Source organism: Seohaeicola sp. 4SK31, assembly GCF_028802875.1.
Classification (GTDB): domain Bacteria; phylum Pseudomonadota; class Alphaproteobacteria; order Rhodobacterales; family Rhodobacteraceae; genus Seohaeicola.
Genome location: NZ_JARAMP010000003.1, coordinates 1 through 110,720 on the forward strand (window position 1 = coordinate 1; position 110,720 = coordinate 110,720).

The window sequence follows — 110,720 nt, forward strand, 5'->3', positions numbered from 1 at the left end:
TCAGTGACACATCCAAACCAGCATAATGTTCCATAGGTCGTTCTCCTCACGCCTTATATACATGAGGCCAACATACCGGACCTCGTTCGCCACTGGAGAGCGACCGCCGCAATCACACCATGTGGTTTGAAGAGCCGATCACCGATCTGGGCAATCTGAACGGCAAGCAGGTCCGTTCCATCGGGCCGCTTGTCAGCATGATGATCGAAACCTGGGGCGGAGCCCCGGTCTTCGTCGCCCCGAAAGAGGTGTTTCAGTCGGCTGAACGTGGTGTGGTGGACGGCATCAACATGGGTGTGGCCACCTATTCCAGTTGGCAGCTTTGGGGCGTGATGCCCTATATGGTGAACGCCAATCTGTTCTACGGCAACATGCAGTACATGATGAGCAAGTCCAAGTTCGACAGCCTGACGCCCGAACAGCAGGAGGCCGTGACCGCCGCCGCGCGTGAAACCGAAGAATGGCTCAAGCCCCGTTACGAGGATTGGATCGACCTGCGTGTCGGCAATGCCGTGATGAAGGGCGGCGGGGCCGCAGTGTCCATCAGCCAGGATCAGAGGATGGCCTTGATCGACAGCGTGCAGGGCAAATGGAACGAAGAGGTAGAGGCCGCTTGTGGGCCGGACCTTGCTTCGTCGGTCTTGGCGCTGTTCGAGGAAAACGCGCCCTGACGGCACGATACATGTCCTCCGCCGGCCCTGACGCGGCGGAGGACATGACGGAAACAGGAGGACAGAGATGAACACGGGACTGGACCGCGCGATCGCGGTCGTCGAGAGGCTTGTTCTTTGGTTCGCGGGTCTGGGGGCGGTGATCATCCTGATCCAGATGGTCTGGATCAGCTACGGCGTCTTTACCCGCTATGCCCTGAATACACCCGACCGGATGGTGACCGAGGCGACGGCACTTCTACTGTTTCCCGTGGCCTTTGCCGGTCTGGCCTATGCCATGCGCGAGGATGCCTATCCCAAGGTCACGATGCTGACCGACATGCTGCCACCCTTGGGGCGCAAGCTGGTGGGTATCCTGAATCTGGCCCTGATGGCCGGGGTGGGGATCTTCTTTTCCATGGCGGGTCTGAACGCGACGCGCAGCGCCTTCAACTCGGGCTCCTCGTCGGAAATCCTGCTCTGGCCCCGCTGGATGTTCTGGGCACCCGGTGCCACGGCACTTGTCCTTTTCTCGATCTACACGGCGCTGCTTCTGGCGCGCCTGATCCGCACCCCGTCAAGCGAGGTTTGACAGATGGAATGGTATGAAGTCGGACTTGGCCTGTTGGGGCTGCTGATGCTGCTGATCGCCATCGGTCTGCCCATCCCCTTTGCGCTGGCGGCGGCGTCGCTGCCCTTTCTGTGGCAGATCCAAAGCTTCCAGACCTCGCTGGTCTCCTCGCAATTGAAGCTCTGGGGAGTTTGGATCGACTATATCCTGCTGGCGGTGCCCTTGTTTGTGTTCCTTGGCGAGTTGATCGGCAAATCCAACATCGGCCCCAATCTCTACCAGTTCCTGCATCAGGGGTTTCGCCTGCGCGGCTCTGCCGCCTATGGCTCGATCGGGGCCTGCGCGGGCTTTGGCGCGGTTTGCGGATCGTCCATGGTAGGCTCGCTGACGATCGGCGGCGTAGCCCTGCCCGAGATGCTGCGTCTGGGCTATGGCAAGGAACTGTCGTCGGGCGTGCTGGCCGCCGGCGGCACCTTGTCGGTGCTGCTGCCGCCCAGTCTGATCCTGCTGTTCTACGGGATCGTGACCGATCAGAGCATCGGGGACCTGTTCATCGCAGGCGTCATTCCCGGCCTGATCCTTGTCACGCTGTTCTGTGTCGTCGTAATGGTCTGGGGTGTGATGCGCCCCGGCGACATTCCCGCTCAGGAAGACGCAGTGCGCATGGGGCTGTTCCAGATCGCCGCCACCGTCGGGCCGATTGCCCTGATCGGTCTTGTCATCACGGTCGCGATCTATGCCGGTATCGCCACCCCGACCGAAGCCGCCGCCGTGGCTGCCCTGCTGACGGTCATTCTGGCCTTTGGCGTGGGCGGCTTGCGCTGGGCCGGGTTCCGCGACTCTCTTTTGGCCACGATGCGGACCATGGGCTATCTTGGCCTGCTTCTGTCGGCGGGCACCTTGTTCGGCTTCGTGCTGACCTATTACCGCGTGCCCTATGAATTCACGCAATTCTTCCTTGGCTTCGATCTGTCGCCCTATGTGGTGCTGACCATCGTGCTGATCTTCTACATCGTGATGGGCATGTTCCTCGAGCCGGTGTCGATGACCTTCATCACCCTGCCCACGATCTTTCCGTTGATGGCCGCAGCCGGGTTCGACCTGATCTGGTTCGGGGTGGTCTATACCATCACGATGGAAATCGCGGTGCTGACGCCACCTGTCGGGCTGAACCTCTATGTCATTCAGGGGATCAGTCGCGGGCAAGTTTCCATCGGACAGGTGATCATCGGCTGTCTGCCCTTCATCGCCGCCCTTGTGCTTCTGATCGTCATTCTGATCCTCATGCCGGAGACTGCCCTTTGGTTGCCCGAACAGATGAAATAACGCGTGCGGACGGTTCGACCTATCGCCGGGCCGGGGCAGGACCTGTTCTGCTTCTGGTGCATGGCTATCTTGGCGGTGCCGCCCAATGGCAGCGGGAATTCGACCAGCTTTCCGGTCATTTCGACGTGATCGCGCCGGACCTGCCCGGTTTCGGGGATGCGGCGGGCGCGCCCTGCATCGACCGCATCGAAGGCTTCGCCCTGCATCTGGCAGGGTTGGTTGACGAGTTGAAGATCGACAGGTTCTGCCTGCTGGGTCATTCCATGGGCGGCATGATCGCGCAGGAGTTTGCATCCCGGTTCTCGGACCGGGTGGACAAGCTGATCCTCTATGGCACAGGTCCGCTTGGCCTGATGCCGGACCGCTTCGAAACGCTCGAGATGTCGCGCCGCCGTCTGGCCGAGGATGGTGTAGCCCGCACTATTCTCCGGATCGGCTCGACATGGTTCCGCCATGGCGATGCAGCGCAGGGTTTTCAGGTGGTGGCCGAACTGGGGGCCAAGGCCAGCCAGAGTGCCGCGCAGGCGGGGCTTGATGCAATGAGTCACTGGGATGGCAGGGCGGCCCTGTCAAGCCTGGCCATGCCGTCGCTGGTGGTGTGGGGTGATGGAGATCAATCCTATCGTTGGTCGCAGGTGGAAGCCCTTTGGCGAGGACTGCCGAACAGCCAGCTTGCCGTCATTCCCGGAACCGCCCATGCCGCCCATCTTGAGAAACCCGGCCTGTTTCAGGCAATCCTGCTGGATTTTCTGGGCGCATAGCAGCCTTTTGGGCGCGTCTTCCATGCGATAGTCGCGCGGGGCGGTGTCAGGTGGCGACACGCCCCGCAGCCTTGATCCGGGGTGACGGCTTGGCTTGCCTCTTTCAGTATAAGCAAGAACCTCGCCTTTTGCCTTACCCGTGCTTGACCATGACGTGGCGCACGAAAGTGTAATCCTCCAGCGCATAGGCCGACATGTCCTTGCCATAGCCGGATTGCTTGATCCCGCCATGCGGCATCTCGTTCACCAGCATGAAATGCGTGTTGATCCATGTGCAGCCATAGCGCAGCCGCGCGGCGGTCGCCATGGCGCGGCCCACGTCGCGGGTCCAGACGGACGAGGCCAGCCCATAGTCGCTGTCATTGGCCCAGGTCACGGCCTCGTCTACATCCGAAAAGGGCGTGATCGACACCACCGGCCCAAAGACCTCACGCCGCACGATCTCATCAGCCTGTGTTGCCCCGGCGACGACCGTGGGGCGATAATAGAAGCCCTTGTCCATCGCCTCGCCGCCCGTCGTGATCTGGATGTGGTTCATCTCGCGGGCGCGGTTCACGAAACTGGCCACGCGGTCGCGCTGGCGCAGGCTGATCAGCGGGCCGATCTCGTTCGTCGTGTCATCGTCATTGCCCAACTGGATCGAAGCGACGGCATCCGTCAGGTCCGCCACCAACCGGTCATAGACCTTGCGCCCGGCATAGATGCGGCAGGCGGCGGTGCAATCCTGTCCGGCATTGTAGAAGCCGAAGGCGCGCAGCCCCTCGACCACCTCGGCGACATCGGCGTCGTCGAACACCACGACGGGCGCCTTGCCACCCAGTTCCAGATGAGTCCGCTTGACCGTCTTGGCGGCGGCATCCAGCATCTTCTTGCCGGTCGCCACATCCCCGGTCAGGCTGATCATGTCGACCTGCGGATGGTTGATCAGGTAATTGCCCACGGTATGACCGCGCCCCGGCAGGACGTTGACCACGCCCTCCGGCAGTTCCTCGGCCAGGATCTTCGCCATTTTCAGCGCGGTCAGCGGCGTCTGCTCGGATGGTTTGAACACCACCGTATTGCCGCCCGCAATCGCCGGGGCCAGCTTCCATGCCATCATCATCAGCGGATAATTCCACGGCGCGATGCTGGCCACGACCCCGATGGGATCGCGGCGGATCATGCTCGTATGCCCTTCCATATACTCGCCCGCAATCGCGCCGGTCTGGCAGCGGACGGCCCCAGCAAAGAAGCGGTAGCAATCCACGATGGCGGGAATCTCGTCGTTGCGCGCGGCATTGATGGGCTTGCCGCAGTTCAACGCCTCAAGCACGGCAAATCCCTCGACTTCGGCCTCGACCCGGTCAGCGATGCGGAGCAGCGCCGCAGACCGTGCGGCGGGCGTGGTGCGCGACCAGCCCTCGAACGCCTTGCGTGCGGCGGCAACGGCGCGGTCCACCTGTGCCGTGCTGGCCTCTGCCACATCAAGGATCAGCGCACCGGTGCGCGGATCAAGGATGGGTTCGGCCGCATCCTGTCCCGGTTCGAACCGGTCACCGATCAGCAGGTCCGTATCAATCTTGCCCATGTGGTAACCTCCCTTGGGTCATGTGCGGGTCATTTTCCGCCGCCGGCGGTCTCGGCGCCGCCGCGCGTCAGGTAATACGCGATGAGGATCGGGACAAAGGTGGTCACAAAGACCACGATCGCCACGACATTGGTGACGGGGCGCTGGCGCGGGCGCACCAACTCGTTCAGCATCCAGATCGGCAACGTGCTTTGCTGGCCGGCGGTGAAGGTGGTCACGATCACCTCGTCAAAGGACAGCGCAAAGGCCAGCATACCGCCCGCCAGCAGGGCCGAGCCCAGATTGGGCAGGATCACATGGCGGAAGGTCTGGAACCCGTTGGCCCCCAGATCCATCGACGCCTCGACGATCGAGCCCGACAGCCGCCGGAATCGCGCCACCGCGTTGTTGAACACGATCACGATGCAGAAGGTCGCGTGACCCATCAGGATCGTCCATGTCGAAAACGGAATGTCCATGATCGAAAAGGCCGAGCGCAGCGACATGCCGGTGATGATGCCGGGCAGGGCGATGGGCAGGATGATCAGCAGACTGATCTGGTCGCGCCCGAAGAATCGCGTCCTTGCCATCGCCGCCGCGCAAAGCGTGCCAAGGATCAGCGCCATCACCGTCGACAGCGCCGCCACCTTCAGCGACAGATAGAGCGGTGGCCAGATGTCCTCGCGGTTCCACGCCACGGCAAACCACTGCGTGGTCAGGCCGGGCGGCGGAAACTGATAGGTGCGCTCGTCCGTGGTGAAGGCATAGAGAAAGATCAGCAGGATCGGCAGGTGCAGGAACAGCAGCCCCCCGATGGCGGTCACGGTCAGAAACAGTGGCGGACGGCTGTCAGAGCGCATCGAATGCCCCCTTGCGCCGCGCGATCGTCAGATAGATCAGCATGATCACGATAGGCACCACGGCAAAGGCGGCGGCCAGCGGAATGTTCCCGGCCGTGCCCTGCAACTGATAGACCGCCTGCCCGATGAAGCGCCGCGACGAGCCCACGATCTGCGGGATGATATAATCGCCCATCGTCAGCGAGAAGGTGAAGATCGACCCCGCGATGATCCCGGGCAGCGCCAGCGGAAAGATCACGGTCCGCAAGGTCTGCCAGCGGCTTGCACCCAGATCGGCAGATGCCTCCAGCATGGATTGCGGCACCCGTTCCAGCGCCGCCTGCATCGGCAGGATCATGTAGGGCAGCCAGACATAAAGGAACACAAGCCATGTCCCGATATAGCTTGTGGACAGTGAATTGCCCCCGATCACTGGCAGCGCGAGGATTCCGTTAAGCACTGCCGATGCCCCGATCCCGTCCGTGGCCCATGTGATGATCCCTTCGCGGGCAAGGATCAGTTTCCACGCATAGACCTTGACCAGATAAGACGACCACAGCGGCAGCATCACGCCCAGATAGAACAGCGCCTTCCAATGGCCCTTCGCATAGCGGGCGGCGAAATAAGCGATGGGAAAGGCGATGACGACGGCCCCCAGCGTCACGGCGGCGGACATCGCAACGGTGCGGATGATGATGTCCAGATTGGCCGGTTGCAGCAATTCACCATAGGTCGACAGGGTGAATTCCCGCCGGATCTGGCCCGAAAATTCGTCGATGGAATAGAAGCTTTGCAGCAGAAGCGCGGCCAGAGAACCAAGATAGACCACGACCAGCCAGACCAGCGGCAGCGCCAGCAACGTGATCAGCAGCACATTCGGATGCCGCCAGAACAGGGCCGAGATGCGATCTCCCAGCCCTCGGGTTGGCAGGATGGCCCGCGCCGGTTGCGCGATGCGAGACGGTTCGGCGGTCAGGCTCATCAGCCCTCCTCCATCACATGCATGGCCTGCGCGTCCCAGACAAGCCCGACTTCGGCCCCCTGTTCCGGCAGCGGTTGGCCTTTGGTCACAAAGACCGACAGCTCGCCCCCCGGCACGGCCACGACAATACGGGTCCCCGACCCCAGATAGCGCAGGGCGGTGACATGGCCGCGCAGCCGTGACCCCTCATCGCCGATGCGGATGGATTCGGGCCGCAGGCTGGCCGGGCGGGCAGGCGCGCCGAAGCGGCTGGCCATCTCGGCGGTCAGGACGTTGGACGACCCGACGAAATCCGCGACAAAGCGTGTCCGCGGCTTTTCATAGATCTCGGACGGGGTGCCGATCTGGGCGATCTTGCCTTGCGAGAACACGGCCACCTGATCGGCCATCGACAGGGCCTCGCCCTGATCATGGGTGACAAAGACAAAGGTGATGCCAAGGCGTTGTTGCAGGGCCTTCAACTCGTCCTGCATCGCCTCGCGCAGCTTCAGATCAAGCGCGCCCAGCGGTTCATCCAGCAAAAGCACGCGCGGTTCGTTGATCAGCGCGCGCGCCAGTGCCACGCGTTGACGCTGCCCGCCTGACAGCTCTCCGGGTTTGCGCGCGCCGTAGCCCTCAAGCTTGACCAGCGCCAGCAACTCCTCGGCCCGGTCGTGACGGGTTCGCTTGTCCACGCCCTTGACCATCAGCCCATAGGCGACGTTGTCGCGCACGTTCATGTGCGGAAACAGGGCATAGTCCTGAAACACGGTGTTCACATTGCGTCGGTTCGGCGGTACCGCGCTGCAATCCTGCCCGAAGATGCGGATCATGCCGCCCGTCGGCTGCTCGAACCCCGAGATCAGACGCAGGCAGGTGGTCTTTCCCGACCCCGATGGCCCCAGCATGGCGAAGAAGGTTCCCTCGGCAATGCTCAGGTCCACACCATCGACCGCCCGGACCGATCCGAAATGGCGTGATACATTCAGGAATTCAACGGCTGCTGTCATGGGAACTTCCGGGTCAGGCAAAGGCACCCCCCGCTTGCGCGGGGGAGCCGTGTGAGGGCTTGGTCAAAGAGAAGGGTTCGTCAGCGGCCGCCGATCACGCCGATATAATCCGAGACCCAGCGATAATAGGGCACGCATTCGCCCTGGCTTTCGCATTTCGTCACCGGTGTCGTCCAGAAGCGGATGCGTTCGAAATCGTCGAACCCGTTCTTGGTGCAGCCCTCGGCGGTTTGCATGCCGCGGCCATCGGTGCAAGCGGCGGGCACGACGGGGTTCGCGCCGAACCAGACCGACAGGTCCGCCTGCAGGTTCGATGACAGCGTGTGCTCGATCCACAGATAGGCGCAGGTGGTGTTTTCGGCATTCACATGCATCATTGTGGTGTCCGCCCAGCCGGTCGCACCTTCTTGCGGGATGACGCTGGCCACCGGCACGCCGTCGGCCTGCAGCAGGTTCACCTGGAAGGGCCATGTCCCCGAGGCTGCCATGCCCTCGTTGCGGAAGTCGTCCATCTGGATGAAGGCATCATGCCAGTAGCGGGCCGTCAGGGTGCGCTGCACCCGCAGCAGGTCGAGTGCTTCCTTGTACTGGTCCGCGTTCAATTCGTAGGGCGAGGTGATGCCCAGTTCCGGTTTATGGAACATCAGATATTGCGCCGCATCTGCGATGTGGATCGGGCCGTCATAGGCTTGCACGCGGCCCTTGTTGGTCTTGCCGTCGGGCAGGTCCATCTCTTCGAACACCACGTTCCAGGATGTGGGCGGGCTATCCCCGAACACCTCGGTATTATACATCAGAACGTTGGGGCCCCACTGGTAGGGCACGCCGTAATGGACGCCGTCCACCACATACCAGGGCGCGTTCTTCAGCCGGTCGTCCACCGTGTCCCACGATGGGACAAGCGAAAGGTTAATGGGTTGGACACGTTCGCCCGCCACCAGGCGCAGCGAGGCGTCACCCGAGGCGGTGACCAGATCGAAGCCGCCCTCGTTCATCAGGGCGACCATCTCGTCCGAGGTATTGGCGGTCTTGACCTGCACCATGCAGCCGGTCGCTTCCTCGAATTTGGTGACCCAGTCGAAATCCGCGACCGTCTCGCCCCGCTCGATATAGCCGGGCCAGGCCACGATGTTCAGCTTGCCTTCCGGCGTGCCCAGTTCTGCGACCTGTGCCAATGCCGGGGTGATCCCGATCAGCGCCGCCAGTGCCGTCGTTCCCATCAGTTTCAGATGTCTCATTCCAGTGCTCCCTGTGTCATGGCCCTGTATCGGACCCTCTTTTCTGTTTTGGGAGTCAGCGTATGTGGGGCGGCTTTCTTCGCAATATCAAAATGCAGAACCAATCCATCGGTTTTTCCGATACCTTAGCCTGCGCTCAGCTTTGCCTAGGAATTTCAGGCGATTGCCAATTTACGCCTTATCGGCCCGGCAGCGTGGACTGCGCCACCCTGATGAAATTCCGGGCTTGCGGGCTGAGCGGGGCACCGCGCCGCCACGCCAGACCGACCTGCACATTGGGCAGATCGCCCGACACGTCGCGGATCTCGATTCGGTCCCCCTCGAGCGACCACGGCCGATAGACCAGACCCGGCAGGATCGCCAGACCCGCACCGGTTGCAACAAGGCTGCGAACCGCCTCGACCGAGCGGGTGCGGAAGGCGATGGTCGGCTTCACGGCCATGGCCTGCATCAATTGGCGCATGCTCTCTTCGATTTCGTCCACCATCAGCTGGATCAATGGCGTCTCGGCCAACTGGTCCAGCGCGATGGCATCGGCCTGACCCAGCGGATGGCCCAGCGGCAACCACAGCCGGTAGGGCGAGACGAGCAGCGTTTCGACATTCAGCGCCATGCGGTCATGCACCGAGGAAGTCAGCAGCACCGCGACATCCAACTCGCCGCCGATCAGCAGGTGTTGCAGGTATTCGCCACTATCTTCAATCACGTTCAATTCGACCCTTGGATGGGCGCGGCGGAAGCGGGACAGGATGTCCGACAGCACATAGCCCGCCACAAGCGAGGTCACGCCCAAGGCCAGCCGCCCGCCTTCCTGATCCGCCTGATCGCGAAAGGCCTGCCTTGCGTTCGACACATCCGCAAGGATCTGCTGCGCGTGGCGCAGGAACTGGCTGCCCAGATGCGTGATCTCAAGACCGCGCGCCTGTCTTTCGAACAGGATCACACCCAGATCATCCTCCAGCGCGCGGATCGCCTCGGTCACAGAGGATTGCGAGATCGACAGCACACGCGCGGCACCCGTCACAGAGCCTTGTTCCGCTGCGGCGATGAAGAATTGAAGCTGTCTCAGGGTAAATGCCAATGCGCGCGCCTTGCCGTGACGATCAGGGGACACCATGGCGCGGGACATGTGCGCAGGTCAAACGGATCATGGCGCAACGCGAAAGGCACCTGCGCCCGCAGCCAGTCGGCCCTGTCGGGGCAAGCCGCCTCAGTCGATCCTCCGAAAGACGCGGGTTGTCTGCATGTCAGGGTTGGTTGCGCGTTCCCAGACCATCTCGGCCCCGGCGCAGGAGGCCAGCCGATAGGGTTGGGGCAGAACGGGGACAAAGGCCCAAGGGTCCGTGAATGTGTCGCCACCGCTGAGCGCACCTGTGCTGAACGAGGTGGTGCCTGTCGACAGCGCGCTGTCCTTGCGGAACAGCAGCAGCCCCTCGCGTTCTTCAAAACGCCCGATTTCCTCGTTGGCGGACAATCGTGTTACGACCTCGGCCGCTCCATCCGGTCCGGAGCCGGTCGTCAGGTAAGTCTTCGGGTCCGCCCAACGGTAATGACCCTGCGGCATCAACGTCAGCCGGGGGCCATCCCAGTCGTGGATGATCTGTGTCGTCATTTCGGCGGGCGCGGCGAGCAAGGCGCGCATGGCGGCGGGGCGTTCACTCTCAGCGGTCGGATCACGCGGCGTGGTCATTTCCCATGTTCCCTGCATGCAGGACCCGCAGTCGCCACCGCCTTCGGCTTCTGCGATCCGCAGGCGCGCCATCGTCTCGCCGGTCGAGCCAAATCCCGCTGCGAAAAGCAAGGTACCGCCGTCGTTGCAGCCGAAGAAGCGCCGCACGGGCACGCCGGGGCGCAATTCATCGAAGCCTGCCCCTGATTCATGGGCCAGAAGTGCCACGGTGCCGGGGCTTGCCGCGTCCAGTGTCAGCGTCCAGAAGCCCGGCTCCAGCATGACCTGCCCGCGTTGCAGCGACAGGGCCGGACCTGACAGGGTGACGACGCCCGCGTCCTGTTCCAGCGCGGGGCCGGGGTCCGGGGCGATGCGCGCAGGGCGACCGTCGGGAAAGGCCAGTGCGTCGGAGAGATGCATGAACATCAGGTTTGACCATTCCTCTGGCGTCATATGGCTGGCGATGGCGCTTGGCCGGGACAGCGCTGCTTCGCCCAGCCGCGCCACCTCAAGCGGATAGGTGGGGCCGTTCAACTCGGCCGCCCAGAACCAGAAGGCGACGGCTGCGTATTCCACGTCGATCAGCCGCAGGTTGCGGATCGCGGTATCCCACGAGGCGAGAAAACCGCGGCTGTCGTCCTGCCCGTGAACGGCCAGATTGGCGAACCATTCGGCGGTGCCTTCGATCCACCATGTCGCCTCGCAACGATCGACTGACGGGTGCAGCTTTTCCTGCACCACGTGGAACATCTCATGCGCCAGCGTGAAGTTCAGCGCCTCGCGTGGTTTGTCGCGCCAGAGTGGCGGGTAAAGGTTCACCTCGCAGCGTCTTCCGGGACAGGAGCTGTCTCCCAGATTGCCGGTGTCCACTGTGCTGTCCAGAAGGTGAAGGTCCACGGGGCGTCGGTCGCGATCCGGGAAATTGGTGACCCCGGCGAGGGACAGGGCCATATCAAGGCGCATGAGCATCAGATAGACATCGCGGGCCAGATCATCCTGTTCCGCCTTGGCATGGATGCGGATCTCGCTGTCCAGTGGCAGCGAATGGTGGCTGTAGCGCATGGCGTAAAGCCCGTCCGCGCGGTCGCGGGCGATGTCTTCTTCCATGGCGTCATAAGCGCGTTCTTCGGCTTCGGCCGCGGCGGCGGCGGCTTCGGGGTCAACGGCCGCAAAGGTCGGGGCGCAGGTTTCGGCCCCTGCGAGGCTGTATGTGCAGAATAGCAGACCCAGAGCCGCAACTGCGTTCCGGACCCGTCCCATCATTGGCGTGCCACGATCTCGACCCGCCGGTTGGCCTGCCGCCCGGCCTCGGTTGTGTTCGTGGCGACCGGGGCCAAGGGGCCGACACCTGCCGGCACGGCTCGCCCTGCAGCCACACCGAAGCGGGCCTCGAGCGCCTCCACCACGGCCTGAGCCCGCGCCCGCGACAGGGCAAGGTTGGACTCAAGCGTGCCGACACTGTCGGTGTGGCCCACGACATAGACCTGCAATCCTGCGCGGTCGGCCAGCAGCCGCGCGATTTCCGTGATGGCGGGATCAGAGGCCGGTTGCAGCACGGCGCTGCCGAAATCGAAATAGATGTTGTCCAGCGCGATCTTGCCTTCGCTGTCGATCGCTGCGGCCATGGCGGCGGCATCGGTGACCTTGACCTGATCCGTGGCCATGGCATCGGCCTGAAGGACTTGCACATAATGGTTGTTCTTTTCGACACCGACCGAGACATGGACCCGCGCCCCTTCGAAGCTTAGGGTGCCTGTCAGGTATTGCACATCGCTGCCGATCCCGAGGTTCATGCCGTTGCGGCTTTTCCAGCCGCCGTCGCTCTGGTTGCCGCAGTCTGACCTGCTGGAGCATGACCAGTCGAGCGCCATCCCCTGCGCTGTCAGCGCGGCGCGGTAGTTTTCGACGATTTCGAAGGTGGATTTGCCCGGCGGATTCTTGAACCGTCGCAGCAGGATGCGCCCCTCAAATGGCGCGCTGATGACCGCCCCATCGGCGAAACCGGTGACCCGTTCCGTCTGTCCGAAGGCCTCCTCGATCCGGTCGCCGGGGCGTTCTTCCGAGCCAGTGTAAGGCACGACGTCCAGAACGCGGGTCTGTGCCAACGCGCCTGATGCCGTCAGGATCAGGGCAAGGGTCAAGCCTTTGACAAACATCAGCACTCTCCGTCATGTGTCAGGACCAGAAGGCGACGTCACTTTGCAGTTCCAGCGTAATACGGCGCAGGTCTTTTTCCAATCTTCTTTGATTTATGCGTGGCAGGCCGGGGCTGACTTACACGCCATTTCACCAAGGCGACGTCCGCCGATGGCGGCATCATCCGCAATGCAGGGACCGTGGATCAAAGGCTGAATCAGATGATGGACGTGCTGTTCCGTCACCCCGCCCGTCCACCGGAGCGAGGCGGGGACATATGGCTCTTTTCTTGGCGTGGTTCATGATTTTGTGCGTGTCCCGACGTCCTGACGTTCGCGGGCATGCGGAAAGGGGCGCGGAAATCCGCGCCCCTTTCTTCTGTGGTCGTCACGCGTGAGCTTGGATCACAGATCGCTGACGATGCTGCACAGCTCGGTCCAGGATTCCTGCGACACCTGATCGAAGCCGGTTCCCGTCGCTGCGGTGCCGAAGGTGCTGCTGTTGGTCTGGCCGGTGCCGCTTTCCGCGGTGCCGGTCGTGCTTGTGTCAGCCGAACCGGACGCGGCTGCCCCGGTTGAATCCGTGCCGGTTTCCGCAGAACCAAAGGTGCTGGGGTCCGACTGCACCGTCCCGGTGGCCGATGCACCCGAGTTGATGTCCGACGTCCCACCTGACCCGGCGGTCGTGTCAGCCCCTGTGGTCGCGGTGCCGAAAGTGCTGCTGTTGCTTTGACCGGTGCCGGTTTCCGCAGCGCCAGACGTGTTGTTCGCGGCACTGTCGTCCACGGCCACGCAATCCGCACGGACGGTGGACTGTTCTTCGGCGGTCAATGCGGCCCAGCTGGTCTGGATATCAGCGTCCGAACGCAGCGACATCGTGCCGTCATCGGTGAAGAAAGCTTCTGCAGTGGCTTCGCTCCATGTTTCGCCCATCATGGGCTGGGGGGCAGATGCCGTCTGGGCGCCTGCGGCGGTTGCAAGCATCAGCGGAATCACGGTCGTTGCGAAAAGTTTCGGTGTCATGAATGACCTCCTGAGTCGGCACCCCGGATGGGATGCGGAAAATTGCCGATCAAGCGTCTGGCCGGCACATGGCCGGTCCCAGGCTTGAACGAATGACGATTGTTTCACTGCCTCTCGGGGCACCGGCAGCGTGGCCACCGGATCTTGTCTCTGGGTTTCATGCTGACCGGACAGAAAGGCTTTGTCTTGCCCTGCCGGTCGCACGCTTTTTGCGTTCCCTTGGAGAGACAACGTGCCCCGGCGCGTGGAGTTCCGTAAAATGTCGCGCGGTCTTCAGTGGGGGTGATGCGGGCCTTCATTTCAGCCGCGTGAGCGTCCGAGCAGCGCCGACGTCCGCAAGTCTGTCAGAACCTTCAGGGTCGCTGCCACGGCAAGGATGCAGAGCAGCGTTTTCGAGACGGTTCCCATCGTCCCGTGGATCAGCACCGCATGGATGGCGCTGCCCAGCACGATGATCAGCGCCAGTGCGGAATGACCCAGACGCCACGGTCTGATCCCGATCCGCAGCGGGCGGCGCAGCAGCGCCAGAAGGGCGGCCGCGAAGATGGCCCACATCGCCACGACGCCCCATGCCGAAAACGGGGTGGGCGAGGCGAACAGCAGCGCGTCGATCACATCGGGCGGGCTGGTCAGCCAAAGCCCTGCCACATGGATGATCACCGCCAGCAGGATCAGTGCCCCGGTCCAGCGATGCAGATACCGCCCTTGCCGCATCGGCAGACCGGGCAGATATCCCCCCGCCAACAGCGGTTGCAGCAGGAGCAGTGCCATCGCAACAATACCCGCGAAACCGGCGATGATGTAGATCGGTTCACGCCAGGCCAGCAGCGGGCTGCCAAGGGCCACGGCGACAGGCACTGTGACTGCGGTGGCGACTGCGGCCCAGATCAGGATAGCGCGAAACGAGCCCATTATATCAGGCGGGCTGCAACACGAAATCCGCGTTGAGGGTCGTGTCGCCGGGGCTGCGCATCACGGGACGCAGGAATACGGTCTGAAAGGCGGTGTCATCATAGGCGAGATGTCCGTGAGGTTGTCCGAAGGCGGGCACGATCTGTGGCATTTCCAGCCGGAAGGAGCCGTCCGCACGGGTCAGCGTGGCCCCATGGCTGTGGGGATCACGCTCATGACCCTCGGTCGTGTGGGCCCAGATCTGGATGCGGATACCTTCCAGCGGAGCGCCGTCACCCGCGCGACGGACCGTTCCCGTCATCCAGAAGCCACCACCGCCGATCCGTTCGACGATGGGGGCGCCCGGAAGGTAATTGTTGGCCCCGCCCCGCATGGTCGGGGTAGGGGCAAGACCCTGTGCCCGCGCGGGCACCAGCAGGCCGGAGGCTCCGGTGGTCAGAACGGCACCGGCCGTTGCGGCCCCGGCGACAAGAAGATTGCGGCGATTGATCTGGTTCTGGGGCATTCCGAACGCTCCTGTCTGAAACGCCGCCGCCTTGGCGGTCCGGCCACAACTGCGGGTCGGAGATCCTGGCGCGGACCCGGTAGCGCGCCGCTTGCCAGTCATACTATGGGGCAAGCGGCGGGCGAGGGAACCGCACCAACGGCTTTGTGAACAGGTTTCATTGCCGCGAGACGCGCGGACAGGCGATATGCAGATCGCGTGACAGACCCGACAGGATGCGGCAGCCCGTGGCAGTGACGACGGCCACTTCCTCCAGCCGGATGCCGAAGCGTCCGGGCAGGTAGATGCCGGGTTCCACGGTAAAGACCATCCCTTCCTCCAGCAGCAGGGGATTGGTGCCGGTGATGTAGGGCGGCTCGTGGATCTGCGATCCCAGCCCGTGGCCGGTGCGGTGGGTGAAGTAATCGCCATATCCTGCCGCGACGATGGCGTCGCGGGCGGCGCGGTCCACATCCTGCGCCGGGATGCCGGGACGGATGACGGCCAAAGCAGCCTCGACTGCGGCATTCACCACGGCGTGGACTTCGGCGTAGTCGGCGGGCGGTGCACCCAGACAGGCCATGCGGGTGATGTCGGAATAATAGCCGTCCTTCGATCCGCCGATATCGCAGACGATGGGCTGGCCGGGGCGCAGGACCGTGTCGCCGGTATGGTGATGTGGGAAGGACCCGTTCACGCCGATTCCCACGATGGCGAATTCGGGGTTGGCCCCTGCTGCGGCAAAGGCGGCGCGGGCGACGGCGGCGATCTCGCGTTCGGTCATGCCGTCGCGCAGGGCGGCGCGCAGGGCGGTTTGCGCGGTATCGGCGATGCGGGCGTTCTCCTCCAGCGCGGCCAACTCCTCCGCATCCTTGATCATTCGCAGCGCGCCGACCGTGTCGGTGGCAAAGCCGCGCGCCCGGTTGGGCAAGGCATCAAGCAGCAACAGCGCATGATCCGCGCGCATGGATTCATCGACCGACACGCGGTCGGGCGAGGGGGCCAGTTCGGCGAGTGCTGCTGCCAATGCGGCATCGGGGCCGGTCGCGTCGGCCCATTCCCAGAAGGGCAGGTCGGTATGTTGCCGCGCATCGCCGGCGTTCAGGGCGGGCATGAGGAAGCCCGCCTTGTCGGATCCGATCAGCAGCAGGCAGGCGCGTTCATCGGGGTGCGGGGCAAAACCCAGCAGCCAGCGCATATGCGCGCCGGGGGCAAGGGCGACCAGCCCTGTGCCGGTGTCTTTCATGCGGGCGCGCAGGCGATCAAGGCGGCTCATGCCGGATTCTCCATCGGGACGGTGGCAAAGGCCGCCAGCAGGGCGCTGCGGTGGGTCTTGACCAGCGCCTCAAGCGTGCTGACGCGTTGGGGCGTGAAATGACCGGCGGCGTCAAGGATATTGACCGTGCCGACCACCAGCCCGCTGTCATCCGCGACGGGGATGTTCAGAGCGGATTCGCAGCCCAATGCGTTGATCAGCGCGTGATCGCTGAAATAGATCGCGAAGTCGGGCGTGCTGTTGGCGACGAAACTTTTGCCCTCTCCGATGACCAGATCGGACCAGGCATCATCGCGCAGGGGCTTGGTGCCTGTTGCCGGGTAGTCCAGCGGATGCGAGGTATAAGCCCGGCGCGCCAGCCCTGCGGTGCGGTCCAGAACGGTGACGGTGAAAAGCCGCGCGCCGCAAGCGGCGTCGGCGGCCCGGTGCAGGGCGGCAAAGGTGGCATCGGTCATGGCTGTTCCTAAGGGTGTGTGGAATGGGGGCATGGGCGACCGGGGCCGCCCATGCATAAGGGGGGATCAGTTCTTTTCCACCAGCCGGTAGTAGACATAATCCGAGCTGGCGCCGTTCACATAGCCATCCACCCGGTCGGCCATGGCCACCTGCTTGATCGCCTGGAACATGATGACGAAGGGCGCTTCGGCCTGCATCTGCTGTTGCAGATCCAGATACATCTGGTTGCGGGTGTCGGTGTCCTGTTCGGCCAGTGCCGCCATGGTCTTTGCGTTCACCTCGGCGGGCGGCATCCATGCGTTGCGCCATGTGGTGGTCGAGACATATTTGTCGTCCGCATTGTCGGCGTTATAGGCAAAGGCCTTGGCGTTGGAATGGGGGTCCATGAAGTCGGGGCCCCAATAGAGCAGCATCCCCTGATGCGTCCGCGCGCGATACTTGGTGATCACCTGCGCACCCGTGCCGGGCAGGATCTCGAAGTTGATGCCGGCTGGCGCGAAGGTCTGTTGCAGGCTGGCCGCGATATCGGTGAAGGGGGCCGAGTTGATCACGTCCAGTTCGATGGTCAGAGGCAGCTCTACCCCGCCTGCGGCCAGAATCTCCTTGGCCTTGTCGGGGTCATAGCTGAAGGGCGTGTCGGTCAGCGCGCCGGGGAAACCTTCGGGCCAGAACGCCTGATGCACCTCCATCTGGCCTTTCAGGAAGCTGTCGGCCATGCCCTGATAATCCACCAGATAGCGGGCGGCTTCCCACAGCGCGGGGTTGGTCAGGGCTTCGGTCTTCTGGTTGAAGCTGAACCAGTGAACGGCGGTCTGGGGATAGGTTTCCACCTTGACGGCGTCATTGCCCGCAAGGCCCGCGACCTGATCGGGGGACAGGTTCTTGGCCATGTCCACATCGCCGGATTCCAGCAAAAGACGCTGTGTCGCAGCCTCAGGAACGTGACGGATCAGCACGCGTTGCATCGCGGGCGCACCGCCCCAATAGGCAGGGTTCGCTTCCAGCATCAGCACCTCGCCGGGGGCGAAACGGGCCAGCTTGAACGGGCCAGTGCCTGCGCTGTTCTGGTTCATCCAGGCATGGCCCATGTCGCCGTCCACCTCGTTCGCCATGGCGGTTTGCACATCCACCACGGTCGCGGGACGCGAGGCCAGCACGTTCAGCACGAAGGAGGGGGCGAAATCGCCGGTCCAGCGCACGGTGACGGTGTTGCCATCGGCGGTGACCATTTCTTCGATATTCTCGGCCGTCCAGCCAAGGTTCGCGAGGATGAAAGCGGGGGCCTTGTTCAGCACCAGCACACGTTTCCAACTGCCCACGACATCGGCCCCGGTCAGCGGGTTGCCGGAATGGAAGGTCACGCCGTCGCGCAGCTTGAACACGGCGGTCTTGGCCGCGGCGTCGATCTCCCAGCTTTCCGCCAGACCGGGGGCCAGCGTGGTGGTGTCGGTCGCGTCATACTGGACCAGTTGGTCATAAGCGTTGGTGACATATTCACCCGAGCTGAATTCATAGGCGGTGGCCGGGTCGATGGTCACGATGTCGTCGATGTTCTGCGCGATCACCAGCGCGTCATCGGGCGTTACCGCCAGCACGGGGGCGGTGGACAGCGCGATCAGGCTGACGGCCAGCGTGGCCGCAAGGTTACGAGGGGCAAAGATCATGGGCCTTCTCCTGTTGATATGCCGCAGCTTGTCCCCGCTACGGGCGTTCGGGGGATCGTCCGATCAGGCGGGGCGAGGTGCCTGTCCACAAAAGACGGGCGGGGCCTTCCCCGATATTGGCAAATGAATGGGGCGTATCGCCCATGAAATGCAGGCTGTCGCCGGGGTTCAGCACGAAACTCGCCGCGCCGAGGGTCTGTTTCAGGGTGCCGTCCAGCACCATGATCAACTCTTCGCCGACATGGGCTGTCACCTCGGATGCATAGCCCACGGGGATATGCACGATCAGCGACGACAATGTGCCGCCGGGCAGGGTCGTGTTGATCCGCTCATAGGACAGCGAGGCATCGGTCAACGAAAAGCGTGGCCGCTCTCCCGCGCGGGTGATGCTGTCGGCGGGTTTGGGCGTGGCGACGAATACGTCGATATCCACATCCAGCGCGCCTGCCAGACTGGCCAAGGTGCCAAGGCTGGGGGTCGCCTTGTCGCGTTCCACCTGCGACAGAAACCCGACCGAGATACCCGCCTGATCCGCCAATGTCTGCAAGGTCAGCCCCGCCTTGCGACGCAATTCGCGAATGCGACCGCCAAAGGCGGGCGGACTTTGCGTGTCTGTCTGTCGGGCAGCTTCGGTCATGCGGGCCTCCGACTCGAAGGCTAGTAAAAAAATTTTGATAGGTCAAAAATAATTTGTTACGCTTGCCCAAAGCGGGAGAGATGATGACCCTGACGCAGACCATGACCCAAGCTCCAGCCCGCAAGCTGGCGCAGCGCGTTTGGCCGCCGCTGCGGTTTGTTCTGACCGTGGCGGTCACCTTTCTGGGGCTGCTGGCGATCACCTTTGTGATCGGTCGCGTGGTGCCCATTGATCCTGTGCTTGCGGTCGTGGGGGACCGCGCCAGCGTCGAAACCTATGAGGCGGCGCGTCAGGCCATGGGGCTGGATGATCCGTGGGTCGTGCAATTCGCCCGCTACGTGGGCGATGTGGTGCAGGGCGATCTGGGGCAATCGGTATCCACCGGGCGGGCGGTGGCCGATGATCTGGCGCGGGTTTTTCCAGCGACGCTGGAAATGGCCACGCTTGGCATCCTGATCGGTGTGGCGCTGGGCGTGCCTATGGGGGTCTGGGCCGCCGCGCGGCAGGGCACATGGGTGGATCAGGTGATCCGCGTGATCGGGCTTGCGGGCTATGCGATCCCGGCTTTCTGGCTGGGTCTGGTGGGGTTGGTGCTGTTCTACGCCAAGTTGCGATGGGTCGGAGGGCCGGGGAGGATCGACATTTTCCTTGACGGGATGGTGCCGGTGCGGTCGGGCCTGTTGTTGCTGGACAGCGCCATCGCGGGAAACTGGGAGGCCTTTCGCAGCGCCTTTTCCCATATCGTTCTGCCGGCCACGATCCTTGGGTTTTTCAGCCTCGCCTATATCGCGCGCATGACCCGCAGTTTCATGCTGGAGCAGTTGGGGCAGGAGTTCATCATCACCGCCCGCGTCAAGGGGGTGCCCGAGCGGGTGGTGATGTGGCGGCATGCCTTTCGCCCGATCCGGGTGCAGCTGATCACGGTGATCGGGCTGAGCTATGCTGGGCTGCTGGAAGGGTCCGTGATGATCGAGACGGTGTTTTCTTGGCCCGGTATCGGGAATTACCTGACCACGGCGCTTTTGAATGCGGACATGAACGCGGTGCTGGGCGCGACGCTGGTGATCGGGGCGGTGTTCGTGGCGATCAACAAGGGGTCGGACGCGCTTTACCGTCTGCTGGACCCGAGGGCGCGGACATGAGCGCGCATGAGATGAACCTGCGCGACTGGCTGACCAGCGACGATCCCGAAACGCGGATGCAGGCACGGCTGGGGCAGGGGTTCCGGCTGGCGCGGGCGCTGGCACGCAACCCGCTGGCGATGGTGGGACTGGTGGTGATCGTGGCGCTGCTGCTGATCGCGGCCTTCGCGCCGTGGCTGGCGCCTTTTTCGCCCACCGAGGGCGTGCTGGCCAACCGGTTGCAGCCGCCCTCGGCGACCCATTGGATGGGAACGGACGAGCTGGGCCGCGATATCCTGTCCCGCGTTATCCACGGCACGCGGATCACGCTGATGATCGTGGTGCTGGTGGCGGTGATCGCGGCCCCCTTGGGCCTGATCATGGGGGCGGTTGCGGGCTATTTCGGGGGCTGGGTGGACCGGCTGCTGATGGGGTTCACCGACATTTTCCTGTCGCTGCCCCGGCTGATCCTTGCGCTGGCCTTTGTCGCGGCCCTTGGGCCGGGGATCGAGAATGCAGTCATCGCCATCGCCATCACAGCATGGCCGGTCTATGCCCGCATCGCGCGGGCCGAGGTGCTGACCTTCCGCAATGCCGAATTCATCGCGGCGGTGCAGATGCAGGGCGCCTCGTCATGGCGCATCATCGGCCTGCATGTCATCCCGCTCTGCCTGTCCTCGACCATCGTGCGGGTCACGCTGGATATGGCGGGGATCATCCTGACGGCGGCGGGCCTTGGCTTTCTGGGCCTTGGCGCGCAACCTCCGCTTCCGGAATGGGGGGCCATGATCTCGCGCGGGCGGTCGTTCATCCTTGATCAGTGGTGGGTCGCCACCATGCCGGGCTTTGCCATCGTGATCGTTTCGCTGGGCTTCTGCCTGTTCGGGGACGGACTGCGCGACGTGCTGGACCCCAAGCAAAGGAGCAAGGGATGAGCCTGCTTGCGGTAGACAATCTGCGCGTCACCTTTCCGTCCGACCAAGGCCCGGTCGAAGTGGTGCGCGGTCTGTCCTTTGCCCTTGGGCGGGAAAGGCTGGGGATCGTGGGGGAATCCGGGTCGGGCAAATCCATGACGGGCCGCGCCATCATGGGGCTGATCGGTGCGCCGGCGCGGGTGACGGCGGATCGTCTGGAATTCGAAGGGCGCGACCTGCGCAACCTACCCGAACGGGAGTTTCGCAAGTTGCGCGGGGCGCGCATGTCCATGGTGCTGCAAGACCCCAAGTTCAGCCTGAACCCGGTCATCCGTATCGGCGACCAGATCGCCGAGGCGCTGGAGTTTCACACGCAGTTGTCGGCCAGCGCCCGCCGCGCCCGCGTGCTGGAGGCGCTGGAGGCGGTGCGGATCGACGATCCCGAACGGGTGGCCCGGCTTTATCCGCATGAGGTGTCGGGCGGCATGGGCCAGCGCGTGATGATCGCGATGATGGTGGTGATGGAGCCCGCGCTGATGATCGCGGATGAACCGACCAGCGCGCTGGATGTATCCGTGCGCGGGCAGGTGCTGGATATCATGGACGATCTGGTGCGCAGACGCGGGATGGGGCTTTTGCTGATCTCGCATGACTTGAACATGGTGGCGCGGTGGTGCGACCGGATTCTGGTCATGTATCGCGGGCAGATCGTCGAGGAATTAGGTGCGGGGGCGCTGAACGCAGCGCAGCATCCCTATACGCGCGGCCTGCTGGCCAGTTTGCCCAAGCTGAACGAGGAGCGCGCGACACTGCCGATACTGGACCGTTCCGCGCTGGACGGTTTCATGGCAGGGACCGCCCGATGATCGACGTGCAGAACCTGACGGTGCGCTATGGCGACACGACCGTGCTGCATGGCGTTTCGCTGGCCGTGGCGGAAGGCGAAAGCTTTGCGCTGGTGGGAGAAAGCGGATCGGGGAAATCAACCATCCTCAAGGCCCTTGTGGGACAGGTGGATGACTGGCAAGGGCAGATGACACTGGCGGGGCATGCCCTGCAACCGGGGCGGCGGGCCGATCTGGCGCGGCAGGTCCAGATGGTGTTTCAGGACCCCTATGGCAGCTTGCATCCGCGCCGCACTGTGGATGACACGCTGGCCGAGCCGCTGGCCATCCACGGGATCAAGGGGCGCGATGCGCGGGTCCTGGCGATGCTGGATGCCGTGGGTCTGCCGCGCCGTTTCCGCTTCCGCCTGCCACATCAGTTGTCGGGCGGGCAGCGCCAGCGTGTCGCCATCGCCCGCGCCCTGATGCTGGAGCCGCGGGTGCTGCTTCTGGACGAACCGACAAGCGCGCTAGACGTTTCAGTCCAGGCGGAAATTTTGAACCTTCTCAAGGGATTGCGTGCAGAGAAGGGCCTGACCTTCCTGCTGGTGACACATGATCTTCCGGTGGTCAGCTTTCTTTGTGACCGGCTGGCCGTGCTGCGCGCCGGACGGGTCGAGGAGGCGGCAGCGGTTGCCACCCTGCGCGCGGCGGGGCTGCGCAGCGGCTATGGGCGCGAATTGCTGGAACGATCGGGGCTGGTCTGATCCGGCTGGGCAAGACCTTTGCTTGACAGTCTGCGGCCAAGTTTGTTTCGTGAACACGGCAGGCGGTCCGGTATGTGCAAAGGGGTTTTTCGTGTTGCGTCACTTTCAGATGACCCGCAGTCCGGGCGTCGCCCGTGCTTGGCCTTTCTTCATATCCCATGACGGCATGTCGCAGGTGGCGCGATGACCGAACCGGCAGCAGAACGCACCCCGCTTGATCTGCTGCGCGAGCATGCCGTGCAGGACAGTTTCGAGGCGCTGCGCGACCACATGATCGGCGCGATGCTGTTCGAGGACAAGAAGCGCATCCGCCTGTGGTGTCTGCAACAGGCGGTCGCCGCACTTGGCACCGAAGGGCTTTTTGCCGAGTTCGGCGTCTGGCGCGGGCACGGGGTCAATCTTTTCGCCCGGCATCTGGCCAAGGCCGGGGTGACGGTCTGGGGCTTCGACAGTTTCGAAGGGCTGGAGGAAGACTGGATCGGCCATGCCCGTGGCGCGGAACGGGGCCGCTATTCGCTGGATGGGCAGTTGCCCGAGGTGCTGCCCAATGTGCAACTGATCAAGGGCATGGTGCAGGATACCGTCCCCGGCTGGCTGACCCAGTATCCGGAAGAACCGGTGATCTTTGCGCATCTGGATCTGGATACCTATACGCCGACACGGTTCGTGCTGGATGCGATCCGGCCCCGTCTGGTGCCCGGCACGGTGCTGCTGTTTGACGAGCTTTACGGCTATCCCGGCTGGCGTGGGCATGAGTGGAAAGCCTTGCAGGAAGCTTTGCCTGCAGACAGCTACAGGTTCGTCGCCTTTTCGGGGCAGGCCGTCGGTATCGTGATCACGCGGGTCGATTGACGACGGGAACCCCGCCGCTATGGTCAGGGCCAAGACCTGAACCAAGGAGCCAGCGATGACACGCCATGAGACACCCACAGCCGGACCCATTGATGCGGCCAGCCTTGACCGGTTGGCGGAACTGGCGGTCCGGGTCGGGTTGAACCTGCAATCGGGTCAGGATCTGCTGCTGACCGCGCCGATCGAGGCGTTGCCGCTGGTGCGCCGGATCGCGGAACACGCCTACAAGGCGGGGGCCGGTCTGGTGACGCCGCTGTTTTCGGACCCCGAGGTGGCGCTGGCGCGCTATCGTCATGGGGCGGATCACAGCTTTGATCGCGCCGCAGGCTGGCTTTATGACGGGATGGGCGCGGCATTCGATGCGAATACCGCGCGTCTGGCCATTGTGGGCGACGATCCCATGCTGCTGGCCGCCGAGGACCCCGACAAGGTCGGCCGCGCGAACAAGGCCAATTCCATCGCCTATACGCCCGCGCGGGAGCGGATCACGAATTTCGCGATCAACTGGAACATCGTGGCGTGGCCGGGGCGGGCCTGGGCGCGGCTGATGTTCCCCGATCTGCCCGAAGATCAGGCCGTGGCACGGCTGGCGCAGGCGATCTTTGCAGCCTCGCGTGTGGATCAGGGTGATCCGGTCGCCAACTGGGCCGCACATAACGCGCGCCTGCGCGAGCGGTCCGACTGGCTGAACGGTCAGGCGTTCCATGCGCTGCATTTCACCGGACCCGGCACCGATCTGACCGTGGGTCTGGCCGATGGGCATGAATGGATGGGCGGCGCGTCCCAGTCGCGCAACGGGATCATCTGCAATCCCAACATCCCGTCCGAAGAAGTGTTCACCACACCCCATGCCCTGCGGGTCGAGGGGCATGTGTCATCGACCAAGCCGCTCTCGCATCAGGGCAGCCTGATCGACGGTATCCGCGTCACGTTTGAAGGCGGGCGCATCACCGAAGCACACGCGACAAAGGGGCAGGAGGTGCTGCGGAAAGTGTTGGACACGGATGAGGGCGCGCGGCGTCTGGGCGAGGTGGCCTTGGTGCCGCATGGCTCGCCTATCTCGCAATCGGGGCTTTTGTTCTTCAACACCCTGTTCGACGAGAATGCCGCCTGCCATATCGCGCTGGGACAGTGTTACTCCAAATGCTTCAAGGGCGGTGACAAGATGAGCGCGGCGCAGGTCGCGGCACAGGGCGGCAACAGCAGCGCCATCCATATCGACTGGATGATCGGGTCGGACCAGATCGACATCGACGGTGTCCAAGCCGACGGCCGCCGCGTGCCTGTCTTCCGCAAGGGTGAATGGGCCTGATTGCTATACAGTAGTCAACCTGTGGGTGACGCGACGACAACTTGAGGAAACTGGTTGCGTCAGACAAAGCGTCGCAGGTATCCTGCTGCCACCACCCGCACTGCGGGCGTCAAAATATTGCAAACAAAACGGGGGGCTGCCTGTGCTGACCCACCCGACACATAACGGGAGTTGATCCATGTTTTCCAAGTTCCCTACCTCCGCCGTCGCGCGGACGGGTCGCGCCATGTTGATGGCCGGTGCCGCGATGGCGCTGACCATGACGGCTGCCAGCGCCGAGACCCTGCGCTGGGCGCGCGTCGCCGATGCCCTGACGCTGGACCCGCATTCGCAGAACGAGGGGCCGACCTCGACCCTGCTGCACCACATCTATGAAACGCTGGTCGGTCGCGCCACTGATGGCTCGCTGGAGCCGCGTCTGGCGACCGAATGGAGCATCAGCGAAGAAGACCCGTCCGTCTGGGTGTTCAAGCTGCGCGAAGGCGTCAAGTTCCATGACGGCGCGGATTTCACCGCCGAGGATGTGGTCTTTTCGCTGGATCGCGTCCGTGCCGAAAGCTCGGGCTTCAAGGCGCTGCATTCCGCGGTGGAAAGCGTGTCGATGGTCGATGACTATACCGTGCACGTGAAGATGACCGGTCCGTCGCCGCTCTATGTGCAGAACCTGACCAACACGTTCATCATGGACAAGGGCTGGGCCGAGGCGAATGACGTCGTGGTGCCGCAGAACTTTGCAGCCGGTGAGGAAAACTTTGCCGTCCGCAACACGAACGGCACCGGCCCCTACACGCTGGTGTCGCGCGATCCCGAAGTCCGCACCGTGATGGCCCGTTTTGACGGTCACTGGGACGAAGCCCCCGCCGTGACCGAGATCATCTATACCCCGATCGCCGAAGCCGCGACGCGCGTCGCTGCCCTGCTGTCGGGCGAGGTGGACATCGTGCAGGACGTGCCGGTGCAGGATATCGCGCGGCTTGAGCAGACCGATGGCATCAAGATCGCCACCGGGCCTGAAAACCGGAACATCTTCTTTTCCTACGACATGACCTCGGACAAGCTGCGTTCGGCCAATGTGGACGACAACCCGTTCAAGAAGCCGGAAGTCCGCGAAGCCATGGCTCTGGTGATCGACCGCGATGCGATCCAGCAGGTCGTGATGCGCGGCCAGTCCCAGCCGTCTGCTGCACCTCTGCCGCCCTTCGTGAACGGCTGGACGGAAGAGATGAACGCCTATGGCAAGCCTGATTACGAGCGTGCTGCCGCATTGGTGGCCGAAGCGGGTTATCCCGACGGGTTCTCGGTCGATCTGCACTGCCCGAACGACCGTTACCTGAACGACGAGGCGATCTGTCAGGCGATGGTCGGCATGCTGGGCCGCGCCAAGATCAACGCCAATCTGGTGTCGCAGTCGCGCAGCCTCCACTTCCCGCTGATCGAAAAGTGGGAAACCGACTTCTATCTGCTGGGCTGGGGCGTTCCGACCTTTGACTCGGCCTATGTGTTCAACTTCCTCGTGCACACCCGTGAAGGCAGCTTCGGCAGCTTCAATGGCTCGCGCTATTCCAACCCGGAACTGGATGCCAAGATCGAACAACTGGCCACGATGACCGATCTTGAGGCGCGTGATGCGCTGATCGCGGAAATCTGGGACAAGGTCATGGAAGACCGCGTGTTCCTGAACGTGCACAACCAGATGCTGGCCTATGCGATGAAGGACAACATCAATCTGGACGTTCACCCGGAAAACCAGCCCAAGATGACGACGGTCACCTTCGGAAACTGATCCGGCTTGATCCTTGCGCCCGTGCAGTCTATCGCTGCGCGGGCGTTTTGCTTTAAGACAGCAAAGCTGACCTAACAGACCCTTGAAAAGGCGGTTCCTGCCATGCTGGCCTATATCATCCGACGAATCCTGCAATCGGTGCTTGTGATGCTGGTCGTGGCGCTGGTGTCCTTTGCCTTGTTCCGTTTCGTGGGCGATCCGATCAATTCGATGGTCGGTCAGGAAGCCACCATCGCCGACCGCGAGGCGCTGCGCGAGCAATTGGGGCTGAACGATCCGTTCCTGACGCAGTTCGCCACTTTCATCGGTCGCGCCGCGCAGGGGGATTTCGGGATCTCCTACAGGCTGCAACAGCCGGTGATGGAGCTGATCCTGTCGCGTCTGCCCGCCACGCTGGAACTTGCCTTGGTGTCCGGCGTTCTGGCCTTCGTCTTTGGTGTTGGGTTCGGGGTCTATACCGCGTTGAAACGAAACGGCTGGTTGTCCAACACGATCATGACCGTCTCGCTGATCGGGGTGTCGCTGCCGACTTTCCTGATCGGCGTGCTGCTGATCTGGGTCTTTGCGGTGGAACTGCAATGGCTTCCCAGTTTCGGGCGCGGTGACACGGTACAGATCGGCGGCTGGACAACGGGGTTTCTGACCGCGACGGGCCGCGCTTCGATCATCCTGCCAGCCATCACGCTGGGGCTTTATCAGATGACCCTGATCATGCGCCTTGTCCGTGCCGAGATGCTTGAGGTGCTGCGCACCGATTACATCAAATTCGCCCGTGCCCGTGGCCTGAGCAATCGAGCGGTGCATTTCGGCCATGCCCTCAAGAACACGATGGTGCCGGTCATCACGATCACAGGCCTGCAACTGGGCTCGATCATCGCTTTCTCCATCATTACCGAAACGGTGTTCCAGTGGCCCGGTGTCGGCGCGCTGTTCATCAACTCGGTCCGATTTGTCGACGTGCCGGTGATGGCGGCTTACCTCATGCTGATCGCGCTGGTGTTCGTGGTCATCAACCTGATCGTCGATCTGCTCTATTACGTCGTGGACCCGCGCCTGCGCGTGGACCGCGCCGCGACCCGCCATTAAGGAGCCGCTGCCATGAACCGCTTTGCACGCATGTGGGACAGCGACATCGCCTGGTCCTTTCGCCACTCGCCAGTGGCGATTGTTGCCACGATCGTGGCGCTGATCATCATCCTTGGCGCGGTATTCGCCCCTTGGATCGCGCCTTATGATCCGTTCGATTCCGCCTCGTTGAACCTGATGGACGGCTTCACCCCTCCGGGCGAGCCGAACCAGTTCACCGGTAATGTCTATCTGATGGGCACCGACAATCAGGGCCGGGATATCTTTTCGACAATCCTTTACGGCGCTCGGATCTCGCTTTTCGTGGGCTTTGCCGCTGTGGCGCTGGGCATGTTTCTGGGGATCGGTCTGGGCCTTCTGGCCGGCTGGCGGGGCGGTTGGGTCGACAGCCTTCTGATGCGCATTGCCGATGTGCAACTGTCCTTTCCGTCGATCCTGATCGCGCTTCTGATCTTTGGCATCGCGCGCGGCTTCATCCCGCCCTCCATGCGCGAGGAAGTGGCGATCTGGGTGCTGATCGTGTCCATCGGCCTGTCCGACTGGGTCCAGTTCGCCCGCGTGGTGCGGGGTGCCACAATGGTTGAAAAGTCAAAGGAATATGTGCAGGCCGCGCGCGTGATCGGCGTGCATCCGGCGCGGATCGTGGTCAAGCATATCCTGCCCAACGTGATGGGGCCTGTGCTGGTGATCGCGACCATCGGTCTGGCGTTGGCCATCATCGCCGAGGCGACGCTGTCCTTTCTGGGCGTGGGTGTGCCGCCGACGCAGCCCAGCCTTGGCACGCTGATCCGGATCGGTCAGCAATACCTGTTCTCGGGGGAATGGTGGATCATTCTCTTCCCCTCCATCGCGCTTCTGCTGCTGGCGCTGTCGGTCAACCTTCTGGGCGACTGGCTGCGCGACGCGCTGAACCCAAGGCTGAGGTAAGATCATGACCGACGCTCTGCTGTCCGTCCGCAACCTGCGGGTCGAGTTTCCTACAAGGCGCGGCATCCTGACCGCCATTGACGACGTGTCCTTCGACATCATGCCCGGCGAGGTCCTGGGCGTGGTGGGCGAATCCGGTGCCGGCAAATCCCTGACCGGGGCGGCGATCATCGGTCTGCTGGAGCCACCGGGCCGGATCGCGGCGGGTGAAATCCTGTTGAAAGGCCAGCGGATCGACAATCTGGATGCAGAGGCGATGCGCCGCATTCGCGGCAAGCGCATCGGGATGGTGTTTCAGGACCCACTGACCAGCCTCAACCCGCTCTACACTGTGGCCCAGCAACTGATCGAGACGATCCGCACCCATGCGGATATTTCAGAGACCGAGGCGCGCAGCCGTGCCGTGGCCTTGCTGGACCGCGTGGGCATCCCAGCCGCGGCGCGGCGGATCGACGACTATCCGCACCATTTCTCGGGCGGGATGCGGCAGCGCGTGGTGATTGCGCTGGCCTTGTGTGCGGAACCCGAGCTGGTGATCGCGGACGAACCGACCACGGCGCTGGATGTGTCGGTGCAAAGCCAGATCATCGACCTGATCAAGGAAATCTGCGCCGAACGGGGCGCGGCGGTGATGCTGATCACCCATGACATGGGCGTGATTGCCGAAACGGCGGACCGGGTGGCCGTTCTGTATGCCGGGCGTCTGGCCGAAATCGGCCCGGTGCGCGAGGTGATCACGGCGGCGGAACATCCCTATACGGCGGGGTTGATGGGGTCGATCCCCACGCTGACACAGGACAACGCGCGGCTGGTGCAGATTCCGGGGGCCATGCCGCGCCTGAACGCCATCCCGCAGGGCTGCGCCTTCAACCCGCGGTGCGACCGTGCCTTTGATCGCTGCTTCAAGGATCGTCCCGATCCGCTGGACCGTGGCAACGGGCGCAAGGTGGCGTGCTGGCTTTTTGACGAGGTCGGCGCTGCGGCAAAGGAGAAGGCCAATGTCTGACGCATTGCTGAAGATCGAACACCTGACCCGCTATTTCGATGTGTCCAAGCCCTGGCTGAACCGGGTGCTGGAGCGCGAGGAGAAGCAGTTCCTGACCGCCGTCGCCGATGTCAGCTTCGAGATCAAGCGCGGAGAGACCTTCGCTCTGGTCGGTGAAAGCGGCTCGGGCAAGTCGACCATCGCCAAGATGGTCGTGGGTTTGCTGGGCGCCTCCGAAGGCACGATCGACTTTGACGGGCACCGCATGACCGGCACCGCCGGGGCCGAGATGCGCGAGTTGCGCCGCCGCTTCCAGATGATCTTTCAGGACCCGTTCGCGAGTCTGAACCCGCGTTGGCGCGTTGGTGACATCATCGCGGAACCGATCCACACCTTCGGCCTGATGAAAGGCGCGGACGTGACCAATCGCGTCGGCGAGTTGCTGGATACGGTGGGTCTGTCGGCCAAGGATGCCGAGAAATTCCCGCACGAGTTTTCCGGCGGTCAGCGCCAACGGATCGCGATTGCCCGCGCCCTGTCGTCCAAGCCCGAATTCATCGTCTGTGACGAGCCGACCTCGGCGCTGGACGTGTCGGTGCAGGCGCAGATCCTGAACCTGATGAAGGATTTGCAGGATGAGATGGGCCTGACCTATCTGTTCATCAGCCACGATCTGTCGGTCGTGCGGCACATGGCGAACCGGATCGGGGTGCTGTATCTGGGCCGTCTGGTCGAGGTGGCGGATGGCAAGCGGCTGTTTTCTGAACCGCAGCACCCCTATACGCGGATGCTGCTGGATGCGGTGCCGGATCTGGCGCTGTCGGGACGGCGGCGCAAGCCCGTGGAGGGCGAGATCCCCAATCCGATCAACCCGCCACCCGGCTGTGCCTTCCACCCCCGCTGCCCGCTGGCCATGCCGCGCTGCAAGGTCGAGGCACCGCACCGCGTGGATACGGCCACGGGCTATGCCGCCTGTTTCGCGCTGGAAACGCAACCCGCGTGATCCGGGGCGCGGTTGCGTTTTGAGTATTTGAAGAACGATGAAAGGGCCGGTTGCCGCGCGGCGGGACCGGCCTTTTCGCGTCAGGCCGTTTGTCTGGCGCGCCGGATATGGGGCAAGGCTGCGATCACGCTGGGGCGTAGGTCCGCGGTCGTGGTCGCCGCATGGGCCAAAAGCCCCTCGCGCATCCGCGGCTCCCAGAATTCGTTGATGTGCTTGGCGATGCCTTCCGCCGGATCACCCGGCTGGGTGTCGAAGAAGGTGGCGATCTGATTGGCCATGGCCACCAGTTTTTCGGCGGGGGACGCGGTCATTGCGGACCTCCTGTCAGGATGCGGGCGGGATGGGTGAAGACCTGCGCGCGGCCCGATTTGGCGCGGGCGGCCAGCGTGATGCCTGCGGTTTCGGCCAGTGCCACGCCTGCCGTAGTGGGGGCCGAGGCCGCGATGAGGCAGGGCGCGCCGAACATCGCGCATTTCTGCACCATATCGACCGAGACGCGGCTGGTCAGGACGACCGCCCCGGTTTCGGGGGCAATTCCGCTGCGCGCCAGCGCGCCGCACAGCTTGTCGAGCGCATTGTGCCGCCCCACATCCTCACGCGCGGCGACGATGCCTCGGCCGGGGATGTAGAAGCCAGCGGCGTGGACCGCGCGGGTTTCGTCATGCAGGGGCTGACAGGCGCGCAATCCCTCCATCGCGGCGGTCAGATCGGCTTGCGTCAGATGCAGCCTGTCATCGGGCAGCGGCGGCGGCTGGCGCAGCGCCTGATCCAGACTGTCGATCCCACAGAGGCCGCAGCCCACTGGCCCCGTCACGGCGCGCCGCCGTGCCGCCAGTTTGTGCGCCTGGTTGTTGGGCAACCACATCCGCAACTCGATGCCCGACGGGTGGCGCAGCACCTCGATCTCGCCCAGATCGGCGGGGCGGGTGACGATCCCCTCGGACAGGGAAAACCCTGTGGCGAAATCCTCCAGATCCTCGGGCGTGCCCATCATCACGGCCAGTGTGCTGCCGTTATAGACCAATGCCAGCGGCACTTCCTCGGGCAGTGGACGCTCGACCGGCAGGGGCGAGGGCTGCGGCGCGCGGTGCGGGAGAAGGGGGCTGCGGCTCATCGGTTCACTCCGCTGCCGGAAGGATACGGCGCGACTGTTCGGCCTGCGCCGCATAGTCGCGCTGCCATTCCGAGGGGCCGTTGGACAGGGCCACCTGCACCGCCGTGACCTTGTATTCCGGGCAGTTCGTGGCCCAGTCGCTGTGATCGGTGGTGATCACATTGGCCTGCGTCACCGGATGGTGGAAGGTTGTATAGACCACACCGGGCGAGACGCGATCCGTCAGATGCGCGCGCAGGCTTGTTTCGCCGGCCCGTGACGCCAGCCGCACCCAATCCCCCTGTTTCACGCCACGCACCTCGGCGTCATGGGGGTGGATTTCCAGCACATCTTCCGGGTGCCACGCGACATTCTCGGTCCGGCGGGTTTGCGCACCCACGTTGTATTGCGAGAGGATCCGTCCGGTGGTCAGCAGCAGCGGGAAGCGCGGTCCGGTCCGTTCCTCGGTCGCGACATATTCCGTGGTGATGAACCGCCCGCGCCCGCGCACGAATCCGTCCACATGCATGATCGGCGTGCCTTCGGGGGCCTTCTCGTTGCAAGGCCACTGGACCGAGCCTTTCTCCTCCAGCATCTCATAGGAGACACCGGCAAAGCTGGGCGTGGTGGCTGCGATCTCGTCCATGATCTGGGCGGGGTGGGTATAGGTCCATCCTGCGCCCATCGCATTGGCCAGCATCAGGGTCACTTCCCAATCGGCATAGCCATTGCGCGGGGCCATGACGCGGCGCACGCGGTTGATGCGGCGCTCGGCATTGGTGAAGGTGCCGTCTTTTTCCAGAAAGGTGGAACCCGGCAGGAAGACATGGGCGTAATTCGCTGTCTCGTTCAGGAACAGATCCTGCACGATCACGCATTCCATCGCGGCAAGCCCGGCCGAGACATGCTTGGTATCAGGGTCGGATTGCAGGATATCTTCGCCCTGGATGTAGAGGCCCTTGAACGTACCCTCGACCGCCGCATCCAGCATGTTGGGGATCCGCAGGCCCGGTTCCGCGTCGATTGTCACACCCCAGAGCTTTTCGAACACGGCGCGGGTGGCATCGTCGGACACATGGCGATAGCCCGGCAATTCATGCGGGAAGCTGCCCATGTCGCAGGCGCCCTGCACGTTGTTCTGGCCGCGCAGCGGGTTCACGCCCACACCGGGGCGGCCCAGATTGCCGGTCATCATGGCAAGGTTGGCAATGGCCATCACGGTGGTCGAGCCCTGGGAATGTTCGGTCACGCCCAGCCCGTAATAGATCGACCCGTTGCCCCCCGTCGCAAAAAGCCGTGCAGCGGCGCGCAGCTCAGTCGCAGGCACGCCGGTCAACAGTTCAGTCGCCTCGGGCGCGTGGCGCGGGTCGCTCACGAATTCCGCGTAATCGGCGAATTCGGTCCAGTCGCAGCGGGTGCGGATGAAATCCTCATCCGCCAGCCCTTCGGTCACGATCACATGGGCGATGGAGGTCAGGACAGCCACATTCGTTCCCGGTCGCAGGGGAAGGTGATGCGACGCGGCAATGTGCGCCGATTTCACCAGATCAATCCGGCGCGGGTCGATCACGATCAGTTTCGCGCCTTGGCGCAGGCGCTTTTTCAGGCGCGAGGCAAAGACCGGGTGCCCGTCGGTGGGGTTCGCGCCGATCACGATCACCACATCGGTATGTTCCACACTGTCGAAATCCTGCGTCCCCGCCGAGGTGCCGAATGTCGTGCGCAGCCCATACCCCGTGGGCGAATGACAGACCCGCGCGCAGGTGTCGGTGTTGTTGTTGCCAAAGACCGCGCGGATCATCTTTTGCACCAGATAGGTTTCTTCATTGGTGCAGCGGCTTGAGGTGATGCCGCCGATGGCCTGTTTGCCATGTTTGGCCTGAATATCGCGCAGGCGGGTGGCGGTGAAACCGATGGCTTCTTCCCACGTCACCTCACGCCACGGCTGGTCAATCCGGTCGCGGATCATGGGGTTCAGGATGCGATCTGTATGGCTGGCATAGCCATAGGCGAAACGCCCCTTGACGCAGGAATGGCCCCGGTTCGCCTTGCCATGCTTGTAGGGCACCATGCGGACCAGCTGATCGCCGTTGAGTTCCGCCTTGAAGGAACAGCCCACGCCGCAATAGGCGCAGGTCGTGATGACGGACCGTTCCGGCGTGCCCAGTTCGATCACCGACTTTTCCTGAAGCGTCGCGGTGGGGCAGGCCTGCACGCAGGCGCCACAACTGACACAATCGGACGACATGAAGTCATCCCCTGCCGCCCCCGCTGACACGCGGCTGTCAAAGCCGCTGCCGGTGATCGTCAGTGCGAAGGTGCCCTGCACTTCTTCGCACGCGCGGACGCAGCGGGAACAGACGATACATTTCGCCGGGTCATAGGTGAAATAGGGGTTGCTGTCGTCCTTGGGGATGTAGTTCGGGTTCGCCTCGCCGTTCTGGCGGGGCTGGAAATGGGTCTCCACCGCCTCATACCGCACATCGCGCAGGCCCACGGCCCCGGCCATATCCTGCAACTCGCAATCGCCATTGGCCGAACAGGTCAGGCAATCCAGCGGGTGGTCCGAGATATACAACTCCATCACGCCCTTGCGAATCTTGCGCACCTTGGACGACTGCGTGTGCACCACCATGCCCTCCGCTACCGGCGTGGTGCAGGAGGCGGGCGTGCCGCGCCGCCCCTCGATCTCGACCACGCACAGACGGCATGATCCGAAGGCCTCAAGACTGTCGGTCGCGCAGAGTTTCGGCACCTGAATGCCCGCCTCGGCGCTGGCGCGCATCACGGATGTGCCTTCGGGCACGGTCACGTCGAAACCGTCGATCTTGAGCGTCACCATCGTGGCGGACCGGGACGCGGGCGTGCCCATGTCGCGGTCGTCTTTCGGGGGGAGGATGAAGTCTTTCATTCGGCGGCCTTTCTGGTGGTCGCGAAGTCATCAGGAAAATGTGTGAGGGCGGACATGACGGGGTAGGGGGTGAAGCCCCCCAGCGCGCAGAGCGAGCCGTCCTTCATCGTCTCGCACAGGTCGGTCAGCAGGGGGATGGCATCCGCGTCCCCGCGCGCGATCCGGTCCACGGTTTCCACGCCGCGCACCGCCCCGATCCGGCAGGGGGTGCATTTGCCGCAGGATTCCACCGCGCAGAACTCGAAGGCGAACCGCGCCATCCCCAGCATGTCGGCACTCTCGTCAAAAACCACGACGCCCGCATGGCCGATCAGCCCGCCTTGACCGTCGAATTCCTCATAGCCAAATGGCGTGTCGAATTTGCTGCGTGGGAAATAGGCACCCAACGGCCCGCCCACCTGCACCGCCTTGACCGGGCGACCGGTGCGGGTGCCGCCTGCGATATCATCGACGATCTCGCCAAGGCTAAGGCCGAAAGCCGTCTCGAACAGCCCGCCCTGTTTGACATTTCCGGCGATCTGCAACGGGATCGTGCCACGCGACCGGCCTAAGCCGAAATCGCGGTAAAAACCTGCACTCTTCTCAAAGATTACCGGCACGGTGGCCAGCGATATCACGTTATTCACGACAGTGGGCTGGCCCATGAACCCTTGCAACGCGGGCAGAGGGGGCTTGGCCCGCACCACGCCGCGCTTGCCTTCCAGCGAGTTCAGAAGCGAGGTTTCCTCGCCGCAGACATAGGCCCCGGCACCGACACGGATTTCCATGTCGAAGGCGGGACCTGTCCCCAGAACCGACGCCCCCAGCAGACCCGCATCGCGCGCGATGGTAACGGCGGCATTCATCACCTCGATAGCATCGGGATACTCCGAGCGCAGATAGACGAAACCCTTTGTCGCGCCAACGCCCAGCCCGGCGATGATCATTCCCTCGATCAGGGTAAAGGGATCGCCCTCCATGATCATGCGGTCGGCGAATGTGCCGCTGTCGCCTTCGTCGGCATTGCAGACGATGTATTTGCGGTCGGCTTGCGCCTTGCGCACGGTGTCCCATTTGATGCCGGTCGGAAACCCCGCCCCGCCACGCCCGCGCAACCCGCTTTCGGTCACCTCGGCCACGATCCCGGCGGCATCCATCTCCAGCGCGCGACGCAACCCGGACAGGCCGCCATGCGCCTCATAATCCGCCAGTGACAGCGGGTCGATCACGCCACAACGGGCAAAGGTCAGTCGCGTTTGCCGCGCCATCCATGGCAGCGCCTCGACCAGACCCAGCGCTTTGGGATGCGCCTCAGGCGTGTCAAGGATTGCCGCCACATCGGCGGGTGTCACCGGACCGAACCCGATCCGCCCCTCGGGCGTCTCGATCTCAAGCAGCGGTTCCAGCCAGATCATGCCGCGGCTGCCGTTGCGGATCAACGTCAGGTCGATGCCATGGGCGCGCGCCTGTGTCAGCAGCGTCTCGGCCACGTCATCCGCGCCAAGCGCACGCGCGGCAGCATCGCGGGGCAGCCAGACCTTCATGCCCCCACCTCCGCCAGAATGGCATCCATCCGCGCGGCATCGACGCGGCCCATGACTTTGCCATCCACCATCGCGGCAGGACCGCAGGCGCAGAGACCAAGGCAATAGACCGGCTCGATCGTGACTGCGCCATTGGCGGTAGTGCCGTGCCATTCCAGACCCAGACGCGCCAACGTGTCATCCGCCAAGGCATTGCCGCCCTGCGCCTGACAGGCTTCGGCCCGGCAGATCTTGACCACATGCCGCCCGGCGGGGGCCTCGCGGAAGTCGTGGTAGAAGGTGATCACGCCATGTACCTCGGCCCGCCCGATGTTCAGGCCCTCCGCGATGGGCTGCACGCAATCCTGCGGGATGAAACCGAAACTCTCCTGCATGGCATGCAGGATCGGCAGCAGTGGCCCTTCCAGATGGGCATGCGCGGCCAGAATCTCTCTGGTCCGGGACCGAACCTCCTCGGGCGAAGGGCGGCGGCTGTGGATGTCTGGCATGGCGACGGGCTCCGGCGTGACGGCTTTCCCCCATCATCGCAGAGTTGCATGGTCAATCAATATCGCATTCTGGTTGTTTGATAGGTAACGCCTATCAAGCTGGTCGCTCAGGCGACATAATCGGGTCGGTTTTCCGCCATGGCCTGCGCCTGCTGCATCAGCGCCGCCAGAACCGGGGTATGCGGTTCGCGGTAGGGCGCGATCAGGCCAACCGCATGGCTGGCTTGCGGGTCGGTCAAGGGAACCGCCACCAGATCACCGCCCTTCAGGAATATGTCCGCCGCCTTCAGGGGCAACACCGTGGCCCAACCGCCGGCCAGAACGTGGCTGATGAGCACGATCACCGATGACGCCTCGACCATCGGGACCACGCTTACCCCCGCTTCGGCCATGTGCAGATTGATGATGCGGCGGTTCTGCATGTCGGGCGTCAACAGGCACAGCGGCAATGCGGCCAGATCGGCCCATCGCAGGCGATCCTGTCCGGCCAGCGGATCATCGGCGCGCAGCACTAGACAATAGCGTTCGTCATAGATCGGCACGGTCGAGACGCGGCCCAGCGGCTCGTTGTCCAGATAGCTGATACCCGCGTCGATCTGCAAATTCTCCAGCATCGCCAGAATCTCGATCGAGGTGCTGGAGCGCACGGTAAAGCGCACATTCGGATGGCGGCGGCTGAACTGCGTGGTCAGGTCCGACACGAGCGTCAGCGCCGTGGGGATCACGGCCAGCCGCAGATTGCCCGAAAGACCCTGTTTGGCAGCGCGCATCTCTTCGCGCATGGTGCGCGCATCGCCCACGATCTGGCGCGCCCATTCCAGCACGCGCTGCCCTTCCGGCGTCAAGCCCTGAAACCGCGAGCCGCGCCAGACCAACATCACGCCAAGCTGATCTTCCAGTTGCTTGATCGCCGCCGAGAGGCTGGGCTGCGTCACGCCGCAAGCCTCGGCCGCGCGGCCGAAATGCTGTTCGCGGGCCAACGCGATGAACATTTCCAGTTTCTCGATCATGGCCTGACTATCGCGGGAAAGCGGCGCCTGCGAAAGGGGGATCCGGCCTGCCGCTTCTTCTTGCCCGAAATATCCCCGCCGGAGGCATCTGCCCGCGCGACAGGTGCATCGCGTGCCGGACGTCCCTCCCTTGGCATCCGGGTGCTGCTTCACTATCACTCGGGGCAGGGGTGCTGTGCCCCATGCGAAGGGACGGGCCCATGACGCAGACCATCACCGCAACCGCCGGCGCAAGCCGTCGCGCGACCTGATGCGGCAGGCAGTGCTTTCATTGGCGCGCGGGGCGGACCGGCTGACGGCATGGGCCTGTGCCGCCATGCTGGCCGTTCTGGTCGCCTCGGTCCTTGCCATCGTGATCCTGCGGTTCGGCTTCGACATGGGTTTCATCAAGTTGCAGAACCTTGCAGGCTATGCCTTTGCGGTCCTTCTGATCCTGTCGGTGCCCTATTGTCTGGCGCGTGAAGGGCATGTGCGGGTCGATGTGCTGTCCGAACGTTTGCCCCCCACCTATCTGCGCCGCGCCGATCTGGTGGCGCTGGTGGTTTTCCTGATCCCCGTCTTCGGTCTGATGATCTGGGCCTTTCTGCCCGATCTGCGGTTCAGTTGGGCGATCCGCGAAGGCGCGGTCGAAACGGGCGGTCTGGGCGGTGTCTGGCTGGTCAAGACGATGGTCGTGGTCGCGGGCGCGCTGATGATCCTGCAAGGCATCGCCGCGGTGCTGCGCCCTGGCAGCGAGCCGCAGTCATGACCTTGGCGGAGGTTTTTCTGATCATGCTGGGTCTGGCGCTGGCCGCAGGCATCCTCAGCGGGATCCCCGCGATGCTGGCCATTGCAGGCGTGCCCTTCGTGATGGCGCTGCTGGGCAGTCTGGTCGGCGTGTTCGATCTGGGATTCCTGAATTTCTTCCCCGCCCGCGTCTACGGGATCATGTCCAACCCCCTGCTCATGGCGGTGCCCTTGTTCGTGCTGATGGGCGTGCTGCTGGAAAAATCCCGCGTGTCCGAGCGGATGTTGCAGGTGCTGGGGCAGATGCTGGGCGGGTCGGCGCGGGGTATGGCGGTGTCGGTGCTGATCTTCTCTGCAATCATCGCCGCCTCGACCGGCATCGTCGGCGCGACTGTGGTGATGCTGGTGCTGATGAGTCTGCCCGCGATGTTGCAGGCGGGCGTGCCCAAGCCGCTGGCCAGCGGTCTGATCTGCGCCGGCGGCACGCTGGGCCAGATCATCCCACCCTCGATCCTGCTGGTGCTTCTGGGTGACCAGATCGGCAATACCTATCTCGAGGCGCAGCAGCGCGCGGGCAATTTCGCGCCCGATGCCGTGTCGGTGGGCGATCTGTTCGCCGGGGCGCTTCTGCCGGGGCTGATGCTGGTCGGGCTTTACGCGCTCTATGCCTTTGCCGTGCTGACCATCGCGGGTCGCGCGGCTCCTGCGCCGGTCGGCACGCGGCCACCCCTCCAACGCCCCCCGCTGGGCGTGATCCTCGGCAGTTTCGCGCCGCCCCTGCTGATGATCCTTGCCGTGCTGGGGTCTATCCTTGCCGGGGTCGCCACGACGACCGAAGCAGCGGGGCTGGGGGCCGTAGGCGCACTGATGATGGCGGGCTATCACCGGCCGGGGCGGGGGCGGGTGCTTGTGGGGCTGGGGGCGCTGGCGGTGCTGGCGCTGCTGGTGCTGCGGCTGATGACCACCGGGCGGGCTGGCGCGGTCGCGACAGGGGTGGCCGTGCTGCTGGTGGCGTTGCTGCTGCTGGGATTGGCCGTCGCGGTCTGGAAACTCTGGCGCGCAGGCGTTCTGGCCCCCGCCACGGAAGAGACGTTGCGCATCACCGGTATGGTCTTCGGCATCGTCATCGCCGCCTCGATGCTGGCGCTGGTCTTTCGCGGATTCGGCGGCGAGGAGGCCGCGGTCCATCTTCTGGGCAACCTGCCGGGTGGCGAATGGGGCGCGCTCTTCATCATCATGGGGCTGGTCTTCCTGCTGGGTTTCCTCCTGGAAGCGATCGAGATCATCTACATCGTCGTGCCCCTTCTGGGACCGCCATTGCTGGGCGGAGACATATCGCCGGTCTGGTTCGGGGTGCTGCTGGCGATGAACCTGCAAACCTCGTTCCTGACACCGCCTTTCGGATTTGCGCTGTTCTATTTCCGCTCGGTCGCCCCGCGCGAGATCACGACGCGCGACACCTATCTGGGGGTGGCACCTTTTGTGGTGCTGCAACTGATCGGGCTTGCTATCCTGATTGCATTCCCCGCGCTGGCCACATGGCTGCCCGGCGTGTTGTTCTGAGACAACCCACCCATCATTTGGAGGAGACCATGATGAAAAGACGTGACTTTCTGGCCAGCGGGGCCGGTGTGGCCGCTGCTGCGACCGCACTGGCAGCCCCCGCCATCGCGCAGGGCAACATCACGTGGAACCTGCCCACGGCCTTTCCCAAGAACGCGCCGGGCGTGGGCACCAACGTCACCCGCTTCGCCGAGGTGGTCGCCGCCATGTCCGACGGGCGGTTGAACTTCACCGTCCATGGCGGCGGCGAACTGGTCCCGCCCTTCGCGGTCGAGGATGCCGTGCAGCAGGGCAATGCTCCGGTAGGCCACGGGCCGACCTACTATGCCGCCGGCAAGAACCCCGCGATCCACTGGTTCACCGCCGTGCCCTTCGGCATGACCTCGAACGAGCATTTCGCATGGCTCAAATGGGGCGGTGGGCAAGAGATCTGGGACGACATCTACGCCCAGCGTAACCTCAAGGGCTTCTATTGCGGCAATTCCAACACCCAATCGGGGGGCTGGTTCAAGAACGAGGTGAACACGCTGGAAGACCTGAAGGGTCTGAACATGCGCATCGCTGGTCTGGGTGGCGAGATTTATCGCAAACTGGGTGTGAACGCCGTTCTGATGCCCCCGCCCGAGATCTTCCAGTCGATGCAGTCGGGTGCCATTGATGCCGCCGAATGGGTCGGTCCGATGCTGGATCAGGCCTTTGGTCTGCAAAAGGTGACCAAGCTGTGCTACCTGCCCGCCTATAACGAGCCGGGCGCCGGGCTGGCCATCGTGTTCAACCGGGATGCCTGGGCCGAACTGTCACCCGATCTGCAGATGATCTGCGAAATGGCCGCGCAATCCGTGGCGCTGGAAACGCAGGCGCAGTTTGATTTCTTCAATGCGCAGGCGATGGAAAGCCTGCGGGCGGATGGCGTGCAGTTCCTGCAATTCAGCCCCGAGATCGTGGACGGCATGCGCGCCGCATGGGGCGAGGTGCAGGACGAATTGACCGCCGCCTCCGAAGACGTGGCCCGCGTGCGCGAAAGCTATGATGCCTATCTGGCGCAGGCCAATGCCTATGCCAAGGACATGACGATCCCGATGCTGTCCGGGCGCGGTTGATGATCAGGCAGGACTGAAGACCAAGAGGGCAGGGGACATCCTCTGCCCTCTTGCTGTCCGGTGCCACTCACCAGCCCTATTGTCGCCCTTGCACCGGTGTCGCGGCCAGACGGCGGCTTTGCATCCTTTCGCGGATGAACACGAACACGCCTGACCCAAGGATCAGTGCGCTGCCGGCCCAGACCACGGGCACAGGCACCTCGCCCCAGATCACCCAGCCCCAGAAGATCGCCAGCGGCAGCCCGATATATTCGAACGGCGCGACCACCGCCGCATCGGCCAGCCGATAGGCTTGCGCCAGCGAAAAACCGATGATGGCCGAGTTCAGCCCCAGACCCAGAAACAGCCAGCGGTCTGTCCCTTCAGGCCAGACCCATGCGCGCAGCAGGAATTGCAGCGAGCCGTTCTCGACCCCCACCGCATAGCGGCCATCCCCGGCAACGGCGTAGAACCCAAGCGAGACCACGATGAATATCCCCTGAATATAGACCGCCATGGCCGAAGCGCGGGTGCTGGCCCCCAGCCGCCGCGTCAGGATCTGGTTCAGCGCATAGGTCAGGGCCGACAGCACCGGCAGAAACAGGATCACGCGCGACACCTGCGTATCGCTGTCCCATGGCCGCATCATCAGCACCACACCGGCAAAACCGACGCTGACCGCAACCAGCCGCAACGGGCCGACCTTTTCTCCCAGAAGCGGGATCGACAGCAGGGTGATCATCAGCGGCGCCACAAAGAACAGCGCCGTGGCTTCTGCCAGCGGAATCACGGCCAGTGCCGCGAAATAGGTCAGGTTCGAGATGACGACCAATCCGCCGCGCATCAGATGCAGCCCCGGATTGCGTGTGCGCAGGATGCTGAAGCCGCCTTCCATCTGCACCAGCATCAGGCTGAACACGATTCCGATGGCCGAGCGGATGAACACCATCTGATGCAGGGGATAGCCGCCCGACAGCGCCTTGATCAGCACATCATTGATCGAGATCGCGACCATCCCCGCAAGAACGAATCCGATCCCGGCGGCGGTGTTCTGCGGAACGGTGACAAGGGGCGTGCGCATGGAAATACCTTTGCAATCAGCCTATCCCTAGCCCTGACAGAGGCCCGCGACCAGTGTCTTTCTGGAACCTGCGTCAGACCGCTTGGCGCAGCGTCAAGGCTGGGCTAGTCTGTCGTGCACGATATGCCAGAACACGGCCAAAGAAGGACCTCTCACCCATGCAGATGAACGATCAACGCGACATCAACGCTCCCCGCTCCGAGGTCTGGGCGGCCTTGCTCAGCGCCGATGTCCTCAAGGAATGTGTGCCCGGCGCGCAAGAGGTGACGGGCAACCCGCAAGACGGTTTCGAAGCGACCGTCGTGCAGAAGGTCGGCCCGGTGAAGGCCACCTTCAAGGGCCAGGTCAGCCTGACCGACATGGTCGAGGGCGAGAGCCTGACCCTGTCGGGCGAGGGCAAGGGGGGTGCTGCCGGTTTCGCCAAGGGCGAGGCCAAGGTGCGGCTGGAGGATATCCCCGAGGGTACGCGTCTGATCTATGACGTCGAGGCCAAGGTTGGCGGCAAGCTGGCACAATTGGGCAGCCGCCTGATCGACGGCTTTGCAAAGAAGATGGCCGATCAGTTCTTCGAGAATTTCCAGAACGTCGTCGAAGGCCCGGCAGAGGACGAGGCCGCAACCGCCGACAGCACCGAAGAGGCGCCCAAGAAGAAGGGCTGGCTCAGCCGTCTGAAGGGGTGAGCGCGACAACCGGCGTAACGGCCCGGGCAGGGGGCGAAATAATCCGCCCCCGTCCCATGTTGTTTGGCCCACGCGCCTTGTTTGTCGCAGGGGCACATTCTACATGCAGCCCATGAAACGCTATATCCCCTTCATGAAGGCCGACCCGGTCGTGGCCGTCGTGCGCCTTGCCGGCAGCATCGGCTCCGGCCCCCGCAGCCCCCTGAGTGACGAGGCCATCGGCCCGGTGCTGGAGCGTGCCTTTCGGCGCGGCAAGCCGCGTGCGGTAGCCTTGGTGCTGAACTCACCCGGCGGCTCGCCCGTGCAATCGGCCCTGATCGCGGCGCGCATCCGGCGGCTGGCGGCTGAAAAGAAAATCCCCGTTCATGCCTTTGTCGAGGATGTGGCCGCCTCGGGCGGTTATTGGCTGGCGGCGGCGGCGGATGATATCTGGGCCGATACCGGCTCGATCGTGGGGTCGATCGGCGTGATCTCGGCCGGTTTTGGCGCGCATGTGGCGCTGGCCAAGCAAGGGGTGGAGCGGCGGGTCTATACCTCGGCCGACTCCAAAAGCATGCTGGACCCGTTCCTGCCCGAAAAGCCCGAGGATGTCGCCCGGCTCAAGGAACTTCTGGGCGGGCTGCACGACAGTTTCGTGGCCTATGTCCGGTCGCGGCGCGGTGCGAAGCTGGCCGATGACCCCGACCTGTTCACGGGGCGTTTCTGGCTGGGGGGGCAGGCGCAGCAACTGGGCCTGATCGACGGGATCGCCCATCTGGAACCGAAGCTCAAGGAACTCTATGGCGACAAGGTGCGTCTGGCCCGTTATGGGCGGCGGCGCAGTCTGTTCCAGCGTTTCGGGGCGACACTGGCGCAGGATGCCTTGGCCGGCATAGAGGAGCGCGCGGCCTTCGCGCGTTTCGGGCTTTGACGTGATCCTGAAAATCGTTGTCCTCTTTCTGGTCGGCATGGGCGTCCTCGCCATGTTCGGCAAGATCAAGTTTCCCGGGCAGAAGCGGCTTGAAGCAGCGCGCTGCCCGTCTTGCAAACGTTACCGCATCGGGCGCGGTCCCTGTTCCTGCGGACATAACAAAGGATAAGTCATGGTCTGGTTGATGGCGGCCCTCGGGCTGGTAATCCTGCTGTTTGCAGGTGATGCGCTGGTCAAGGGTGCGGTGAACCTCGCACTGCGGATCGGAATCCCGGCGCTGATCGTCAGTTTGACAATCGTGGCTTTCGGCACGTCGGCGCCGGAGTTGCTGATCTCGGTAAAGGCCGCGCTTAACGGTGTTCCGGGCATCGCGATGGGCAATGTCGTGGGGTCGAACACCGCCAATATCCTGCTGGTTCTGGGTATTCCGGCCCTCATCGCCGTAATGCATACAGCCGAACATGACACGCGCAAAAGTTTTGTCGTGATGATTGCGGCCTCTCTTCTGTTCATCGCGCTGGCCTTCCGGGGCGTGTTCGACTGGATATCGGGGGTGATCCTGCTGGGGGCTCTTGCCTTGGCGCTGGCCGACATGTTCCGCGATGCGCGCAAGCACAAGGCTGCGGCGACGCTGGTCGCGGAAGGGATCGACGACAGCGACGATCTGGACGAGCTGGAAGGGGCGGACCCCGACATGCCGTGGTGGAAGATCATCCTGTTTCTGGTGCTGGGTCTGGCGGGCCTGCCGCTGGGTGCCGATATCCTTGTGGACAGCGCCACGGTCATCGCCCGCACTTTCGGCATCAGCGAGACGGTGATCGGCCTCACGCTGGTGGCCGTGGGCACCTCGATGCCGGAACTGGCGACAACGGTGATGGCGGCCATCCGCCGTCAGGCCGATGTGGCGTTGGGCAATGTGATCGGGTCGAACTTCTTCAACCTGCTCGGCATCATCGGTGTCGCCTCGCTTGTCGCACCGATACCGGTCGATCAGCAATTCCTGACGCTTGACCTTTGGGTGATGCTGGCGGCCTCGCTGCTGTTGATCCCTTTCGTGTTCCTGCGCCAGAATATCGGTCGCGTCTGGGGGGGCATCTTGATCGTGCTGTATGTGGCCTATGTCTGGAGCATGTTCCTCTGACGCAGGCAGATGTGCGCGGGTGAACGGGACAATGCGGCAAAGGGGATGTGAGCATGGACAAGATCGCGCTTGTGACCGGGGCGGGCAAGCGGTTGGGCCGGGCCATGGCGCTGTATCTGGCGGATCGCGGCTTTGACGTGGCGGTGCATTACGCATCCTCGCGGCCCGAGGCAGAAGATGTGGCCACGCTGATCCGCGCCAAGGGCCGTCGCGCCGTGACCCTTCAGGCGGATCTGCTGGAGGAGGCGGAAACCCATGCGCTGATCCCCGCCGCGATGCAGGCGCTGGGTGGTCCCGTGACCTGTCTGGTCAACAACGCGTCGATCTTCGAGTATGACACTATTCAAACGGCTACCCGGACCGGATGGGACCGGCACTTCGACAGCAACCTGCGCGCGCCCTTCATCCTGACGCAGGCCATGGCCGCCGCCATACCCGATGCCGGACGCGACGCGGCGGGAGAGCCTTTTGCTCAAGGCTTGATCGTCAACATGATCGACCAGCGCGTGCGCAAGCTCACGCCCGAGTTCATGACCTATACCCTGGCCAAGATGGGCCTCTGGGCGCTGACACAGACCTCGGCGCAGGCGCTGGCCCCGCGTATCCGGGTCAATGCCATCGGTCCGGGGCCGACTCTGCAAGGCGCGCGGCAGTCGGACAGGCACTTCGCCGATCAGCGTGCGGCCACCGTTCTGGGGCGCGGCGCGAACCCCGCGGACATCACGGCGGCTTTGGGGTATTTCCTCGACGCGCCTGCCGTCACCGGGCAACTTTTGTGCGTCGATGGCGGGCAGCATCTGGGTTGGCAAACACCGGACGTTCTGGGCGTCGAGTGACGCCGGGGCAGGTCAAATCACCGTTCCCGGCATCAACCCCGTCAAAGTTTTGCACCGTTCACGCCGCTGTTACGCCACCGTTACAAAAACCCTAACGTTTTCAGTATTTTGCAATGAGTGAAAATATTTGTGAATGTTTTCAAGGGCTTGAAATAATGCCTAAAAATTAGGCAATTCAGCGAAGCGGGCCGGAACTAAGGAAAATTTCCAGATGGCGAAAACTTGTCTCCAGACTTATCCACAGAAAACGGGGACATGTTTGCCCTTGCCCCTGCGCGGCAAAGATTGCAGCGAGGCGCAAAGAATCATACCTCTGAACGCATGACCGACACACCCGACCAGACCGAGGCGCAGGCCCTCACCGGATATGCCCTGATACAGGATTACCTGAAGACGCTCGACGGCTCGCCGGGCGTCTACCGGATGCTGGATGCGCAAAGCCGCGTGCTCTATGTGGGCAAGGCGCGCAATCTCAAGGCGCGGGTGTCGAACTATGCGCGCCCCTCGGGCCATTCGGGGCGGATCGCGCGGATGATCTCGGAAACGGCCGGGATGATGTTTCTGACCACAAGGACCGAGACCGAGGCCCTGCTGTTGGAGCAGAACCTCATCAAGCAGCTCAAGCCGCGTTACAACGTGCTCTTGCGCGACGACAAAAGCTTTCCGAACATCCTGATCACCGGGGATCACGATTTTCCGATGATCACCAAGCATCGCGGCGCGCGCAAGGACAAGGGGCAGTATTTCGGCCCTTTCGCCAGCGCTGGCGCGGTGAACCGCACGCTGAACCAGTTGCAAAAGGTATTCCTGCTGCGCAACTGCTCGGATGCGATGTTCTCCAGCCGGACACGACCCTGCCTTTTGCATCAGATCAAGCGCTGCTCGGCCCCTTGCACGGGCGAGATCTCGAAAGCCGATTATGCCGCGACTGTCGCCGACGCCGTGCGCTTCCTGTCGGGCCGCTCCACTGCGGTGCAGGAAACGCTGGCCGCGCAGATGCAGCAAGCCTCGGACGACATGGAATTCGAGCGCGCCGCCGCTCTGCGCGACCGTATCCGCGCGCTGACGCAGGTGCAGACGGTGCAGGGCATCAACCCGCGCGGCGTGGCCGAGGCGGATGTGATTGCCCTGCACATGGAAGGCGGGCAGGCCTGCGTGCAGGTCTTTTTCATCCGCGCCCATCAGAACTGGGGCAATGCCGATTTCTACCCCCGCATCGGCGCGGATATTGAGGCGCCCGAAGTGCTCGAGGCCTTCATCGGTCAGTTCTACGACACCAAGGAACCGCCCCGGCAATTGATCCTGTCGCATCCTCTGGACAATCCCGATCTGATGCAGGCGGCCCTGTCCGAAAAGCTGGGCCGCAAGGTCGAAATCCTTGTGCCCCAGCGCGGCGAAAAGGCTGAATTGGTGGAGGGTGCCGCCCGCAACGCCCGCGAATCTCTGGCCCGCCGCATGGCCGAAGGCGCGACGCAGACCAAGCTGCTCAAAGGTCTGGCCGAGGCGTTCGACCTACCCAATCCGCCGCAGCGGATCGAGGTCTATGACAACTCGCACATTCAGGGCACGGATGCCGTGGGCGCGATGATCGTCGCGGGGCCCGATGGTTTTATCAAGGGGCAGTATCGCAAATTCAACATTCGCGGCGACGAACTGACCCCCGGCGACGATTTCGGCATGATGAAAGAGGTGCTGACCCGCCGTTTCAAACGCCTGCAAAAGGAAGACCCCGACCGCACGCTTGGCCTCTGGCCCGATCTTCTGCTGATCGACGGCGGCGCGGGGCAGGTCAGCGCCGTGGCGCAGATCATGGCCGAACATGGCGTGCAGGACATTCCGATGGTCGGCGTCGCCAAGGGGATTGACCGCGACGCGGGCAAGGAGGAATTCCACCGCATTGGACAGCGCCCTTTTGCTCTGCGCCACAACGATCCGGTGCTCTACTTCGTGCAGCGTCTGCGGGACGAGGCGCATCGATTCGCTATCGGCACGCATCGCGCCAAACGCGCAAAATCCGTGGGCGCGACCCCGCTGGACGAGGTGCCGGGGGTGGGCGCAGGGCGCAAACGGATGCTTCTGGCGCATTTCGGCAGCGCCAAGGCGGTCAGCCGCGCCGGGCTTGAGGATTTGAAGGCCGCGCCCGGAATCTCGGATGCGATGGCCGAAACGATTTATGCCTTCTTCCACGACAAGGGCTGATCGCGGATCGTATCCATCGCCCGCTGAAATTGTAGACAGAAACGGCGTGACCGCATAGGAATCAGGCATAAGATGCGCTGACCAATCCGGCGCAGTGGGCTGTGGTCCCTCGGACCCGTGCAACTGCTGCGATGGAAATGCAGAACTGGCGCAAGTATCCAACCGGGAGTGACCAATGATCCGTACAACTTTTACCGCCCTCGCGGCAGCCATGACCCTTGCCACATCGCTGGCCGCGCAGACCGAGATGCCCTTTGCGCTCGACTGGAAATTCGAAGGCCCCGCTGCGCCCTATTTCGTCGCCGTGGACAAGGGCTATTTCGAGGCCGAGGGCCTGTCCGTCGAAGTGTCCGAAGGGGCAGGTTCGCTTGACGCCATCCCGAAAGTCGCCACTGGCGCCTTTCCCGTCGGCTTTGCCGATATCAACAGCCTGATGAAATTCCTGGACCAGAACCCCGGTGCCCCCGTGATCGCCGCGATGATGGTCTATGACAAGCCGCCCTTCGCGGTTGTGGGGCGCAAATCGCTGGGCATCAACGCGCCTGCCGATCTGGCGGGCAAGGTTCTGGGCGCACCGCCGCCCGACGGTGCCTGGGCGCAGTTCCCGATCTTCGCCGCCGAAAACGGCCTCGACATGGCGTCGATCACCGTGGAACCCGTCGGCTTCCCCGTGCGCGAGCCGATGCTGGCCGAGGGCAAGGTGGCATCCGTGACCGGGTTCTCCTTCTCGTCCACGCTGAACCTGATCCGTCTGGGCGTGCCCGAGGATGACATCACCATTCTTCTGATGGCCGATCATGGCGTGGCGCTCTATGGCAACGCAGTGATCGTGAACACCGATTTCGCCGCCGCCAACCCCGAGGCCGTGACAGGTTTCCTGCGGGCTATCGCCAAGGGCTGGAAAGACGCTATCGCCGATCCCGACATGGCGATCGAGGCGCTGATCAAGCGTAACCCCGCCGCTGATGCCGCGCTTGAAACGCGCCGCCTGCAGATGTCGGTGGATGCCAATGTCCTGACCGACTGGGTCAAGGCCAATGGCATGGGCAATATCGACCCCGCGCGGATGGAAACGGCGATCGAGCAGACGAAATCGGTCTATGATTTCGTGAACGCACCCGATGCCTCGCTCTATTTCACCGCCGATTACCTGCCCACCGACGGCAGCCTGATGCTGGAGTGATCGGCACCAACCAGATCATGGCGCTTCCCTGACGGGAGGCGCCTTTTCCATGTGACGCGTTTCGGGGTTTCTCCAGCACATGACCAATCTCATCGAGATCAAGGGCGTGACCCACGCCTATCGCACCAAGGCCGGGCCTCTGCCGGTGCTGGACAACCTCAATGTTTCTGTGCCGGAGGGCGAGTTCTGCGCCGTGGTTGGCCCGTCCGGATGTGGTAAATCCACCCTCACGCGGCTGGTAGCCGGGCTGATGAAACCCGATCAGGGCGAGGTCTGGCTGCATGGCGAACGCGTGACCTCCCCGCGCAAGACCGTGGGCATGGCCTTTCAGAACCCCGTGCTGCTGGAATGGCGCACCATTCTGGACAACGTGATCCTGCCGCTGGAAATCGTCGCCCCCCGCATGCCGCAGCGCGATCGCGAAGCCCGCGCCATGCATCTGCTTGAGATGGTCGGGCTGAAGGGTTTCGAGGGCAAGCGACCGTCCGAACTGTCGGGCGGGATGCGGCAGCGCGCCTCGCTCTGCCGGTCCATCGTGCACAAGCCTGATGTGCTGATCATGGATGAACCTTTCGGCGCGCTGGATGCCTTCACGCGTGAGGATCTGTGGCAGACGATGCGCGACCTGCGCGCGGCGGAACCCTTCACCTGCGTGCTGATCACCCATGACCTGCGCGAATCCGTGTTTCTGGGCGATCAGGTGATCGTGCTTTCGGGCCGTCCCGCACGCACCCAGCATGTGTTGCGCGTGGACCTGCCCGCCGACCGCACCATCGACAGCCTCTATACGCCCGAGGCTGCCGAGATGCTGCATCTGCTGCGCGACCAGATCCGTATCGCGCAGGGCCGTGACGGAGACGTGCACTGATGGAAACCTTGCAGAAAATCGCTGTTCCGACCCTCGCCATTCTGGCCTTTCTGGGGGTCTGGGAGTTCATCGTCTGGGTGAATGGGTGGCCCAATTACAAGATGGCCTCGCCCTCCGACCTGCCACCGGCCTTTGCCCGCTACAGCCATCTGTTCCTTGAAATGGGCTGGCAGACCCTCTGGCGCACCGTCGCCGGCTTGGGTCTGGCGGTGCTCTTCGGCACGTTGCTGGGAATGGCGATGGGCTTTTCGCGGATCGCCCGCGATGCGCTCTATCCGCTGCTGGTCGGGTTTAACGCCATCCCCAAGGCGACGCTGGTGCCCGTGATTGCGCTGATCTTCATCGGCCAGCACGATTTCAACACCGTGCTCATGGCCTTCCTGATCTCGTTCTTTCCCATCGCCGTGTCGGTGGGAATCGGCCTGTCCACGCTCGAGCCCGAATACCGCGACATCCTGCGCAGCTTGGGGGCCTCGCGCGTCACCATCTTTCGCAAGATCGCCCTGCCCAAGACCCTGCCCGAATTCTTCGGCGCACTGAAAGTCTCGGTCACGCTGGCCTTCATCGGCACCAATCTGGTCGAGATCGTCTCACCCCACGGCCGCGGTCTGGGCGCGTTGTTCAAATCCGGCGAGACGAACGGCGACTACCCGCTCATGTTTGCGGTGCTCATCGCGCTCGCCGTTCTGGGTATCGTCCTTTATTACGCTGTTGTCGCACTGGAGCGGATCTTTGCAGGCTGGGCGGAACGGCCGCAAAGCTAGGGCAGGGGGGCGCGCGAGCCGCCCCCTTCATCGTTCTGCAAATACTCAACTTCACGGTCGCAACTCGCCGCCGTCCCTTGTGTTATCGCCTTTCCAGAGTCTGAAAGACCCGTTAGGAATGGGCCATGAGATGGACCTTGCCGAATATCCTGACCGCAGGACGGTTGTTGGCCGCCCCCGGCGTGGCCGTGATGTTCCTCTATTTCACACGACCCTATGCCGATTGGTTCGCGTTGATCCTGTTCGTCTCGGCGGCGATCACCGACTGGTTCGACGGCTATCTGGCGCGTGAATGGAAGCAAGAGACGAAGATGGGCGCGATGCTGGACCCGATTGCCGACAAGGCGATGGTGGTGATCGCGCTGATGGTGATCGTGGGGTATTCCTCGATGTCGCCATGGCTGGTGCTGCCCGCCACCGTGATCCTCTTCCGCGAGGTCTTTGTGTCCGGTCTGCGCGAATTTCTGGGCGATGTCGCGGGCACGCTGAAGGTCACGAAACTGGCCAAATGGAAAACAACCGCGCAGATGGTGGCGATTGCCGTGCTCTTCGCTCAGGGCGTGTTCGAGCATTACTTCGGCATGATCATCTACGGGATGGACGAAGCCATGGTCATGGCCATCATCGAAGGGCGTCAGCCCGATCTGCAAGGTCTGGGCTGGAAGTTGCAGGGGATGGTCTGGTCCGGCAATATCGGGCTGGCTTTGTTGTGGATCGCGGCTGCGCTGACCCTGATCACGGGGATCGACTATTTCCGCAAGGCTCAGCCGCTGCTGAGGGATGACAGATGATTGATGTCCTTTACTTCGCATGGGTGCGCGAACGCATCGGAGTCCCGCGTGAACAGGTATCGACCGATGCCGCCACTGTGGCGGAACTGGTGGAAGAGTTGCGCGCGCGCGAGGAACGCTATGCGCTGGCCTTTTCCGATCTCAAGGCGCTGCGCGTCGCGGTCGATCAGGATCTCACCGATTTCGATGCGCCTTTGAAAGGCGCACGCGAAGTGGCCTTCTTTCCGCCCATGACCGGCGGCTGACAGGGGGCGCGATGCGGATCATCGTGCAAGAACAGCCTTTCGATCTGGGGGCCGAGGCCAATGCCTTCGCCGCCAGCCGCACCGATATGGGGGCTGTCGTAACCTTTACCGGCGTGGTGCGCGACGATCCGTTCCGTCCCTTGCGGCAGATGACGATCGAACATTACCCCGGCATGACGGAACGCGCGGTCGAGAAGATCGCGACCGAGGCGCAGGCGCGCTGGTCGCTGGGCGATGTGCTGGTGATCCATCGTTTCGGGCCGATGCGCCCCGGCGAGCAGATCATGATGGTCGCCACCGCAGCGCGGCACCGCAAGGACGCCTTCGAGGCGGCGGAATATCTGATGGATTACCTCAAGTCCCGCGCGCCCTTCTGGAAGAAGGAGTTGGCCGCCGATGGCGAAAGCTGGGTCGCCGCAAAGGACGAGGACGAGGACGCGTTGACCCGCTGGTAGGCATCCGCCCGCAGATTTTGCCCGTCGCCGCATCATCCCTCTGGCCTGACGCAAGGTCGTGCTTGGCAAGGGCGGCGGGTTCCGGTTGATCCTCAGGTGACCCCTCCCGCCACGCTTTTCCGAAGAGGAACCTCGTCATGTCCGCGATTCTGGATGAATTCATCGCCTTCCTTGGTCCCCGTGTCACCGGGCATCTTCAGGGCAGCGCCAAACTGGTGATCACCGGCGAAGGTGTGGTCTTGCTGGACGCGAACGGAGCCCATCCCGGCACCGAGGCGGACGAGGCCGATGTGACCCTTGCGGCGTCCGAGCAGGTGTTCCGCAATATCCTTTCGGGCGATCAGAACCCTGCGACCGCCTATATGACCGGCAAGCTCAAGGTGGATGGCAGCCTGCAACGGGCACTCAAGGTCAGCGCGATCCTGACAGAGTAACCCCGCGCGTCCCGAACGGTGGCGGGAGTGTGTTGACACAGCTCTTGCCGAGGCGGGATCAGCGCGACAGCGCCTGTGCCTCCGCCTCGGGCGTCATGGCCGCCCCGGCACCGATGCCGTCCAGAAATTCGTCGATCACGCCGACGGCCATGTCCGATGCGGGCAGGAACATGCCCGCGCCGCCTTCGGTTACCGAAAGCGCCGTGCGCCATGCGGAATCCTCGGCCTGACAGACCACCGCACGATCCGCGTGACCATCGGCCCCGTCCACTACGATCAACCGGCACAAGCCCAGATCGGTCGCGAAACTGCCCAGCGCCCGCGCCATGCTGCCATCGGCCAGCGTGACGCTGCCGCCCGTCGGTGTCCCGGCCAGTGCGGCTGCGGCTGTTCCCAGCCCGACAGGGGCGGGGGCAAGGCTGCGCCCTGTCAGGAAGCCTCCCACGCCCACCGCCAGCGCAAGCGAAGCCGCCAGCGCCATCGGCCAGACCATCGACCGTGCGGCCGCCCGGTCTTTGCGCCGCAACGGTGTCACAGGCGCCGCCTGCGCCGCCTGTGTCGGGGCCAGTCCCGTGGGTGCCGTCAGCACCGTCGAGATCAGGGCATCCGGCACGGGTCCGGGGTCCATCGCCTGTCGCAGCGCCTCGGCGGTATCGGTGAACAACGCATAGCGAGCCGCCAGATCGGGATTGGCCTTGATCCGCGCCATCAGCTTGCTTGCGTCGGGTCCGGTCAGTTCGCCATCGGCAAGGGCCATCAGCATCTCATCGCTCACATTCATGTCGGTTTCATGGGTCATGGGGTCAATCCCTGTATCTGTCCGATCGCCGGAGCCTCGGTGCGGGTCGTTCCGGCCAAGGCTTCGGCCAGCGCCAGCCTGCCCCGCGACAGGCGGCTCATGACCGTGCCTTCGGGGATGCCCAGCGCCTCGGCCACCTCGCGGTAGCGCAGGCCCTCGACGCAGACCAGTATCAGCACGGTCCGCTGCTCTTCCGGCAGCGCCTGCATCGCCCGGCGGACCTGCGCCAGATAGATCCGGTTCTCGGTCACATCGCGCCCGTCCTCTCCGACCAGCGGCGTGACGGTTTCCACGTCGTCCAGTGTCACCGTGGGGCGGCGGGCGCGGTGCCCGTCGATCCAGGTGTTGCGCATGATGCGGAACATCCAGCTGTCCAGCCGGGTGCCCGGCGCATAGCTGTCGATGTGGCGCAGCGCCTTTTCCACGGTCTGCTGCACAAGGTCATCCGCCTGATCCTGAACGCCCGTCAGGCTGCGGCCAAAGGCCCGCAGACGGGGCAGCAACCGGATCATCTCGTTGCGGATCACATCAGACACGGGTGAAGCACTTTCTTCTGGTGGGCCGGCCGGTCAGATCCGGCTCTGGACAAACAACGCAAGGCACCGGAACATTATTCCCGGTGTCATGTGAGATAGTCGCATTTTTTCAGGATCTACGGAATTTATCCGGGTTGGCCGCGTTTTCGTCATGCGAAGCCCTGCGAAGATCCGCCCGTTTCTGCCGAACATGGCCGGGTCGTGCCGCAAAGGCCCGTGTTCGAAACCAAGATAGGGGACTTTGGCCACGATCTGGCTATATCCCGCTGCACCCGCGCCCGAAAAGGAGACACGCCTTGTCCAGCAAACCAACCGAACCCAAAGGCCCCGATCTGGCGCGCCGTGCCCTGCTGCGGCGGATCGGTCTGGCCGGCACGATGGCCTATACCGCACCCGCGCTGACGGCCTTGGGGATGGCGCGCGCCTCGGGCGGCGGCAGCGGTGGCGGTGGCAGCGGCGGCGCAAGCGGAGGTGCCAGCGGCGGCTCGGGTCCCGGTGAGAGTGGTGAGGGGGGCAATCCGTTCCAGCGCGCCTCCCGCCAGCGCGCTCCGGTCCAGCAGGCGCCGCGCCGTCGCGCCCCGCCTCCTCCGCCCGAGATCGTGCTGACCCTTCCCTCCAACCAGAGTCTTGCGGCTGCGGAAGCTGTCGGCTACCGCGTGCTGGGATCACGGCAAAATGCGTCGCTGGATCGCACACTGGTCCGTTTGGGTCTGCCGGCAGGACGCAGCCCCGATCAGGCGCGCGCCGAACTGGCCGGGCTGTTGCCTCAGGCGACGGCGGATGTGAACCACCTTTATGTGCCGGATGACTTTCTGTGCCGCGATGGAGACTGCGCCGCGCATCAGATGATCGGCTGGTCCGGCTGGCCCAGTGCCTTTGCGCCGAAAATCGGGATGATCGACACCGGAATCAATGTCGATCACGAGGCGCTGGCCGGGCAGAAGCTGACGGTCTACCAGACCGATCTGGGGGATCGCGACGCGGCGGGCCGCCAGCATGGCACCGCCATCGCCGCGATGCTGCTGGGACGGCTGGACAGCCGTGTGCCGGGGCTGCTGCCCTATGCCGAGTTGATCGCGGTCGAGGCGTTCCATCGCGGTGGCAGTGGCGATCAGGCGGATGCCTTTTCTTTGGCCAATGCCATCGACCTGCTGCTGGACCAAGGGGTCAGCGTCATCAATCTCAGCTTCTCGGGGCCCGAGAATGCCGTGCTGCGCCAGATCACCGAAGAGGCCGTGGCGCGGTCTGTGGCCCTTGTGGCCGCTGCGGGCAATGGTGGCGCCGGGGCACCGCCGGTCTATCCGGCGGCATGGCCACATGTGCTGGCCGTGACGGCGGTGGACAGTCAGAAGCGCATTTACAGGCAGGCCAATCAAGGCCCCTATATCAGCCTTGCCGCCCCCGGTGTCGGCGTGTGGACGGCGGCCTCCATCTCGGGGGGGCGTCTGAAATCGGGCACCTCCTTTGCCGTTCCCTTCGTCACCGCAGCCTTGGCGGTGCAACGACTGCGGGAACCGGACACCCCGCTGGATCTGAGTATCGGCCAGATGGTCGATTGCGCGCAGGATCTGGGCGAGGCGGGCTATGACCCGGTGTTCGGCAATGGGCTGGTTTCCGCTCCGGGCTACTGCAAAGGCGAGGCGAGCGAGATTTTTTCGGTAAGCGGGGAATAGGAACCAGAGGACATCGTTCTTCTGACATAGCCGCTCATTGATGCGGTGAGATGAGAGAAAAGGATAACAACATGTCAGAACAGAACTCCAAGACGGCTGTGTCGCGTCGCGCTCTGCTGGCGCGTCTGGGACTTGCGACGGGTGTCCTCTACGTCGCGCCGGTCATGATGCATCTGGGGGCGGCCCACGCCTCGGGCGGCGGCTCCGGCGGTGGTGCAGGCGGCTCCGGCGGTGGTGCAGGCGGCTCCGGCGGTGGTGCAGGCGGCTCCGGCGGTGGTGCAGGCGGCTCCGGTGGCGGGGCAGGCGGATCGGGCGGCGGCTCGGGTCCGGGCGGTTCGGGCGGGTCTGGTCCGGGCGGCTCGGGCGCGTCGGGTGCCTCGGGTGCCTCTGGCGCCTCGGGCCCCTCCGGACCGTCGGGCTCATCCAGCTCTTCCGGTTCGTCCAGTTCGTCTGGGCGGTCTGGTCCCAGTGGATCCTCCGGTCCTTCGGGCGCGGGACGGCGATGACATGACGGCCTGCGATAACCCGCAGGTCAACACCGGGGCGCGCCTTGGGCGCGCCCCTCGTCCTGTTGTGCAACTTCTCCGCTATCCCGGCCTTGACGGCACCATCGTTTTGGAAAACGCCGACGAGGTGCTGTCGGCCCTGAATGCGCTGATGACAGGCTGGACACCCGAGATTGTGACGACGGGTCTTCAGAACGATGCCCCCGATCTGCCGCATCATGTCTCCCGGATCCGCGCCCAGAACGCGCGCTATGACCTGCATTCCCCGTGGCTGGACAAGCCGCTGCGCGGGTTGATGGCGGCGAGCGCGGCCTGTGGTGTGGTTGCCGACATCTCGCAGGCGTTCTGCAACCAGTATCGTGGCTGCCTCGGTCTGCATTGCGGGGCTGTGCGGATCAACGGGCATCTGGTGGTTCTGACCGGTCCCGCGCGGGCGGGCAAAAGCACCCTGATCTCGCGCCTGACGGCGGAACCGGACATGACCGTATTCTGCGACGATATCCTGCCCGTGATGGAGGATGGTCTGGCTTTCGGTCTGGGTCTGGCCCCGCGACTGCGCCTGCCTCTTCCCGCCGGGGTAAGCGCGGCCTTCCGCGCCCATGTCGATACCTATATGGGGCCAGCCGATCGCCGCTATGGCTATCTCTGCGGTCCGAATGTCGCGCCCCACGGCACACGCGCGCCCGTCAGTGCCTTCATCGTGCTGGCACGCGGCCCAGACGCGCCCGCGCAACTGCACCGGATGGAACCGACCGAGGCGGTGCAGCATCTCGTGCGCCAGAACATCTCGGCCCCCGGCGAAGGGACGGAACATTTCGATCAGGTCACGCGGATGGCCGAAAGCCTGCTTTGCCTCAAGATGGTCTACAGCGATCTGGAAGATGCGGTTGATCTGCTGCGCCGGGCCTTTGGCGCGGATGTCCTGCCTGCGCCCGGGGTAACGGTGGCCTCAGCCCTGCCCGCCGAGATCGAGGCGGTGGTGCATCCGCCCGCCAGCCTGACACAAGCCTACCGCCGCAGCCCGCAAGTGGCCGTGCGCGCCGTGCAGGACGATCTGTTTCTGTGGCACGCGACCGAATACAGCTATTTCCACCTCAACAGGGTGGCTCGCGCGATCTGGACGCTGCTGGAAGACCCGATCACCGGCACCGAGATCGCCGCTACGCTGTCAGAGGTGTTTCCTGATGCCGCCCCCGCGCGGATCGCGGCTGATGTCGCCGCCCTGCTGGGGGCGTTCGAGACGGAATTCCTGATCCAGCCGGATGGCTGAACGCAAGCTGACCACGCCTCAGCGCTGGTTCATCTTCTCGATATAGGCGCGCATTTCCTCGGCCTCGTGACGGGCTTCGCGCAGCCCCTCCATCGTGGCCGACAATTCGGCCTCGGTCTGGGTCAACTGGTTGCTCAGTTCGGCCTCGCGCTGCTGCATGTAGGTGATCGCCTGATCGCGGGTCTCTTCAGCCTCGTGCAACTCCTGCGCCATCTTTTCCAGCTCGCCGATATCGGCTTTGGAGACACGGGTGAAACGGTGGATGAGCCAGTTCGCAAACCAGCCAAGGCTGAAGGCGACAAACAGGATGACCGCCGTCGCGATGATGAATTCGGTTCTGTTCACTCGTCGGTCTCTTCCTGTCCGTCATCCGGGGCGGTCGCGTCGCCGCTGCCCCCATCGGAGGCCGCCTCACCTTCCTGCGAGGTTTGCGCGTCTTCTGCAACCCCTTCCTCGGCCGTGCCGCCGTCTTCGGCGGCGGTTCCGGCATCGGGCGTGTTCGTCAAAAGCCGGAATTCGATCCGCCGATTGGCCTCGCGCCCCTCTTCCGTGCCGTTGTCGGCAATGGGCTGGTCGACACCATAGCCGACCGCCGTGATGGACGATGTCAGCACCCGCCGTGTGCGCAATTCGTTCAGAACCGCCAGCGCGCGGGCCTCGGACAGGCGCTGGTTCATCTCGACCCGGCCCTGGCTGTCGGTATGGCCGCTGATCTCCAGCGGCAGCTCTCCGCATTCCTTGAGGATGTCGGCAATGTCGCTGATGATTCCGCCCGCCGCAGCATCCGGCGTATCCGAACCCGGTTCGAAATTGATCTTGCGCGTAGACAGGATGGCGTTGATCCGGCGAATGCATTCCTCGGGCGAGGGCAGGGCCGCGACGGGGTCCAGCTCTTCGTTATAGGTGACGTTGATGGTGAAATCAGCAGTCTCGCCCAGCTTTTCGGCCAGAAGCGCCGCGATCTGCGCGCTGGCGCGGTCATTACCCGTGGTCCCGGTCACCGAGAAGGTCTCGGGCGTGACGGTCGCCGATCCCGTGGACAGGCGCGACAGGGCCTCCAGCCCCGCCAGAACCCGCACGGTCCAGTCCTCGGTCAAGGTCTCGTCGCTGCGCACCGCCGAGATCACCGCTTCCGAGCCGAAACGCGCCTTGGCATAGTTTTCCATGATGCTGCGGTTGGTCTCGTCGCCGATCCGGCCGCGCAACTGCACCTTGCCTTCGGGTGTCAGGGCGGCGCTGAACGTCACCTGTCCCTGTCCTTCGGCAATTTCCGGTGCGGGCAGCACGGCGGTCAGCGCAAAGACGTCAGGCAGACGGCTTTCCAGCTCGCCCACCACCCGGTCGAACAGGGCCTGTTCGGTGCCTTCCGCAGCCAGCAGGGTGATATCGGCATCGGTAAAGGTGACCGACCCGCCCCCGATTTCGGCCAGCGCTGCGATGGCCTGTTCCGCCGCACGCGCCCAGTTGGGCGAAGGCACGCCTAGCCCGATGGTGCAGGTGCCCTTGCCCTCCATTCCGGCGGCGCGGGCGGCGGCAAGGATTCGGTCCTGCGCCTCTTGGGTATCGGCCGAACAGGCATCGAATCGACCGACGCCCTCGCTGATCAGAAAGCGCAGGTTGAACGGCGTGATCACCGGACGCGGCGATGAGATATCCAGCGACAATCGCACCCCTGTCGGCACGCGGCGTGCGAGATCCACTTCAAGCTTGCGCCGCTCCTCCGCACTGTCGGTCATGGCCGTGATCGAGATGCGATCCGCCGAAATGGACACTTTCGAGCGGGGCATCGATTCCAGTGCGCGGATGCCGAAATTCAGCGCGCGATCCCATTGGTCGGGCATCGGATAATCGGCGGTCTCCAGCAGGTCGGTCACCGTGCCTCCCGCCGCGATCGGTGCCAGCCGTGCCAGCAAGGCCTCACGATCCGTGGCGGCCGGAACAAGTCCGATCAGGGAAATCCCGCTTTCGTTCCGCAGGATCTCGACCGAGAATCGCGGCGGCTGGACGCTACCGCTGTCCTTGATATCCATCCCGTCGATCACGCGGGCCGCATCGACCACGCCGCCCGCCGTGGACAGGGCCTTGAACCGCAGCGCCTCGGTCGGGGCGGTGCCTGTCAGCAGAACCTGAAGCCCGTTTGCCTGTACTTCAGCCCATGACAGGTCGTTTTCATCCAGCGCCAGTCGCACGCCATATTCGGAATTGTCCTCGATCGCTCTGACGGCGAATCCGGCGGCGACAAGGCAAACGCCTGCCGCGGCGAAAAAGGTCAGTGTCACGATGGCGATGGCGGAAAGGCGCATGAAACCTCTGCAGGCAGTGGCCGGATGGGTCTGTCTTAGGGTGCGACGGGGGCAGGTGCAATCACACCAACGCCGCACCGGCGAAAAACAGCAGGGGCAAAAGCCCCGCATCCCGGTTCGCGCGGAACAGGCGCAGAAGGCCTGGCATGTCCTCGGGATCGAATCGCGCCATCTGCCAGCGCATATGTGCCAGCATGGCCAGAGGCCCACCCAACGCGATGACAGTGGGCAATATATCCGCTCCCACCGCACGTGTGGCCGCCAGAACGGCGACACTCATCAGCAGGGTCGTGGCATACATGAACCCGGTCAGCCACTGCGGACTGTCCTCCCCGAACAGCCGCGCCGTGGATTTGACGCCGATCAGCGCGTCATCCTCGGTGTCCTGATGGGCGTAGATCGTGTCATAGAACAGCGTCCAGGCAATCCCCGCGACATAGAGGATCACCGCAGGCCAGCCCAGACTGCCCGTATGCGCGGTCCAGGCCAGCAGCGCGCCCCAGTTGAAGGCCAGCCCCAGAAAGACCTGCGGCCACCATGTGAAGCGCTTGGCGAAAGGATAGATGGCCACGGGGATCAAGGCGATGATCCCCAGCGCGATGGCCGCCGTATTGAAGGTCAGCAGAATCAGAAACGCGATCAGCGCCTGCACCACCATCCAGCCCGCCGCCTGTCGCGCCGTCACCTGTCCCGATGGAATGGGCCGCGACCGGGTCCGCGCCACTGCGCCGTCAAAATCCCGATCCGTGATGTCATTCCACGTACACCCCGCCCCCCGCATCAGGAACGCGCCCAGCGCGCAGCCGACAAAGATCCACAGATCGAACGGCCGCGCCTGCCCGTCATGCAGCATCGCCAGCGTCAGCCCCCACCAGCAGGGCAGCAGTAGAAGCCATGTCCCGATAGGGCGATCCGCCCGGCTCAGGCGCAGATAGGGCCGTGTCGCAGGCGGGGCCAGCCGGTCGACCCAGTTGCCACGCACCGCATCGGCAACCTGACCTGATGGAGATGTGTTGTCCTCTGGCATCTCATCCTGCGCGGTCATATTGTCTGCCTCATGACTGATGCGAAAATCCGGCTCTTTGTAGACCAACCGCTGGGTGCGGGGCAAACCGTTCCTCTGGACCGGGATCAGGCCCATTACCTCTTCGGGGTGATGCGGCTGTCCGAGGGGGCAGGGGTGCTCTTGTTCAACGGGCGCGACGGCGAATGGCTGGCCCGCGTGACCGAGGCGGCCAAGCGCGGCGGCCTGCTGGCCTGCGAGGCGCAGACGCGCCCTCTCCGGATGCCCCCCGACCTATGGCTGCTTTTTGCGCCGATCAAGAAGGCCCGCACCGATTTCATCGTGGAAAAAGCCGCCGAAATGGGGGCGGCGCGCATCATCCCTGTGCAGACCGACTTCACCAATGCCGAACGCATCCGGCAGGACCGGCTGCAAGCCCATGCCGTTGAGGCGGCCGAGCAATGCGGCGGCACTTTCGTGCCAGAAGTGGCCGGTCTGATCCGGCTGGACCGGCTTTTGGCCGACTGGCCCGAGGGGCGGCAACTGATGTTCTGTGACGAAGGCTTCGCCGATGGCGGCACGGCGACAGTGGCGGCCCCGACATTGCCAGCCCGCAATCCCGCCGCTCCGGCGCAACCCTGGGCGATCCTGATCGGCCCCGAAGGCGGCTTTTCCCCCGCTGAACGCAAACGCCTGCACGGGCTGCCCTTCGCCCATCCCGTCAGCCTCGGCCCGCGCATCCTGCGCGCCGATACGGCCGCCGTCGCCGCGCTGACCCTCTGGCAGGCAACCTTGGGTGACTGGACCCGGCCCACCGCATGAGCTTCATTCGCCCCGAAGTCGCAACCCTCCTGCACCGCTGGCGCGGCGTGCTTCTCGGCGCCGCCGTCGCGCTTCTGGGCCTGTGGTGGGTCACCAGCAGCACGGGGCTTCTGGGCTGGATCGGCTGGCCGGTTCTGGCCGCCGGGCTGGCCTTGGCGTTTACCGGCTTGCAGCGCCTGCGCTTTGTCACCGGGCGTGGCGGGCCGGGTGTGGTCTCCATCACCGAAGGGCAGGTCGCCTATTTCGGCCCCCTCACCGGCGGCGTGGTGGCCCTGTCCGAACTGGACCGGCTTGAGATCGACCATAGCGGCCAGCCCGCGCATTGGCGGCTGCACCAGCCCGGACAACCGATGCTGGCCATCCCCCTCACCGCCGAGAATGCCGAGGCGCTTTTCGATATCTTCGCCGCCCTTCCGGGCCTCAGCACGGAAAGGCTTCTGTCCCAGATGCGGCCGCAGGGGGCGCACATCGCCGTGATCTGGCATCGCGACGCACCGCCTGCGCGATTGACACTGCCGCGTTGACGCGGCACTCCTGCCCACTGAACACACGCGCAAAGAACTCGGAGAGCCCAGCATGTCCATCCCTCAATCCGGCGGCGGGCCGATCGAGCACCCTTCCCAACTGGTCGAGTACCTGGCGTCGGGCTGCAAACCCAAAGAGGATTGGCGCATCGGGACCGAGCACGAGAAGTTCGGTTATTGCAAGGATACGCTGCAACCCATCCCCTATGACGGCCCCCGCTCGGTGCTGGCGGTCCTCACAGGCCTGCGCGACACCCATGGCTGGGCCCCTGTCGAAGAAGGCGGCAAGCTGATCGGTCTGGTCAAGGATGGCGCGAATGTCAGTCTTGAACCGGGCGGACAACTGGAACTGTCCGGTGCCGCCGTCCAGACAATCCACGAAACCTGCGACGAGGTGAACCAGCACCTGCGCGAGGTCAAGGACGTGGCCGACAAGGTCGGTGTCGGCTTCATCGGTCTGGGGGCAGCCCCGATCTGGACCCATGACCAGATGCCCTTGATGCCCAAGGGCCGCTACCGCCTGATGGACAGCTACATGCAAAGCGTCGGCACCAGCGGCCAGACGATGATGCGCCGCACCTGCACGGTGCAGGTGAACCTCGATTTCGCCTCCGAGGCGGATATGGTCCGGAAACTGCGCGTCGCCTTGGCGCTGCAACCAGTGGCCACGGCGCTGTTCGCCAATTCGCCTTTCTTCGAGGGCAAGCCCAACGGTCACAAAAGCTGGCGCGCCCGCGTATGGCGCCATCTTGACCCGGCCCGCACGGGCATGCTGCCCTTCGTGTTCGAGGACGGGATGGGGTTCGAGCGCTATGCCGAATACGCGCTCGATGTGCCGATGTATTTCGTCTACCGCGACGGCCAGTATATCAACGCGCTGGGCATGTCCTTCCGCGACTTCATGGCGGGCAAATTGCCGGCGCTTCCGGGTGAGACACCGACGCTCAGCGATTGGGCCGACCATCTGACCACCGCCTTCCCCGAAGCGCGGATCAAGAAATACATGGAAATGCGCGGTGCCGATGGTGGCCCGTGGCGCAGGCTCTGCGCGCTGCCTGCCTTCTGGGTCGGGCTGATGTATGATCAATCCTCGCTCGATGCCGCTTGGGACATCGTCAAGGGCTGGGATGCCGACACCCGCGAAGGGCTGCGTGTCGCGGCCAGCGTCGATGGGCTTCAGGCCCGTGTGGGCGACATCCACATGCATGATCTGGCCCGCGATGTTCTGGCCCTGTCCGAAGCGGGTCTCAAGGCCCGCGCCCGCGCCGGTGCGGGTGGTCTCGTGCCCGACGAGACGCATTTCCTGAACGCGCTCAAGGATAGCATCGAGACGGGAAAGACCCCCGCCGACGAGCTGCTCGACAAGTATCACGGCGATTGGAACGGCGATCTCAGCCGCATCTATGCCGAATACAGCTACTGACGGATCTGCCTTCCGATACGCGTCTTCTTGCCTCAAATATCCTCGGGGGGAACGCCGAACGACGTTCGGCGTGGGGGGCAGACAGCCCCCCTTGACCCTTGCCTGTTATTTCTGCCCGATCTTGGGCTCGGTGCCTGCGCGCAGCCGCGCGATATTGGCGCGGTGACGCCAGAAGATCAGCAGGGTCAGAACCACACCCAGAAGCAGGGCCTGCCCATGGCCCAGCATCACCAGCCACATGGTCGATACCGCGGCGGCCGCCAGTGCTGCCAGTGATGAGATACGGCTTGCCGCCGCCGCCACCAGCCATGTCAGGCAAACGGCCAGACCCGCGGGCCAGGCCAGTGCCAGGATCACTCCGATGAACGTGGCCACGCCCTTGCCGCCCTGAAAGCGCAGCCAGACCGGATAGCAATGGCCGATCATGGCCGCCAGCGCGGCCAGTTGCGCCGCATCCTCGCCCGCCATCGCCCTCGCCAGCAGCACCGCCACCGCGCCCTTGGCCCCGTCCAGCAGCAGCGTCAGGGCGGCGGCTGTCTTGCTGCCCGTGCGCAGCACATTGGTCGCGCCGATATTGCCCGATCCGATCTCGCGCAGGTTGCCCAGACCCATGGTCCGCGTGAGCACCATACCAAAGGGGACTGACCCCAGCAGATAGCCGATCACGGCCCAGAGGATCAGCAGTGTTGCGGGTGTCTCGATCAGCGGCATCACAGGTCTCCGAATACGCAAGTGCCATTGACGAAGGTTCCGCGCACCTTGCCTTGCAGGCGCGCCCCGTCAAACGGTGTGTTCTTGGATTTCGACCGCAGGCTGAACCGGTCCAGCACGAAGGGCGCGTCGGGATCGAACAGCACCAAGTCGGCCGGTGCGCCCACAGCCAGCCGCCCCTGCGGCAGGCCCAGACGGTTCGCCGGGTTCAGGGCCAGCGCGCGGACCAGTTGTGGCAGGGTCAGCTCGCCCGCATGGTGCAGGCGGAGTGCGGCGGGCAGCAGCGTCTCCAGCCCCACGGCACCTGCGGCGGCTTCCTCGAAGGGCAGGCGCTTGCTTTCCTCGTCCTGCGGGGTGTGCATGGAGCTGATGATGTCGATGACCCCATCCCGCAGCGCCTCGACCACGGCCAGCCGGTCATCCTCGGCGCGCAGGGGGGGCTTGACCTTGAAGAAGGTGCGGTAGTCGGCCACGTCCATGTCGTTCAGCGTCAGGTGGTGGATCGAGGTGCCGGCCGTGATGTCCAGCCCGTTGCGCTTGGCCCGCATCAAGGCGGGCAGGGCGCGGGCGGTGGTGATCTGGTCGGCGTGATAGCGCGCGCCGGTCATTTCCAGCAGGGCGATGTCGCGGTCCAGTCCCATCCGCTCGGCCATGGGCGAGACGGCGGGCAATCCGCGCAAGGACGCGAACTTGCCGCTGGTTGCCGCCGCCCCGTCCGACAGGCCGGGGTCCTGCGGATGGCCGATCACCAGCGCGCCGAGGCTGCGGGCATAGGTCAGCGCGCGGGACAGGACCTTGGTGTTGCGCACCACATGGTCACAATCGCTGAAGGCGACGGCGCCGGCGTCCAGCAGGAATCCGATCTCGGTCATCTCGCGCCCCTCGCGGCCCTTGGTCAGCGCGGCCATGGGCAGGACGCGGACGGGGGCGGCCTCGTTGGCGCGGCGGGTCACGAATTCCAGCGTCTCGGGACTGTCGATGGCGGGGGTGGTGTCGGGGCGGGTCACGATGGTGGTGACGCCCCCGGCCGCCGCTGCAAGACCGGCGGAGCGGAAGCTTTCCTTGTGCCGTTCCCCCGGTTCGCAGACCTTGACCCCGATATCGACGATGCCCGGCGCGAGGCAGGCGCCGCGGGCGTCGATGGTGCGGGCATCCTTGGGCACGGCGACCTCGGCCCCCATGGCGGCGATCCGGCCATCCTTGATGAGGAGCGATCCCGGCGAGACGGTCCCGGCCTCGGGGTCGATGAGGCGGGCGTTGTGGATGAGTATCGTGGTCATGCGGCCCCCGGTCACTGGCGTCCGGGTCGTCTTACCCTGCACCGCCCCTTGGGTCCAGCAGGATCACAGGGCCGCATCCCGGACCTGTCCCACCGTGGGACAAAAATCGGGTTGAATGATTTCAATGCGTTGGAGGCTCTTGTTAGGGAAATTTTAACGATTTGAGGGATTTTGTAGGGCGCGGATCGTTGACGTGGCTGACGGGCAGGTGACTTGAACCGAGGCGCAAAGACCGGGCGAAGGACAACCCGCGCCGCACCCGCTGCGGCGCGGCGTTCGCCGGTTCAGGCGTAGGGTGCGTGCTTGCACGCACCCCTCTCACCCCTTGCCGCGAGCGAATTGGTGCGTGCAAGCACGCACCCTACGGCTCATTTGCCGCGTGCGAATTGGTGCGTGCTAGCACGCACCCTACGGCTGTCGGTGTGGGGCGGATGTTGCCGCTATGGTGTCATGTCGCCACCCATGGCCCGTTCGATCCGGGTGCGGGTGGCGGCGGCGTCGGCCTGGTATTTGATCAGGTGTTTGTCGCCGCCATGGGTCACGATCTGCACCGCCGAGCCGAGTGTGTTCAGCGCCTTGATCTGCGACAGGGGCACGGCGCGGCCACCGGGGCCGAGGAGGCGGCGGTTGGTCAGGTCCCAGCGGGCGGCGAGTTCGTCGGAGGCGATGTAGAGGGCGCGGACGGCGACAGCGGCCAGACCACCGACGGCCCCGGTCCAGACATGCGGGTTGCCCATCGCCCAGAGGATCGCCATGCCGATGCCCATCGCCGCGGCGGCCATCCATGCGTGATCGCGCCAATAGGTGGGGCGGTCGGGGGTAAAGCTGTGCTGCACGGCCTCTTCCGCCTCCAGCGTCACGGTGGGGGTCATGGAGGGGATCATCGACCCTGTCATTCGCCGGCGCCCAGAACGGCAACCAGCGCGATGGCCAGCAGCATCAGGATCAGTGCGCTGAGGGCGGCGAGGCGCAGGAGGCGGGCGCGGGCGACCTTGTCGGCGGGCGCGGGCTTGCCTGTCAGGGTGCCTTGGCCTGCCGTGCCGGGGAGCGGCTCGAACAGGACGGGTGCGGATTTTTCGCGGTAGGTGCCGATCAGGGTCAGGGCAGGGGGGATATCAAGCGTGACAGGGTCGCCGCCAAAGGCGCGGGACAGCACGATCAGGACGTAGCCTTCGAGTGCGGCAAGGCGGGGGCGGTCGGCGGCGATCTCGGCCTCGTCCAGACCCAGCCCCTCGGTCAGGTAGCCGGTCAGGCCCAGCCCGGTGAGGTCGCGGATGGCGAAAAGCTCGGTATGTCTTGTGTCGAGGGCGGGCCAGTCCAGCAGGGTGGCGGCGGCGGGGACCTGGGGCAGTTCGCCCGGTGGGGCGGGGGGCGCGTCGCGCAGCATGTCGGTCACCTGCGCCTCGGGCAGGTTGACGGCGAAGAGGCGGACCGTGCGGTGCTCCTCTGCCGGGATGGTGAGGCGGGCGGTCACACCATGACCCCTTGTGCGCCGGGTTGGCGGGCGGCGCGCAGGTTGCGGGCCAGCAGGTCCATCGCGGCCATGCGGACGGCGACGCCCATTTCCACCTGTTCCTGAATGACCGAGCGGTTGATGTCATCGGCCAGCGTGCCGTCGATTTCCACGCCGCGGTTCATCGGGCCGGGGTGCATGACGATGGCGTCGGGTTTGGCATGGGCCAGCTTTTCCGCATCCAGCCCGAAGCGGTGGTAGTATTCACGTTCCGACGGGATGAAGCCGCCGTCCATGCGTTCCTTTTGCAGGCGCAGCATCATCACAACGTCCACGTCCTGCAGGCCCGCGCGCATGTCGTCAAAGACCTCGACCCCGAATTCGCCGATCCCGGCGGGCATCAGGGTGGGCGGGCCGATCAGGCGGATGCGGTTTTCCATCTTGCCCAGCAGGAGGATGTTGGAGCGCGCGACCCGGCTGTGGGCGATGTCGCCGCAGATCGCGATATTCAGGCGGTGCAGGCGGCCCTTGGCGCGGCGGATGGTCAGCGCGTCCAGAAGCGCCTGCGTCGGGTGTTCGTGGCGACCGTCGCCTGCGTTCAGCACGGCGCAGTTGACCTTTTGCGCCAGCAGGTCCACCGCGCCGGAATGGGGGTGGCGCACGACCAGAAGGTCGGGATGCATGGCGTTCAGGGTCATGGCCGTGTCGATCAGGGTTTCGCCCTTCTTGATCGAGGAGGCCTGCATCGACATGTTCATCACATCCGCGCCGAGGCGTTTGCCTGCCAGTTCGAAACTGGCCTGCGTGCGGGTCGATGCCTCGAAGAACATGTTGATCTGGGTAAGGCCGGCGAGCACGTCGCCGTGTTTCACGTCGCGGCGGTTCAGGGCGACATATTGGTCGGCCAGATCGAGAAGCGTCGTGATCTCATGCGGGGCCAGCGGTTCGATCCCCAGCAGATGTCTTTGGGTGAAAGTCATGCGGGCCTCCTTTGGGGTGCTGATTGCTTATAGGAAGGTGCCGGGGCTGGGGCAAGGATGCGGCGCGCGCTTTCGCATGGGATTGCGGCAGGGTAGGGTGACGGCATGGAATCGGGTCTGGATCATCGCAGCGCGCGGGCGCTTCTGGAATGGCACATGGCGCTGGGTGCGGATGAGTGCATTCAGGACAGCCCGATTGATCGCTATGCGTTGCCGGATACGGCCCCCGTTGTGGCGCGCAAGGCGGTGGCTCCGGTTGTGGCCGAACCGCAGCGGCCGCAGATCGTGCCGATGGCGCAGGTGGATACCGTGGCCGAGGCGGAGCGGGCGGCGGCGGGGGCCACTGATCTGGCCGGGTTGCGCGCGGCGCTGGAGGGCTTTGAGCATTGCGACCTGAAGCGCGGGGCACGGAACCTTGTCTTTGCGGATGGCATGGCCGGGGCGCGTGTGATGGTCGTGGGTGAGGCGCCGGGGCGGGACGAGGATCTGGAGGGGCGGCCCTTCGTGGGGCAGGCGGGGCAGTTGCTGGACCGGATGCTGGCGGCGATCGGTCTGGCGCGGGAGGCAACGGACCGGGAGGCGGCGGTCTACATCACCAATGTCCTGCCGTGGCGTCCGCCGCAGAACCGCGACCCGGATGCCGGTGAGATCGCGATGATGCGCCCCTTTCTGGAGCGGCATATTGCCTTGGCGCGTCCCGATGTGCTGATCCTGATGGGCAATCATGCCTGCGATGCGCTGTTGCAGCGCAAGGGGATCTTGCGGCTGCGCGGGCAATGGGCCGAGGCGGTGGGCCTGCCCGCCATGCCGATGACGCATCCGGCCTATCTGCTGCGCAACCCGGCGGCCAAGCGCGAGGCCTGGGCTGATCTGCTGGCGGTGCAGGCGCGGTTGCGGGAGGGGGCATGATCGTCGATCCGTGGGTCTTGCTGGCGTTTCTGCCGGCGGCGCTGGCGCTGAACCTGACACCGGGGGCGGATATGATGTTCTGCCTTGGGCAGGGATTGCGGGCGGGATCGCGGCCCGCGATTGCGGCCAGCGGGGGCATTGCGCTGGGCGTGTTTGTCCATGCGGGACTGGCGGGGATCGGCCTGAGCGCGCTGATCGCGGCGATGCCGGGGGCGCTGGACGTGATCCGCTGGGTGGGCGTGGCCTATCTGCTGGTGCTGGCGGTGCAGGCGCTTCGCGCCGCGCCGCTTGGCGCGGCCGAGGCGCGGTTGGTGCGTCCGCGCGCGGCGTGGCGCGCCTTTGGTCAGGGCTTGGTGGTGAACCTGACCAATCCCAAGGTCATACTGTTCGTGCTGGCCTTCGTGCCGCAATTCGTGGACCCCGCCCGCGGGGCCGTGCTGGGGCAGTTCCTGATCTATGGTGCGGTCATGTCGCTGGGCGGGTTCATCATCAACGGCGCGGTGGGTGTCTTTGCCGCGGGGGCGGCGGGGCGGCTGGCCGGGCATTCCCGCTTTGCCCGCGTTCTGGGCTGGATCAGCGCGGGGATATTCACGGGCCTCGCCCTCAGGCTGGCCTTGATGCAGAAAGGATGAGCCATGTCCCGGATTGACGAAAGCAAGGAGTTTCTGCCGGTCAGGATCGCGGTTCTGACCGTGTCGGATACGCGGGGTCTGGCCGAGGATCGGTCGGGCGACACGCTGGTGCAGCGGTTGACGGATGCGGGGCATATTCTGGCGGAGCGCGCAATTATCCGCGATGAACGCGCGGAGATTGCGCAACAATTGCGCGACTGGATCGCTGATCCTGCAATAGATGTGATCATTTCCACGGGTGGCACGGGCCTGACCGGGCGCGATGTGACGGTTGAGGCGCATCGCGATGTCTATGAAAAAGAGATCGACGCCTTCGGCACCGTCTTCACCATCGTGTCGATGCAGAAGATCGGCACGAGCGCCGTGCAGAGCCGCGCCACGGCGGGTGTGGCGGGGGGCACCTACCTGTTCGCCCTGCCCGGCAGCCCCGGTGCCTGCCGCGATGCGTGGGACGAGATTCTGGCCTATCAACTGGACTACCGGCACCGGCCCTGCAATTTTGTCGAAATTTTTCCGCGTCTTGATGAGCATCACCGACGGAAGTAGCGGCGGCGCGCGTATCATGGCCGTAACGGCCTTGTGGCTTGGCAAAACCTGCCGGGCCACTAGGCTCTGATGCCGGGGCCATCCCTGCCTATCAAGGATTGAATGACGATGCGGTTTCTGCGCCAGAGCCTGACCGGGCTGTTCCTGCTGTCCCTGACGCTGGCCCTGCTGATCATGGCGGGACAGATCATCCGGGGCGCGGTGCAGGACCGACTGGCGCGGGAGGCGCGGATGCCTGCGGCGCAGGAGCGGTTGTTTTCGGTCAATGTCGTCACCGCTGCGGCCGATACGGTGACGCCGGTGCTGACCGCCTTCGGGCAGGTGGAAAGCCGCCGTACGCTGGAGATTCGCGCGGCTGTGGGGGGCACGGTTCTGGAACTGGCGCCGGAGTTTGTCGAAGGAGGCAGCGTGACCGAGGGGCAGGTTCTGCTGCGGATCGACCCTGCGGATGCCGAGGCGGCCTTGGCGCGCACGCAGAACGATCTGCGCGATGCTGCGGCCGAGGCGCGGGATGCGGCCGTGGCGCTGGACCTTGCGCGGGATGAATTGCTGGCCGCCGAGGAGCAACTGGCGCTGCGTGAACGCGCGGCGGCGCGGCAGCGCGACATTGCGGCGCGCGGGGTGGGGTCGGATGCGGCGGTGGAGACAGCGGAACTGGCGGCGAGTGCGGCGCGGGCGGCGATCCTGACCCGGCGGCAGGCCATCGCGCAGGCCGAAGCGCGTGTGGCGCAATCCGCCACCGGACAGGACCGGGCCCGCATCGCGCTGGACGAGGCGGTACGGCGGCTGGCTGATACGGTGATCCGCGCGCGGTTTTCCGGGGTTTTGAGTGGCGTGACGCTGGTCGAGGGGCGGCTGGTCACGGCCAATGAGCAGTTGGGGCAGTTGATTGATCCCGATCGGCTGGACGTGGCGTTTCGAGTCTCGACCGCGCAATATGCGCGGCTGCTGGACGGTGCCGGGCGGCTGGCCGATCTGCCGGTGCGGGTGCGGCTGGATGTGTTCGGCGTGGATCTGGTGCGGGCGGGGCGTCTGAGCCGGGACAGCGCCGCCGTGGCCGAGGGGCAGTCGGGCCGTCTGATCTATGCCGCGTTGGAGGATGCGGGCGGGATGAAGCCGGGCGATTTCGTCACGGTCGAGGTGGAGGAGCCGCCCTTGGATGCAGTGGTGCGGCTGCCGGGGTCAGCGATGGACAGCAGCGGCACGGTTCTTGTGCTGGGCGAGGGGGATCGTCTGGAAGTGTTGCCAGTGGTGCTGATCCGGCGGCAGGGCAATGACATTCTGGTGCAGGGCGATGGTCTTGAGGGGCGCGAGGTGGTGGTCGAACGCTCGCCCTTGCTGGGGGCGGGGATCGGGGTGCGGCCCCTGCGTGCGGCGGGCGAGGAGGCGCAGGCCGGGCCTGATCTGCTGGAACTGACGGCCGAGCGGCGCGCGCGTCTGGTGGCCTTTGTCGAGGGCAATGACAGGATGCCATCCGAGGTGCGCGTGCGGCTGCTGGCGCAATTGCAGGCGGACCGTGTGCCCGCCGATGTGGTCCAGCGGCTTGAACAGCGGATCGGGGGCTGAGCGGGATGGTGCGCGACATCCCCCCGATGGCGGGCGGTATCCTGTCCTATTTTGCGCGGCACCGGACGGTGGCGAACCTGCTGCTGGTGGTGATGGTGGTGGCGGGGCTGGCCGCCGCGCCCAACATGCGGGCGCAGTTCTTTCCCGATGTGGTGGTCGATGACGTGACCGTCAGCGTCGTCTGGGACGGGGCCGGGGCCGAGGATGTGGACAGCGCCATCGTGCAGCCTTTGGAGTCGGCGCTGCTGGCGGTGGAGGGGGTCGCGTCCTCGGTGTCGAACAGCCGTGAGGGGCGGGCGCAGGTCCGGCTGGAATTCGAGCCGGACTGGGACATGAGCCGCGCGGCCGAGGATGTGCAATCGGCGGTGGATCAGGTCACGACCCTGCCCGCCGAGGCCGAGGAGCCGCGGGTGCAGCGCGGCATCTGGCGTGACCGCGTGACGGATGTGGTGATCACCGGACCCGTCGGCGTCGATCAGTTGGCGCGTTTTGCCGACGAGTTGGTGACGCGGCTGTTTGCCGAAGGGATCACGCGCACCACCGTGCGGGGTGTCGCCGCGCCCGAAACGCTGGTCGAGGTGACGACGGTCGATCTGATGGCGCATGACATCTCGATCGCGGAGATCGCGGCGATTGTCGCGGCGGAGGTGACGGCCGATCCGGCAGGGGATGTGACCGGGGCCAATGCCCGCGTGCGGACGGGCGCGGGTCGGACCGCGCCGGATCAGATCGCGCAGATCGTGCTGCGGTCGAATCCGGACGGGTCGGTGTTGCGTCTGTCGGATGTGGCGCGGATCGAGAAGCTGGGCGTGGACCGGGAGCGTGGCTATTTCGTGGGCGGCAATCCGGCGATGAGCGTGCGGGTGGACCGTTCGGCCAGCGGGGATGCGATCCGGGCACAGCGGGATGTGGAGCGGGTGGCGGCGGCGTTGCAGGCGACCTTGCCCGCAGGTGTGACCGTCGATCTGATCCGCACCCGGGCCGAGCAGATCACGGGGCGGCTGGATCTGCTGATCTCGAACGGGTTGACGGGTCTGGCGCTGGTGGTGGGGCTGTTGTTCCTGTTCCTGAATGCGCGCACGGCCTTTTGGGTGGCGGCGGGGATTCCTGTCGCGATGCTTGCGGCGATTGCGCTGATGTATGCCTTTGGCCTGACGTTGAACATGATCAGCCTGTTCGGGTTGATCATCACGTTGGGGCTGGTGGTGGATGATGCCATCGTGGTGGGCGAACATGCGGACGCCCGGCACCGGATGGGCGAACCGCCTGTGGTGGCGGCGGAGAATGCCGCGCGGCGGATGGCGATGCCGGTCTTTGCCGCGATGCTGACGACGGTGATCGCGTTTTATGGGCTGGTGGTGATCGGCGGGCGGATGGGAAGCCTGATAGCGGATATCCCCTTTACCGTGATCGCGGTGCTGGCCGCGTCATTGGTGGAGTGTTTTCTGATCCTGCCCAATCACATGGCGCATGCGCTGGCCCATGCGGCAAAGGTGCATTGGTATGACCTGCCCAGCCGTTATGTGAACCGGGGGTTTGACTGGGTGCGGGACCGGGCGTTTCGGCCCTTGATCGGGTTGGTGGTCACGGCGCGCTATCCGGTGCTGGCGGGGGTGATCCTGCTGCTGGCGGTGCAGGTGGGATCTCTGATCCGGGGGGATGTGCCGTGGCGGTTCTTCAACTCGCCCGAACAGGGGAGCGTCACGGGCAATTTCTCGATGCTGCCGGGGGCCAGCCGGGCCGACACGATCGAGATGATGCAGGCCATGCAGCGCGCCGCCGAGGAAGTGGCCGCGCGTTATGAGGCCGAGCATGGCCGCAATCCGATTGATTACATGATCGCGGAAATCGGTGGCAATGCGGGGCGCAGCCTGCCGGGGGCCGAGGATACCGAGGCGGATCTGCTGGGCGGGCTGTCGATCGAGATGATCGACCCGGACCTGCGGCCCTATTCCTCTTTCGCCTTTGTGGCGGATTTGCAGGAGGCGGTGCAGATGCATCCTTTGGCGGAGACCGTCAGTTTCCGGGGCTGGCGGTCCGGTCCGGCGGGCGAGGCGCTGAATGTGCAGTTTTTCGGTGCCACAGCCGAGGGGTTGAAGGCGGCGAGCGAGGCGCTGAAAACCGCGCTGGCGCCGTTCCCCGAGGTGTCGGCGGTCGAGGATACGCTGTCCTATGACAAGGAAGAGCTGATCCTTGACCTGACGCCGCAGGGGCAGGCTTTGGGCTTTGCCATTGACGAGTTGGGGCGCGTGCTACGGCACCGCTTGAACGGGCTGGAGGCTGCGACCTATCCCGAGGGGCCGCGCAGCGCGTCGATCCGGGTGGAACTGCCCGAGGGAGAGTTGACCGCCGATTTCATGGAGCGGATGCAGTTGCGCGCACCTTCGGGGATCTATGTGCCCTTGGCCGATATCGTGAGTGTCGAGGCGCGGGCCGGGTTTTCGACCGTGCGGCGCGAAAACGGGTTGCGCGTGATCACGGTGACGGGCGACATTTCCGAGGATGATCCGGCCCGCGCCGCCGAGGTGATGCGGGCGCTGGAGACGGACATCCTGCCGCGCATCGCATCGGAGTTGCAACTGGAGTATCGGCTGGCGGGGCTGTCCGAGCAGGAAAGCGACTTCCTGTCGGATGCGCGGACCGGGCTGATCCTGTGTCTGACGGGGATTTACATCGTGCTGGCGTGGATTTTCGCCAGTTGGACGCGGCCCATCGTGGTGATGGCGGTGATCCCCTTCGGTCTGGTTGGCACGATCTGGGGGCATGCCCTGTGGGATGTGCCGATGTCGATGTTCACGGTGGTGGGCCTGCTGGGGATGACGGGGATCATCATCAACGATTCCATCGTGCTTGTGACGACGATCGACGAGAAGGCGCGCGATCGCGGGCTGATTCCCGCGATCATCGACGGGGCGGCGGATCGGTTGCGGGCGGTGATGCTGACGACGTTGACGACGGTGCTGGGGCTTGCGCCTCTGCTCTACGAGACATCGTCGCAGGCGCAATTTCTGAAGCCCACGGTGATTACGCTGGTTTATGGGCTGGGCTTCGGGATGGTGCTGGTGCTGCTGGTCGTGCCCGCGCTGATGGCCATGCAGCAGGATGTCGGGCGACAGATCCATGCCTTGCGGCGCGGGTTGCGGCTGCGGGCCACGGCGCCTGTGTTGCGGCTGACCGTGGCGGGGGTGGTGCTGTGGCTGGCGCTGACGCTGGGTTGGGTCGTGTGGCAGGGCGCGCTGCCCGGCGCGCTGGCCGGGCTGTTGCCGGGGGTGGCCACGGCTGCGCCGATGGGGGCGGCGCTGCTGTTGTTTCTGGGCGGTGTGACGGTGCTGCTATTGTCGGCCTATGGTGTGGCGGGGCTGTTGGCGGCCCGGCGGGCGCGGCGCGGGGCTGCAGGCTGACGGGGTCGTCAGTTCGCCGTGCAGCCCTTGATATCGACCGCGCGGTCGGCCCCCAGCACGGTCATCCGGAGCCCCGAACGATCCAGCGCGAACGCCTGACCCGACACATGCACCAGTTCCGTGGTCGTGGTCAGGGTGCCACCCTGCCGGGTGCTGGCGGTTTCGGCCACCCAGACCAAGGGGTCTGCCGTTTCGATCAGCACCGTCTCGGTGCCACCTGCGCTGGGCATGTCGATCTTGACCGTCAGGGCGAGGCCGTCGCTGATCGTGCTGAGGGTGCAGTCCACATCCCCGACGCTGGCCTTTGCCGCGCTGACGGGTTGATCGGCCAGCGCCGCCTTGATCAGGGCCTGCTGCGGCGCGCTGCCATTGGCGGGCAGGTCCAGCGCGAAATCCAGATCGACCGGCACGCAGATCGTGCTGCAGATCCCGATCTGCATCCGTCCCGCGATCCGGGCGGGCTGCGCCCCGTTCTGCGCCACGATCTGGAGCGGCAGAACCAGTTGATCGGCATAGCCGACCGTCTGCATGCCGTTCTGGAAGAACACCTCGGGTGTGGGCCAGACCGGCGTGACCGAGGCGAGGTTGTGGGAGCCTTGCAGATCCAGCGCGGGTGGTATCCCCGCATCGCCCGGCGCGCGCCAGTAGGTTTTCCACCCCGGCGCCAGCGTCAGATGCAGCGCGGCCATATGGCTGCCATTTGCGGCGGTCCAGCCGGGCAGGACGCGGGCCTGCACCATCTCGGCGGGATTGTCGGTCTGCGCCTGCGCCGCCGTGGCCAACAGGCCGGCGGTCAGGGACATGCCCCAGGCGAGGCAGAGCGGCAGAGCAAGGGATGGGATGATGCGTGTCATGCAGCGGTGATGCGCGAAATGCTGCTCAAGGACAACTCACATTCGGGCGATTGCCGCGTGTTGAGACGTGCGGCATTTGTCCGGGCCATGCCGGCCCGCGATGCCCGCTTGTGTGAGGCGTGTGGCAGGTGCAGTCTGGCAACTGGCAGGATCGGGCATATATCAAGATCATGAGTGACACGGATCCATCATCGACAGGGCGTCCCTTGGGTCAGGCGGATCGTCTGGATCTGACGGGCAAGCTGCTGATCGCCATGCCCGCCATGGGGGATGTGCGATTCGCGCGCGCCGTGGTCCTGATCTGCGCCCATTCCGAGGATGGCGCGATGGGGTTGATCATCAACAAGCCGGTGGCCGACCTGAGCCTGCGGGGATTGCTGGATCAGGTGGGCATCACCATGTCCCCCGGCCTGCATGACCGGCCCGTGCATTTCGGGGGACCGGTGGAACATGCGCGCGGCTTCGTGCTGCATTCCGGGGATTACCGGTCGCGGATCACAACGCTGCCCGTGGCGGAGATGTTCGGGATGACGGCCACCGTGGATGTGCTGGAGGATATGGGCGCAGGGCATGGCCCGGACCGGGCCATCGTGGCGCTGGGCTATGCCGGATGGGGGCCGGGGCAGCTGGAGGGCGAGTTGGCGCAGAATGGCTGGCTGACGGTGGATGCGACGCCCGACCTGGTGTTTGGCACGCCCGATGCGGGGAAATGGGAGGCTGCGCTTCGGCGGTTGGGGGTGGATGCGCTGGCGCTGTCCTCGGCGGCGGGGCGGGCCTAGCTTTCGAGACCTGTGCCCGTGATGGGCGCCGGACGCTCCGCGGGGGATATTTTCGGCAAGAAGAAGCGGCAGGTGCGGTGCCTGGCACGCGCGTCAGGGGCGCGGGGCGGCGGCGCGGCGCAGGCGGTCGTTGATGGCGCGGCCAAGGCCCGTCTCGGGGATCGGGGCGATGGCGATGGTGGTTGCATCGCCCGCGTCCAGCCTGTGCAGATGCGGGAAGAGGTTGGCGGCGGCCTCGGTCAGGGATCCTGTGGGCGAGAGGTTGAGCGTGCAGGGCATGGGGCCGAAGCCAAGCAGCACCTCGCCGGGGGCGGCGCTGGTGGCGTGCAGGCGGATGCGGGCGTTCGGGGCGTAGTGGGATTCCATCTGACCCGGCGCCGTCAGTTTGCCGGGGGTGGTGTCCTGTCGCAGCGGATGGCCGAGAAGGGCTTCGATCTGTTCTTGGGCGAGGCCGCCATGGCGCAGAAGGGTGGGTTCGTCGGTCAGGCCGATGATGGTTGATTCGAGGCCGACAGGGCAGGGGCCGCCGTCCAGCACCGCTTCGATCCGGCCATCGAGGCCCGCGATGACATGGGCCGCTGTCGTGGGGCTGATCCGGCCCGAGGGGTTGGCGGAGGGGGCGGCGACGGGGCCGTTGAAGGCCGTCAGGAGTTGGCGCGCCAGTGGATGCGCGGGGACGCGGATGGCAAGGCTGGGCAGGTCGGCGGTGACCAGATCGGACAGGCCCGCATCGGCGCGGAGCGGCAAGACCAAGGTGAGCGGACCCGGCCAGAAGGCGCGGGCGAGGACCTCGGCCTGATGGGACCAATGGACATAGGTTTGCGCCAGTTCAAGGCTGGCGACATGCACGATCAAGGGGTTGAAGCGGGGCCTTCCCTTGGCCTCGAATATCCGGGCCACGGCGAGGCTGTTGCGGGCATCGGCGCCAAGGCCGTAGACCGTTTCGGTCGGGAAGGCGACCAGCGCGCCTGCCGCGAGATGCTGCGCCGCGCGGGCGATCCCGGCGGCGTCGGGCGGAAGCAGTTCGGTCTTTGTCATGCGGTCCGGTCCAATGACGCCGCGTTTCGGTTGAAGGCTGTGGCGCTTCGGTTCACGTTACGGCAATACCATTGCATACAAGCGCCGTGCGTCTTTGCCAAGGTCGCGGCAGACGTGCGCGCCGGAGGAGAAGACCCATGACCTACCGTGCCCCCGTCGCGGATTTCCGTTTCATCTTCGACCATGTCGCCGATCTGGGCCGCGTCATCGCCACGGATCGTTTCGCCGATGCCACGCCGGATGTGACCGATGCGATCCTGACCGAGGCGGGCAAGCTGTGCGAGGACAAGCTGGCCCCGTTGCAGCGGGCGGGCGATCTGCATCCGGCGCGGCTGGAGAATGGCAAGGTCCGCACCACGCCCGGTTTTGCCGAGGCCTATGCTGCGATTGCCGAGGGCGGCTGGGTCTCCATCGCGGCGAGCCCGGATTTCGGTGGGATGGGGCTGCCGATGGCGGTGACCACGGCGGTGAACGAGATGATGAGCGGGGCCTGTCTGTCGTTGCAGTTGAACCCCTTGATGACGCAGGGCCAGATCGAGGCGCTGGAGCATCACGCGAGCGAGGCCATCAAGCAGGTCTATCTGCCCAAGCTGGTGACGGGCGAATGGTGCGGGACCATGAACCTGACCGAGCCGCAGGCAGGCAGCGATGTGGGCGCGCTGACCACGAAGGCGGTGCCGAACGGGGACGGGACCTATGCGATCACCGGGCAGAAGATCTATATCAGTTGGGGTGACAATGATTTCAGCGCCAATGTCTGTCATCTGGTGCTGGCGCGGTTGCCGGATGGCAAGCCGGGGACCAAGGGGATCAGCCTGTTTCTGGTGCCCAAGCTGATCCCGGATGCCAAGGGCAATCCGGGTGTGGCCAACAGCCTGAAGGTGGTGAGCCTTGAGCACAAGATGGGTCTGCATGGCAGCCCGACCTGCGTGATGCAGTATGAGGGGGCGACCGGCTGGTTGATCGGCGCGGAACATGACGGCATGGCTGCGATGTTCACCATGATGAACAACGCCCGCCTTGGGGTGGGGGCGCAGGGGATTGGCGTGGCTGAGGCGGCGACGCAACACGCGCTGGCCTATGCCGCGGATCGGCGGCAGGGGCGCACGCCTGTGGGCGAGGGGCGCGGGCCTATCCTGGATCATGCGGATGTGCGGCGGATGCTGCTGACGATGAAGGCCGAGACATTCGCGGCGCGGTCGATCGCGATGGCCTGTGCGGTGGCGATCGACATGACCACCGCGACGGGCGAGGCGGAGTGCAGGGCGCGGGCGGCGTTGTTGACGCCGATCGCCAAGGCCTTTGGCACCGATACCGGCATCAGCGTGGCCGAGATGGGCGTGCAGGTGCATGGCGGCATGGGCTTTGTCGAGGAAACCGGGGCGGCGCAGTTCAGCCGCGATGTGCGTGTGACGGCGATCTATGAAGGCACGAACGGGATCCAGTCGATGGATCTTGTGGGGCGCAAGATGATGGATGGGGGCGAGGCGGCGTTTCGCCTTCTGGACGAGATCGAGGCCCATGCCGAGACGGCGCGCGCGCGCCATCCGGGCATGGCCGAGAAGGTCTGGCAGGCCGGCGAATCGCTGCGCGAGGCGGTGGAATGGCTGGTGGCGCAGTCTGACATGACCACGCGCTTTGCCGGCTCGGTGCCGTTTCTGCGGGCCTTCGCACGGGTGCTGGGGGCGCACTACCACCTGAAGGCGGCTTTGGCTGAGGGCGATGAGGGGCCGCGCGTCAAGCTGGCGCGGTTCTATATCAACCGGCTTTTGCCGGAGCATGCCGGGCTTTTGGCGCAGGCGATGGCCGGGGCCGGGGATCTTTATGCCATGACTGATGCCGAGTTGTGCGCGTGATGGACGGCGCGGGCGCTGGTATCCGGTATCCTTGGGAGACAGCACCCGACCCCGGTCAGGCGTTGCAGGTGGCGGAGGGCGTGCTGTGGATCAGGCTGCCCCTGCCGATGGCGCTGGATCACGTCAATATCTATGCGCTGGACGAGGGTGATCACTGGACCATCGTCGATACGGGTGTGCATTCGCGCAAGGCCGTGGCGATCTGGCAGGATCTGCTGGCGGGGGTCTTGCAGGGCAGGCCCGTGGGGCGGGTGATCCTGACGCATCATCACCCTGATCATGTGGGGATGGCGGGCTGGCTGATGCAGGAACAGGGGGCGGAACTTTGGACCACGCGCACCGCCTGGCTGATGGCCAGGATGCTGATTCTGGATTGCGAGGAGCGGCCGAGCGAGCAGGCGCGCGCTTTCTGGCGGCGGGCGGGGATGGATGCCGCGATCTATGAGAAACGCTGCAACGAGCGGCCCTTCAACTTTGCCGATATCGCACATCCCCTGCCTGTCGGCTATGTCCGCGTGCAGCAGGGCGATGTGATCCGTGGGGCGGGGCGTGACTGGGATGTGCATATGGGCGCGGGCCATGCGCCGGAGCATCTGACGCTGTGGAGCCGGGATTGCCAACTGGTGATCTCGGGCGATCAGATCCTGCCGTCAATCAGCCCGAATATCGGCGTCTACGCGACGGAGCCAGAGGCGGACCCCTTGGCCGACTGGCTGGAGGCGTGCGAGCGTTTGGGGCGGTTGGCGCGCGAGGATCATCTGGTCTTGGGCGGGCACAAGCTGCCCTTCACGGGTTTGCCGTTCCGGATGCGGCAGCTGGTCGACAATCACCACGGGGGCTTGCGGCGCCTGCTGGCGCATCTGGAGGGGCCGCGCGTGGCCTCGGACTGTTTCGCGCCCCTGTTCAAGCGGCGGATCGACGAGGGGACCTATGGTCTGGCGCTGGTGGAAACCGTTGCGCATCTGAACCATCTGCATAAACTTGGTCAGGTGACGCGGGAGATGGGCGCGGACGGGGCCTGGCTTTGGCAGGTCGCGCGCTGACATCCGGCAGGGACAGGGGCAGGGCGATGGAGACCAAGATCAGCACCGTGGCCGAGGCGCATGAGCGCGACCCGCTGACCCCGCGCCGCTGCGATGTGCATGCCGACAGCGACGAGGCGACCGTGAAGCAGGTGGCCGCCGATCTGGATTCCGTGAATATCGAGGACAAGAGCGAGGCGGAATGGGCCTATGAGCGGCTGGTGATCTATATTCAGGAGTTCGAGGCGGAGCTGGACGAGGAACATGAGGTCGCCATGGGATTCGCGGGCAGCGAGGCCGGGGTGTTGCAGATCGAGGGGATGGGGTTTTTCGATCCCGACATCCTGACCTTTCACGGCACGGATGAGGACGGGGTGCCGACGCAGTTGATCCAGCATGTCAGCCAGTTGAGCGTGATCCTGCGCGCCATGCCCAAGGCGGCCGAGGAAGAGCCGCCCAAGCGGATCGGCTTTCTGCTGGCGCGGCGGCTGGAGAAGGGATGAGGCGGGGCAGGGCATCGCGAAAAACCGCGCGCTGCGCCGTTTTGACAGGATGACAGGGCCGGGGAATTGCGGTATTCCGACGCCCGACGCCACCGGACGGTGGCACGGCGCGAACAGTTTGAAGGACGATCCCAATGGCAGAGCACAAGCACGGCGAGATGAACACCGAGGTTCAGGAAAAGACCTTTGAGGGATTCGTCCGCTTCACCGTCTGGTCCGTGGTGGTGATCATCGGCATCCTGCTGTTCATGGCGCTGGTCAACAGCTGATCTGTCTGCTGTCCGGACCCCGACGCGATAGGTTCTTCATGACAATCCCACGTCTCGCATTGGCCCTTGCGGTCATGGTCGGGCTTTCCGCCTGTGCGCCGGTGCCCGAAACATCGCAGTCGATGACGGATTCCCAGCTGCGCGAGAAGGTCTATCGTCATGATGGTCCGCCCGCGCTGACCCTGTTCACCATGGTGAACAATTCCAACGGGTCCGGGGCGCATACCTCTTTGATGGTGAACGGGTCGCAGCGGGTGATCTTTGATCCTGCGGGGTCCTTTCGCCATCCGCGCATCGCGACCAAGAATGACGTGGTCTATGGTGTGACGCCGGTGATGGAGGATACCTACACCCGCTTTCACGCGCGTGAGACATTCCATGTGATCGTGCAGCATGTCGAGGTGTCGCCCGAGGTGGCCGAGGATGTGCTGCGCCGTGTGCTGGCACAGGGGCCGATTCCGCGGGCGCAATGCGCGCTGAGCACGTCTGAATTGCTGCGCGATGTGCCGGGCCTGAACGGGGCGATCCGGTCCACATGGTTCCCGAACCAGTTGGCGGCGCAGTTCGGCCAGTTGCCGGGGGCGACCACCCAGCGGCTTTATGAATATGACGATGCGGACCGCTTCAAGGCGCTGGAATCCTTTGATCCCGAGCGGGTGAAGGCGGCGCAAGCGGCGGCGGAGTAATCTGCCGCCACGCTTGGGGCGGGCGGGGGACGCTCCGCGGGGGATATTTTCGGCAAGAAGAAGCGGACGGCTTGGTCTATCCCATCAGGTAGAGCAGCAGATAGAGCATGCCTGCCCCGCCGAAAATCGCGGCGAGCACGTTCTTGGTGAAATATCCCACCGCCAGCGTGGTCAGCGCGGCCGTCAGGCGCGGCAGGTCCAGCACGCCGTCGGTGGCTGTGGGCCAGACGACCAGCGGTGCGACCAGACCGGGCAGCACGGCCACGGCGGTGTAGCGCAGGTGGCGCATCAGCCAGTCGGGCATGGGCCGGTTGCCGATCAGGCCCAGAAAGACGAAGCGCAGTCCGAAACTGCCCAGACCCAGCAGGATGATGACGGTCCAGAGCGTGCCCTTGGCGATGATGGGATCGGTCATGGCTGTGTCCTCCGGCTCATCCACAACTCAACCTGTGCGCCCACCATCATGCCGCCGATGCCTGCGATGATCAGGCCAAGGTTGAAGGGGACGAAGGCAAAGCCGAGGGCGAGCGCGACCGAGGCGAGGGCGGCGGCCTTGTGCGCCAGCGTCCGCAGCGCCGGCGCGATCATGGCGATGAAGGTGATGGGCACCGCGAAATCAAGGGCCAGACCAGCGGGCATGGAACTGCCGATCAGGGCGCCGGCCACGGTCATGGCATACCAGATCGGGATCACAGGGGTGACAGCGCCGAAGTAGAAGGCCATTTTCTGCGCGGGCGTCCAGTCGTGGTTGCGCTCGTAGGCGAGGATGGAGCAGGCATAGGACTGATCCACCATGACATAGGCGGCGAGTGCGCGCTGCCAGAGTGGCGTGGCCCCCAGATGCGGGGTGAGCGAGGCCGAATACATCGCCATCCGCAGGTTCACGGCCAGCGCCGAGGCGAGGACAATGATCGTGGGCGCGTTCTCCTGCATCAGTTGCAGCGCTGTGAATTGCGCGGCCCCGGCGATCACGACGACCGAAAAGGCCAGTGTTTCCCAGACGTTCAGCCCGGCTTCCGTGGCAACCACGCCGAACAGAAGGGCGAAGGGCGCGACCACAAGGATGAAGGGTGCGCCGTCGCGGACGCCCTTCCAATAGACGGATTTGGTGGTGGTGAGGGTCATCATCTGCCTTTAGAACGGGGCGTGGCCTACCCCTAAGCGGTGGCCGGGGGAGATTCAATTGCCGATCAAGCAGGTTGCAGGGGTCATTCTGGCAGGAGGGCAGGCGCGGCGCATGGGGGGCGGCGACAAATGCCTGTTGCCGCTGGCCGAGGGGCAGGTTGTTCTGGACGAGATTGTCGCGCGGCTGTCGGGGCAGGTGGCGTGTCTGGCGCTGAATGCCAATGGCGATCCGGCGCGGTTTGGCGCGTGGAATCTGCCGGTTCTGTCGGATGAGATGGCGGATGCGGGGCCGCTGGCAGGTGTGCTGGCGGCGATGGGCTGGGCGCAGGGGCAGGGCTGTGACGCGGTCGTCACCGTGGCGGGGGACACGCCGTTTTTTCCGGGTGATCTGGTGGCGCGACTGGCGGCAGGCGGCGGGGCGGTGGCTTTCGCTGCGACCGACCGGGTGCATCCTGTCTTTGCGCTGTGGGACGTGGCGCTGGCCCCGGCGCTGCGCGCGGCGCTGGCGGATGGCACGCGGCGGGTGATGGCGTTCGCGACGGCGCAGGGCGCGGTGGAGGTTGTCTTTCCGGTGACGGGGGCTGTTGATCCGTTTTTCAACATCAACACCCCGGACGATCTGGCGCGGGCGCGGGATCTTGTCGCCAAGGGAGTGCAGGCATGAAGGTTTACGGTGTCATCGGCTGGAAGAATTCGGGCAAGACCGGGCTGATGGAGCGGTTGATCGCCGAGATCCGGGCACGCGGGTTGAGCGTGTCCAGCATCAAGCATGCGCATCATGCCTTTGATATCGACCAGCCCGGCAAGGACAGTTTCCGGCACAGGCAGGCGGGGGCGGGCGAGGTGCTTTTGGCCTCAGCCCGGCGCTGGGTTCTGATGCATGAGAACGAGAACGAGGAGGAGCCGCCCTTGGCCGCGTTGCTGGCGCGGCTGTCGCCGGTCGATCTGGTGCTGGTGGAGGGTTACAAGCGCGACGCTCACCCCAAGATCGAGGCGCATCGCGCGGCGACCGGGCAGCCGCTGATCGCGCCGGATGACCCCACCGTGCGCGCGGTCGCCAGTGAGACGGTGCAGGGCTTGGCCGCGATGGGCTGGCATGGTGCGGCTTTTGATCTGAACGACGCGGCCGGGATTGCGGATTTCATTCTGTCGGATCTGGGCTTCCGGGCGACCTAGTCGAAGATCCCCGCGACGCGGCCCAGCAGCATGAAGGCCCGCGCCGTGCGGGTGTTCGACAGGTCCGAGATTTCGGCATCCGTGGCGTCTTTCTCGAATTCCGCGAACATCTTGTCGAAGCGGCGCAGGAAGTGATGCGCGGCATCGCGGAAGATCGGGTCCTGCTTCATGCGTCCGGCGGTGAGGGCCAGAGAGGAGCGGTCGCGGATGCCGCCCAGCGCCGCGATGGCGCGGCCACGTTCGCCACCGGCAAAACGGCGCCAGATTTCGGGGCGGGCCATGTCGGGGCGCAGGTCGTCCATGTAGATGCCGTCCTGTGACAGCAGGGTCAGCACGTCCTGACTGGCCTGCACCAGTTGCGCCGCCTGCCGGTCGCGCAGGGCCTTGCGCAGGGCGGCGAAACCTTCCTCATCCTCGGCGGTTTCGGGGAAATTCATGGCGCGGATGAAATCCTCGCGCGAGAGGGGCGGCCCCATGTCCTCGGCGGGGGTGCCAAGCGGCAGATTGGCCTGATCCTCGGCCCCGTTTTGCGCGGCGGTTTCTGGTTTCGGCCGCAGCGGCGCGGTCTGGGGGCGGCTGGACGTGAACTTGGCCAGTGCCGTTTCGGTCTTGCGCGTGGCGGCGGCGATCTCGTCCAGTTTGCGGGCGACAGATGGTTCGGCCGACAGCGCGCGGCCCTGGGATTGTGCCACATAGGCCTGCCGGATCGCGTCGATGGCGGCCTGCAAACGCTGGCTTTCCTCGCGCATCACGCGGCTGGCGCGGGCGGCGGTGGCGCCGACCCAGATCATCGCCACCGGCATGAACATCGCCAGCATCGTCATCATGAAGCGCAGCGCCCCGCCCTCATCCGGGACCTGGGAGGCGGGGACCAGAAGGAAGAACAACCCGCAGCCCAGAAGCCAGAGCAGCGACAGCGCAATCGCGATCACCTCGATCGAGGTGATCTGTGCGGCGCGCGTGCGATCATAGATCCCAAGCGGTGTGGATTTCCCGTCATTTCTTCCGACCATGGGCCAGATATTCCCTGCAAATAGGGGTCAAATATAGGCGATCTTGACGATTTCGTAAGATTTCTCGCCGCCGGGGGTGCGAACCTCGACGGAATCACCTTCGTCCTTGCCGATCAGGGCGCGCGCAATGGGCGACTTGATGTTGAGCAGGCCCTTTTCGATGCTGGCCTCGTGTTCGCCCACGATCTGCCAGGTCTTTTCCTCGTCGGTATCCTCGTCCACCAGCGTGACGGTGGCCCCGAACTTGATCGCACCGGAGAGGGCCTTGGGATCGATCACCTCGGCCAGCGAGATGATGCCCTCAAGCTCCTTGATGCGGCCTTCGATGAAGGACTGCTTTTCGCGGGCGGAGTGGTATTCCGCATTCTCGGACAGGTCGCCATGTTCCCGCGCCTCGGCAATCGCCTTGATGATCGCGGGCCGTTCGACGGATTTCAACTGCTTCAACTCGGCCTCGAGCGCGGCATGTCCCGCGCGGGTCATAGGTATCTTTTCCATCCAACGGGTTCCGTGTACTTGATCTGCGGGAAATGACCCGGTTTGCTTTCGGGTTTTGGTGCGCTACACCCTGCCCCAGGGCGCATTGCCTTTGCAATAGTCGAAGCCGGATACCGGCGCAACCGCGCCCGACTGCGCTGGAAACGCCGATTTGAGCGGTTTAACGTCGTGTCGTGATTGACGCGCAATGCTGCGGCGCGGTAACCATCGGCGCAATTTTCTTGCGCGCACTGTCAAAAGGGGCCAGCCATGTCGGATATCACACGCGAAACCATGGAATATGACGTCGTCATCGTGGGGGCAGGTCCCGCGGGTCTGTCTGCCGCAATCCGGCTGAAGCAACTGGATGCCGATCTGAACGTCGTCGTTCTGGAAAAGGGTTCGGAAGTGGGCGCCCATATCCTGTCCGGCGCGGTTCTGGACCCGGTGGGTCTGGATGCGCTGATCCCCGACTGGAAAGAGAAGGGCGCGCCGCTGAACGTGCCGGTCACGCATGACAACTTCTACATGCTGGGCGAGGCGGGCGAGGTCCGCATCCCGAACTGGCCGATGCCGCCCCTGATGAACAACCACGGCAATTACATCGTGTCGATGGGCAATGTCTGCCGCTGGATGGCGGAACAGGCCGAAGCGCTTGGGGTCGAGATCTTCCCCGGCATGTCCTGCTCGGCCATGGTTTATGGCGACAACGGCGAGGTCAAGGGCGTGGTCGCGGGCGAGTTCGGGCGCAATCCCGATGGCACGCAGGGTGACGCCTATGAGCCGGGGATGGAGCTGCACGGCAAGTATGTCTTCCTCTGCGAGGGGGTGCGCGGGTCGCTGTCCAAGGAGGTGATCGCGAAATACGATCTGTCCAAGGGCAAGGAACCGCAGAAATACGGGCTTGGGATGAAAGAGATCTGGGAGGTCGACCCCGCCAAGCATCGCGAGGGAACGGTGACCCATACGATGGGCTGGCCGCTGGGCAGCAATGCCGGCGGCGGGTCCTTCATCTATCATCTTGAGAACAATCAGGTCTATGTCGGCTTCGTGGTTCACCTGAATTACAAGAACCCGCATCTTTTCCCCTATATGGAATTCCAGCGTTTCAAGCATCACCCGATGGTGGCCGAGCTTCTGAACGGAGGCAAGCGGGTGGCCTATGGCGCGCGGGCGATCACCGAGGGTGGCTATCAGTCCATGCCCAAGATGGTGGCACCCGGTGTGGCGCTGCTGGGCTGTTCGGTGGGCATGGTCAACGTGCCGCGCATCAAGGGCAACCACAATGCGATGCTGTCGGGCAAGGCTGCGGCCGAGGCGGCCTTTGAGGCGATCAAGGCGGGCCGGGCCAGCGACGAACTGACGGATTACGAAACGGAAGTGCGTGACGGGGCCATTGGCCGCGATCTCAAGAAGGTGCGCAACGTCAAGCCGCTCTGGTCGAAATACGGCCTGACGGCCAGCCTTGCGCTGGGCGGGTTCGACATGTGGACCAATACGCTGGGCTTTTCGCTGCTGGGGACGATGGGGCATGACAAGACCGATGCGGCCGCCACGGAACCGGCGGACAAGCACAAGCCGATCGACTATCCCAAGCCTGACGGGAAGCTGTCCTTCGACCGTCTGACCAATGTCAGCTTCTCGATGACCAACCACGAGGAGCATCAGCCCTGCCATCTGCAACTGCGGGACCCGTCGATCCCGATCGCGGTGAACCTGCCGAAATACGCCGAACCCGCGCAGCGCTATTGCCCGGCCGGTGTTTATGAGGTGGTGGCCGAAGAGGGCAAGGACCCGCGCTTTGTCATCAACTTCCAGAACTGCGTCCATTGCAAGACCTGCGACATCAAGGACCCCAGCCAGAATATCAACTGGGTGACGCCGCAGGGGGGTGACGGGCCGAACTATCCGAACATGTAAGCGGAAGGATCGGGCAGACCTGCCCCGTATTGCGGCGGAAAGGTGATCAGAGAGGCGGCGAATTGCCGCCTCTCATTGCGTTTGGCCGCAGAAACGCTAGGCTTTATCCTTGAGGAGAGGGTTTGCCCTGTGCAGACCCCGAAAACAGGCTTGGATCAACCGGGAGGCGTGGCAGTGTCGGGCAGAAAATGGGCGGGACGGTCGCTGGTCGTGGCGATATGCGCGGCGCTTGTCGGCGGGTCCGCCATGGGCGGCAGTGCCCGGGCCGAGCCGAATACCGGGGCCTATCTGGCGGCGCGGCAGGCCGTGCTGTTGGGAGATTACACGGCGGCGGCGGATTACTTCACGCAAGCCCTGACACGCGATCCCTCCAACGCGATGTTGATGGAGAACGCGGTGCTGTCCTTCCTGTCGCTGGGCGATCTGGACCGGGCCTTGCCCATCGCGCGCAAGATGGAGGCGGACGGGCTGCAAAGCCAGGTCGCGAGCATGGTGCTGGCCGCGGCCGAGGCGCGCAACGGAGAATTCGACGCGCTTCTGAGCCGCATGTCCGAGGAACGCGGCACCGGGCCGCTGGTCGACGGGCTGACGATCGCATGGGCCCAGATGGGCAAGGGCGATGTGAGCGCGGCGCTGGCCACGTTCGACAAGCTGGCCGCCGAAGACGGGCTTGGCCCCTTTGCCAGCTATCACAAGGCACTGGCGCTGGCGATGGTGGGGGATTTCGAGGGGGCCGAGGCGATCTTTGCCGCCGAGTCGGGAGGGCCGCTGCAACTGACCCGTCGCGCCGCCATCGCGCGGGTGCAGATCCTTAGCCAGTTGGACCGCGATCCCGAGGCGGTCGAGATGCTGGACCAGATGTTCGGCCCGGATCTTGATCCTGCGTTGACCGCGATGCGGGCGGCGCTGGTCGAGGATTCGGTGCTGCCGTTCAACCTGATCACCAACCCGACCGACGGTATCGCCGAGGTGTTCCACACCGTGGCCTCTTTCCTGCGCCGTGAGGCGGGGGATGAATACACGCTGCTCTTCTCGCGCGTGGCATCCTATCTGAGGCCGGATCATACGGACGCCATCCTGCAAAGCGCCTCGTTGCTGGAATCGATGGAGAAGTTCGATCTTGCGGTGGCGACCTACAAGCAGGTGCCCGCAAACGATCCCTCGTTCCATGCGGCGGAACTGGGCCGGGCCGAGGCGCTGCGCAAACTGGACCGGCTGGATGCGGCGTCCGAGGTGCTGGAGCAGTTGACCCGCAGCCATGGCGATCTGCCCATCGTGCATGTCACGCTGGGTGATCTGATGCGCCAGATGGAGCGTTTCGGGGATGCGGTCACCGCTTATGATACTGCGGTGGCGCTGTATCCGTCCGAGGATGGGGGGCATTGGTTCATCTACTATGCCCGCGCCATTGCCCATGAGCGGCAGGACAACTGGGAAAAGGCCGAGGCGGATTTCCGCAAGGCGCTGGAACTGAATCCGGATCAGCCGCAGGTGTTGAACTATCTGGGCTATTCGCTGGTGGAAAAGCAGATCAAGCTGGACGAGGCGCTTGACATGATCGAGCGCGCGGTCGCGGCGCGCCCTGACAGCGGCTATATCGTGGACAGTCTGGGATGGGTGCTATACCGCCTTGGCCGCTATGAAGAGGCGGTGGTCCATATGGAGCGCGCGGCAGAGTTGATGCCCGTCGATCCGATCGTGAACGACCATCTGGGGGATGTCCTCTGGGCCGTGGGGCGCTATCGCGAGGCCGAATTCCAGTGGACCCGTGCCCTGTCCTTTGATCCCGAGGAAAAGGACGCCGTGCGAATCCGCCGCAAGCTTGAGGTCGGGCTGGATGTGGTGCTGGCGGAAGAGGGTGCGCAGCCCCTGGCCCGCGTGGCGAATGGCAACTGACACGGGCGGCGCAGTGCGCGGCCATGTGGAGCTGGCCCCGGCCAAGATCAACCTGACGCTGCATGTCACGGGCCAGCGGGCCGATGGCTATCACCTGCTGGACAGTCTGGTGGTCTTTGCCGATGTCGGGGACAGGCTGACCCTGCGACGGGCGGATCGGCCCGCGCTGACGGTGACGGGGCCGATGGCGGCGGGCGTGCCGGTGGGACCTGAGAATCTGGTGCTGCGGGCGGCGGCGCGGATGGGCGTTGATCTGGAGATCGGGTTGGAGAAGCATCTGCCCTCGGCCGCCGGGATCGGGGGCGGGTCCTCGGATGCCGCTGCCGTGCTGCGGGGGGCTGTGGCCTTGGTGCCGGGGCTCCACCTGCCGGCGGATCAGGGCCTGTCACTGGGGGCGGATGTGCCGGTCTGCCTGATGGCGCGGGCTGCGCGGATGCGGGGCATCGGTGAGGATGTGGTGCCGGTGGAGGGTTTGCCGCCGCTGTATGCCGTGCTGGTCAATCCGGGGGTCAGCGTCTCGACCGCCGTGATCTTCCGCAGTCTGGCGCGCAAGGACAATGCGGCCATGCCGGATGTGTTGCCGCGCTGGGCCGATGCGGGGGATCTGGCGGCTTGGCTGGCGGGACAGCGCAACGACATGCAGGACGCGGCTGTCGCGGCGGCGCCGGTCGTCGGTGAGGTGATCGCGGCGATTGGCGCAACAGCGGGGTGTTTGCTGGCGCGGATGTCGGGGTCCGGGGCGACCTGTTTCGGGCTTTATGCGGATGCGGATGCGGCGGCGCGGGCGGCGGATGCCTTGACGCGGCCCGGTTGGTGGGTGCGGGCCGCGCGCCTGTCCTGAGGGGTTGCGCCCGGCGGCGCCGGCGGAGCCTCCGGCGGGAGTATTTCCGGCAAGATGAAGCGGCAGGGGCAGCGCTTAGCGTAAGCGGGCCACGACGTAGTCGGCCAGATCCACAAGCATTTGCCGCAGGGGGTGATCGGGAAGGGTCTGCATCGCATCCTTGGCGCGGTCGGCCCAGCGGATTGCATCGGCGCGGGTGGCGTCGAGCGTGGCGTGGCTCTGCATCAGGGCGATGGCATGGTCCAGATCGCCGTCGCGCTGGTCGCCCTTTTCGATGGTGCGCGACCAGAAGGCGCGCTCTTCCGGGGTGGCCCGGGCCACGGCCTTGATGACGGGCAGGGTCAGCTTGCGTTCGCGGAAATCGTCGCCCACGTTCTTGCCGGTTTCCTTGCTGTCGCCTTGGTAATCCAGAAGGTCGTCGACGATCTGGAAGGCGATCCCCAGCGCGTCGCCATAGTCGAACAGTGCCTGCACCTGCGCGGGGCTGGCACCCGCCAGAACGCCGCCGGATTCGGTAGCGGCGGAGAAGAGGGCGGCGGTCTTGCCGCGCACGACTTGCAGATAGATGCCCTCATCCGTGCGCAGGTCCTGCGCGGCGGTGAGTTGGAGCACCTCGCCCTCGGCAATCGTTGCGGCGGCGTTGGACAGGATTTCCAGCACGCGCAGGTTGCCCGGCTCCACCATCAACTGAAAGGCGCGGGCGAAGAGGTAATCCCCCACCAGCACCGAGGATTTGTTGTCCCACAGAAGGTTTGCCGTGGGCCGTCCACGGCGCTGCGCGCTTTCATCCACCACGTCGTCATGCAGCAAGGTTGCGGTGTGGATGAATTCGACCGTCGCGGCCAGATGCACATGATAGGGGCCGTCGTAGCCGCAGAGTTCGGCCGCGGCCAGCGTCAGCATCGGGCGCAGGCGTTTGCCGCCCGCCCCCACCAGATGCGCGGTCACCTGCGGGATGCGGGGCGCGTGTTCCGAGGCCATGCGGTCCGCGATCAGGGCGTTCACCGCCTCCATCCCCTCGGCCAGATGCTGGGCCAGCAATTCATGCGGTTTGGTGGAAGCGCGGTCGAGGCTCATGTTTTCCCTGCTGCACGGGTCGACAAATCGCGCACCATGCCCTTATCTGCCCTGTATGAAACAACTGATGCGCACCAATAATCCGGTCTCGATGGCGATGGCCACATCCTTGCTTCAGGGCGAGGGTATAGACTGCTTTGAAATCGACGTAAACATGAGCGTCCTTGAAGGCAGCATCGGCATTTTGCCGCGCCGCCTGATGGTGCGGGACGAGGATTACGATGCCGCGCTGCGGGTCATCACCGACAATGGCATGGGACCCGATGGATGAGGCCACGCTGAGCCGCGACGCCTTTCTGGGCGGGCGGTTGCAGATCTGGCAACCCCGGCGCGGCTATCGCGCGGGGGTCGATCCGGTGCTGCTGGCGGCATCCGTTCCGGCGCGGACCGGGCAATCGGTGCTGGAGTTGGGCTGCGGTGTGGGCGTCGCGTCGCTGTGTCTGGCGGCGCGGGTGCCGGGGCTGGCGCTGACGGGGGTGGAGATCCAGCCCGACTATGCCGATCTGGCGCGGCGCAATGCCTGTGACATGGCGGCCCCGTTCGAGGTCGTGACGGCTGACCTGACCGCCCTGCCTGCCGATCTGCGCCAGCGGCGGTTCGATCATGTGATCGCCAATCCGCCTTATTTCCTGCGGGATCAGAGCACGCCTGCCACCGATACCGGGCGCGAGACGGCGTTGGGTGAGCGTGTATCACTGGCCGGCTGGGTCGAGGTGGCCGCGCGCCGGGTGGTCGATGGCGGCTATGTGACCTTTATCCAGCGGGCCGAACGCCTGCCCGAATTGATGGCGCTGATGACCGCGCGGCTGGGATCGGTGGAGGTGCTGCCGCTGACGCCGCGCCGGGGCAGGCCCGCGCAACTGGTGCTCATCCGGGGGCGCAAGGGGGGGCGCGCGGCTTTTCGCCTGTGCGACTCGGTGCTGATGCATGAAGGTGCGGCGCATGACGGGGATCGCGACAGCTATACCCCGCTGGTCGGATCGGTGCTGCGCGACGGGGCGGGGCTGCCTTTCTGACGGGCGCAACCATGAATTGTTTCAATTCTGTTGGAAATTCTTTGCCTGATGCTGCGGGTGCAGCGTGACTTGCTGCTGATTCTGTGATGCACTTGTCATGTGATGTTCACATATGAGAGGAGAATGCCAATGAGCTTGAGTTCGCATGTCGAGGAACTGAAGAAGAAACACCGCACGCTCTCGGACAAGGTTGAGGAAGCGCAACGCGCGCCGGGCGTCAGCACTGCTGAAATCGCCACCCTCAAGAAGCAGAAATTGCGCCTGAAAGAAGAAATCGAGCGCCTGAGCGCTAACGCCTGAATACCCCAACACGCGTAGAACAAGCCCTCGACCCTGTCGGGGCAAGGTCAGCCATGGATTTGGCTGACCTTTTATCATGGTGGCGACGGGATCAGGCCGCCATGAAATCGGTGACGGCCTGCACCTCTCCTTGCGTGATCTCGTGCCCGCCGGAATGCCATTCCAGCGTCACATCCGCGCCCTGCGCCGTCAGGTAATCCGCCAGTGCCTGCGTCAGCGGTGCCGGGCAGATCGGATCGCGTTGCCCGGCGGTGATCAGGACCCGGCGTCCCGCGAGGCCCGGTTGTGGCGCGGGTGTCCAGGGGATCAGCGGGTGCATCAGCACCATGCGGTCCACCAGATCGGGATGGTCCAGCGCCACCGCCATCAGGATATTGGCCCCGTTGGAATAGCCGAGGCCCGCGACCTGACCCGCTGCGGTGCGGGTCTTGTGATCCAGAATGAACCGCGCCATCCGGTCGCGCCGCTTGGCCAGATCGTCCATGTCGTAGACGCCCTCTCCGGTGCGGCGGAAATAGCGGTTCATGCCGCCTTCAAGCACATCGCCGCGCGGCGAGACGACATGCGCGCCGGGGATCAGCCGCTCGGCAAAGCCGTGGAACTGATGTTCTGTCCCGCCGGTGCCGTGAAAAGTCAACAGCAGGGGCGCGCCTGCGCGCCCCCGCGTCTCGGCATAGGTATAGGAGGTGTCAGTCACGGATCGGCTCCAGATAGCGCTGCTCCAGAACATCGCGAAGATGCGCGTGCTGCTTGGGCAGTTTCAGGGCTTGCCCCAGATGGGCGCTATCCTCGTCGCGGTCGAAGCCGGGTTCGTTGGTCGCCACTTCGAACAGGACGCCGCCGGGGGTGCGGAAGTAGATCGCCCAGAAGTAATCGCGGTCGATCACGGGCGTCACCTGCCAGCCGGTATCCAGAAGCGCCTTGCGCACCTCTAGCTGCGCGGCGCGGTCGGTGACCGAGAAGGCCAGATGGTGCACGGAGCCTGCACCCTGCTGCGCCGGGGCGGCGCCGGGCAGGGTTTCGATATCCACGACATCCGCGCCATTGCCGCCAGAAATGCGGAAGCGGGTGATGTCGCCTTGGGTGTCGGTCTGTTCATAACCCATGAAGCGCAGCAGTTCGGCGCTGGCCCCGGCGTCGCGCAGGCGCATGTCGGCGGAGTGGAAGCCGCGGATCGCGTGATCGGCGCTGATGCCCTGACCTTCCCACGGCGCGCGGTCGTCATCCACCTCGACCAGTGCGAAACCATCGCCATCGGGGCCGTCAAAGCGCAGGCGGTTTTCGCCGAAGCGCGTCTCCGGCTTGATATTCTTCACGTCGAAGGTCGCCAGACGATCTGCCCAGAAGGGCAGCGACCCTTTGGGCACGGCGAAGGTGGTCACGCTGACCTCGCCCGCGCCGGGGCGGCCACGGCGGGCGCCCGGAAAGGGGAAATAGGTCATGACCGAACCCGGTGTGCCCATCTCGTCGCCGTAATAGAGGTGATAGACTTCTGGCGCGTCGAAATTGACCGTTTTCTTGACGCGGCGCAGGCCGAGGGTCTTGGTGAAAAAATCGTTGTTGGATTGTGCCCCGCTGGCCAGCGAGGTCACGTGGTGCAGTCCGTTGATCTGGGTGAGCATGTCGGTTCTCCTTTGCAGCAGAATATGCGCTGCACCGGCGCGCAGAAAACACGCATCCCGGCGCGTATTCTGTGCAGGATCGCACATGACGGGCCGGACGTGGACATGAAAAAGCCCCCTGCGTTGCGGCAGGGGGCTGTGGGTGCCTTGGGCCGGATCAGACGAAGAATTGCGCGCCGTTGGCGGAAATGGTCGAGCCATTGATGAAGCCCGAGTCGTCCGAGGCGAGGAAGACCACGCAGCGGGCGATCTCTTCCGGTTCGCCCAGACGACCGGCGGGGATTTGCGCGATGATGCTTTCGCGGACCTTTTCCGGCACCGCCATCACCATGTCGGTGGCGATATAGCCGGGGCAGATCGCGTTGGCTGTGATGCCGAAGCGCGCGCCTTCCTGTGCCAGTGACTTGACGATGCCCAGATCGCCCGCTTTGGACGCGGCATAGTTCACCTGTGCGAACTGGCCCTTCTGGCCGTTGATCGACGAGATGATGATGACGCGGCCGAACTTGCGTTCGCGCATGCCGGGCCAGATCGGATGGGTCATGTTGAACACGCCGGTGAGGTTGGTGTCGATCACCTCGTGCCACTGCTGCGGGGTCATCTTGTGAAAAGGGGCGTCGCGGGTGATGCCCGCGTTGTTGACCAGCACGTCGATGGGGCCGACTTCGGCCTCGACCTTGGCGATTCCGGCGGCGCATTCCTCGTAATTGCCGACGTTCCACTTGTAGGTCTTGATCCCCGTGTCCTTGGTGAATGCCGCGGCGGCCTCGTCATTGCCGGCATAGGTGGCCGCGACGGTGTAGCCCGCATCGCGCAAGGCGATGGAAATGGCCGCGCCGATCCCGCGTGATCCGCCTGTGACGAGTGCTGTTCTTGCCATGATATCCTCCAATTTGGCTGTGCTTCGGTAACTTGGTTACTTTGAAAGGTGTTGATACGCAAGAATGTTGCGCGAAGTTTTGCGGCTCCGGCGCGATTTTTTCCGATAGGCGGAAAAACAAAGGGGCGCCCGATGGCGCCCCTTGATATCCATCCGCCCGCTGCGGATCAGGCCCGCTCGAGGCACATGGCCACGCCCATGCCGCCACCGATGCATAGCGTGGCCAGACCCCGCTTGGCATCGCGGCGCTGCATTTCGAACAGCAGCGTGTTCAGGATGCGGCAGCCCGAGGCGCCGATGGGGTGGCCGATGGCGATGGCGCCGCCGTTTACGTTCACGATGGACGGGTCCCAGCCCATGTCCTTGTTCACGGCGCAGGCCTGCGCGGCGAAAGCCTCGTTCGCTTCGACCAGATCCAGATCCTCGACCGACCAGCCCGCCTTGGCCAGCGCCTTGCGGCTGGCGTGGATCGGACCGACGCCCATGATGGACGGGTCCAGACCGGCGGTGGCATAGGAGGCGATGCGCGCCAGCGGGGTGATGCCGCGCTTTTCCGCCTCGTCCGCGGTCATCAGCAGCACGGCCGCAGCGCCGTCGTTCAGGCCGGAGGCATTGGCCGCCGTGACCGAGCCGTCGCGGGTGAAGGCCGGGCGCAGTTTTTGCAGCGCATCCATGGTGGCGCCGTGGCGGATGTATTCATCCTTGTTGATGATGATGTCGCCCTTGCGCGATTTCACAACGAAATCAATGACCTCATCGTCGAAGCGCCCGGCTTTCTGCGCGGCTTCGGCCTTGTGCTGGCTGGCGAGGGCGAATTCGTCCTGCGCGTCGCGGCTGATCTGCCATTTTTCGGCGACGTTTTCGGCGGTCTGGCCCATGTGATAGCCGTTGAAGGCATCCCACAGACCGTCGCGGATCATCGAGTCGATATAGGAGACATCGCCCATCTTCACGCCCGCGCGCAGATGCGCGACATGGGGGCTGAGGGTCATGTTTTCCTGACCGCCTGCGGCCACGATGGACGCATCGCCCAACTGGATATGCTGTGCGGCCAGTGCGACAGCGCGCAGACCCGAACCGCAAACCTGATTGATCGACCAGGCCGAGGATTCGATTGGCAGGCCGGCGTTCACATGCGCCTGACGTGCGGGGTTCTGGCCCTGACCTGCGGTCAGCACCTGACCGAGGATGGTTTCGGACACTTCGGATTTGTCGATGCCCGCGCGGGATACGACAGCCTCAAGCACGGCGGACCCCAGATCATGGGCGGGCGTGTTGGCGAATGCGCCCCCGAAAGAGCCGACAGCGGTGCGCGCTGCCGAGGCGATTACGACATTGGTCATGTATATCCTCCACCAATTTGCAGATCGAGGATCATCCGGGGCCACGCGGGGTTGCGGGCACCGGACTCCCCGCCTTGCCTTGTGTGATACTGGATGAGGCCCGCCGCGGCAACAGGATGATGCCCCTAGCCCGCACGATGCAGTCTGGCCGCCTGCGGAGAGGGGCTGTTCCAGGGCGGATGCACGGTCGGCGCGCCGAAGAAATACCCTTGCTGGCAATCCACCCCGATACTGGACAACCAGCGGGAGTCGGAGACGTTTTCCACGCTTTCGGCGACGGTGAACATGTCGAATTGCCGCGCGATGTCCACCATGGCGCGGGTCAGCACCTGATTGTCCGCGTCGTCCTTCACGCCGCGCACGAAGGTGCCGTCGATCTTGATCACGTCGAACTGGAAATCCCGCAGATAGCGCAACGAGGTATAGCCCGCGCCGAAATCGTCCAGCGCGAAGGTGATGCCGCGCGTCTGCAGATCGGCCATGAAGCGCACCACCAGCTCGGGCACCGTCATGGCGCTGCGTTCGGTGATTTCGAGGATCAACCGTTCGCCGATGGTGGGATCGGATTGCACCCCCTGTCGCAGGCTGCGCATCCAGCGCGGATAGCCGATGGAGCGGGCGGACATGTTGATGGACAGCCGGATCTGCGGATTGCGTTGCAGGGTGCGCAGCCCGGTTTCCAGCGCCACGCAATCCAGAATGCGGCCCGTTTCCGTGGCTTCGACGGCGTCGATGAAATCATGCGCCGGGATGATCCGGCCGGTGTCGTCCAGCACGCGGATCAACCCTTCGTAAAAGGCGATCCGGTCGGGGCGTTGCGATTGCACGACGGGTTGAAACGCCAGCAGCGTTTCGCGGTGGCGCAGGGCAGCGGCCACCATCGCCACGATGCCGCGGTCACGGGTGAAGATCGCGACATCCAGGGGCGACGCATCCTCAACCGCGATATGCGCGAATCTTCGTTTGCCGTGACGCATCGCTTGCCCTCTGACCTGACCCGGAGTCGATGTTTGTGCCCCAGCTCTTACCAAAGAGATAACATTCCCATTTTGTTCTAATTTTCATAAACTCGTCCGCAACGGCAGGAAAGGGTGTGCGATGGACGGCAGATGCGGCTGGGCGGGACCAGATCAGATCTATCTGGAATATCACGACACGGAATGGGGCGTGCCGGAACGCGACAGCCGCGCGCTGTGGGAATTGCTGTGTCTGGAAGGGTTTCAGGTGGGGTTGAGCTGGATCACCATCCTCAAGCGGCGCGAGGGATTTCGTGAGGCGTTTCAGGGGTTTGACCCTGCTGTCATTGCAGGTTGGGGGGATGCGGAGGTTGCCCGTCTGATGGACGATCCGCGCATCATCCGCCATCGCGGCAAGGTGGTGGCGATGATCGGGAATGCGCAGGCTTTCGAGCGGATCGAGGGGCAGGGCGGCTTTGCGGCATGGGTCTGGGATCATGTCGGCGGGGTGCCGGTGCAGAACCGTTTCGGCCATTTGTCCGAGGTTCCGGCGCAGACGGAAATTTCGATTGAATTGTCCAAGAATTTGAAGCGCGCGGGTTTCAAGTTCTGCGGGCCGACCATCACCTATGCCTTCATGCAGGCGGCGGGTCTGGTCAATGATCATCTGACGGGTTGCCCGCGCCATGCCGATGTGGCGCGGATGGGGTGAGCGTGGCCCTTACATCCCGGCGATGAGCGCCGAAACGATCGCCTTGGCGCTGTCGGAGGACCAGTCCGCATCGCCGCGCATGCGGGCGATTTCCTGCCCTTCGGGGTTCAGGATCACGGTGATCGGCAGGCCCATCACGGCCATTTCGCGCGCCAGCGCCTGTTTGGGGTCCATGTGCAGGGGGAGGTTATCGACGCCGATTTCCTCGAAAAACCGCTGCATGGCCTGCGGCGGATTGCGGCCTGTGGCGATGGTTACGACCTCGAAACTGTCGCTGCCCAGTTCGGCCTGCAATTGCGACAGTTGCGGCATTTCCTTGCGGCAGGGGGCGCACCATGTGGCCCAGAAGTTCAGCACGATATGCTTGCCCGCGTAATCGGACAGCTGCCCCTCACCGCCTTCCCATGTGGCGAAGGGCGTGTCCGAGACGGGCTGCGGCGTGCTGTGGAAGTTCAGCTTCTTCATGTCGCCATCCCGCAGCGCCTCAAGTGCAGCGACATCGGCAAGGGCGGTGTTTGCACCAAGGGCAAGAGCCGTATAAAGGACGATCTGACGAAGAAGACGCATATTCCCTCCAAGGTGCAGCATATGACCGACAAGACCTCAAACCAGATGTGGGGTGGCCGTTTCGCCGCCGGCCCGGACGCGATCATGGAGGCGATCAATGCCTCGATCGGGTTCGATCAGCGGATGGCGGCGCAGGACATTGCCGGCTCTCGGGCCCATGCCGACATGCTGGCGGCAACAGGTATCCTGAGTGATAGCGACGCTGCGGCCATTCGGGAAGGGCTGCTCACGGTGTTGTCAGAGATCGAGACGGGACAGTTTGTTTTCTCGACCGCGCTGGAGGACATCCACATGAATGTGGAGGCGCGTCTGAAGGAGATCATCGGCGAACCTGCGGGGCGGCTGCACACGGCGCGGTCGCGCAACGATCAGGTGGCCACGGATTTCCGCCTGTGGGTGCGCGATCAGATGGACGCGGCGATGGCCGGGATCGCGGCGTTGCAGCGCGGGTTTCTGGCGCAGGCCGAGGCGGGGGCGGATTGGGTGATGCCCGGTTTCACCCATTTGCAGACCGCGCAACCGGTGACATGGGGGCATCACATGATGGCCTATGTCGAGATGCTGGGCCGCGATCACAGTCGTTTCGCGGATGCGCGTGCCCGGATGAACGAGTCGCCGCTGGGGTCGGCGGCGCTGGCAGGCACCGGGTTTCCGATTGACCGCGAGATGACGGCCAAGGCCTTGGGCTTTGACCGGCCCACGGCCAATTCGCTGGATGCGGTGAGTGACCGGGATTTCGCGCTGGAATATCTGTCCTGTGCGTCGATCTGCGCCATGCATCTGTCGCGCTTTGCCGAGGAATTGGTGATCTGGTCATCCGCGCAGTTCCGGTTCGTGAAGATGTCGGACAAATGGTCGACCGGATCGTCGATCATGCCGCAGAAGCGCAACCCGGATGCGGCGGAGTTGATCCGCGCCAAGATCGGGCGGATTTTCGGGGCCAATGTGGCGCTGATGATGGTGATGAAGGGGCTACCCTTGGCCTATTCCAAGGACATGCAGGAGGACAAGGAACAGGTGTTCGACGCCGCCGACAACCTGATGCTGGCCTTGGCCGCGATGACGGGGATGGTTGGGGACATGACCGCCAACCGGGCCGCCATGCAGGCGGCGGCGGGGGCGGGGTTTTCGACCGCGACGGATCTGGCCGACTGGCTGGTGCGGGCGCTGGGCCTGCCGTTCCGCGAGGCGCATCATGTGACGGGCACGCTGGTCGGCATGGCCGAGGCGCGGGGCTGCGATCTGCCGGATCTGGCGCTGGAGGACATGCAATCGGTCCATGCCGGGATCACGGCGGATGTCTTTGGCGTGCTGGGTGTTGAAAACTCGGTCGCGTCGCGCATGTCTTACGGGGGAACGGCACCCGCGCAGGTGCGCGCGCAGGTGGCCCGCTGGAAGGACAGGCTGGGATGAGATTGACGCTGAGAACGACCCTGATCGGTGGCGCGCTGCTGGCGATGGCTGCCTGCGCGGCACCGTCGGATCGCTATGGGGAAGCCCAGGCCGAGGCGGCGCGGGGCGCGCAGGCAGCGCCTGCCGAGACCGGCGTGTCGGTATCTGGCACGGCCCGGATCGGCGTGACGCGCACCATCAATTGACGCATCGGCAACCGAGGGCGATGAGATGAAGGCTTTGATACTCTGCGGACTGTCCCTGATCCTGCTGGCCGCTTGCGGGGTCGAGGGTGCACCGGTGCGCCCCTCGCTGGATGCGGGTGTCTCGGTCACGCGGGGCGGCATCTATCCGTCAGCCAGTGTGGGGTTGAACAAGGGGCCGGTCAGCCTGCGGGTGGGTCTATAATGTCGCCCTTGCGGATGGTCTATCTGGCACTGGCGATCTGGGGTGCGGTGCATCCGATGTACTGGTTCGTCACCTATATGGTCGAGACGGGCACCGGCCTGTCCGGGCTGATCGACGCCTGGTATGTGAATGCCTCGACCACCGGGCTGACATGGGATCTGACCATCGCGGCGATCACGCTGACGGTCTGGATCATTGCCGAAGTGGCCGTGCGGCGGAACTGGCTGGCGCTTGTGGCTGTTCCGGCCACCTTCTGCATCGGGGTCAGTTGCGGATTGCCGCTTTACCTCTTCCTGCGGACGCGCCCTGTCTGAGCGGGGCTTTTGAGTATTTATGGCAAGATGAAGCGGGTGCAGCGCGCCATTGAACGGGGCGCGCGACCTGTTATGAGGCTGTGACGCAGCAGGGGTTTTCGGGCATGGATCATTTTCTTTATCGCAACGGCGCGCTTCATGCCGAGGATGTGCCTCTGTCCGAGATTGCGGCTGTCGTCGGCACGCCCTTCTATTGCTATTCCACCGCCACGCTGGAGCGGCATTTCCGCCTGTTCGACGAGGCGCTGGCGGGGATGGATCATCTGGTCTGCTATGCGATGAAAGCGGCGTCCAATGTGGCGATTCTCAAGACGCTGGCGGCGCTGGGCGCGGGCATGGATGTGGTGTCGGGCGGAGAATACCTGCGCGCCCGCGCGGCGGGGGTGCCCGGTGAGCGGATCGTGTTTTCCGGCGTCGGCAAGACCGAGGCCGAGATGCGGCTGGCGCTGGAAGGCGGGGTGCGGCAGTTCAACGTGGAAAGCGAGCCCGAGATGGAGGTGCTGAACCGCGTGGCGCTGGATCTGGAGATGGTGGCGCCGATCACGGTGCGGGTGAACCCCGATGTCGATGCCAAGACCCATGCCAAGATCGCCACTGGCAAGAGCGAGAACAAGTTCGGTATCCCGATTGCGCGGGCGCGCGAGGTTTATGCCCATGCGGCACGCCTGCCGGGTCTGCGGGTGGTGGGGATCGACGTGCATATCGGCAGCCAGCTGACCGATCTGGAGCCGTTCCGTCTGGCCTATCGCAAGGTAGCCGAACTGACCGAGGTGCTGCGCGCCGATGGTCACCGGATCGAACGGCTGGATCTGGGCGGGGGCCTTGGCATTCCTTACGAGCGGTCGAACGCCGCGCCGCCCCTGCCGATTGATTACGGCGGGATGATTCGCGAGGAATTGGGCCATCTGGGCTGCGAGATCGAGATCGAGCCCGGCCGGTTGATCGTGGGCAATGCCGGGGTGATGGTCAGTCAGGTCATTTACGTGAAACAGGGCGAGGGGCGCGATTTCCTGATCGTGGACGGGGCAATGAACGATCTGATCCGCCCGGCCATGTATGACGCGCACCATGACATCGTGCCGGTGGTCGAGCCTGCGCCGGGGGTCGAATCCCATGTCTATGACGTGGTGGGACCGGTCTGCGAGACGGGGGATACCTTTGCGCGGCAGCGCGCCCTGCCTGCGGTGAAGGCGGGGGATCTGATCGCCTTCCGCTCGGCCGGGGCTTATGGCGCGGTGATGGCCAGCGAATACAATACGCGGCCCCTGATCCCCGAGGTTCTGGTCAAGGGTGATCAATTCGCGGTTATCCGCCGACGTCCGACCTTTGACGAAATGATAAATCGCGATACCATCCCCGAATGGCTCTGACGCTATCCCGCGCAGTGCCGCGGGATGATCGTATGACCGAAACCCCACAGACCCTGCTTGCACGGCTGCGCTGGCCCCTGTTCCTGACCCGCGCGGGCCTTCTGGCCGAGCGGGTGTGGCAGGCGTTCTGGCCTTTGTGGACGGTTGTGGTGCTGGTGCTGGCGGCTTTGATGCTGGGGTTGCATGACAGCCTGCCTGTCGAGGCGGTCTGGGCCGGTATCTTTGCTGCGGGACTTGGGGTTGTGGTGACTGGCCTGCGGGGTGTGCTGCGGTTCCGCTGGCCCACCCGGGCCGAGGCGCTTGCGCGGCTGGATGCAAGCCTGCCCGGGCGGCCGATTTCCGCTGTGCTGGACAGTCAGGCGATCGGCGGCTCTGATGCCGCGTCCGTCGCGGTCTGGCAGGCGCATCAGGCGCGCATGGCGGCGCGGGCCGCGACAGCGCGACCGGTGGCCCCCGATCTGGACATGGCCCCGCGTGATCCCTTTGCCACGCGCTATGTGGCGTTGCTGGCGCTGGCGGTGGCGGTGCTGTTCGGGTCGATCCTGCGGGTCGGTTCGGTATCCGAGATGACGCCCGGTGGCGGTCAGGCGGCAGTGGGTGGCCCCACATGGGAAGGCTGGATCGAGCCGCCTGCCTATACCGGGCAGCCGACGCTGTATCTGGCGGATCAGACTTCTGACAGTCTTGAGGTGCCGCAGGGCAGCCGTATCACTCTGCGCCTTTACGGGGAGTTGGGCGCGCTGAGCGTGACGCAGGATCTGGCCGAGGCGGTGGGGGCCGAGGTGGCCGATCCCGCCGCGCCGGCGCAGGATTTCACCGTGACACGGTCGGGCACCCTGTCGATCATGGGCCCCGGCGGGCGCGACTGGCAGGTCGAGATGCGCCCCGATGCGCCGCCGCGTGTGGCCTTTGGCAACCCGGAGCAGGCTGGAGCCGATCAGATGCAGGCTTTGGCGCAGGCGCGGGCCGAAGGGCAGATGACCCTGCCTTTCACCGCGTCGGATGATTACGGCATTCTGGGCGGGCAGGCGCGGATCACGCTGGATCTGGAAGCGATCCCGCGCCGCCATGGGCTTGTGGCAGAACCGGAGCCGCGCGAGGCGATCGTGCTGGACCTGCCGATGCCGATCACGGGCAATCGCGCCGCGTTTTCCGAGACGCTGGTCGAGAACCTGTCGCAGCATCCTTGGGCGAACCTGCCAGTCAAGGTCGAGTTGTCCGTCAACGATGCAGCGGGGTTGCAGGGCGATAGCGGCGCGGAACAGATGAACCTGCCCGCGCGGCGGTTCTTTGACCCGCTGGCCAATGCGGTGATCGAGCAGCGGCGCGATCTGTTGTGGTCGGTGGACAACGCGCCGCGCGTGGCGCAGGTGATCCGCACCCTGTCGCATCGCCCCGAGGAAGGGTTGTTCCGGTCCGAGACCGCCTATCTGCGGCTGCGGGTGATCCTGCGGCGGCTGGAAGCGATGACGGATTATGGGCTGAAGTCCGAGCAGCGCGACGAGATCGCGCAGGCGCTGTGGGATCTGGCGCTGCTGCTGGAAGAGGGCGATCTGGGTGACGCGCTGGAGCGGTTGCAGCGCGCGCAGGAGCGGTTGTCGGAGGCGATGAAGAATGGCGCCTCGGATGAGGAAATTGCCGAGTTGATGCAGGAATTGCGCGACGCCACGCAGGATTACATGAACCAGCTGGCGCAGCAGGCGATGCGCGATGGCACGATGCAGGACCCGCAGGAGATGGCCGAGGGCAGCATGACGATGGGTCAGGACGACCTGCAGGCCATGATGGACCGGATTCAGGAGTTGATGGAACAGGGCCGCATGGCCGAGGCGCAGCAGGCATTGGAGGAATTGCAGCGGCTGATGGAGAACATGCAGGTCACCCAAGGCCAGGGCGGGCAGGGGCAGCAATCCCCCGGCCAGCAGGCGATGGAGGGATTGGCCGAGACGCTGCGCGATCAGCAGGGCCTGTCGGATCAGGCCTTCCGCGACTTGCAGGAACAGTTTAACCCCGGTGGCCAGCAGGGCCAGCAGCCGGGGCAACAGCCTGGCCAGCAGGGGCAGGGCCAGCAGCCCGGCCAGCAGGGGCAAGGACAACAGCAGGGCCAGGGTCAGCAGCCCGGTCAGGGCCAGCAGCCGGGTCAAGGTCAGGGTCAGGGCCAAGGGCAGGACCGTGCCGACCAGCAGGGCAATGGGCAGGGTGATGCCCAAGGCTCATTGGCCGACCGTCAGCGTGCCTTGCGTAACGAATTGAACCGGCAGCGCGGCAATCTGCCCGGTGTCGGCGGCGAGGCCGGAGAGGCGGCGCGCGAGGCGCTGGACCGGGCGGGGCGCGCCATGGACGGGGCGGAGCAGGCGCTGCGCGGCAATGACCTGCCCGAGGCGATAGACCGTCAGGCCGAGGCGATGGATGCCCTGCGCGATGGGATGCGCAACATGGGCGAGGCTTTGGCCGAGGCGGAGCGGCAGGAACGTGGTGGCGACGGTCAGCAGATGGGCAGCGCCGGTGGCGAGCGGCGCGACCCGCTGGGCCGCAACAGCGGCACGAGCGGGCAGACCGGCACTGACGAGAACCTGTTGCAGGGTGAAGATGTCTATCGTCGTGCCCGCGACCTGTTGGACGAAATCCGCCGTCGTTCCGGTGAGGGTGAGCGGCCGGATGAGGAACTGGATTACCTCAAGCGTCTGCTGGAGCGGTTCTGAGGATCTGCCTCGGGACAAGTGCGGCGTGGAGAAGAGCAAAGGGCGGCCCGGTGATGGGACCGCCCTTTTTGCCTTAACATGGGGGATGCGCGGGTCAGCCCGTGCTGCCGGCCACCTCGGCCAGCCAGCGCGACAGGTTCTGCACCTGTGCGTCCAGCGCAAGGCGCAACTGATCGACGGCGGCGACATAGGCATCGACGGCTGGGGCGGCGGCGGGCAGGGTCTCGACCAGAGCGGGCGCGAAGATGTAGAGCGCCAGCAGCAGCATCGCGATCAGGAAGGTCACCGAGAAGCCGCGACTGAAACCGCGATTGCCCTCAGGCGTCACCTCATTGCGGGGATCGGCGGACTGACCGGGCGTGTCGTGATCGTCTGCCCGCGCCGGGCGGCGATCCGAGGTCGAACGCAGGCTTGAGTTGATCTCTTCGATATCGGGCAGCAGACCCCGCCGGGAATCCGCCACGGCAGCGGCGGCGGCGGCAGCGATACGGTCATCATCCGGCTGTGGCTGGCGTGGGGCGGGCGGTGCGGGGGGCGGCGTGGTTGCGGGTCGTTCAACGACCGGGTCTTCGCCGCGCAGGCGGGCCATCCGCATCCGGGCTTCTTCCTGACGGCGCAGCGCATCCTCGTCCGGTGCCGCAGGCTTGGCCGGGCCGCTGTCCAGCCCAAGATCCGGCTGGCTCTCGAGTCCGGGTCCACGTTCGGCGGCGCGGGCGCGGGCCTCGCGCTCGGCCTCCTCGCGCAGAAGGTCGGCCACGGAAGTGTCCAGACCGCGCCGCGGAGGGGGGAGATCGCGGGCGGGATCTTCCTCGTAATCGTCTTCCTCGACCTCGGGCAGGCGCGACACCGGGTCTTCGGGATCGGGCACCAGTCCCGCCGCGGGCCGGGGCGTGTCGGTCAGGCCGGGATCGCTGGGAAACCCTTCCCACTCATCCTCTGCCTCATCCTCCTGTGTTGCGGAGGGCGGCGCATCGGCGCGCGTTGCAGGCCGTGAGCCGTCACGATCGTCGTCGCCAAAGAGGCTTTCGTCATCATCATCGTCTGCATCGTCCCACAGATCTTCCCCGTCCGGGGCGTCATTGGACGCCTGCGCCGCGCTGTCATGCTGCGGATGACTTTGGAACCATGTGTGTCCGCAACTGGAGCATTGCACGTCACGCCCGGTTTCGGGGATGACGCTCTCTGGCACTTCGTACTGTGCGCCGCAATTCGGGCAAATCAATCGCATCGTGTTCCCTGCCGGGTCTGATATCTGACCTGAGCCGCAAACCTGACCGCGGCCTGCGCTGTGCTTGATCTACCATATGGTGTAAACCACTGGCGGAAAAGTGCAAAGGTCGCACTGGCCAGAAACACCGTCCTGATTGCAACAGTGCCCGTGTTGGGGCAAGAGGGTGCAGAGCAGAAAAGGGATCGCCCGTGATCGAACTGGAACAAGTCGCCATGAGCTATGGCGGGGGGGAGTTGCTAAGCGACATTTCCCTGACCCTGTCGCCGGGATCGTTTCATTTCCTGACCGGCCCCTCGGGGGCGGGCAAGACGACCTTCCTCAAGCTGTGCTACGGGGCCTTGCTGCCGACGGCCGGACATGTCCGCATGTTCGGCGCGGATGTGCGGGACATGTCGCGCGATGATGTGGCGCTGGCGCGGCGGCGGATCGGGGTGGTGCATCAGGACGTGCAGTTTCTGGATCATCTGCCGGTGGCCGACAATGTCGCGCTGCCGCTGATCGTGTCGGGACGGGACCGCACCGACGAGTCCGAGAACCTGTCGGAACTTCTGAACTGGGTCGGGCTGAGCAAGCGGGCCGGTGCCCTGCCTGCTGAATTGTCGGGGGGCGAGCGGCAGCGTGCCGCGCTGGCCCGCGCCGTCATCATGTCGCCCGAAGTGATCCTTGCCGATGAGCCCACCGGAAATATCGACTGGGAGATGTCGCAACGCCTGTTGCAATTGCTGGTCGAGCTGAACCGGATGGGCAAGACGATCATGATCGCGACCCATGACATGAACCTGATCCGCGCCGCCAAAAGCCAGGTGCAGGCGCGGGTGCTGCGGATCTCGCAGCGCCGGTTGCATACAGCGGGGGCGGATCTGTGACACCCGACCTGACCCGCATCACCGCATTTCTGGCCGGGGACGTGCAGGCCGACCGGCTGGTGCCGCCCACCGGCTTTACGGCACGGCTGACCGTTTTTGTGGCGGCCGCCATGGCGTTTCTGACGGTTTTCGCGCTGGCGCTGTCGCTGGCGACGGGGCGTCTGGCGGATCGCTGGAGCGACGAGTTGGCCCGCGCCTCGACCCTGCGGATCTCGGCCCCGATGGATCAGCGCGAGGCGCAGACCACCGCCGCGCTGCGCGTGCTGGAGACGACACCCGGCGTCGCCTCGGCCCGCGCCCTGTCCGACGAGGAGCAACGCGCCCTGCTGGAGCCGTGGTTCGGCCCCGATCTGCCGGTCGAAAGCCTGCCCATCCCGCAGCTGATCGAGGTGATCGAAGATGAGACCGGCTATGACGCCGCAGGTCTGCGCCTGCGCCTGTCCGCCGAAGTGCCGGGCGCGGTGCTGGACGACCACACCCGCTGGCGGCGGCCCCTGGTGATGGCGGCTGACCGCCTGCGCCTTTTGGGATGGTTGTCCATCGCTTTGATCGGCGCGGCGACCGCGGCGATGATCACGCTGGCCGCGCAGGCGGCGCTGGCTGCCAATGCGCAGGTGATCGCGGTGCTGCGGCTGGTGGGGGCGCGTGACGCCTATATCGCGCAGGCCTTCGTGCGCCGTTTCACCCTGCGCGCGCTGGGCGGGGCTGCCGCAGGGACGGTGCTGGGCATGATCGCCGTGCTGATCCTGCCATCGGCGCAGACCGAGGCCGGGTTTCTGACGGGTCTCGGGTTTCAGGGCTGGCACTGGATCTGGCCCTTGGTCATTCCACCGCTGGGGGCTGCCGTGGCCTTTGCCGCCACGCGCCACGCCGCCCAACGCACGCTGAGGGAGTTGTCCTGATGGCTTACGCATGGCGCTGGCTGCGCTCTTTCGTCTTTGTCGTGCAGATGTATGCGATGATGCTGGTGATCGGGCTGATCTATCTGCCCGGTGCGATCCTGTCGCCCGAAGGGGCGCGGCGCGGCTGCAAGGCCTATTGCCGCTGGGTCTTCTGGACGGCGCGCTGGATGGTGGGTTTGCGCTGCGAGGTGCGCGGCACAGCGCCCGCGCAAGGGGCGCTGATCGCGGCCAAGCACCAGTCGTTTCTGGATATCCTGATGATCTTCAACGCGCTGCCCGCTGCGATCTTCATCATGAAGCGCGAGATCCTCTGGACGCCGGTGATCGGGCTTTATGCCTATCGGTTGGGCTGCGTGCCGGTGAACCGCGGCAAGCGGGGCGCGGCGATCAAGAAGATGCTGGCCGATGTGGCATCGGGCCATCAGGCGGCGGGGCAGTTGATCATCTATAGCCAAGGCACCCGCGTGGCCCCCGGCGTCAAGGCGCCCTACAAGATCGGGACAGGCGCGCTTTATGAACAGATGGGGCAGGATTGCGCGCCGGTTGCCACGAATGTGGGCGTGTTCTGGCCGCGCACGGGCATCTATCGCAAGCCCGGTCTGGCGGTGGTGGAATTCCTGCCGCTGATCCCGCCGGGGCTGGAGCGGGCGGAGTTCATGGCGCGGCTGGAGGCGGAGGTCGAGGAGGCCTCGGACCGTCTGATCGCCGAGGCGCGGGCATCTTTGAAGGAGGCGTGAGATGGAGTTCATCGACCGGATCGAGGGGCTGGAGGCGCTCTATGGCCCCGCCTCTGTCGGCTCGCAGCGCAAGGTGGCGCAGCATCTGACGCCCAGCTATCGCCGCTGGATCGAGGCGTCGCGCTTCTGCATCGTCTCGACCGTGGGGACGGGCGGCACCGATGGCAGCCCGCGCGGCGACGATGGCCCGGTGGTGCGCGTGCTGGACCCCAAGACGCTGGCCATGCCTGACTGGCGCGGCAACAACCGGCTGGACAGCTTGCGCAATATCGTGACGGACGGACGGATCTCGCTGATCTTTCTGGTGCCCGGATCGCAGATCATGGTGCGCGTGAACGGGCAGGCCAAGCTGACGGCGGATGCCGGGCTGCGGAGCAGCTTCGGACGCGATGGCGTGGAGCCTGCGACCGTGATCGTGGTGCGGCTGGCCGAGGTTTATGCGCAATGTTCGCGCGCCGTGATGCGCTCGGGCATATGGGCGCGTGATGATGCGGCGGGGCTGCCCAGCCTTGGGGATATTCTGGCGGATGTCACGGCAGGCGAGATGGGTGGCGGCGATTTCGATGCCGACTGGGAGAAACGGTCACTCGCGGCGCTGTGGTAGGCGTGGGATTTCGAGTATTTTTGGCAAGATGAAGGGCAGGATGGCCCGACATGAGAAAGGGGGCCACGCGGCCCCCTTTTGCTTTGGTTGGATCAGGCGTGGATCGGGCCGTCACCGCAGGCCAGCGCGGCTTCGCGCACCGCTTCGGACACGGTCGGGTGGGCGTGGCAGGTGAGGGCGAGGTCCTGGGCTGAGGCGCCGAATTCCATCGCGACGCAGATCTCGTGGATCAGATCGCCGGCCGAAGGGCCGATGATATGCGCGCCAAGGATGCGGTCGGTCTGCTTGTCGGCGAGGATCTTGACGAAACCGTCGCCCTGGAACATCGCCTTGGCCCGTGCGTTGCCCATGAAGGAGAATTTGCCGACCTTGTAGGCGATGCCTTCTTCCTTGAGCTGCTGTTCGGTCTTGCCGACATTCGCGACCTCGGGGTGGGTGTAGATCACGCCGGGGATCACGCCGTAATTCACATGGCCATGTTTGCCTGCAAGCACTTCGGCCACGGCCATGCCCTCGTCCTCGGCCTTGTGCGCCAGCATCGGGCCGTCGATGGCGTCGCCGATGGCGTAGATGCCTTTGACATTGGTCTGCCAATGGGCGTCGGTCTGGATCTGGCCGCGCTTCGAGGTCTCGATGCCCAGATCAGTCAGACCCAACCCGTCGGTAAAGGGTTTGCGCCCCGTGGCGACCAGCACGCAATCGGCATCCAGCACGTGTTCGCTGTCATCCTTGCGCAGCTTGTAGGTGACCTTGGCCTTGGTCTTGAGCGTTTCGACACCCTGCACGGCGGCCCCCATCACGAAGGTCAGGCCCTGTTTGGTCAGCATACGCTGGAAGGTTTTCTGCACCTCGGCATCCATGCCGGGCGTGATCGCATCCAGATATTCAACAACCGTCACTTCGGTGCCAAGACGCGCGTAGACCGATCCCAGTTCAAGGCCGATCACGCCCGCGCCGATCACGACCATGGTTTTCGGGATCTTGCCCAGCGTCAGCGCACCGGTCGAGGTGACGACGATCTCTTCGTCCACCGTCACGCCGGGCAGGCTGGCGGGTTCGGAGCCGGTGGCGATGACGATGTTTTTCGCCTCATGCACCTCGTCGCCGACCTTGACCTTGCCTGCTTCGGGGATCGAGCCCCAGCCTTTCAGCCAGTCCACCTTGTTCTTCTTGAAGAGGAATTCGATGCCCTTGGTGTTGCCCTCGACGGTTTCATC

At 64.8% G+C, this 110,720-nt stretch carries 113 protein-coding genes (1 of these 113 running past the window's edge); 66 read left to right on the forward strand and 47 right to left on the reverse strand.

What is annotated here, in order from left to right; translation table 11 throughout:
- The first annotated feature begins 119 nt into the window (after positions 1-119).
- The 4 genes from PVW27_RS03125 (at position 120) to PVW27_RS03140 (ending at position 3,308) form a co-directional block, all read left to right on the forward strand.
- On the forward strand, positions 120-671 hold the full coding sequence (locus PVW27_RS03125) for a hypothetical protein (RefSeq protein WP_274555088.1): 552 nt from the start codon (positions 120-122) through the stop codon (positions 669-671).
- 67 nt (positions 672-738) lie between these two features.
- Entirely contained in the window at positions 739-1,242 is a 504-nt protein-coding gene (locus PVW27_RS03130; protein ID WP_274555089.1) for a TRAP transporter small permease, read from the forward strand.
- A gap of 3 nt (positions 1,243-1,245) precedes the next feature.
- Positions 1,246-2,547, forward strand: a complete 1,302-nt coding sequence (locus PVW27_RS03135) for a TRAP transporter large permease (protein WP_274555090.1) — start codon at positions 1,246-1,248, stop codon at positions 2,545-2,547.
- Complete coding sequence (locus tag PVW27_RS03140; RefSeq protein ID WP_274555091.1) at positions 2,523-3,308, forward strand: alpha/beta fold hydrolase; 786 nt, start codon at positions 2,523-2,525, stop codon at positions 3,306-3,308. Before PVW27_RS03135 ends, PVW27_RS03140 begins: the two co-directional genes overlap by 25 nt.
- 133 nt (positions 3,309-3,441) lie before the next feature.
- On the opposite strand, the gene PVW27_RS03145 is transcribed toward PVW27_RS03140, so the two are convergent.
- The 15 genes from PVW27_RS03145 to PVW27_RS03215 all read right to left on the reverse strand — a co-directional run bounded on the left by PVW27_RS03145 (position 3,442) and on the right by PVW27_RS03215 (position 19,158).
- On the reverse strand, positions 3,442-4,866 hold the full coding sequence (locus PVW27_RS03145; RefSeq protein WP_274555421.1) for a gamma-aminobutyraldehyde dehydrogenase: 1,425 nt from the start codon (positions 4,864-4,866) through the stop codon (positions 3,442-3,444).
- A gap of 38 nt (positions 4,867-4,904) precedes the next feature.
- A complete protein-coding gene (locus PVW27_RS03150) occupies positions 4,905-5,714 on the reverse strand; it encodes an ABC transporter permease (RefSeq protein WP_274555092.1) in 810 nt (269 codons plus the stop codon).
- Complete coding sequence (locus PVW27_RS03155; RefSeq protein WP_274555093.1) at positions 5,704-6,675, reverse strand: ABC transporter permease; 972 nt, start codon at positions 6,673-6,675, stop codon at positions 5,704-5,706. The genes PVW27_RS03150 and PVW27_RS03155 overlap by 11 nt, the downstream gene beginning before the upstream one ends.
- A complete protein-coding gene (locus PVW27_RS03160; protein ID WP_274555094.1) occupies positions 6,675-7,664 on the reverse strand; it encodes an ABC transporter ATP-binding protein in 990 nt (329 codons plus the stop codon). Before PVW27_RS03160 ends, PVW27_RS03155 begins: the two co-directional genes overlap by 1 nt.
- A gap of 80 nt (positions 7,665-7,744) precedes the next feature.
- The gene (locus tag PVW27_RS03165) at positions 7,745-8,902 is read right to left on the reverse strand and encodes an ABC transporter substrate-binding protein (RefSeq protein WP_274555095.1); all 1,158 of its coding nucleotides are present in this window, start codon (positions 8,900-8,902) and stop codon (positions 7,745-7,747) included.
- A 178-nt stretch (positions 8,903-9,080) separates the two neighbouring features.
- A complete protein-coding gene (locus tag PVW27_RS03170; RefSeq protein WP_274555096.1) occupies positions 9,081-9,983 on the reverse strand; it encodes a LysR family transcriptional regulator in 903 nt (300 codons plus the stop codon).
- Positions 9,984-10,112: 129 nt separating this feature from the next.
- Positions 10,113-11,834 (reverse strand): hypothetical protein, encoded by a 1,722-nt coding sequence (locus tag PVW27_RS03175; protein ID WP_274555097.1) that lies wholly within the window; start codon positions 11,832-11,834, stop codon positions 10,113-10,115.
- The gene (locus PVW27_RS03180; RefSeq protein ID WP_274555098.1) at positions 11,831-12,727 is read right to left on the reverse strand and encodes an OmpA family protein; all 897 of its coding nucleotides are present in this window, start codon (positions 12,725-12,727) and stop codon (positions 11,831-11,833) included. Before PVW27_RS03180 ends, PVW27_RS03175 begins: the two co-directional genes overlap by 4 nt.
- Before the next feature lie 384 nt (positions 12,728-13,111).
- Positions 13,112-13,729 (reverse strand): hypothetical protein, encoded by a 618-nt coding sequence (locus tag PVW27_RS03185; protein WP_274555099.1) that lies wholly within the window; start codon positions 13,727-13,729, stop codon positions 13,112-13,114.
- Between the two features lie 300 nt (positions 13,730-14,029).
- Positions 14,030-14,641 carry a ferric reductase-like transmembrane domain-containing protein gene (locus PVW27_RS03190; protein ID WP_274555100.1) on the reverse strand — a complete coding sequence of 204 codons (612 nt, stop codon included), beginning with the start codon at positions 14,639-14,641 and terminating at the stop codon, positions 14,030-14,032.
- A 4-nt stretch (positions 14,642-14,645) separates the two neighbouring features.
- Entirely contained in the window at positions 14,646-15,146 is a 501-nt protein-coding gene (locus PVW27_RS03195; RefSeq protein ID WP_274555101.1) for a twin-arginine translocation pathway signal, read from the reverse strand.
- A gap of 157 nt (positions 15,147-15,303) precedes the next feature.
- Positions 15,304-16,401, reverse strand: a complete 1,098-nt coding sequence (locus tag PVW27_RS03200; protein ID WP_274555102.1) for a M24 family metallopeptidase — start codon at positions 16,399-16,401, stop codon at positions 15,304-15,306.
- Complete coding sequence (locus PVW27_RS03205) at positions 16,398-16,856, reverse strand: GAF domain-containing protein (RefSeq protein ID WP_274555103.1); 459 nt, start codon at positions 16,854-16,856, stop codon at positions 16,398-16,400. Before PVW27_RS03205 ends, PVW27_RS03200 begins: the two co-directional genes overlap by 4 nt.
- 66 nt (positions 16,857-16,922) lie before the next feature.
- Positions 16,923-18,521 carry an ABC transporter substrate-binding protein gene (locus tag PVW27_RS03210; protein WP_274555104.1) on the reverse strand — a complete coding sequence of 533 codons (1,599 nt, stop codon included), beginning with the start codon at positions 18,519-18,521 and terminating at the stop codon, positions 16,923-16,925.
- Positions 18,522-18,558: 37 nt separating this feature from the next.
- Positions 18,559-19,158, reverse strand: coding sequence for a helix-turn-helix domain-containing protein (locus tag PVW27_RS03215; RefSeq protein WP_274555105.1), 600 nt, complete (start codon positions 19,156-19,158; stop codon positions 18,559-18,561).
- 101 nt (positions 19,159-19,259) lie between these two features.
- Here PVW27_RS03215 and PVW27_RS03220 point away from each other — a divergent pair, with 101 nt between their 5' ends.
- The 11 genes from PVW27_RS03220 (at position 19,260) to PVW27_RS03270 (ending at position 30,732) form a co-directional block, all read left to right on the forward strand.
- A complete protein-coding gene (locus PVW27_RS03220; protein WP_274555422.1) occupies positions 19,260-20,300 on the forward strand; it encodes an ABC transporter permease in 1,041 nt (346 codons plus the stop codon).
- An 11-nt stretch (positions 20,301-20,311) separates the two neighbouring features.
- The gene (locus PVW27_RS03225; RefSeq protein WP_274555424.1) at positions 20,312-21,214 is read left to right on the forward strand and encodes an ABC transporter permease; all 903 of its coding nucleotides are present in this window, start codon (positions 20,312-20,314) and stop codon (positions 21,212-21,214) included.
- Positions 21,211-22,059 (forward strand): ABC transporter ATP-binding protein, encoded by an 849-nt coding sequence (locus PVW27_RS03230; protein WP_274555106.1) that lies wholly within the window; start codon positions 21,211-21,213, stop codon positions 22,057-22,059. The genes PVW27_RS03225 and PVW27_RS03230 overlap by 4 nt, the downstream gene beginning before the upstream one ends.
- A complete protein-coding gene (locus PVW27_RS03235) occupies positions 22,056-22,784 on the forward strand; it encodes an ABC transporter ATP-binding protein (protein WP_274555107.1) in 729 nt (242 codons plus the stop codon). Before PVW27_RS03230 ends, PVW27_RS03235 begins: the two co-directional genes overlap by 4 nt.
- Before the next feature lie 183 nt (positions 22,785-22,967).
- A complete protein-coding gene (locus PVW27_RS03240; protein WP_274555108.1) occupies positions 22,968-23,636 on the forward strand; it encodes a class I SAM-dependent methyltransferase in 669 nt (222 codons plus the stop codon).
- A 55-nt stretch (positions 23,637-23,691) separates the two neighbouring features.
- Positions 23,692-24,948 carry an aminopeptidase gene (locus PVW27_RS03245; RefSeq protein ID WP_274555109.1) on the forward strand — a complete coding sequence of 419 codons (1,257 nt, stop codon included), beginning with the start codon at positions 23,692-23,694 and terminating at the stop codon, positions 24,946-24,948.
- A gap of 178 nt (positions 24,949-25,126) precedes the next feature.
- Complete coding sequence (locus tag PVW27_RS03250; protein WP_432762037.1) at positions 25,127-26,731, forward strand: ABC transporter substrate-binding protein; 1,605 nt, start codon at positions 25,127-25,129, stop codon at positions 26,729-26,731.
- Positions 26,732-26,833: 102 nt separating this feature from the next.
- On the forward strand, positions 26,834-27,817 hold the full coding sequence (locus tag PVW27_RS03255) for an ABC transporter permease (RefSeq protein WP_274555110.1): 984 nt from the start codon (positions 26,834-26,836) through the stop codon (positions 27,815-27,817).
- 12 nt (positions 27,818-27,829) lie between these two features.
- Positions 27,830-28,744, forward strand: coding sequence for an ABC transporter permease (locus PVW27_RS03260; protein ID WP_274555111.1), 915 nt, complete (start codon positions 27,830-27,832; stop codon positions 28,742-28,744).
- A 4-nt stretch (positions 28,745-28,748) separates the two neighbouring features.
- Positions 28,749-29,750, forward strand: a complete 1,002-nt coding sequence (locus tag PVW27_RS03265; RefSeq protein ID WP_274555112.1) for an ABC transporter ATP-binding protein — start codon at positions 28,749-28,751, stop codon at positions 29,748-29,750.
- A complete protein-coding gene (locus PVW27_RS03270; RefSeq protein WP_274555113.1) occupies positions 29,743-30,732 on the forward strand; it encodes an ABC transporter ATP-binding protein in 990 nt (329 codons plus the stop codon). Before PVW27_RS03265 ends, PVW27_RS03270 begins: the two co-directional genes overlap by 8 nt.
- Positions 30,733-30,812: 80 nt before the next feature.
- Here the strand turns inward: PVW27_RS03270 and PVW27_RS03275 are convergent, their stop codons facing one another.
- The 6 genes from PVW27_RS03275 to PVW27_RS03300 all read right to left on the reverse strand — a co-directional run bounded on the left by PVW27_RS03275 (position 30,813) and on the right by PVW27_RS03300 (position 37,757).
- Positions 30,813-31,043, reverse strand: a complete 231-nt coding sequence (locus PVW27_RS03275) for a formate dehydrogenase subunit delta (RefSeq protein WP_274555114.1) — start codon at positions 31,041-31,043, stop codon at positions 30,813-30,815.
- Positions 31,040-31,846: a formate dehydrogenase accessory sulfurtransferase FdhD gene (gene fdhD / locus PVW27_RS03280; RefSeq protein ID WP_274555115.1), complete on the reverse strand. Its 807-nt coding sequence runs from the start codon at positions 31,844-31,846 to the stop codon at positions 31,040-31,042. Before fdhD ends, PVW27_RS03275 begins: the two co-directional genes overlap by 4 nt.
- 4 nt (positions 31,847-31,850) lie before the next feature.
- On the reverse strand, positions 31,851-34,736 hold the full coding sequence (fdhF, locus tag PVW27_RS03285; RefSeq protein WP_274555116.1) for a formate dehydrogenase subunit alpha: 2,886 nt from the start codon (positions 34,734-34,736) through the stop codon (positions 31,851-31,853).
- Positions 34,733-36,259, reverse strand: coding sequence for a formate dehydrogenase beta subunit (locus PVW27_RS03290; protein WP_274555117.1), 1,527 nt, complete (start codon positions 36,257-36,259; stop codon positions 34,733-34,735). Before PVW27_RS03290 ends, fdhF begins: the two co-directional genes overlap by 4 nt.
- A complete protein-coding gene (locus PVW27_RS03295; RefSeq protein WP_274555118.1) occupies positions 36,256-36,747 on the reverse strand; it encodes a formate dehydrogenase subunit gamma in 492 nt (163 codons plus the stop codon). Before PVW27_RS03295 ends, PVW27_RS03290 begins: the two co-directional genes overlap by 4 nt.
- Before the next feature lie 107 nt (positions 36,748-36,854).
- Positions 36,855-37,757: a LysR family transcriptional regulator gene (locus tag PVW27_RS03300; protein ID WP_274555119.1), complete on the reverse strand. Its 903-nt coding sequence runs from the start codon at positions 37,755-37,757 to the stop codon at positions 36,855-36,857.
- A 175-nt stretch (positions 37,758-37,932) separates the two neighbouring features.
- Here PVW27_RS03300 and PVW27_RS03305 point away from each other — a divergent pair, with 175 nt between their 5' ends.
- Genes PVW27_RS03305 through PVW27_RS03315 form a run of 3 tightly spaced genes read left to right on the forward strand, consistent with a single transcriptional unit; the run spans position 37,933 to position 41,146 of the window.
- Positions 37,933-38,505: a TRAP transporter small permease subunit gene (locus PVW27_RS03305; protein WP_274555120.1), complete on the forward strand. Its 573-nt coding sequence runs from the start codon at positions 37,933-37,935 to the stop codon at positions 38,503-38,505.
- Positions 38,502-40,046 (forward strand): TRAP transporter large permease, encoded by a 1,545-nt coding sequence (locus tag PVW27_RS03310; protein WP_274555121.1) that lies wholly within the window; start codon positions 38,502-38,504, stop codon positions 40,044-40,046. Before PVW27_RS03305 ends, PVW27_RS03310 begins: the two co-directional genes overlap by 4 nt.
- A gap of 32 nt (positions 40,047-40,078) precedes the next feature.
- Positions 40,079-41,146: a TRAP transporter substrate-binding protein gene (locus PVW27_RS03315; RefSeq protein WP_274555122.1), complete on the forward strand. Its 1,068-nt coding sequence runs from the start codon at positions 40,079-40,081 to the stop codon at positions 41,144-41,146.
- 76 nt (positions 41,147-41,222) lie between these two features.
- On the opposite strand, the gene PVW27_RS03320 is transcribed toward PVW27_RS03315, so the two are convergent.
- Positions 41,223-42,206, reverse strand: coding sequence for a DMT family transporter (locus tag PVW27_RS03320; protein ID WP_274555123.1), 984 nt, complete (start codon positions 42,204-42,206; stop codon positions 41,223-41,225).
- Positions 42,207-42,364: 158 nt separating this feature from the next.
- Here PVW27_RS03320 and PVW27_RS03325 point away from each other — a divergent pair, with 158 nt between their 5' ends.
- The 12 genes from PVW27_RS03325 to PVW27_RS03380 all read left to right on the forward strand — a co-directional run bounded on the left by PVW27_RS03325 (position 42,365) and on the right by PVW27_RS03380 (position 52,712).
- On the forward strand, positions 42,365-42,886 hold the full coding sequence (locus PVW27_RS03325; RefSeq protein ID WP_274555124.1) for a CoxG family protein: 522 nt from the start codon (positions 42,365-42,367) through the stop codon (positions 42,884-42,886).
- A 112-nt stretch (positions 42,887-42,998) separates the two neighbouring features.
- Positions 42,999-43,796 (forward strand): S49 family peptidase, encoded by a 798-nt coding sequence (locus tag PVW27_RS03330; protein WP_274555125.1) that lies wholly within the window; start codon positions 42,999-43,001, stop codon positions 43,794-43,796.
- 172 nt (positions 43,797-43,968) lie between these two features.
- Positions 43,969-44,937, forward strand: coding sequence for a calcium/sodium antiporter (locus PVW27_RS03335; protein ID WP_274555126.1), 969 nt, complete (start codon positions 43,969-43,971; stop codon positions 44,935-44,937).
- Positions 44,938-44,990: 53 nt separating this feature from the next.
- Positions 44,991-45,773 (forward strand): SDR family oxidoreductase, encoded by a 783-nt coding sequence (locus tag PVW27_RS03340; protein WP_274555127.1) that lies wholly within the window; start codon positions 44,991-44,993, stop codon positions 45,771-45,773.
- 321 nt (positions 45,774-46,094) lie between these two features.
- Positions 46,095-47,972 (forward strand): excinuclease ABC subunit UvrC, encoded by a 1,878-nt coding sequence (gene uvrC / locus PVW27_RS03345; RefSeq protein WP_274555128.1) that lies wholly within the window; start codon positions 46,095-46,097, stop codon positions 47,970-47,972.
- 175 nt (positions 47,973-48,147) lie between these two features.
- Positions 48,148-49,155 carry an ABC transporter substrate-binding protein gene (locus PVW27_RS03350; protein WP_274555129.1) on the forward strand — a complete coding sequence of 336 codons (1,008 nt, stop codon included), beginning with the start codon at positions 48,148-48,150 and terminating at the stop codon, positions 49,153-49,155.
- A 79-nt stretch (positions 49,156-49,234) separates the two neighbouring features.
- Positions 49,235-50,023, forward strand: a complete 789-nt coding sequence (locus tag PVW27_RS03355; protein ID WP_274555130.1) for an ABC transporter ATP-binding protein — start codon at positions 49,235-49,237, stop codon at positions 50,021-50,023.
- Positions 50,023-50,787, forward strand: a complete 765-nt coding sequence (locus PVW27_RS03360; protein WP_274555131.1) for an ABC transporter permease — start codon at positions 50,023-50,025, stop codon at positions 50,785-50,787. Before PVW27_RS03355 ends, PVW27_RS03360 begins: the two co-directional genes overlap by 1 nt.
- A gap of 125 nt (positions 50,788-50,912) precedes the next feature.
- Positions 50,913-51,578: a CDP-diacylglycerol--glycerol-3-phosphate 3-phosphatidyltransferase gene (gene pgsA, locus PVW27_RS03365; protein WP_274555132.1), complete on the forward strand. Its 666-nt coding sequence runs from the start codon at positions 50,913-50,915 to the stop codon at positions 51,576-51,578.
- A complete protein-coding gene (gene moaD / locus PVW27_RS03370) occupies positions 51,575-51,823 on the forward strand; it encodes a molybdopterin converting factor subunit 1 (protein ID WP_274555133.1) in 249 nt (82 codons plus the stop codon). Before pgsA ends, moaD begins: the two co-directional genes overlap by 4 nt.
- Before the next feature lie 11 nt (positions 51,824-51,834).
- The gene (locus tag PVW27_RS03375; protein ID WP_274555134.1) at positions 51,835-52,278 is read left to right on the forward strand and encodes a molybdenum cofactor biosynthesis protein MoaE; all 444 of its coding nucleotides are present in this window, start codon (positions 51,835-51,837) and stop codon (positions 52,276-52,278) included.
- Between the two features lie 137 nt (positions 52,279-52,415).
- Complete coding sequence (locus PVW27_RS03380; RefSeq protein ID WP_274555135.1) at positions 52,416-52,712, forward strand: SCP2 sterol-binding domain-containing protein; 297 nt, start codon at positions 52,416-52,418, stop codon at positions 52,710-52,712.
- Between the two features lie 58 nt (positions 52,713-52,770).
- On the opposite strand, the gene PVW27_RS03385 is transcribed toward PVW27_RS03380, so the two are convergent.
- Both PVW27_RS03385 and PVW27_RS03390 read right to left on the reverse strand, forming a co-directional pair.
- Positions 52,771-53,511: an anti-sigma factor family protein gene (locus PVW27_RS03385; RefSeq protein WP_274555136.1), complete on the reverse strand. Its 741-nt coding sequence runs from the start codon at positions 53,509-53,511 to the stop codon at positions 52,771-52,773.
- Positions 53,508-54,047 (reverse strand): RNA polymerase sigma factor, encoded by a 540-nt coding sequence (locus PVW27_RS03390; protein WP_274555137.1) that lies wholly within the window; start codon positions 54,045-54,047, stop codon positions 53,508-53,510. The genes PVW27_RS03385 and PVW27_RS03390 overlap by 4 nt, the downstream gene beginning before the upstream one ends.
- A 296-nt stretch (positions 54,048-54,343) precedes the next feature.
- Here PVW27_RS03390 and PVW27_RS03395 point away from each other — a divergent pair, with 296 nt between their 5' ends.
- The 3 genes from PVW27_RS03395 to PVW27_RS03405 all read left to right on the forward strand — a co-directional run bounded on the left by PVW27_RS03395 (position 54,344) and on the right by PVW27_RS03405 (position 57,496).
- Positions 54,344-55,720 carry a S8 family serine peptidase gene (locus PVW27_RS03395; protein WP_274555138.1) on the forward strand — a complete coding sequence of 459 codons (1,377 nt, stop codon included), beginning with the start codon at positions 54,344-54,346 and terminating at the stop codon, positions 55,718-55,720.
- A gap of 71 nt (positions 55,721-55,791) precedes the next feature.
- The gene (locus PVW27_RS03400) at positions 55,792-56,226 is read left to right on the forward strand and encodes a hypothetical protein (protein ID WP_274555139.1); all 435 of its coding nucleotides are present in this window, start codon (positions 55,792-55,794) and stop codon (positions 56,224-56,226) included.
- 1 nt (position 56,227) lies between these two features.
- Positions 56,228-57,496, forward strand: a complete 1,269-nt coding sequence (locus PVW27_RS03405; RefSeq protein WP_274555140.1) for a PqqD family protein — start codon at positions 56,228-56,230, stop codon at positions 57,494-57,496.
- Between the two features lie 18 nt (positions 57,497-57,514).
- Here PVW27_RS03405 and PVW27_RS03410 read toward each other — a convergent pair whose 3' ends face one another.
- From PVW27_RS03410 to ubiA, 3 genes are all read right to left on the reverse strand, one after another.
- Positions 57,515-57,841 (reverse strand): hypothetical protein, encoded by a 327-nt coding sequence (locus PVW27_RS03410; protein WP_274555141.1) that lies wholly within the window; start codon positions 57,839-57,841, stop codon positions 57,515-57,517.
- On the reverse strand, positions 57,838-59,799 hold the full coding sequence (locus PVW27_RS03415) for an OmpA family protein (protein WP_274555142.1): 1,962 nt from the start codon (positions 59,797-59,799) through the stop codon (positions 57,838-57,840). The genes PVW27_RS03410 and PVW27_RS03415 overlap by 4 nt, the downstream gene beginning before the upstream one ends.
- Before the next feature lie 61 nt (positions 59,800-59,860).
- On the reverse strand, positions 59,861-60,844 hold the full coding sequence (ubiA, locus tag PVW27_RS03420; RefSeq protein ID WP_274555143.1) for a 4-hydroxybenzoate octaprenyltransferase: 984 nt from the start codon (positions 60,842-60,844) through the stop codon (positions 59,861-59,863).
- 12 nt (positions 60,845-60,856) lie between these two features.
- Between ubiA and PVW27_RS03425 the strand changes: the two genes are divergently transcribed.
- From PVW27_RS03425 to PVW27_RS03435, 3 genes are read left to right on the forward strand one after another with little or no spacing between them, the layout of a single operon-like run.
- Positions 60,857-61,624, forward strand: coding sequence for a 16S rRNA (uracil(1498)-N(3))-methyltransferase (locus PVW27_RS03425; protein WP_274555144.1), 768 nt, complete (start codon positions 60,857-60,859; stop codon positions 61,622-61,624).
- Positions 61,621-62,148, forward strand: coding sequence for a hypothetical protein (locus PVW27_RS03430; protein ID WP_274555145.1), 528 nt, complete (start codon positions 61,621-61,623; stop codon positions 62,146-62,148). The genes PVW27_RS03425 and PVW27_RS03430 overlap by 4 nt, the downstream gene beginning before the upstream one ends.
- 52 nt (positions 62,149-62,200) lie before the next feature.
- A complete protein-coding gene (locus PVW27_RS03435; protein WP_274555146.1) occupies positions 62,201-63,571 on the forward strand; it encodes a glutamate--cysteine ligase in 1,371 nt (456 codons plus the stop codon).
- Positions 63,572-63,676: 105 nt separating this feature from the next.
- Here the strand turns inward: PVW27_RS03435 and plsY are convergent, their stop codons facing one another.
- From plsY to PVW27_RS03460, 5 genes are all read right to left on the reverse strand, one after another.
- Positions 63,677-64,282 (reverse strand): glycerol-3-phosphate 1-O-acyltransferase PlsY, encoded by a 606-nt coding sequence (gene plsY / locus PVW27_RS03440; protein WP_274555147.1) that lies wholly within the window; start codon positions 64,280-64,282, stop codon positions 63,677-63,679.
- Positions 64,282-65,562 (reverse strand): dihydroorotase, encoded by a 1,281-nt coding sequence (locus tag PVW27_RS03445; RefSeq protein WP_274555148.1) that lies wholly within the window; start codon positions 65,560-65,562, stop codon positions 64,282-64,284. The genes plsY and PVW27_RS03445 overlap by 1 nt, the downstream gene beginning before the upstream one ends.
- Before the next feature lie 440 nt (positions 65,563-66,002).
- Positions 66,003-66,434: a hypothetical protein gene (locus PVW27_RS03450; RefSeq protein WP_274555149.1), complete on the reverse strand. Its 432-nt coding sequence runs from the start codon at positions 66,432-66,434 to the stop codon at positions 66,003-66,005.
- 20 nt (positions 66,435-66,454) lie between these two features.
- Positions 66,455-67,036 (reverse strand): hypothetical protein, encoded by a 582-nt coding sequence (locus PVW27_RS03455; RefSeq protein ID WP_274555150.1) that lies wholly within the window; start codon positions 67,034-67,036, stop codon positions 66,455-66,457.
- Entirely contained in the window at positions 67,033-67,995 is a 963-nt protein-coding gene (locus PVW27_RS03460) for an aspartate carbamoyltransferase catalytic subunit (RefSeq protein WP_274555151.1), read from the reverse strand. Before PVW27_RS03460 ends, PVW27_RS03455 begins: the two co-directional genes overlap by 4 nt.
- A gap of 105 nt (positions 67,996-68,100) precedes the next feature.
- Between PVW27_RS03460 and PVW27_RS03465 the strand changes: the two genes are divergently transcribed.
- The 5 genes from PVW27_RS03465 to PVW27_RS03485 all read left to right on the forward strand — a co-directional run bounded on the left by PVW27_RS03465 (position 68,101) and on the right by PVW27_RS03485 (position 75,049).
- Positions 68,101-68,904 carry a uracil-DNA glycosylase gene (locus PVW27_RS03465; protein ID WP_274555152.1) on the forward strand — a complete coding sequence of 268 codons (804 nt, stop codon included), beginning with the start codon at positions 68,101-68,103 and terminating at the stop codon, positions 68,902-68,904.
- On the forward strand, positions 68,904-69,536 hold the full coding sequence (locus PVW27_RS03470; RefSeq protein WP_274555426.1) for a LysE family translocator: 633 nt from the start codon (positions 68,904-68,906) through the stop codon (positions 69,534-69,536). The genes PVW27_RS03465 and PVW27_RS03470 overlap by 1 nt, the downstream gene beginning before the upstream one ends.
- A 3-nt stretch (positions 69,537-69,539) precedes the next feature.
- Positions 69,540-70,082 (forward strand): molybdenum cofactor biosynthesis protein B, encoded by a 543-nt coding sequence (moaB, locus tag PVW27_RS03475; protein WP_274555153.1) that lies wholly within the window; start codon positions 69,540-69,542, stop codon positions 70,080-70,082.
- A gap of 108 nt (positions 70,083-70,190) precedes the next feature.
- Positions 70,191-71,648, forward strand: a complete 1,458-nt coding sequence (locus PVW27_RS03480) for an efflux RND transporter periplasmic adaptor subunit (protein ID WP_274555427.1) — start codon at positions 70,191-70,193, stop codon at positions 71,646-71,648.
- 5 nt (positions 71,649-71,653) lie between these two features.
- Positions 71,654-75,049 carry an efflux RND transporter permease subunit gene (locus PVW27_RS03485; RefSeq protein WP_274555154.1) on the forward strand — a complete coding sequence of 1,132 codons (3,396 nt, stop codon included), beginning with the start codon at positions 71,654-71,656 and terminating at the stop codon, positions 75,047-75,049.
- Positions 75,050-75,057: 8 nt separating this feature from the next.
- Here PVW27_RS03485 and PVW27_RS03490 read toward each other — a convergent pair whose 3' ends face one another.
- Entirely contained in the window at positions 75,058-75,903 is an 846-nt protein-coding gene (locus PVW27_RS03490; protein WP_274555155.1) for a protein-disulfide reductase DsbD domain-containing protein, read from the reverse strand.
- A gap of 170 nt (positions 75,904-76,073) precedes the next feature.
- On the opposite strand from PVW27_RS03490, the gene PVW27_RS03495 reads away from it, so the two are divergent.
- Positions 76,074-76,682, forward strand: coding sequence for a YqgE/AlgH family protein (locus tag PVW27_RS03495; RefSeq protein WP_274555156.1), 609 nt, complete (start codon positions 76,074-76,076; stop codon positions 76,680-76,682).
- Between the two features lie 93 nt (positions 76,683-76,775).
- Here the strand turns inward: PVW27_RS03495 and PVW27_RS03500 are convergent, their stop codons facing one another.
- On the reverse strand, positions 76,776-77,720 hold the full coding sequence (locus PVW27_RS03500; RefSeq protein WP_274555157.1) for an L-threonylcarbamoyladenylate synthase: 945 nt from the start codon (positions 77,718-77,720) through the stop codon (positions 76,776-76,778).
- A gap of 137 nt (positions 77,721-77,857) precedes the next feature.
- Here PVW27_RS03500 and PVW27_RS03505 point away from each other — a divergent pair, with 137 nt between their 5' ends.
- The 5 genes from PVW27_RS03505 (at position 77,858) to PVW27_RS03525 (ending at position 82,056) form a co-directional block, all read left to right on the forward strand.
- Positions 77,858-79,576, forward strand: coding sequence for an acyl-CoA dehydrogenase (locus PVW27_RS03505; protein ID WP_274555158.1), 1,719 nt, complete (start codon positions 77,858-77,860; stop codon positions 79,574-79,576).
- Positions 79,576-80,619: an MBL fold metallo-hydrolase gene (locus tag PVW27_RS03510; protein WP_274555428.1), complete on the forward strand. Its 1,044-nt coding sequence runs from the start codon at positions 79,576-79,578 to the stop codon at positions 80,617-80,619. The genes PVW27_RS03505 and PVW27_RS03510 overlap by 1 nt, the downstream gene beginning before the upstream one ends.
- Positions 80,620-80,645: 26 nt before the next feature.
- Positions 80,646-81,101 (forward strand): DUF6173 family protein, encoded by a 456-nt coding sequence (locus PVW27_RS03515; RefSeq protein ID WP_274555159.1) that lies wholly within the window; start codon positions 80,646-80,648, stop codon positions 81,099-81,101.
- 134 nt (positions 81,102-81,235) lie between these two features.
- A complete protein-coding gene (locus PVW27_RS03520; RefSeq protein ID WP_274555160.1) occupies positions 81,236-81,370 on the forward strand; it encodes an aa3-type cytochrome c oxidase subunit IV in 135 nt (44 codons plus the stop codon).
- 38 nt (positions 81,371-81,408) lie between these two features.
- Positions 81,409-82,056 (forward strand): hypothetical protein, encoded by a 648-nt coding sequence (locus PVW27_RS03525; protein ID WP_274555161.1) that lies wholly within the window; start codon positions 81,409-81,411, stop codon positions 82,054-82,056.
- Positions 82,057-82,132: 76 nt separating this feature from the next.
- On the opposite strand, the gene PVW27_RS03530 is transcribed toward PVW27_RS03525, so the two are convergent.
- Complete coding sequence (locus tag PVW27_RS03530; protein ID WP_274555162.1) at positions 82,133-82,471, reverse strand: AzlD domain-containing protein; 339 nt, start codon at positions 82,469-82,471, stop codon at positions 82,133-82,135.
- Positions 82,468-83,181 (reverse strand): AzlC family ABC transporter permease, encoded by a 714-nt coding sequence (locus PVW27_RS03535; protein WP_274555163.1) that lies wholly within the window; start codon positions 83,179-83,181, stop codon positions 82,468-82,470. Before PVW27_RS03535 ends, PVW27_RS03530 begins: the two co-directional genes overlap by 4 nt.
- Positions 83,182-83,239: 58 nt before the next feature.
- On the opposite strand from PVW27_RS03535, the gene mobA reads away from it, so the two are divergent.
- Together mobA and mobB are read left to right on the forward strand one after the other, a co-directional pair.
- Positions 83,240-83,845, forward strand: coding sequence for a molybdenum cofactor guanylyltransferase MobA (gene mobA, locus PVW27_RS03540; protein WP_338019930.1), 606 nt, complete (start codon positions 83,240-83,242; stop codon positions 83,843-83,845).
- On the forward strand, positions 83,842-84,357 hold the full coding sequence (gene mobB, locus PVW27_RS03545; RefSeq protein ID WP_274555164.1) for a molybdopterin-guanine dinucleotide biosynthesis protein B: 516 nt from the start codon (positions 83,842-83,844) through the stop codon (positions 84,355-84,357). The genes mobA and mobB overlap by 4 nt, the downstream gene beginning before the upstream one ends.
- Here mobB and PVW27_RS03550 read toward each other — a convergent pair.
- A complete protein-coding gene (locus PVW27_RS03550) occupies positions 84,354-85,370 on the reverse strand; it encodes a hypothetical protein (protein ID WP_274555165.1) in 1,017 nt (338 codons plus the stop codon). The two genes, mobB and PVW27_RS03550, sit on opposite strands and share 4 nt — an antisense overlap.
- Before the next feature lie 27 nt (positions 85,371-85,397).
- Positions 85,398-85,868, reverse strand: a complete 471-nt coding sequence (gene greA, locus PVW27_RS03555; RefSeq protein ID WP_274555166.1) for a transcription elongation factor GreA — start codon at positions 85,866-85,868, stop codon at positions 85,398-85,400.
- Positions 85,869-86,117: 249 nt separating this feature from the next.
- On the opposite strand from greA, the gene PVW27_RS03560 reads away from it, so the two are divergent.
- The 3 genes from PVW27_RS03560 to PVW27_RS03570 all read left to right on the forward strand — a co-directional run bounded on the left by PVW27_RS03560 (position 86,118) and on the right by PVW27_RS03570 (position 90,504).
- Positions 86,118-87,767, forward strand: a complete 1,650-nt coding sequence (locus PVW27_RS03560; RefSeq protein ID WP_274555167.1) for an electron transfer flavoprotein-ubiquinone oxidoreductase — start codon at positions 86,118-86,120, stop codon at positions 87,765-87,767.
- Positions 87,768-88,013: 246 nt separating this feature from the next.
- Positions 88,014-89,663 (forward strand): tetratricopeptide repeat protein, encoded by a 1,650-nt coding sequence (locus PVW27_RS03565; protein WP_274555431.1) that lies wholly within the window; start codon positions 88,014-88,016, stop codon positions 89,661-89,663.
- Positions 89,653-90,504, forward strand: a complete 852-nt coding sequence (locus PVW27_RS03570) for a 4-(cytidine 5'-diphospho)-2-C-methyl-D-erythritol kinase (RefSeq protein ID WP_274555168.1) — start codon at positions 89,653-89,655, stop codon at positions 90,502-90,504. The genes PVW27_RS03565 and PVW27_RS03570 overlap by 11 nt, the downstream gene beginning before the upstream one ends.
- A gap of 75 nt (positions 90,505-90,579) precedes the next feature.
- Here the strand turns inward: PVW27_RS03570 and PVW27_RS03575 are convergent, their stop codons facing one another.
- Positions 90,580-91,581: a polyprenyl synthetase family protein gene (locus PVW27_RS03575; RefSeq protein ID WP_274555169.1), complete on the reverse strand. Its 1,002-nt coding sequence runs from the start codon at positions 91,579-91,581 to the stop codon at positions 90,580-90,582.
- Positions 91,582-91,636: 55 nt separating this feature from the next.
- On the opposite strand from PVW27_RS03575, the gene PVW27_RS03580 reads away from it, so the two are divergent.
- From PVW27_RS03580 to PVW27_RS03590, 3 genes are all read left to right on the forward strand, one after another.
- Positions 91,637-91,852, forward strand: coding sequence for a putative signal transducing protein (locus tag PVW27_RS03580; protein WP_274555170.1), 216 nt, complete (start codon positions 91,637-91,639; stop codon positions 91,850-91,852).
- Complete coding sequence (locus PVW27_RS03585; protein ID WP_274555171.1) at positions 91,830-92,597, forward strand: tRNA1(Val) (adenine(37)-N6)-methyltransferase; 768 nt, start codon at positions 91,830-91,832, stop codon at positions 92,595-92,597. The genes PVW27_RS03580 and PVW27_RS03585 overlap by 23 nt, the downstream gene beginning before the upstream one ends.
- 129 nt (positions 92,598-92,726) lie before the next feature.
- The gene (locus tag PVW27_RS03590; RefSeq protein ID WP_274555172.1) at positions 92,727-92,897 is read left to right on the forward strand and encodes a YdcH family protein; all 171 of its coding nucleotides are present in this window, start codon (positions 92,727-92,729) and stop codon (positions 92,895-92,897) included.
- Positions 92,898-92,988: 91 nt separating this feature from the next.
- Here the strand turns inward: PVW27_RS03590 and PVW27_RS03595 are convergent, their stop codons facing one another.
- The 5 genes from PVW27_RS03595 to PVW27_RS03615 all read right to left on the reverse strand — a co-directional run bounded on the left by PVW27_RS03595 (position 92,989) and on the right by PVW27_RS03615 (position 97,719).
- A complete protein-coding gene (locus tag PVW27_RS03595; RefSeq protein ID WP_274555173.1) occupies positions 92,989-93,594 on the reverse strand; it encodes an alpha/beta hydrolase in 606 nt (201 codons plus the stop codon).
- On the reverse strand, positions 93,587-94,519 hold the full coding sequence (locus PVW27_RS03600) for a VOC family protein (RefSeq protein ID WP_274555174.1): 933 nt from the start codon (positions 94,517-94,519) through the stop codon (positions 93,587-93,589). Before PVW27_RS03600 ends, PVW27_RS03595 begins: the two co-directional genes overlap by 8 nt.
- Positions 94,520-94,676: 157 nt before the next feature.
- Complete coding sequence (phbB, locus tag PVW27_RS03605) at positions 94,677-95,399, reverse strand: acetoacetyl-CoA reductase (RefSeq protein WP_274555175.1); 723 nt, start codon at positions 95,397-95,399, stop codon at positions 94,677-94,679.
- 167 nt (positions 95,400-95,566) lie between these two features.
- Complete coding sequence (locus PVW27_RS03610; RefSeq protein WP_274555176.1) at positions 95,567-96,742, reverse strand: acetyl-CoA C-acetyltransferase; 1,176 nt, start codon at positions 96,740-96,742, stop codon at positions 95,567-95,569.
- Between the two features lie 125 nt (positions 96,743-96,867).
- Positions 96,868-97,719: an EAL domain-containing protein gene (locus tag PVW27_RS03615; RefSeq protein WP_274555177.1), complete on the reverse strand. Its 852-nt coding sequence runs from the start codon at positions 97,717-97,719 to the stop codon at positions 96,868-96,870.
- Positions 97,720-97,840: 121 nt separating this feature from the next.
- On the opposite strand from PVW27_RS03615, the gene PVW27_RS03620 reads away from it, so the two are divergent.
- On the forward strand, positions 97,841-98,410 hold the full coding sequence (locus PVW27_RS03620; RefSeq protein ID WP_274555178.1) for a DNA-3-methyladenine glycosylase I: 570 nt from the start codon (positions 97,841-97,843) through the stop codon (positions 98,408-98,410).
- 9 nt (positions 98,411-98,419) lie between these two features.
- Here the strand turns inward: PVW27_RS03620 and PVW27_RS03625 are convergent, their stop codons facing one another.
- Positions 98,420-98,977, reverse strand: coding sequence for a TlpA family protein disulfide reductase (locus tag PVW27_RS03625; protein ID WP_274555179.1), 558 nt, complete (start codon positions 98,975-98,977; stop codon positions 98,420-98,422).
- Positions 98,978-98,998: 21 nt separating this feature from the next.
- Between PVW27_RS03625 and argH the strand changes: the two genes are divergently transcribed.
- The 6 genes from argH to PVW27_RS03655 all read left to right on the forward strand — a co-directional run bounded on the left by argH (position 98,999) and on the right by PVW27_RS03655 (position 105,163).
- Positions 98,999-100,390 carry an argininosuccinate lyase gene (argH, locus tag PVW27_RS03630; RefSeq protein WP_274555180.1) on the forward strand — a complete coding sequence of 464 codons (1,392 nt, stop codon included), beginning with the start codon at positions 98,999-99,001 and terminating at the stop codon, positions 100,388-100,390.
- Positions 100,387-100,575, forward strand: a complete 189-nt coding sequence (locus tag PVW27_RS03635; protein ID WP_274555181.1) for a hypothetical protein — start codon at positions 100,387-100,389, stop codon at positions 100,573-100,575. Before argH ends, PVW27_RS03635 begins: the two co-directional genes overlap by 4 nt.
- 25 nt (positions 100,576-100,600) lie before the next feature.
- Complete coding sequence (locus tag PVW27_RS03640) at positions 100,601-100,777, forward strand: hypothetical protein (protein ID WP_274555182.1); 177 nt, start codon at positions 100,601-100,603, stop codon at positions 100,775-100,777.
- Complete coding sequence (locus PVW27_RS03645) at positions 100,777-101,091, forward strand: DUF2834 domain-containing protein (protein WP_274555184.1); 315 nt, start codon at positions 100,777-100,779, stop codon at positions 101,089-101,091. The genes PVW27_RS03640 and PVW27_RS03645 overlap by 1 nt, the downstream gene beginning before the upstream one ends.
- 104 nt (positions 101,092-101,195) lie before the next feature.
- Positions 101,196-102,461: a diaminopimelate decarboxylase gene (lysA, locus tag PVW27_RS03650; protein WP_274555186.1), complete on the forward strand. Its 1,266-nt coding sequence runs from the start codon at positions 101,196-101,198 to the stop codon at positions 102,459-102,461.
- A gap of 32 nt (positions 102,462-102,493) precedes the next feature.
- Positions 102,494-105,163 (forward strand): TIGR02302 family protein, encoded by a 2,670-nt coding sequence (locus tag PVW27_RS03655; protein WP_274555187.1) that lies wholly within the window; start codon positions 102,494-102,496, stop codon positions 105,161-105,163.
- Positions 105,164-105,257: 94 nt separating this feature from the next.
- On the opposite strand, the gene PVW27_RS03660 is transcribed toward PVW27_RS03655, so the two are convergent.
- Positions 105,258-106,391 (reverse strand): zinc-ribbon domain-containing protein, encoded by a 1,134-nt coding sequence (locus PVW27_RS03660; protein WP_274555189.1) that lies wholly within the window; start codon positions 106,389-106,391, stop codon positions 105,258-105,260.
- 191 nt (positions 106,392-106,582) lie between these two features.
- On the opposite strand from PVW27_RS03660, the gene PVW27_RS03665 reads away from it, so the two are divergent.
- From PVW27_RS03665 to PVW27_RS03680, 4 genes are read left to right on the forward strand one after another with little or no spacing between them, the layout of a single operon-like run.
- Positions 106,583-107,260, forward strand: coding sequence for a cell division ATP-binding protein FtsE (locus PVW27_RS03665; protein WP_274555191.1), 678 nt, complete (start codon positions 106,583-106,585; stop codon positions 107,258-107,260).
- Positions 107,257-108,162 (forward strand): cell division protein FtsX, encoded by a 906-nt coding sequence (locus tag PVW27_RS03670; protein ID WP_274555193.1) that lies wholly within the window; start codon positions 107,257-107,259, stop codon positions 108,160-108,162. The genes PVW27_RS03665 and PVW27_RS03670 overlap by 4 nt, the downstream gene beginning before the upstream one ends.
- Complete coding sequence (locus PVW27_RS03675) at positions 108,162-108,899, forward strand: lysophospholipid acyltransferase family protein (RefSeq protein ID WP_274555195.1); 738 nt, start codon at positions 108,162-108,164, stop codon at positions 108,897-108,899. Before PVW27_RS03670 ends, PVW27_RS03675 begins: the two co-directional genes overlap by 1 nt.
- A gap of 1 nt (position 108,900) precedes the next feature.
- The gene (locus PVW27_RS03680) at positions 108,901-109,503 is read left to right on the forward strand and encodes an MSMEG_1061 family FMN-dependent PPOX-type flavoprotein (protein WP_274555197.1); all 603 of its coding nucleotides are present in this window, start codon (positions 108,901-108,903) and stop codon (positions 109,501-109,503) included.
- 92 nt (positions 109,504-109,595) lie between these two features.
- Here PVW27_RS03680 and lpdA read toward each other — a convergent pair whose 3' ends face one another.
- Positions 109,596-110,720, reverse strand: the 3' portion of a protein-coding gene (lpdA, locus tag PVW27_RS03685) for a dihydrolipoyl dehydrogenase (protein ID WP_274555199.1). It continues 264 nt past the right edge of the window; only the last 1,125 of its 1,389 coding nucleotides appear in the window; its start codon lies beyond the right edge, outside the window; it ends in the stop codon at positions 109,596-109,598.

Bases quoted from the DNA above. Each gene is read 5' to 3' on its own strand.
- PVW27_RS03205 (WP_274555103.1), bottom strand. From the start codon at position 16,856: ATGACCGATGCCACCTTTGCCGCCCTGCACCGGGCCGCCGACGCCGCT.
- PVW27_RS03635 (WP_274555181.1), top strand. From the start codon at position 100,387: ATGAGATTGACGCTGAGAACGACCCTGATCGGTGGCGCGCTGCTGGCG.
- PVW27_RS03445 (WP_274555148.1), bottom strand. From the start codon at position 65,562: ATGACCACGATACTCATCCACAACGCCCGCCTCATCGACCCCGAGGCC.
- PVW27_RS03480 (WP_274555427.1), top strand. From the start codon at position 70,191: ATGCGGTTTCTGCGCCAGAGCCTGACCGGGCTGTTCCTGCTGTCCCTG.
- PVW27_RS03565 (WP_274555431.1), top strand. From the start codon at position 88,014: ATGGGCGGCAGTGCCCGGGCCGAGCCGAATACCGGGGCCTATCTGGCG.
- PVW27_RS03255 (WP_274555110.1), top strand. From the start codon at position 26,834: ATGCTGGCCTATATCATCCGACGAATCCTGCAATCGGTGCTTGTGATG.
- PVW27_RS03510 (WP_274555428.1), top strand. From the start codon at position 79,576: ATGGACGGCGCGGGCGCTGGTATCCGGTATCCTTGGGAGACAGCACCC.
- PVW27_RS03655 (WP_274555187.1), top strand. From the start codon at position 102,494: ATGACCGAAACCCCACAGACCCTGCTTGCACGGCTGCGCTGGCCCCTG.
- PVW27_RS03620 (WP_274555178.1), top strand. From the start codon at position 97,841: ATGGACGGCAGATGCGGCTGGGCGGGACCAGATCAGATCTATCTGGAA.
- PVW27_RS03200 (WP_274555102.1), bottom strand. From the start codon at position 16,401: ATGAGCCGCCTTGATCGCCTGCGCGCCCGCATGAAAGACACCGGCACA.
- PVW27_RS03550 (WP_274555165.1), bottom strand. From the start codon at position 85,370: ATGGTCGGAAGAAATGACGGGAAATCCACACCGCTTGGGATCTATGAT.
- PVW27_RS03130 (WP_274555089.1), top strand. From the start codon at position 739: ATGAACACGGGACTGGACCGCGCGATCGCGGTCGTCGAGAGGCTTGTT.
- PVW27_RS03225 (WP_274555424.1), top strand. From the start codon at position 20,312: ATGAACCTGCGCGACTGGCTGACCAGCGACGATCCCGAAACGCGGATG.
- PVW27_RS03560 (WP_274555167.1), top strand. From the start codon at position 86,118: ATGTCGGATATCACACGCGAAACCATGGAATATGACGTCGTCATCGTG.
- PVW27_RS03400 (WP_274555139.1), top strand. From the start codon at position 55,792: ATGTCAGAACAGAACTCCAAGACGGCTGTGTCGCGTCGCGCTCTGCTG.
- PVW27_RS03315 (WP_274555122.1), top strand. From the start codon at position 40,079: ATGAAAAGACGTGACTTTCTGGCCAGCGGGGCCGGTGTGGCCGCTGCT.
- PVW27_RS03265 (WP_274555112.1), top strand. From the start codon at position 28,749: ATGACCGACGCTCTGCTGTCCGTCCGCAACCTGCGGGTCGAGTTTCCT.
- PVW27_RS03590 (WP_274555172.1), top strand. From the start codon at position 92,727: ATGAGCTTGAGTTCGCATGTCGAGGAACTGAAGAAGAAACACCGCACG.
- PVW27_RS03295 (WP_274555118.1), bottom strand. From the start codon at position 36,747: ATGCCAGACATCCACAGCCGCCGCCCTTCGCCCGAGGAGGTTCGGTCC.
- PVW27_RS03360 (WP_274555131.1), top strand. From the start codon at position 50,023: ATGGAAACCTTGCAGAAAATCGCTGTTCCGACCCTCGCCATTCTGGCC.
- PVW27_RS03460 (WP_274555151.1), bottom strand. From the start codon at position 67,995: ATGACTTTCACCCAAAGACATCTGCTGGGGATCGAACCGCTGGCCCCG.
- PVW27_RS03515 (WP_274555159.1), top strand. From the start codon at position 80,646: ATGGAGACCAAGATCAGCACCGTGGCCGAGGCGCATGAGCGCGACCCG.
- PVW27_RS03275 (WP_274555114.1), bottom strand. From the start codon at position 31,043: ATGACCGCGTCCCCCGCCGAAAAACTGGTGGCCATGGCCAATCAGATC.
- PVW27_RS03505 (WP_274555158.1), top strand. From the start codon at position 77,858: ATGACCTACCGTGCCCCCGTCGCGGATTTCCGTTTCATCTTCGACCAT.
- lysA (WP_274555186.1), top strand. From the start codon at position 101,196: ATGGATCATTTTCTTTATCGCAACGGCGCGCTTCATGCCGAGGATGTG.
- PVW27_RS03430 (WP_274555145.1), top strand. From the start codon at position 61,621: ATGAGCTTCATTCGCCCCGAAGTCGCAACCCTCCTGCACCGCTGGCGC.
- PVW27_RS03450 (WP_274555149.1), bottom strand. From the start codon at position 66,434: ATGACCCCCACCGTGACGCTGGAGGCGGAAGAGGCCGTGCAGCACAGC.
- PVW27_RS03525 (WP_274555161.1), top strand. From the start codon at position 81,409: ATGACAATCCCACGTCTCGCATTGGCCCTTGCGGTCATGGTCGGGCTT.
- PVW27_RS03180 (WP_274555098.1), bottom strand. From the start codon at position 12,727: ATGTTTGTCAAAGGCTTGACCCTTGCCCTGATCCTGACGGCATCAGGC.
- PVW27_RS03190 (WP_274555100.1), bottom strand. From the start codon at position 14,641: ATGGGCTCGTTTCGCGCTATCCTGATCTGGGCCGCAGTCGCCACCGCA.
- PVW27_RS03405 (WP_274555140.1), top strand. From the start codon at position 56,228: ATGACGGCCTGCGATAACCCGCAGGTCAACACCGGGGCGCGCCTTGGG.
- PVW27_RS03350 (WP_274555129.1), top strand. From the start codon at position 48,148: ATGATCCGTACAACTTTTACCGCCCTCGCGGCAGCCATGACCCTTGCC.
- PVW27_RS03625 (WP_274555179.1), bottom strand. From the start codon at position 98,977: ATGCGTCTTCTTCGTCAGATCGTCCTTTATACGGCTCTTGCCCTTGGT.
- PVW27_RS03340 (WP_274555127.1), top strand. From the start codon at position 44,991: ATGGACAAGATCGCGCTTGTGACCGGGGCGGGCAAGCGGTTGGGCCGG.
- PVW27_RS03490 (WP_274555155.1), bottom strand. From the start codon at position 75,903: ATGACACGCATCATCCCATCCCTTGCTCTGCCGCTCTGCCTCGCCTGG.
- uvrC (WP_274555128.1), top strand. From the start codon at position 46,095: ATGACCGACACACCCGACCAGACCGAGGCGCAGGCCCTCACCGGATAT.
- PVW27_RS03290 (WP_274555117.1), bottom strand. From the start codon at position 36,259: ATGAAGGTCTGGCTGCCCCGCGATGCTGCCGCGCGTGCGCTTGGCGCG.
- PVW27_RS03175 (WP_274555097.1), bottom strand. From the start codon at position 11,834: ATGATGGGACGGGTCCGGAACGCAGTTGCGGCTCTGGGTCTGCTATTC.
- PVW27_RS03435 (WP_274555146.1), top strand. From the start codon at position 62,201: ATGTCCATCCCTCAATCCGGCGGCGGGCCGATCGAGCACCCTTCCCAA.
- PVW27_RS03300 (WP_274555119.1), bottom strand. From the start codon at position 37,757: ATGATCGAGAAACTGGAAATGTTCATCGCGTTGGCCCGCGAACAGCAT.
- PVW27_RS03580 (WP_274555170.1), top strand. From the start codon at position 91,637: ATGAAACAACTGATGCGCACCAATAATCCGGTCTCGATGGCGATGGCC.
- PVW27_RS03335 (WP_274555126.1), top strand. From the start codon at position 43,969: ATGGTCTGGTTGATGGCGGCCCTCGGGCTGGTAATCCTGCTGTTTGCA.
- PVW27_RS03260 (WP_274555111.1), top strand. From the start codon at position 27,830: ATGAACCGCTTTGCACGCATGTGGGACAGCGACATCGCCTGGTCCTTT.
- PVW27_RS03310 (WP_274555121.1), top strand. From the start codon at position 38,502: ATGACCTTGGCGGAGGTTTTTCTGATCATGCTGGGTCTGGCGCTGGCC.
- PVW27_RS03495 (WP_274555156.1), top strand. From the start codon at position 76,074: ATGAGTGACACGGATCCATCATCGACAGGGCGTCCCTTGGGTCAGGCG.
- PVW27_RS03230 (WP_274555106.1), top strand. From the start codon at position 21,211: ATGAGCCTGCTTGCGGTAGACAATCTGCGCGTCACCTTTCCGTCCGAC.
- PVW27_RS03415 (WP_274555142.1), bottom strand. From the start codon at position 59,799: ATGCGCCTTTCCGCCATCGCCATCGTGACACTGACCTTTTTCGCCGCG.
- PVW27_RS03240 (WP_274555108.1), top strand. From the start codon at position 22,968: ATGACCGAACCGGCAGCAGAACGCACCCCGCTTGATCTGCTGCGCGAG.
- PVW27_RS03530 (WP_274555162.1), bottom strand. From the start codon at position 82,471: ATGACCGATCCCATCATCGCCAAGGGCACGCTCTGGACCGTCATCATC.
- PVW27_RS03135 (WP_274555090.1), top strand. From the start codon at position 1,246: ATGGAATGGTATGAAGTCGGACTTGGCCTGTTGGGGCTGCTGATGCTG.
- PVW27_RS03380 (WP_274555135.1), top strand. From the start codon at position 52,416: ATGTCCGCGATTCTGGATGAATTCATCGCCTTCCTTGGTCCCCGTGTC.
- PVW27_RS03570 (WP_274555168.1), top strand. From the start codon at position 89,653: ATGGCAACTGACACGGGCGGCGCAGTGCGCGGCCATGTGGAGCTGGCC.
- PVW27_RS03330 (WP_274555125.1), top strand. From the start codon at position 42,999: ATGAAACGCTATATCCCCTTCATGAAGGCCGACCCGGTCGTGGCCGTC.
- PVW27_RS03600 (WP_274555174.1), bottom strand. From the start codon at position 94,519: ATGCTCACCCAGATCAACGGACTGCACCACGTGACCTCGCTGGCCAGC.
- moaD (WP_274555133.1), top strand. From the start codon at position 51,575: ATGATTGATGTCCTTTACTTCGCATGGGTGCGCGAACGCATCGGAGTC.
- phbB (WP_274555175.1), bottom strand. From the start codon at position 95,399: ATGGCAAGAACAGCACTCGTCACAGGCGGATCACGCGGGATCGGCGCG.
- PVW27_RS03155 (WP_274555093.1), bottom strand. From the start codon at position 6,675: ATGAGCCTGACCGCCGAACCGTCTCGCATCGCGCAACCGGCGCGGGCC.
- PVW27_RS03125 (WP_274555088.1), top strand. From the start codon at position 120: ATGTGGTTTGAAGAGCCGATCACCGATCTGGGCAATCTGAACGGCAAG.
- PVW27_RS03250 (WP_432762037.1), top strand. From the start codon at position 25,127: ATGTTTTCCAAGTTCCCTACCTCCGCCGTCGCGCGGACGGGTCGCGCC.
- PVW27_RS03675 (WP_274555195.1), top strand. From the start codon at position 108,162: ATGGCTTACGCATGGCGCTGGCTGCGCTCTTTCGTCTTTGTCGTGCAG.
- plsY (WP_274555147.1), bottom strand. From the start codon at position 64,282: ATGCCGCTGATCGAGACACCCGCAACACTGCTGATCCTCTGGGCCGTG.
- PVW27_RS03680 (WP_274555197.1), top strand. From the start codon at position 108,901: ATGGAGTTCATCGACCGGATCGAGGGGCTGGAGGCGCTCTATGGCCCC.
- PVW27_RS03645 (WP_274555184.1), top strand. From the start codon at position 100,777: ATGTCGCCCTTGCGGATGGTCTATCTGGCACTGGCGATCTGGGGTGCG.
- PVW27_RS03215 (WP_274555105.1), bottom strand. From the start codon at position 19,158: ATGACCGAAGCTGCCCGACAGACAGACACGCAAAGTCCGCCCGCCTTT.
- ubiA (WP_274555143.1), bottom strand. From the start codon at position 60,844: ATGACCGCGCAGGATGAGATGCCAGAGGACAACACATCTCCATCAGGT.
- PVW27_RS03615 (WP_274555177.1), bottom strand. From the start codon at position 97,719: ATGCGTCACGGCAAACGAAGATTCGCGCATATCGCGGTTGAGGATGCG.
- fdhD (WP_274555115.1), bottom strand. From the start codon at position 31,846: ATGAGCCGCAGCCCCCTTCTCCCGCACCGCGCGCCGCAGCCCTCGCCC.
- PVW27_RS03235 (WP_274555107.1), top strand. From the start codon at position 22,056: ATGATCGACGTGCAGAACCTGACGGTGCGCTATGGCGACACGACCGTG.
- PVW27_RS03150 (WP_274555092.1), bottom strand. From the start codon at position 5,714: ATGCGCTCTGACAGCCGTCCGCCACTGTTTCTGACCGTGACCGCCATC.
- PVW27_RS03485 (WP_274555154.1), top strand. From the start codon at position 71,654: ATGGTGCGCGACATCCCCCCGATGGCGGGCGGTATCCTGTCCTATTTT.
- PVW27_RS03160 (WP_274555094.1), bottom strand. From the start codon at position 7,664: ATGACAGCAGCCGTTGAATTCCTGAATGTATCACGCCATTTCGGATCG.
- PVW27_RS03500 (WP_274555157.1), bottom strand. From the start codon at position 77,720: ATGACAAAGACCGAACTGCTTCCGCCCGACGCCGCCGGGATCGCCCGC.
- greA (WP_274555166.1), bottom strand. From the start codon at position 85,868: ATGGAAAAGATACCTATGACCCGCGCGGGACATGCCGCGCTCGAGGCC.
- PVW27_RS03385 (WP_274555136.1), bottom strand. From the start codon at position 53,511: ATGACCCATGAAACCGACATGAATGTGAGCGATGAGATGCTGATGGCC.
- PVW27_RS03325 (WP_274555124.1), top strand. From the start codon at position 42,365: ATGCAGATGAACGATCAACGCGACATCAACGCTCCCCGCTCCGAGGTC.
- PVW27_RS03465 (WP_274555152.1), top strand. From the start codon at position 68,101: ATGGAATCGGGTCTGGATCATCGCAGCGCGCGGGCGCTTCTGGAATGG.
- PVW27_RS03585 (WP_274555171.1), top strand. From the start codon at position 91,830: ATGGCATGGGACCCGATGGATGAGGCCACGCTGAGCCGCGACGCCTTT.
- PVW27_RS03220 (WP_274555422.1), top strand. From the start codon at position 19,260: ATGACCCAAGCTCCAGCCCGCAAGCTGGCGCAGCGCGTTTGGCCGCCG.
- pgsA (WP_274555132.1), top strand. From the start codon at position 50,913: ATGAGATGGACCTTGCCGAATATCCTGACCGCAGGACGGTTGTTGGCC.
- PVW27_RS03195 (WP_274555101.1), bottom strand. From the start codon at position 15,146: ATGCCCCAGAACCAGATCAATCGCCGCAATCTTCTTGTCGCCGGGGCC.
- moaB (WP_274555153.1), top strand. From the start codon at position 69,540: ATGTCCCGGATTGACGAAAGCAAGGAGTTTCTGCCGGTCAGGATCGCG.
- fdhF (WP_274555116.1), bottom strand. From the start codon at position 34,736: ATGAAAGACTTCATCCTCCCCCCGAAAGACGACCGCGACATGGGCACG.
- PVW27_RS03660 (WP_274555189.1), bottom strand. From the start codon at position 106,391: ATGCGATTGATTTGCCCGAATTGCGGCGCACAGTACGAAGTGCCAGAG.
- PVW27_RS03355 (WP_274555130.1), top strand. From the start codon at position 49,235: ATGACCAATCTCATCGAGATCAAGGGCGTGACCCACGCCTATCGCACC.
- PVW27_RS03520 (WP_274555160.1), top strand. From the start codon at position 81,236: ATGGCAGAGCACAAGCACGGCGAGATGAACACCGAGGTTCAGGAAAAG.
- PVW27_RS03245 (WP_274555109.1), top strand. From the start codon at position 23,692: ATGACACGCCATGAGACACCCACAGCCGGACCCATTGATGCGGCCAGC.
- mobB (WP_274555164.1), top strand. From the start codon at position 83,842: ATGAAGGTTTACGGTGTCATCGGCTGGAAGAATTCGGGCAAGACCGGG.
- PVW27_RS03320 (WP_274555123.1), bottom strand. From the start codon at position 42,206: ATGCGCACGCCCCTTGTCACCGTTCCGCAGAACACCGCCGCCGGGATC.
- PVW27_RS03270 (WP_274555113.1), top strand. From the start codon at position 29,743: ATGTCTGACGCATTGCTGAAGATCGAACACCTGACCCGCTATTTCGAT.
- argH (WP_274555180.1), top strand. From the start codon at position 98,999: ATGACCGACAAGACCTCAAACCAGATGTGGGGTGGCCGTTTCGCCGCC.
- PVW27_RS03535 (WP_274555163.1), bottom strand. From the start codon at position 83,181: ATGACCCTCACCACCACCAAATCCGTCTATTGGAAGGGCGTCCGCGAC.
- PVW27_RS03375 (WP_274555134.1), top strand. From the start codon at position 51,835: ATGCGGATCATCGTGCAAGAACAGCCTTTCGATCTGGGGGCCGAGGCC.
- PVW27_RS03165 (WP_274555095.1), bottom strand. From the start codon at position 8,902: ATGAGACATCTGAAACTGATGGGAACGACGGCACTGGCGGCGCTGATC.
- PVW27_RS03210 (WP_274555104.1), bottom strand. From the start codon at position 18,521: ATGATCTTTGCCCCTCGTAACCTTGCGGCCACGCTGGCCGTCAGCCTG.
- PVW27_RS03185 (WP_274555099.1), bottom strand. From the start codon at position 13,729: ATGACACCGAAACTTTTCGCAACGACCGTGATTCCGCTGATGCTTGCA.
- PVW27_RS03425 (WP_274555144.1), top strand. From the start codon at position 60,857: ATGACTGATGCGAAAATCCGGCTCTTTGTAGACCAACCGCTGGGTGCG.
- PVW27_RS03575 (WP_274555169.1), bottom strand. From the start codon at position 91,581: ATGAGCCTCGACCGCGCTTCCACCAAACCGCATGAATTGCTGGCCCAG.
- PVW27_RS03640 (WP_274555182.1), top strand. From the start codon at position 100,601: ATGAAGGCTTTGATACTCTGCGGACTGTCCCTGATCCTGCTGGCCGCT.
- PVW27_RS03610 (WP_274555176.1), bottom strand. From the start codon at position 96,742: ATGACCAATGTCGTAATCGCCTCGGCAGCGCGCACCGCTGTCGGCTCT.